Origin of the sequence: Brevundimonas vesicularis, from assembly GCF_027886425.1 — a bacterium.
GTDB lineage: Bacteria > Pseudomonadota > Alphaproteobacteria > Caulobacterales > Caulobacteraceae > Brevundimonas > Brevundimonas vesicularis_C.
Map to the genome: position 1 here is coordinate 1,395,330 of NZ_CP115671.1, position 111,448 is coordinate 1,506,777.

A 111,448-nucleotide genomic window follows, 5' to 3' on the forward strand; every position below is an offset into this window, starting at 1 on the left:
GTGCATATCGGCCGCCTGCTGGCCGTCCTCGGCGACGACGGTGCGAAAGCCGTCCCGGCGCAGGGCCGCGTCCAGGATTTCGACGCCCTCGGCGGCGTCATCGGCGATCAGGATCAGGCTGCTCATGGCGTCTCCGAAAGCCGCCATCGCGCCAGATCGTCGCGTCGTCCAGCAAAACCGGACGGCTGCGGTGAAGTTTCATATCGCCGTCGCAAAGCCTTCACGCAGACGAAGAAAAACCCCCTCCCGCCAAGGCGGAAGGGGGCCAGTCGGTCATTCAGGAGGAACGCTTAGTAGGAGGCGCGCAACTCGATGCCGAAGGTGCGCGGATTGTTGAAGTTGCCGTAGTCGCCCAGGGTGTTCCGGTTCGACGGATCGCGGCGATAGACGTAGGTCTCGTCCAGCAGGTTGCGCGACCACAGGGCCACCTCCAGCAGCGGACCGCCGTCGCGGGTCGTGATGTCGGCGATGGCGACGCGGGCGTTCACGACGAAGGACGAGTCGGCCTTGATCGCGAACTGCTCGAAGCTGTGGGCCGCATCGGCGTAGTTGGCGTCGATGTGCGCCTTCAGGGTCGCGCCCATGAAGGGCGAGTTCCAGTCGGCCGCGACGCTGCCGGCGTTCTCAGGCGTATAGGCGATGAAGACCTGCTGCACCTGGCCGTTGAATGGGTTGACCGTGTCCGGCACCTTGGCGTCCGTATAGGCGTAAGAAGCCGACAGAGTCAGGTTGTCGGTCGCCCGGAACTGACCCTCCAGCTCCACGCCGCGGATTTTGGTGGTGCCCGGGGCGTTGATCGTTTCCAGCGTGTTGCGGGTCGAGGCGCCCTGGACGGTGACCAGGCTGAAGTCGATCTGGCTGTCGGTGCGGTCCATGGCGTAGACGGCCGCGTTGAAGCGGACGCGACGGTCGAACAGGTCGCTCTTCAGGCCGATTTCGTAGGCCTTGACCTCTTCGGGATCGAACGAGCGGTAGGTCAGCGAGCGCGAGGAGGCGCCGCCGGCGCGGTAGCCGGTCGAATACTTGCCGTAGACGTTGATGTTGTTGCTGACGTCATAGGCCAGGGTGACCAGCGGGTCGAAGCGATCGACCTTGGAGCTGAAGGTCAGGTTGGTGGGGGCGTTGTTGACGACCTCCAGCTTGCCGTCCTTGTCGTCCCAGGTGTAGCGGCCGCCGACCGTCAGGTGCAGGGCGTCCATGCTAGCCGGGGTCCAGGTGGCTTGTCCGTAGATGGCCTTGGATTCCGAGTGTGCGGTGGACTTGCGGTCCAGCGAGCGGAAGCCGCGGATCGTCGGGGTGGGGTCCAGAATGGTGTAGCCCGTGCCGTCGGCGTTCCACTGGTTCGTCGAGGGCGTGGCGGCGTCGTCGGACACCGTTTCCTTGAAGTAGAAGACGCCGCCGACATAGTCGATGCTGTCGCCCAGCGAACCGACGGCCTGCAGTTCCTGGCTGAACTGATGCTGCCAGAAGCCGGCCAGCGAATAGCGGCTGAAGCGGCCGTTCGGACCGACGACCGGCGGACGGTGGGCGCCGGCGATGTTGTCGTACTGTTCGACGTCCAGATCGCGATAGGCCGTGATCGAACGGATTTCCAACGAGTCGGTAGGGCGATACGACAGGTGCAAGTCCATGCCGCGCGTATCGTCGACGCTGAACTGCTGAGGCACGCCGATGTCGGCCTGCGTCATGCGGTTGGAGCCCTCGACCTGGACCAGGGGCGACAAAGCGCGGATGCTGCCCGAGGGAACCGTAGCCGAGGTGAACGGCACGACGGTCAGGCCGTTCGGGTTGAAGTTCAGCAGCTGGCTGTAAAACGGGGTGTTCTTGTCCTTGCTGATGTCCGCCGCCAGGGTGGCGGTGAAGTTTTCGGCGGGCGTCCAGCGCGTCTGGAAGCGAAGGCCGCGACGGTCATATTCGCCAAAGCCGGTCTGGCCCGGCAGGATGTTCTCGGTCACCGGGCCCTGGACGGAAATGATGCCGTCGACCTTGAAGGCGAAGTCGCCGAGGGCGGGGAAATCGACGTGCAGTTCGGAGTTGTAGGACTCCAGATTGCCGACGCCGGCGATGGCGCGCATGCCGAACACGCCCGTGGGCTTCTTGGTCACCAGCGACAGGGCGCCGCCTTCGGTGTTGCGGCCGAACAGGGTGCCTTGCGGACCCTTCAGGACTTCGACGCGCTCGATGTCGAGCAGGGCGGCGGCGAGGCCGTGCTGGCGGGCCAGATAGACGCCGTCGACATAGACGCCGACGCCCTGCTCGCGGGCTGGCTGGTTGGCGTCGTTCGGCACGATGCCGCGGATGCCGATGGTCAGGGCGGACTGACGGGCCTCGAAGGTGGCGATGCGCAGGCTGGGGACGCTGCCGTCGGCCAGGTCCATCAAGCTCTGCACGTGGCGATCAGCCAGGGCCTCGGCGTTGACGACCGAGATCGAAATCGGCGTGTCTTGCAGGTTGGTTTCGCGCTTGGTCGCGGTCACGACGATGTCGTCGAGGCCGGCCGGCTCGGCGCTAGCGGCCGTCGGCGCGGTCTGGACCGGCGCGGTTTGGGCGAAGGCGGAAACGGGCGCGGCGAGAAGGGCGGTCCCCAGCAGCAGCTGAAGGCGCAGTTTGGTCTGACGATGCATTTTTATCCCCTGCTTAGTCGGGGCGGGGATTACGCCGTCATTGCGATGCGCAGTTTACAGCCGTGCAACAGCCCGGTGCATCTTTGATGTCCGAGGACGCGTCAAATCTCCGATGCGGGTCCACGACAATTCCACATCGTCTCCACAATCGAACAGACGGAGCACGTCGGGCAACGCGCTCCGTCCTCGTGAAAGCTATTTCCTCACGTATTTGTCGAGGAAGGTCAGATAGGCGTCTTGGGCTGTGATGCGATTGTCGCGGCGGGTGAAGCCGTGCCCTTCGTTTGGGAAGACGACATAGTCAACCGGCACGCCATTGGCGCGGACGGCGGCGACCAGTTCGTCGCTTTCGACCTTCAGCACGCGCGGGTCGTTCTCACCCTGCACGACCAAGAGGGGCTTGTTGATCCCTTCGGTGTGGAACAGGGGCGAGATGCGGCGGTGGCGCTCGGCGTCGGTGGCTGGATCACCCATCTCGTCATAAAGGGCGATGCGCTGGGCGCCCCACCATGGCGGAATGGACTCAAGCGTCCGAACCCAGTTGGTTACGCCGAAAATGTCCACCCCCGCCGCAAAGGCGTCAGGATGGAAGGCGAGGGCGGCGGCGGTGATGTATCCGCCATAGGATCCGCCCATCACTGCGACCTGATCGTCGGCGACCCAGTCCTGCTGTCTCAGCCAGTCGCCGCCGGCGACGATGTCGCGCAGATCCGCCTCGCCGTGCTTCTTGTCGTCCAGATGGAAGAAGGTCTTGCCGTAGCCGGAGGAGCCCCGGTTGTTGGCGCCCAACACAGCATAGCCATGGTTCACCAGGTGCTGGACCATGGCCGAATAGCCGCGTCGGGTCTGGCCGCCGGGACCGCCGTGGACCAGCACGATGGCCGGGGCGGGATTTGCGGCGGACGCGCCCTTGGGCTTGTAAAGCACAGCGGGGATCATGACGCCGCCCTCGCCAGGGTATCGCACGATGGTGGCCTCGACGAGCGCGTTTTCGTCGATTGCGGGGTTCAGGGTGTGGGTCAGGCGTCTGGCCTGACCCGTCGTCAGGTCGGCGACGAAGACGTCGGCCGGCGAGGTGTCGGACGAGACGGTGAAGGCGATGGTCTTCTCGTCCTCGCTGAACCGGACATTGCCGATATCGCCGTCAGGCAGGCCGGTCATGGCGACAGGCTGACTGGTCGTCGCGTCCAGCAGGGTCAGTTCGGTCTTGGCGTCGGCGTTCAGGCCGGAGACGCGGTATCGGCCGCTCGGCGAATAGAAGACGAAGCTGACATCCCAATCCGCCTGGATAAGCGGCGTGTTCGCGCCGCTCGCCAGATCGTGGCGAATGGCCTGCTGAAACTCGCCGTTCTGGTCCGTGCCGATCAGCACGGCTTTCGAGTCTGGCGTGAAGTCGAAGGCGGTATAGGCGACATTGCCTTCGTGCGGGGTCAGCAGCTTGGGCTCGCCCGGTGCAGTCAGATCGACCAGATAAAGGTCGTTGTTGGCGCTGGTCAGCGCCTTGTCCAGCACCAGCCACCGGCCATCCGGCGACAGGGCGGCAGGTGAGAAACCGCCGGTGTTCTCGAACACCGTCCGATGCGCATAGGTGGTCGCATCATAGGCGATGACATCGAAGGCCGAGGCGTCGCGTGCGTTCGAAGTGACGAAGAACGTCTTGCCGTCCTGGCTCCAGCTCAGGAAGTCGGCCTTGACCTTGTCGCCAGGCGTCAGGTCGGTGATCGCGCCGTCCGGCGTCCGCACGAACAGATGGCTCAGCTCGTCGCCGCCACCGTCCTGGGTGAAAAGGATGCGTGCGTCGGAGGGGAAATAGCTGACGGGATTGACCGCGCTCGTGGTCGAATTGGTCAGCGGGATCGGATCGCCGCCGGCGACGGGCAGGGCGTAGGCATTGAAGACCCCCGTCTTGTCCGACCGGATCAGCACGGACTTGCCGTCCGGCGAGAACGCCTTGGCCCCGCCATAGCCCAGACCATATGAGACGGTGTCGAAAAACTGGGCCGCCGTATAGGTCGGCGTCGCCGGGCTTGTCGCCGCGGGCGCGGCGGCCTGCGCCATTGCTGCGGCGGGAAGGGCGGCCATTAGGGCCAGTACGGATACCAGGCAGGCGGTGGTGCGCATCGGAGCCTCTCGTCGGTGGGATGACCGTAGGAGGCGACAGAACACCACGTCGGATGCAAACTGTCTTCGATTTAATGGATCGTCGTTAGACGACGACCGCTGTCGTGTCGCGGATGAAGCCGCCGCCCAGGACGCGTTCGGTGTCCACGGGATGATACAGGGCGCAAGCCTGGCCGGGGGCCACGCCTTCCTCGCCTTCGTCGAAGACGATGCGGATGTCGCCGTCGATCATCGCGAGGCGCGCTGGCGAGGGCTGGCGCGTCGAGCGGACGCGGGCCAGGACGGGGATGTTGGTCTCGGCCGCCTCGACGATGGTGGCCTCGTCGCCCAGCCAGTTGGTTTCTTCCAAAGTCAGAGAGGCGGTCAGCAGGGCTTCACGCGGGCCGACGATGACGCGACGGGTTTCGGGCTCCAGCCGGGTCACGAACAGCGGTTCGCCCACGGCGACGTTGAGGCCGCGGCGTTGGCCGATCGTATAGTCCGTGATGCCCGCGTGCCGGCCCAGCACCCGACCGTCCATATGCACGATCTCGCCGGCCTCACGCCCTTGCGGACGCAGGCGGTCGATCAGGGTGCGATAGTCGCCGGAAGGTACGAAACAGATATCCTGGCTGTCCGGCTTGGCGGCGATCTTCAGGCCCAGTTCGGCGGCGACGCCGCGCACCTGGGGCTTTTCCAGATCGGCCAGGGGGAAGCGCAGATAGTCCAGCTGGTCTTGGGTCGTGGCGAACAGGAAGTAAGACTGGTCTCGCGAATGGTCGATCGCCTTGCGCATCTGCGAGCGGTTTCCGGCGACGGCGCGGCGGACGTAGTGACCCGTGGCCATCGCCTCGGCGCCCAGGTCGCGCGCCACGTCCAGCAGGTCGCGGAACTTAACGGTCTGATTACAGCGGATGCAGGGGACCGGCGTCTGGCCCTTCAGATAGCTGTCGGCGAACTGGTCGATGACCGCATCCTTGAACCGGCTCTCATAGTCCAAGACGTAGTGCGGAATGCCGATCATGTCGGCGGCCAGACGGGCGTCGTGAATGTCCTGGCCCGCGCAGCAGGCGCCCTTCTTCTTTAACGCCGCGCCGTGGTCGTACAGCTGAAGCGTCACGCCGACGACGTCATAGCCGGCCTTGTGCAGCAGGGCCGCGACGACGGTGGAATCCACACCGCCGGACATGGCGGCCACCACGCGCGCGCCGACCGGCAAGCCGACCGCCGCCCGCGCGCTCTCGATCGCCGCATCCATGTCGGTGCGGGCGATGTCGGGAACGGGGCAGAAATCTTCGACCAAGGTCATCGCGGCCATTTAGTGCGGAACCGGTGCGATTTCGAGGCCCGCAAAAGAAAAGGGCCGCACCCGTCGCCGGATGCGGCCCTTAACGTCTTCGGGGAAACCCTCAGGAGCGGTAGCTCTGGATCCGCGTCGTGCGCAGACCCTGCATGCCCCATTTGTCGATGGCCTTCTGCCAGGCCAGGAACTCTTCGGCCGTCAGGCGATATTTCGCCAGGGCGTCGTCGAGGCTGAGCAGGCCGCCGCGAACGGCGGCGACGACCTCGGCCTTGCGCCGGATCACCCACCGGTCCGTGTTGGACGGCGGCAAGTCGTTGAGGGTCAGGGGCGTGCCAGTCGGTCCGACCACGTATTGTTCGCCTTTGCTATTAAGGCGTCGCTCTTGCAACATGGGCTTATGCCTCTTTCACCAACACCGTAGTGTCATGAAGGTAGGCGTCCCCGACTAAGGTCCGTTTAAGGGTCGTGGTGAAGGAACGGATAACTTCCGCCCCTCCCTGAACGACTCTGTAAACCTTGCTTGCGCGACGATTCATCGAGACTAACGCTTACTTACTCGCCGATCAGCGTTTGATGTTGATCAGCTCGGCCAGCATTTCATCGGCCGTGGTGATGATTTTGGACGAGGCGGAATAGGCGCGCTGGGTGGTGATCAGGCCGGTGAACTCGGCCGACAGATCGACGGTTGAGGACTCCAGCTGCTTGGCCGCGATCTCGCCCGCGCCGCCCGTTCCCGCCGCCTTCAGGTTAAAGGTGCCCGACTGGAGGCTGACGGCGTAGGCGTTGCCGGACACTTCACGCAGGCTGTCGGGGCTGGGGAAGGTGGCGACCGCGACCTGGGCGATGCGACGCATGACGCCATTGTCGAAGATGGCGGTGACGAAGCCGGCTTCGTCGATCTTGATCTCGCTCAGATTGCCGAACGCCGTGCCGTTGGTGACCGTGGATTGCACCACCGAGGCGGTGTTCAACTGGCTGAGGCCGCCGGCCGAGGTGTTGAGGTCCAGCGTGACGGCTTGGGCGGCGATGCCCAGACCGTCAGCCCAGGCGACCTGACCTGCCGGAATGGTCAGGTTGTTGGGATCGGACTTGCCGAAGTTCAGCGTCGCCATGGTCGGGTCGTCGAACAGGCCCGTGCCTGCGGGCCAGGCCTTCATCGTGTCGACGTCCAGGCGACCCGACGGGGTAAAGGCGATCTTGCCGGTCTTGATCTGGCCGTTGGCGTAGGGTGCGCCCGCGATCACGTCGCTAGCCGGCACGGACACGATTTCCGCATACCAGATGTTCGGTTCGTCGCTCTTCAGGAAGCGAAGTTCCAGGTTGCGCTGGCCGCCCTTGGAGTCCGAAACCGGAATGTTCATCTTGAAGTCGGGCTTCACTCCGACTGGGTTGTCGTCGTCGGCGTTGTACATCGCCATGGAGTTGACCGACGGGTCGTACTTCGTCTTGGCGACGTCTTCGTTGCCCAGGCCGACGTCCGAAAGGTTGAGCGTATAGGCGGGGCCGCTGGCCGGCGTGAACTGGATCTGGGTCGGCGGCGTGCCGATCGCGGTCGCCGAGCCGGCGTTCGCGCCGTTGATCGTCAGCCCGGTGATGGCGCCGGTGGTCGGGTCGAAAGTCGCCGAGGCGTCGACCCTCTGCGAACCGGACTTGATCACCAGATCATGGCTGTTGGCGCCGGTGCGGGTGTAGCGGACCGACACGTCGTGGGTCACGGCCGGCGTCGCCGTATCGGACACGCCCTTGTAGGACTGGGCGCTGGCCGCGGAGGACGATTCCTGGCTCGAACGCAGGTTGGCGTTGATCTGGACGCGAGTGGTCGGTTCGGCGGTGCCGCCGACCGAGCCGATGTTGATCGAGCGCAGGCGCGACAGATCGGACGGATCGGTCGAGATCTCGCCGTTGGAGTCCACTGGCCAGCCTTGAAGATACAGGCCGGCGCTGTTCTTCAGATAGCCCTGCTTGTCGACGGTGAAGGCGCCGGCGCGGGTGAACAGGCGGGTGTCGGTTGCGCCGACGTTCTCGGCCTGGGTCGTGGTGACGAAGAAGCCTTGACCGTTGACGGCGAGGTCGGTGCTGGAGGTCGTGCGCTGAAGCTGACCTTCCTGGCTGACATAGGAGCGGGTGTTGGTGGTGACGCCGCCGGCCGAGTAGCTGCCGCCCGATGCGGTCTGGCTGTTGACCAGGGTCTGGAACTCGCTGGCCGTGCGCTTGTAGCCGACGGTATTCACGTTGGCGATGTTCTGGGAGATCGCCGCCAGGGCGGCGGAGTTGGCGGCCAGGCCGGACACGCCGGCCAGCATTGCACTGTTGAGGCTCATGGAAGAACGCTCCTTAAATAGAGGTCATCGGGAAGGCGGCGGATCGCATCATGCGGCCGCCTCCTCGGTCGGGACGTTCGGATTCTCCGTATCGTCGGTATCGTTGGCCGCCTGGGCCTTGATCTCGTTCAGCGAGATCACGGTCGAAAGCGGAAGGATGGAGTCGCCAATCACGAGATACGGCGCGCCGTTGTACATCTCGACGCCAGTGACCCGGCCCTGGATCAGGGCCTGGGCGTCAACCTTGGCGCCGGCAGCGTCGGTGGCGGCGACCTTCAGCGTGTAGACGCCGCCGTCTTCAGCCGTGCCGCCTTCCTTCAGCTTGCCGTCCCAGGAGAAGGTGTGCAGGCCGGACTTCTTGTCGGGCGCGGCGCCCTCCCAGACCACGACGCCCTTGCTGTCGACGACCTGCAAGGTGGCCTTGTCCGCGTCGGCGCCCAATTCGTAGGCCCAGGTGGCCTTGCCGTCGTTGAACTCGGTGGCGGTCCAGGCGGCGGTGACGCTCTTGCCGATGTAGTTGGCGGCGTTGTCCAGACCACCGCCGGCCTGGGCGGCCAACAGGCTGGTCAGCAGGTCGTTGGTCAGCAGTTGCTGCTCCACGCCGGCCATCTGGGTCAGCTGGGCCGTGAACTGATTGGAGTCTAGCGGCGACAGCGGATCCTGGTTCTTCATCTGTGTGGTCAGCAGGGTCAGGAAGGTCTCGAAGTTCGAGGCCAAGGCCTTGGTGCCGCCGGTGATGCGGCCCGCTGCGGCGGAGGTTGTGACGGCGTCGACCATGGAGTCAGACCTTCAGATCGACGCGGTCAGGCGTCAGGGAATGGTTGATCCAGGCGCCGGGCGCCGGGACGATGGGCATGTCGGCCTGGGCCGCGAGGCGAGAGCCGCCGGCGAACAGGGCGTTGCGCTGTTGTTGGCGCTCGAAGGCGCCGCCGCCCGCAGATGGATCGCGTTGCGAGAAGTCGAGTGCGTCGCCTGCGACCTGGAAGCCGGCCTCCTGAAGCTGGCGACGCAGTTCGTCGGCGCGACCCTTCAGATCGGCGGCGGCGGCGGGATTGTCGAAGGCCAGGCGAGCGGACAGTTGTCCGTCCTTGCCGATCTCAAGGCTGACATCGACGCGGCCCAAATCTTCGGGCGTCAGCACCATGTCGAACCGGGTCGAACGGCCTTCGAGCTTGCGGGCCATCTGCGCAGCGAGTTGGGCGGTGGTCTCGACGGTGGCGCGTGACAGGGTGGACAGGCCCTGAGCATGGCTGGACACGGCGGCCTGCTGGGCAGTCTGCGCATCGACCGGCGCGGGGCTTGCGGTCGGGGCTTCGGGCGACGCTGGCTCCGGCGTAGCGACACCGCCGGTCGTGGCCTCGACTGCCTTGGCGGATGGCGACGCCGGCTTGGCGGCGACTTGCATCGCGGTGCTGGAAGGGGTGGCGTCTTCGGTCGTCGCCGTTTGAGCCGCAGGAACGGCGGTTTCTCCGGTCTGGTCCAGCGCGCCATGGAGGTTGCCGCGCAGGGGTGCAGCGGCCTGAAGCGAGGTCGGCGGCTTCGGCGTATCGGCCGGGGCAGCCTCTGCCGGCTGTTCGGACGCCGCAGCCGGTTTGGCTGCATCGAAAGACGCCGCTTCGGTGAGGGCTGCGACGACGTCGGCCGGGACGATGATCGACGGCCTGACCGTCGCTGAGGCTACGGCGATTTGGACATGAGCGACGGGGATTTGAGAGGCCGCAAGGGACTGTGCGATGGGCGAGGGTGCGGCCGGTTTGTCGGTGTTGGCGGCGGCGTTCTGGTTAGCACTGGCCGACGTGGCAGGCGCCGGTGCCGGCGCGTCGATCAAACGAGACGCAGCGTCGGACAAAGGGATAAGCGCAGGCTTCGAACTATCGCTCGCCTTCGCCGCTGTCTGAGCGGAGGCGGTTAGGGCCTTTTCAGTCCCGATTTCAGCCGCGGTCGTTGTCACGGCGGGAGAAGTGACCGGCGCCTCGGTCGTCAGGATTTCGCTGAGTTCGGAAAGAACCTTTTGGGCGGCCGCGCCAGGCGAGATGTTCCGCGCTTCGACTTCCTGTTCGCCAGGTGATGACGCAGGTTTGTCCGCCACATCCGTTCCGGAACGGGGAGTCGTAGCGACCATCGGCGTGGACGTTGCGGCCTCGGGCGCAACGACTTCGACTGACGTCACGTCTTGGCGAGCTTTCGGTTCGACAAGGACTGTCGCCGCATCCTCGGAAACGGCCGGCGAGCCCGCGACGACGAGCGACTGAGCGACCAGAACGGCCGGTGTCGGTTGCGCGGCGACAAACGACGTTGCGGCGACGATGCCAGAGCTATCGTCGTCATTCGCGGCCGTCTCTGTCGCAATCTGCTGCTCGTCGGCAAGGGAAGGCTGCGCTTTGGAGTCTGCGATCTCGCCCGAGATTGTGGGGACGATGTCTGTCGTCGGGGTCGGCATGTTGGCGTCCAGCTCGGCCGCGATGGGCTGGGCCATGATGACGCCCAGCGACCGAGCGCCCGTCAGGCGGCCGGGCGTCATCCGTTCGACAGGCGCGCCGTGGACGCCAATGTTCAGCGCGTCGGCGACCTTGCTGGAGAACAGGCCCGCATCGGCTGACTCTGCGCCCAGGGCGGCAGCCGACGTTCCGGTCGAAACCAGAGCGGCAGGCGCGAGCAGGGCGGAAGCGGTGGACATGGAAGCGCGGCGGCTTTCGTGAGGGGCGACGACGGCGCCTGCTGCGCCCAAGAGTTCGACACCCTCGACGCAAGGGCCGGGCCAAGAAAATAAGCCAGCAAAAACAATGCAAAGAACAGGGTCGGGGTCTGGAGGTCTGAGGCGCGGCGGTCGTTATTGCCGCGCTCTCGCCACTTTTTGCCCGGCTTCGCGGCGCCGACAAGTGACCCGAGCGATGCCCGCAATCCGATTGGCCCGACCTTTGCGCGTCTTTCCCATCATGACGGCCGCCCGATCAATGATCCTGTGGAAAAACAACGCTTTGTTCGAGCGGGCGCGGCGCGTGGCTGGGCAAGAACTGCGCGTCGCGATGCAGCGGTTGCCGGGTAGGGCGGGGGAGACGCGTCAATGTCGCTGAACTCGATCATGAACGTTGCGACGTCGGGGCTGAAGACCGCCCAGTCGCAGTTGCGCGTCACCGCCGACAATATCGCCAACGTCGATACGCCCGGATACATCCGCAAGGTCGCCGATCAGTCGGCCGCCGTCACCAACGGCTACGGTTCGGGTGTCGACGTCACGCGGGTGCGTCTGGCGACAGACCGTTTCCTTCAGGCCGCCAGCCTCAGCGCCGGGTCGGACGCCGCACGCCAGACCGTGCGCTATGAATTGTACGACCAGATCCAGAACCAGTTCGGCGATCCCAGCAGCGACACCAACTTCTTCGCCCAGGTCGACAAGCTGTTCGCCACCTATGCGACACTGGCCGAAAGCCCGACGTCCTCGGCCGGGCGTCAGGATACCATCTACAAGACCCAGGCGATCTTCAATCAGGCCGCCGGCATCGCGTCCCAGATCCAGTCGGCGCGTCAGGAGGCGGACGGCCGGCTGCTGAGCGCGGTCGAAACGGTCAATCCGCTGCTGGAGCAGATCGCCAAGCTGAACAAAACCATCGCCGCCGGCACGGTGACGAACGAGGATGTGACGGGCGCCCAGAACGCCCAGCTCGGCCTGATCAACGAACTGTCCAAATATATGGATGTGAAGGTCGAGGCCCGCTCCAACGGCGGCGTCACCCTGCGCACCAACACAGGCACGACCCTGGTGGGCGAGGGGGCGGCGACGCTGTCGTACCAGGCGGCCGGCACGGTGGACGCCATGACGGCCTTCTCCGACATCATGATCACCGAGCCCAGCGGCACACGCTGGCCGCTGTTGGACGGCGTGTCGTCCGGTCAGATCCGGGGTCTGGTCGAGATGCGCGATGTCGATGCGCCGGCGGCCGCCGCGCGCCTGGGTGAGTTGACGGCCAAACTCGCGGACGAACTGAACCGCGCCCACAACGCAAACAGCAGCGTTCCTGCACCGACCGCCTTGACGGGGCGCAACACCGGCCAGTCGTTGGAGAACGCCCTGACCGGCTTCACCGGCGCGACCACCATCTCGACGGTCAATGCGTCGGGCGTGGTGCAGGCCTCGGCCCGGATCGTCTTTTCCGGCGGCACGATGACGATCAACGGCGCCGCCGCGGATCCGACCACCTTCCTCAGCGTGCTGAACGCCCAACTGGGCGGCACGGCGACGGCGAGCTTCTCGGACGGCCAACTGCGCCTGGACGGGGCGGGGGGAAACGGCGTGGCCATCGCCGACGATGCGACGTCGCCCAGCGCCAAGGGCGGGCGTGGATTCTCGCACTGGTTCGGCCTGAACGACTTGGTCGCCACGACGACGCCGACCTTCTACGAGACGGGCCTGACCCTGACGTCTCAGCATGGGTTCGATCCGGGCGAAAGCCTGACCTTACGCTTTGCCGGTCCGTCCGGCGCCCGTCTTCGTGACATCACCGTGTCCGTGCCCGCCGGGACGGGAACGATGGGCGAGATGCTGGGCGCGCTGAACGATCCCATCACCGGCGTCGGCCGCTATGGCGCCTTCAGCCTGGATGCCGCGGGCAAGCTGTCATTCAAGGCTTACGACCCGTCTGCGACGTCGATGAGCGTCGTGAAGGACAATACGACCCAGGATCCGTCCGGCGTTTCAATGTCGCAACTGTTCGGGCTGGGCGCGACCGGGTCGACGCGGGCGGGCGCCTATACGGTGCGCAGCGACATCCAGCAGGATCCCGGCAAGCTGGCCTTGGCGCAACTGAACCTGTCGGCGGCGGCGGGGACGCCGGCGCTGAGCAAGAACGATGGGCGCGGCGGCCTGGCGCTCGGTGATGTGGGCAAGACGAACATCGCCTTCGCAGCAGCGGGCGGCAATGCCGGCGGAACCAAGACCCTGTCGTCCTATGCGGCGGACTTCGCCGGCGAGGTCGGCGGCAAGGCCTTGGCCGCCAAGACCCGCAGCGAAACGGCAAGCGCTCTGGCCAAGGAGGCGGACAGCCGCCGCACCTCGGCCGAAGGCGTGAACATGGACGAGGAACTGGTCAATATGACAACGTTCCAGCAAGCCTATAACGCCTCTGCGCGCCTGATCCAGGCGAGCAAGGACATGTACGACGTACTGATCGGAATCCTGCAATGACGCGCGTCGCGACCCACGGGAACTACCAGTCGGCCTTGCTCAGTTTGATGAACGCGCAAGGCCGCGCGCAGCAGGCGCAGGAGCGGATCGATAGCGAGAAGATCGCCACCGACATGTCCGGCTACGGCCGAGGCGCAGAGCAGCTGACCAGCCTGACATCGACCCAGGCGCGACTGGAGGGCTTCATCTCCACCGGCGAGGCCGTGAAGGCGCGGCTGAGCGCCCAGGATCTGGCCATGAGCCGCATTTACGAAGGTGGCAATGCGGCGCGCGAGGCCATTGCAAACAGCCTGGCCGCCGGGCGGATCGACAATCTGATGGTCGAGCTCGGTCTGAATTATCAGACGGTTCAGGGGGGATTGAACGCGGAACACCAGGGCTCGTACCTGTTTGCGGGCGGCCAAAGCGACATCGCTCCCGCCACGGCCGCGACCATGGCCGATTTGACGGCGGCGGCGTCCACCGCCGCGACCTTCGCCAACGACACCTTGAAGCAGAAGTCGCGTATCGACGAAAAGACCACGGTCGAGACCGGGTTTCTGGCCAGCGAGATCGGCGGGCCGCTGACTGAGGTGTTTCGCAACATTCAGACCTTCCAGAACGGCGCGGCGGTGACCGTCGGCGGCGTGACCTATACGCCAGCCGGCGCGGGCACGCTGACGGGACAGCCGGACGCCAACGTCACCGCGTTTTTGAAGGCGCAGATGGGCGAACTGGACAAGGCGAATGCGGGACTGACGAACCAGACGGCCAAAAACGGTCTGATCCAGAACCACGTCGAGACGGCGCTGGACGCCCAGGAAAATCAGAAGACCGCCCTGCAGAAGATGATGCAAGACAAGTCCGGATATGATCCGGCACGGGCGATCACCGACCTGCAGATGGCGCAGGTGGCGATCGAGGCTTCGGCCCAGATCATTAACTCGCTGAAGAGCACGTCGCTGCTCAATCTTCTGCGTTAAGTCGTCGTTTCAAAAAAGAAAACGGCAACGCTGGACCAAATATCGTTCTGGAACGTATCATGAACGATGGCCCGTCTCGATCTGCGTCGAAAACTCTCCGTTCTGGCTGACGCCGCCAAGTATGACGCCTCGTGTTCGTCGTCCGGAACGTCGAAACGAAACTCCGTCGGCGGCAAGGGGATCGGCTCGACCGAAGGCATGGGCATCTGTCATGCCTATACGCCGGACGGTCGATGCATCAGTCTGCTCAAGATCCTGCTGACCAACTTCTGCATCTACGACTGCGCCTATTGCATCAATCGCGTGTCATCAAATGTGGAGCGCGCGCGCTTCGATGTCGACGAGGTCGTCGACCTGACGCTCAACTTCTACAAGCGCAACTATATCGAGGGCCTCTTTCTGTCGTCGGGCATCATTCGATCCGGCGACTATACGATGGAGCAGCTGGTCCTGGTGGCCAAGACGCTGCGGGAAGTCCACGATTTCCGAGGTTATATTCATCTGAAGCTGATCCCGGAGGCGGATCCGAAGCTGGTGGAGATGGCGGGACTGTATGCCGACCGCCTGTCAGCCAATATCGAGCTTCCACGCGACGAGGCGCTGGCGCGACTTGCGCCGCAAAAGGATGTCGGGGTCATTAAAAAGGCGATGAGCCAGGTGCGCCTGGGCGTCGAGGCGGCCAAGCCGGCCAAACGTGAAAAGATCAAACCGCCGAAGTTCGCGCCGGGCGGCCAGAGCACCCAGCTGATCATCGGCGCCGACGGCGCGCCGGATACGGAAATCCTGGATCGCAGCGCTTCGCTCTACGGCGGTTACGGCCTGCGTCGCGTCTATTATTCGGCGTTCAGCCCCATCCCGGACTCCAGTTCGATCCTGCCGCTGTCTAAGCCGCCGCTGATGCGTGAGCATCGGCTGTATCAGGCCGATTGGCTGATGCGGTTCTATGGCTTCTCCGCGCCGGAGATTGGCGAGGGGGCATCGAACGGCATGCTCGATCTGGCGGTCGACCCCAAACTGGCTTGGGCTCTGAACAAGCGCGAGCAATTTCCCGTCGATGTGAACCGCGCGCCGCGCGAGATGCTGCTCCGTGTGCCGGGGCTGGGCGTGAAAGCTGTGGACCGGATCGTCGCGGTGCGCCGCTATCGGACCCTGCGGCTGGAGGACGTCGGACGACTGACGCGATCGGTTGCCAAGATTCGGCCCTTCATTACGGCGCTGGACTGGACGCCAGGCGGTCTGACGGACGCGGCGGACCTCAAGGCGCGCGTGACCAGCCGAACGCCCGAGCAGTTGAGCCTGTTCTGATGGCGGTGGCGACGCTGGACGGTGAGACCGACTTCGACGGCTGGCGGAAAGCGGCGCGCGCGTTTCGATTGGCGGGTGTGGAGCCTGCGGCGGCGCGGTTCGTCGTGGCGGGGACGATGGAACAGGGCGGGCTTTTCGATCAGCCGATTGCCGAAGAGGCGTCGCCGACGCCGGATGAGCGCAGAGCTTTCAACGTCCCGAAAGAGTTCGTGGACCTAGCCCAGAACCTGATCCTGCATCGATCCGCTGACCGTTTCGATCTGATGTATCGGCTGCTGTGGCGGCTGAAGGATGAGCCGGACCTGATCAAGGTCATTTCAGACCGGGACGTCGCCGACGCGCTGGAGCGGGTCAAGAACGTCAGCCGGGCTTCGCACAAGATGAAGGCCTTCGTTCGCTTTCGCCAGGTGCATGACGATCTGGGCGAGGCCTGGGTGGCGTGGTTCGAGCCGCCGCATCGGGTTTTGGAAAAGACCGCGCCCTTCTTCCAGCGGCGATTCACGACCATGCGCTGGTCGATCCTGACGCCGGATGGTTCGGCCTTTTGGGATGGAGAAGCCTTGCGGTTCGGCCCGCCAGCCACCCGCGACATGGCGCCGGCCGAAGACGAGATCGAGGATTTCTGGAAGGCCTACTACGCCTCGACCTTCAATCCCGCGCGGCTGAAGGTGAAGACGATGCACGGAGAGATGGCCAAGTCCTATTGGAAGAACCTGCCGGAAGCCGCCCTGATCCCGGAACTGGTCGCGGCCTCGTCGGTTCGAACCGAGACCATGGTCGCCACGCCGTCTCCTCAGCCCAATCCGCGTTTCGCGCGCGCCGTCGCACCTGACCTCCATTTGGCGCGTCCCGACGCCGAGGCCGTGCCCGAAAACCTAGACGATGTCGCAGGCGGCGTTCAGGCCTGTCGCCGTTGCCCGCTTTACCGCGACGCGACGCAGGGCGTGTGCGGGGAGGGGCCGAAGTCGGCGCGTCTGATGATCGTCGGCGAGCAGCCGGGCGATCAGGAGGATCTGGCGGGCCGCGCCTTCATCGGGCCGGCGGGACAGGTGCTGAACGCCGCCTTGGCCAAGGCCGGCATTGATCGATCCGACGTCTATGTCACCAACGCGGTCAAACACTTCAAACACGAACCGCGCGGCAAACGTCGCCTGCACAAGACGCCGAATGCGGGCGAGGTTCAGGCCTGCCGCTGGTGGCTGGATTCGGAGCGAAGGCTGATCAAGCCGCAGGTCGTGCTGGCCCTGGGGGCGACGGCGGGTTTGGCGTTGCTGGGTCGCAAGCCGGCTGTGATGCAGGAACGCGGCGCGCCGATCGACCTGAGCGACGGATCGACCGCCGCACTGACGGTCCACCCCTCCTATCTGCTGCGGCTTCCGGACGAGGCGGCGAAGTCCGAGGCGAGACGGTTGTTCATTGAGGATCTGACGGCCGTGCAGCGTCGTATGAGGTGACGCGAGAACGAATCCCGTTCGGCCGCGTTTGGCATCAGCGCCAGCGTGACCGTTGGACGTTTCATCGGGGGAGGCGATCTCGACACGGTCGATCGACAAACATCCGCGCGAATGTCATCGCGCGTTGACATCGAATGCCGGCTTGACCATTAGCGCGGCAGGGATTTCGGCTGTCTGTTCAGAGCGTCAGGGGAAAATCGCGATGTCAGATCGGTCTTCAGGGGCGCGATGAACACGGCTGCATACGAAATCGTCGATAGAGATGGCGAGGCCCGTCTGCGCCTGACCGGCGACTGGACGACCACGGCGCTGGGTCGTCTGCCGACGGAACTGAGCCGCGATCTGGAAGGCCGCGATATCGCCAGCATCGACACCTCGGATCTCGGTCGCTTCGATACCGCCGGCGCGCTAGCCTTGGTGCAGGCCTCAAGCGGCCGCCTGGCCAAGAGCCAGTGGAAGGACCGACCCGAGGCCGGTCGTATCTACCACATGATCGAACTTCTGGAGCGCCAAAGCGCCCCGGCGCCGAAACGCCCCAGCGCCTTCGTGCGCACCTTCGCCAAGATCGGCCGTGGCGTTTACGATTTCGGCGGAGAGGCCATGTTGTCGCTGGCCTTCTTGGGTCGGCTGATGGCCGCCGTGGTGGAAGCCGCCAAACACCCCGGCGGCATCCGCTGGCCGGCCTGGGTCAGTCAGGCCGAGCGCGCGGGGCTGGACGCCATTCCGATCGTCATGATCACCAACTTCTTCATCGGCGCGGTCATCGCCTTCATCGGCGTGGATTTGCTGACCGACTTCGGCGCCCAGGTGTTTGCGGTTCAGCTGATCGGCGTCGCCATGTTCCGTGAGTTCGCAGTGGTCATCGCCTCTGTCTTGTTGGCTGGACGTTCGGCTTCGGCCTTTGCGGCCGAGATCGGATCGATGCGGATGAACCAGGAGGTCGACGCCATGCAGGTCATGGGCGTCAACCCGTTCCAGGCCCTGGTGATTCCGCGCGTCGCGTCCCTGGTGCTGATGCTGCCGCTGCTGACCTTCATGGGCATGATCGGCGGCCTGGTCGGCGGTCTGGTCGTGTGCTGGAGCTCGCTGAATCTCGGTCCGTCCTTCTTCTTCCAGCGTCTGGTCGAAGATGGCACCATGGCCCAGCATCTGATGGTCGGTCTGGTGAAGGCGCCGGTCTTCGCCCTGGTGATCGCCGCCATCGGTTGCCGTCAGGGCATGTCGGTCGCCGGCGACGTCGAAAGCCTGGGCCGGCGCGTGACGGCCGCCGTGGTTCAGGCCATCTTCGCCATCATCTTCCTAGACGCCGTGTTCGCCCTGGTGTTCCTGGAGCTGAACATATGACCGAAGCACCAGAAAACCTGATTGAGGTGCGCGGCCTGTTGAGCCAGTTCGGCGAGCGCACCATCCACGAGAATCTCGACCTCGACCTGGTGCGCGGCGAAGTCATGGGCGTCGTCGGCGGATCGGGCGCGGGCAAGACCGTACTGCTGAACACAATCATCGGACTGAAAGAGCCCGAGGGCGGGTCGGTGAAGGTGCTGGGCTACGACCGTGCGACCCTGACCGACGATCAGTCGGCGGACATCGAGCGCCGCACCGGCATCCTGTTTCAGCAGGGCGCGCTGTTCTCGTCGCTGAGCGTGCTGGAGAATGTTGCCTCGCCCTTGGTCGAGCACACCAAACTGCCCAAAGCGATCATCTATGAACTGGCCGAACTCAAGATCGCCATGGTGGGCCTCAAACCCGAGCACCACCACCTGAAGCCCGCCGAGCTGTCGGGCGGCATGAAGAAGCGCGCCGGCCTGGCGCGTGCGCTGGCGCTGGACCCGGAACTGGTGTTTCTGGACGAGCCGACGGCGGGTCTGGATCCCATCGGCGCGGCTGCGTTCGACGATCTGATCCGGCAACTGGCGGACGACCTGGGTCTGTCCGTCTTCATGATCACCCATGACCTCGATACGCTCTACGCCATCTGTGACAAGGTGGCGGTGCTGGCGGACAAGCGGGTCGTGGAAAAGGCCACGGTGCAGGAGCTGGAAGGCTCCGACCATCCGTGGATCAAAGAATATTTCCTGGGGCCGCGCGGACGCGCAGCCACCAAGTCTGCCGCCTGAGGAGAGCGGATCATGGAAAGAGACGCACATTACGCCGCCGTCGGCATCGCCACCGTCGCCCTTCTGGCGGCCCTGGCGGTGTTCACCATCTGGCTGGCCCGGCTGCAGTTCAACAGCGACTACGACATGTACGACATCGTCTTCTATGGGCCCGTGAATGGACTGTCCGAAGGCGGCGAGGTGCATTTCAACGGCATCCGCGTCGGCGAGGTCACTGACCTGAACATCGACACCAAGCGCGGCGACCAAGTCATCGCCCGTGTCCGCGTTGACGGCACGACGCCGGTGCGCGTCACCTCGCGCGCGCAGCTGGAGCCGCAAGGCATCACCGGTCTGAACTACATCCAGATCACCGCGGGCTCGCCCAACAGCGCCCTGCTGAAAGAGCAGTATCCGGATAATGTCGTGCCCGTGCTGCAAAGCCAGCCGTCGCCGATCGCTGAACTGTTGAGTGGTTCGGGCACGGTTCTGGCCCAGACCGTGGATGCGCTGAACCGGATCAACCGCGTCATGTCCGACGACAATATCCGCAGCTTCTCCACCAGCGTGAAGAACGTCGAAGCGCTCACGACGGAACTGGAAGCCCGCAAGGCCATCTTCCAGCAGCTGGAAGACGCCGTGACCAACGCCAACGCCGCGGTGAAGGAATATCAGGCCCTGGCCGTCGACACGCGTCAGATCATCAATACGGACGGTCGCCAGGCCATCGCCAATATCAACTCGGCAACGGCGGAGGCCCGCACGGCGATCGCCTCGGCCAACCGTTCGATCACGGGTCTGGAGCGTCCTTTGGGTGACTTTGCGACGACCAGCCTGCCGCAACTGACCGGCACGATCGAAGAATTGCAGGACGCCACCCGGTCTCTGCAATCCCTGATCGACGACGTCCGCGCCAGCCCGCGTGACTTCATCGGTCGTCCCAAATCCAAAGAGCTGGAGGTGCAGCCGTGATCCTTCGTCCTGTCCTTCGACTGGCGGCGTCCGCCGCTGTCCTGACCGCGCTGAGCGGGTGCGCCCTGCTATCGTCGCCGGACCCGGTGCAGAACTATCGGTTCGGCCTGCCGATGGCCGCGCCGTCGGCGGTGGGCGACACACCTGCGCCCCTTACGGTTTCGATCCGCCGCATCGAGTTCCCGCAGGCGACCGGCGACGACAAGATCCTGGGCGTCACGGGTCTAGAGACGGCCTATATCGGCGGCGCACGCTGGGTGTCGCCGGCCTCGACCCTGTTCGACGACAGCCTGAAGGCGGCCTTCGCCAACCGCGCCGACCGCATTCGCGTGCTGGGTCGCCGCGAGCCGGGGACGCCGCCGCTGATCCTGCAGGTCACGGTCACGACGTTCGAGGCGCGATACGCCGCGCCGGGCGCCGTGCCGGATGTCGTCGTGACCGCGCGGGCGCAGCTGCGCTCCACCCCGGAACGGCGCGCTGGCGGCGGGACCATTCGTCCCGAGGAAGGGCGCTCGGTCGAGCGGGTGTTCACCGTGACCCAGCCTGCCGGCGACAACCGCGTGTCCGCCATCGTCGCAGCTTTCGACACGGCGACGCGCGACATCAACACCCAGATCGCCGACTGGACGATCGCCTCCGCGAACTGAGGCGATCGAACGCATGATGCCGGGACGGCGGCGGTGCGGGACGTAGGCTTGCGGATGCGGTAGGGTGCGCCGCGAATCTGCTCCCGGAGTTGTCATGAGTTTTTCCGCCACCGACGCGGCCTTCGAAGGCTTCCGGGTCGTTCGCCGGCATCCGATCGTCGCGGTCGCCTGGGGCCTGGTCTATCTGGCCGTCTATGTCGCCATGTTCGGCCTGGGCGCAGACAAGTGGGCCAGTCTGATGGCGGCGGGTGAAGCGCTGGAACAGTCGGCCAACCCGTCGATGGCGGAGTTTCAGGCCCTGGGCCAGACCTATGCCGGAGCCCTGATCTGGGCCGCGCCCATCGGCCTGCTGGTTGGCGCGGTGCTCAGCGCCGCGGTGGCGCGCTCGGTCTTGCGGCCGGACGAGTCGTCGTGGGGCTATCTGCGCCTTGGTATGGATGAGGTGCGGGTCTTGGCGGTCAGTCTGATCGTCAGCCTGGCTGTCGGTCTAACGTCGGGCGTCGGTATGATGGCGGTCGGCGCGGCCATCGGTTTCGGCGCGGCGTCGGGTCAGGCGCTGCTGATTTTGGCCGGCGTGCTGCTGATCTTCGCCGTCTTTGCGCTGATCGTCTGGCTGGCGATCAAGTTGAGTCTCGCGGTGCCGATGACGATCGATCGCCGCAAGATCACCATCGTGGAATCGTTCGCCGCCACCAAGGGGCATTTCTGGTCGCTGCTGGGCATGGCCGTGATCGCCATCATCATGTCCCTGATCGTCAGCATCCTGGGCATGATCATCGGCGCAGCCGCAGACCTCGCCACCGGCGGCATCCAGACGCTGGCGCGCTTCGACGGCGAGGGACTGGGTCAGATCCTGATGCAGGCCTGGCCGGCGATCCTGGTGTCGTCGATCGTCAACGCCTTCCTCGCCGCGCTGCAACTCGCGGTGCTGTATGCCCCGTTCGCAGCGGCCTGGAATGGGCTTCGAGGCGGTCAGTCGACCGACGTCTTTTCCTGACGATCAGGCCGACGCCTTCACCCTTTTCTTCTTGGCCGGAGGATCAACGGAGCCGCCCAGGGCCGCCACGCGCGCCTTGCGGCGGTCCTCGTGCCGATCCAGCACCTCCTTGAGGTATTTGCCGGTCCAGCTGGCCTTGTTGTCCGCGACCTGTTCGGGCGTGCCGACCGCAACGATCTCGCCGCCGCCGTCGCCGCCTTCAGGTCCGAAGTCGAGCAGATAGTCGGCGACCTTGATGACATCGAGGTTGTGTTCGATCACCACGATGGTGTTGCCGGCCTCGACCAGTTCCTGCAGCACCTCGAGCAGCTTGCGCGTATCCTCGAAGTGCAGGCCGGTCGTCGGCTCGTCGAGGATGTAGAGGGTGCGGCCGGTGGCGCGCTTGGACAGCTCCTTGGACAGTTTGACCCGCTGAGCCTCTCCGCCCGACAGGGTGGTCGCCGGCTGGCCGACCTTGACGTAGCCCAGGCCCACGCGTTCAAGCGTCAGCATCTTGTCGCGGATCGGCGGCACGGCCTTGAAGAAGGTCGCCGCCTCCTCGACCGTCATGTCCAGCACGTCTGAAATGGACTTGCCCTTGAACACGATCTCCAGCGTCTCGCGGTTGTAGCGTTTGCCCTTGCAGACGTCGCAGGTGACATAGACGTCGGGCAGGAAGTGCATCTCGATCTTGATGACGCCGTCGCCTTGGCAGGCTTCGCAACGCCCGCCCTTGACGTTGAAGCTGAATCGGCCGGGGCCGTAGCCGCGCGCCTTGGATTCCGGCAGGCCGGCGTACCAGTCGCGAATGGGCCCGAAGGCGCCCGTGTAGGTCGCGGGGTTCGAGCGCGGCGTGCGGCCGATGGGCGACTGGTCGATGTCGATGACCTTGTCGAAATGCTCCAGCCCTTCGATCCGGTCGAACGGGGCAGGGGCCTCCGATGCATTGTTCAGGCGACGCGCGGCGGCCTTGTACAGGGTCTCGATGGTGAAGGTGGACTTGCCGCCGCCCGAGACGCCGGTGATGCAGGTGAAGACGCCGACCGGAATTTCGCCAGTGACGCTCTTCAGATTGTTGCCGCTGGCGCCGCTGATCTTCAGCATCCGCTTGCGGTTGATGGGGCGGCGACCCTCGGCGGGGATTTCGATCTCGCGCTCGCCGGTCAGGTATTTGCCGGTCAGGGACTTGGGGTTGGCCATGACCTGGGCCGGCGTGCCCTCGGCGCAGACCTGGCCGCCATGAACACCGGCGGCCGGGCCCATGTCGATGACGTAGTCCGCAGTCAGGATGGCTTCTTCGTCATGCTCGACCACGAGGACCGAGTTGCCGAGATCGCGCAGCCCCTTCAGGCTTTCCAGCAGGCGGGTATTGTCGCGTTGGTGCAGGCCGATGGACGGCTCGTCCAGCACATAGAGGACGCCGGTGAGGCCCGAGCCAATCTGCGACGCCAGGCGGATGCGCTGGCTCTCGCCGCCCGAAAGGGTGCCGGAGGATCGCGACAGGTTCAGATAGTCCAGGCCGACGTTGTTTAGGAACCGAAGCCGGTCGCAGATCTCCTTCAGGATGCGCCGGGCGATCTCCATCTGCTTTTCGGTCAGGTTCTCTTCCAGCGTCGAGAACCACAGATAGGCCTTGGAGATCGACAGGGTGGAGATGTCGGCGATGTCCTCGCCACCGACCTTGACCGCCAGGGCCTCGGGCTTCAGCCGCTTGCCGTGGCAGGCGTCGCAGGGCGTCTCGGACTGATAGCGCGCCAGTTCCTCACGCACCCAGGCGCTGTCGGTCTCGCGCCAGCGGCGCTCCAGATTCGGCAGGACGCCCTCGAACGGCTTGGAGACCTCGTACTTTCGGGCGTTGTCGTCATAGACGAACTTGATCTTCTCCGACCCCGTGCCGTGCAGGATGGCCTTGTGCGCCTGGGCGGGCAGGTCGCGCCACGGCTTGTCCATCGAGAAGCCGTAGTGGAGGCTCAGCGACTGCAGCGTCTGGGTGTAGAGCGGCGACGGCCCACGCGCCCATGGCGCCACGGCGCCCTTATGCAGGGTCTTGTCGCGGTCCGGGATCACCAGATCGGCGTCGAACGCCAGCTTGACCCCCAGTCCGTCGCAGACCGGGCAGGCGCCGAAGGGGTTGTTGAATGAGAACAGGCGCGGCTCGATCTCGCTGATCGTGAAACCCGACACCGGGCAGGCGAAGCGTTCGGAAAACAGGATGGAGCGCGGCGCTGTCTCGCCTTCCGCGGTCGAGGCCCATTCGGCGTTGGCGATGCCATCGGCCAGACCCAGCGCCGTCTGCAAGCTGTCGGCGTAGCGCGCTTCCTGATCCGGTTTGGTGACGATCCGGTCCACGACGATGTCGATGTCGTGCTTGAACTTCTTGTCCAGGGCGGGCGCTTCGTCGATCGGATAGAACTGGCCGTCGATCTTCAGCCGCTGGAAGCCCTGTCGCTGCCACTCGGCGATTTCCTTCTTGTACTCGCCCTTGCGGCCGCGAACGACAGGAGCGAGCAGCAGGATGCGCTCACCATCGGGCAGGGCGACCAGCTTGTCGACCATCTGACTGACGGTCTGGCTCTCGATGGGCAGGCCGGTCGCCGGCGAATAGGGCACGCCGACCCGCGCCCACAGCAGACGCATATAGTCGTGGATTTCCGTCACCGTGCCGACGGTCGAGCGCGGGTTCTTGGACGTTGTCTTCTGTTCGATGGAAATGGCCGGGGACAGGCCCTCGATCAGATCCACGTCCGGCTTGCCCATCAGCTCCAGGAACTGGCGGGCATAGGCCGACAGGCTTTCGACATAGCGGCGCTGCCCCTCGGCATAGATGGTGTCGAACGCCAGCGAGGACTTGCCCGACCCCGACAGGCCGGTCATCACGACCAACTGCTCACGCGGAATGTCGAGATCCACGCCCTTGAGGTTATGCTCGCGGGCGCCGCGAACGCGGATAAAGTTGTGCTTTTCGGTCATGCTGTCCGGAGAACGCGGAGGAGGGCCGGCGGGTCCGGCGCGACATCGCTATATGGGGACGAATTGCGGGATTGAAGCAAGAACAATGTAGGAACATTGCGGCCGGCGCATCATTCCGGCGTCCACGCCTGTGTGGGCCGCACGAAACGCTCGCCCTTGGCCAGAAGAACGCCGCTGGCGTTGGCGACGCCTAGTTCCAGGCTTTCGGCGATGCGGCGGGCGCGTTCGACGAAGTGGTCAGCGGCGACGGATGGACACAGGGTGCGCGCGGTTTCGGCGAACAGCTCCAGCCAGCGATCGAAATGCCGCGCATCAATGGGAAGTGGCAGGTGTTTCGGCATCGGCCGACCCTGGTAGACGCCGGTGGACAGGGCGACCGACGACCAAAACAGCTTCATCTGCTTCAGATGCGGCGCCCAGTCCGTGATCCTGTCTGCGAAGATCGGGCCGATCAGGGCGTCGTTGCGGACACGGGCGTAAAAGCCTTCGACCAGGGCGTCGATCATGGCTTCGTCTATGCCCGTTTCGTCCCGCAGGCGCTGGATGGCGGCCTCGCGCCGCGCGGCGGCGCCGGCGGGGTCGTCGATGCGGAAACGGCTTTGCATGACGGCTGGTCTAGCCGCCGCCATCCTATTGGTCGAGGAAGTCGCCGGCGTTGAACGACAGGATGCAGATGGCGTCACCACCCGTCGCATCGGTCGAGCAGGAATCGACGCCGTACAGGTCGGCCTCGACCTTTGCGGTCGAGCGGAACGTGCGGCCGTCACGCTGGAATGTCGATCCGATCTTCTCGCTCCAAGGGATCAAGGCCTTGGCGAGGGCGGCGGCCGGCGCACCCGTGCACGTGAACAGAATATACTCCGCGCCGTCCCCGTTGTCCGCGCGGCGGTAGGCATCGGCCGCGGCGGCCTGCTGAAGGCAGGCGGCATAGAGCCGCGCGTTGGGCGGCGGCGCCTGGGTCGGCACAGCGCTGTAGTTCGGGGGCGTAGGCGGCGCGTTCGGCGCGGTGGCGCAGGCGGCGCAAGCGAGGGCGGAGACGAGGACGAGCGTGATGACTGGCTTCATGGGGGTCTCCTCAAGGCCAAGCTTCTCACGCGGCCGTGTTCGACGCCAGACTTGCGCATTGCGGGATTACGACCCATCCTCCCTGTTCTGACGCGTTTTGCAGAAGGTTTGACGATCATGATCATCGCATTGGCCACCGGTTCCGCCCTGTCCGCCATGCTGCTCGTGATCCTCAATGCCAATCAGCCCAAGCCGAAACGCGTCCCCGTCCGCACTCGCGACACTCGACAAGGTCGCCGCTAGGACGCCGGACGGCGCCACCCTTTTCGACAATCTGAGCCTGACATTCGGGCCTGAGCGCACCGGCGTCGTCGGTCGCAATGGCGGGGGAAAGAGTACGCTGCTTCGCCTGATCTCGGGCGAAGTCGCGCCGGCTGGAGGGGCTGTCGCGCGAGCCGGAACGATCGGCGTCCTGGCTCAGCGCTATGAGCCAATGCCTGATGAGACCGTCGCTCAAACCCTGGGCGTTGGAGCGGCTCTGGCGGTTTTGGCGCGGGTTCTGGCGGGAGAGGGAACGGCCGACGATTTGGTCGAGGCGGACTGGACGCTGGAGACGCGTCTGGACGAGGCCTTGCGCGACGTCGGGTTGGCGGATTTGGACTACGATCGCCTGACGTGCAGTCTCAGCGGGGGCGAGCAGACGCGGTTGCGGCTGGCGGGTTTGAGGCTGGCCCAGCCCGATCTGATCCTGCTGGACGAGCCGACCAATCATCTGGATGCACAGGCGCGGGCGCTGGTCGCCGATGTCATCGCGCGTTGGGACGGCGGGGTCGTGGTGGTCAGCCATGATCGCAACCTGTTGCGCCGCATGGACCGAATCCTTGAGGTGTCGAGCTTGGGCGTCGCCAGCTATGGCGGCGGCTATGACGCCTATGTCGAGCGAAAAGCGCTGGAACGCGAGGCGGCGACGCGGAATCTGGCCGAAGCCCAACGCGAACTCACGCGTGTCGGCGCCGAGGCTCAGCAGCGCGCGGAGGCTCAGTCGCGCCGCGACGCCGCCGGCCGTCGCAAGGCCGCTAAGGGCGACATGCCGAAAATCCTGCTGGGCGCTCGGGCCGAGCGCGCCGAAAACACGGGCGGGCGCGGCGGCTTGCTGGCCGAACGTCAGGCCGCGGCCGCGCAGGACGCCTTGGCCTCAGCCCAGGCGCGCGTGGAGCGAACGCGGATGCTGGCGATCCCGATGCCGACGACCGGCCTGCCGACGGGACGGGCGGTGCTGACGTTGGAACAGGCGGGCTGGGCGACAGCTGAGGGGCGGGCGATCGTCGGGCCGATTGATTTGAAGCTGGTCGGGCCGGAACGGGTCGCGATCACGGGGCCGAACGGCGCGGGCAAGACGACCCTGTTGCGGCTGATCACCGGCGATCTGCAACCGACGACAGGGCGCGTCGAGCGGCCTGTGCGGGCGGCGCTGCTGGATCAGGAGGTCAAGATCCTGAGCCCGGACGAAACGCTGGTGGAGGCGTGGCGACGGTTGAACCCGAAAGGCTCGGTCAATGACGCACAGGCGGCGCTGGCGCGGTTCCTGTTTCGCAATACGGCGTCGCAGCGCCGGGTCGACGAACTTTCGGGCGGAGAGCGGCTGAGGGCGGGCCTGGCCTGCGTCATGACAGGCGCGACGCCGCCGCAGTTGCTGGTTCTGGACGAGCCGACGAACCACCTCGACCTGGACGCCATCGCGGCGGTCGAAGAGGCGCTGAACGCCTATGACGGCGCCTTGATCGTAGTGAGCCACGACGTGGATTTCCTGGCGGCGCTGAAGATCACGCGCACGGTCCAGCTCTGAGGTCGGTCAGCCCCAGGCCTCGACGGCGCCCTTGCGACGGACCATCGACGGGCTGGACAGTTGGGTGCGCGGCTCGGCTTCGGCGCGGCCGAACAGCCAGCCTTGGCCGTATTCGACGCCCGCCGCCTTGAGTTCTGCGGCGACGCCGTCGGTTTCGATCATCTCGGCGATGGTTTCCAGCCTCATCGAACGGCACATTTCGACGATGCTGTGCAGCATAGCCTTGGAGCGTTGGTCGGTCTGGATATCGCGAACGATGGCCCCGTCGATCTTGACCGAGTCCACCGACAGTTTGCGCAGATAGTCGAAGGCGGCGGCTCCCGCGCCGAAATCGTCGATGCAGACCTTGATGCCGGCTTCGCGCAGCCCGGCCAGGCGACGGTCGGCGGCTTCGATGTCTGCGACGGCTGAGGTTTCGGTCACCTCGACCATCAGGCGACGACGTTCTTCGGGCGCGCCAGCGGTCATGCGCAGCAACTGCTCGACATAGGTGTCGTCGCCCAGCGAGGCGCCAGAGACATTGATCGCCATCTTCAGCAGGCCGGCGCCGGGCTGGCGCATCCGCTTCAGCACCTTTTCCGCCACCGCGAGATCGAATGACTCGATCATGTCCAGCTCTTCGGCCATGCGAATGGCTTCGGCGGGACCGCCGTTGCCGCTGAATCGGGTCAGGGCCTCAAAGTGATGGACGGCTCGGGAATCCAGATGGACGATGGGCTGATAGTGAACCTGGAACTCGCGTGATTTGACCAGACTGCGGAAGGTCTCGGCGTCGCGGAAGGTGCGCTTCAGGGAGTCTGCGAAGGCGATCTGCGGATTGGCGAGGCCGTCGCCCTTCAGGCAGCCTTCGATGGCGAACCGCATGGCGCGCAGCACGCACAGGGAATCCGATCCCGGCGGCACGGGCGAGCTGAACGCCTCCGCACCCAGCGACAGGCCTTCGGCGCGACCGGCTTCCACGATCTCGGCGGCGATGTCGCGACGGTCGTTGGCGGGGCGGAGAAGGGCATAGCGGACGCCGGTGACCTGTGACGCGCTCGATCCCTCGACGGCGGCGGACTGAAGCGTGGCCTCGATGCGGCGGTTCAGACGATCGGCGGCTTCGCCGGTGACATTCTCCAACCCCGTGATGTCGAGGAAGGACAGGGCCAGGTCGGGATTGGACTCCAGCACGCGCCCGGCGTCGGCCAGGAAATCCTCCGGTTCCAGAAGCGGCCGTGTGTCCAGATCCTCCAGCGCAAAGGCCGGGCCTTCGTAGGAGATGGCGCAGGAGACGGCTGGCGCCATCTGCGGCAGGACGAAGGCGCGGAACGAGGCGCGGCGCACGCGGTCAGGTCCGGCCGCCACCAGGATCGATGTCGCGGGAATACGCACGCCGGCCTTCATGCCTTGCAGGGCGGTCAGGGTAGAGGCGCCGTCGTGCAGCAGATCGAGCAGGGGACGGCCCGTCCAGGTCGCGCCTGCGTCTTCGCCGGCCACGGCGCCCGCGCCGATCGCAAAGGCGACCACGCCTTTCGGATCCACCTCCACCAGGGTGTCGGCGGAAGCGAAGGCCAGGCCTAGGAGGCGAGTGGTCAGCGTCATGAGGCCATGCTGGCACACAGTCGCTTAAAAAATAGGCAATGACCCTTAGGACGCGAACCGTGATCGGCGAACGGCGAAGGGCCGTCCCTTCAGGCCATGTGTTTCAGGCCATTCGATTCAGGGCGACAGCGCGTCCGTCGCCTAGCGAGGCGCGGCCGTCGGCGGCATAGGCGGAGGCGGGTGTGCGAGCAGCGGTGACCTCCGCCGCGATGGCGCGGACTAGGCCCTCGGAAATTTGACGCGCGGCGTCGACGGCGCGGCTGTGACGAGTCAGGACGGCGTCGAACTCACGCGTGGCGTCGACCAGTGTGCTGCGGTCTTCGAGTGGAGCGCCGCTTAGTAGCGCCGGATTGGCCTTCACATGGGCGGAATCGCGCCGGTAGAGATTGGCCATCTCCTGCGTTTCCGACAGACCGGCCGCCACATCCTGTGGACGGCCATCGGCGAAAGCGGCTGTTTCGGCCTTCAGCCGCTCGGTCAGGCGCAAGGTCAGGGTCGTCAGCTGGCGAACGCGCGCCTGGGCCAGTTCAGTGTCGCTCATTGCCGGCCCTCCTGCATCTTCAGCATTTCGGCCATGACGGTGTTGCTCAGGCCGATGCCACCGGCCTTCACCGTGCTCTTGGCCATTTCGTCCAGCATGAAGCTGCGCCATGTCGCCTCGCCCTGACCGCCGCCGAACAGGCCGTCGGTCGACAGGCCTTCGAACATCGGCTTCAGCATCTGGGAAATGAAGGTGGCCTCGAAGGCTTTGGCGGTTTCCGCGATCTTGTCACGGTTCACGGCGGTCGGCGCAGCCGCGGCGGGGCGCAGCAGATCGGCGGAGACGCTCAGGTCGGTCATGCTCACATCACTTCGATGTCGGCCTGCAGGGCGCCGGCGGCCTTGATGGCCTGCAGAATGCTGATCATGTCACGCGGGCTGACGCCGAGGGCGTTCAGGCCGTTGACCAGGGTGGACAGGTTGGCGCCGCCGCCGACCAGCCGCATCTGGGTGCCCAGATCCTCTTCGACGTTCACCTGGGTCGAGGGCACGACGGCGGTCTGGCCCCGGCTGAAGGGCGCCGGCTGACTGACCTGCGGCTGTTCGTCCACCGATATGGTCAGATTGCCCTGGGCGATGGCGACGCGAGAGATGCGCACGGCGTCGCCCATGACGATGACGCCGTTGACCTCGTCGATGATGACCTTGGCGGGGGTGTCGACGCTGACGGCCAGGTTTTCGATCCGGCTGATGAAGCCCGCCATGCCCAGTTCACCAGGCGCGCGCAGGGCGACGACCGTGCCGTTCTCGGCCAAAGCCGATCCTGGATAGGCGGCGTTGACGACGGCGGCGACGCGCTGGGCAGTGGTGAAGTCGGGGTTGCGCAGGTTCAGGCGCACCTCGTTCATATTGGCCATCTGGAAGCCGGTCTCGCGCTCGACCAAGGCGCCCGAAGCGATGCGGCCCGCAGTCGGCACGCCGCGCGTCACCGACGACCCCGAACCGCCAGACGCCGAGACGGCGCCGGTCTGGACCGAGCCTTGCGCCACCGCATAGACCTGACCGTCCGCGCCTTGCAGGCTGGTGACAACCAGCGAACCGCCCAGCAGGCTCTTGGCGTCGCACATGGAGGCGACCGACACGTCGATGCGCGAGCCGGGCGTGGCGAATGCGGGCAGGTCGGCCGTGACCATGACGGCGGCCATATTCTTGGTGTTGGCGTTGGCCCCGCGAATGTTGACGCCCAGCCGCTCGGTCATGCCTTCCAACGACTGGCGGGTGAAGGGACAGTTGCGTAAGGAATCGCCCGTGCCGTTCAGCCCCATGACCATGCCGTAGCCGACCAACTGGTTGCCGCGCACGCCCTCGACGGCGGCAATGTCCTTGATGCGCGATTGCGACTGGGCCAGCGCCGAGGTCGCGCCGCCGGCGACGACGAGCGTCGCGGCGACTGAGGCGATCAGGCGGGCAGGCAGATTTTGCATCGGTCAGGCGTCCACGCAACGTTACGCCGTCATCCGTGCGAGGATCGTGCCGGAGAATTAACGACGTGAATTCAATGCCGGTCGGCTTTTGACGGACATAGAAGCGGCAGGATTTGCCGGGGCGTTAACCAAACAGTCATCGCCGCCCGTCATCCATGATTTCATGACGCGGAGCACCTGCACATGAAGGTTGTCGGCCCCAACGGCGTCAGCACGCCTGCCAGCACACGTCCGACGCGATCCGCCAGCGGTTTCTCGCTGGGGCAGGCCGCATCTCCGTCCGCGCCCGCTGCAACGACCGCCAGCGCAGCAACCGGCGGGGTCTCTGACGTCTCGGCTTTGATGGCCCTTCAAGGTGTCGAGGGACCTCTGGAAAAGCGACGTCGCGCGATCCGGCGCGGCAGCGGTCTTCTGGATCGCCTTGACGAAATCAAGCTGGCCCTGCTGAACGGCGACGCCGACGAGGGGGCGCTGGATCGCCTGGCGCGAAGCCTGCGCGAGGAGCGCGCCGACGATGACGACAAGGACCTGGGCGCCCTGCTGGATCAGATCGACCTGCGCGCTTCAGTCGAGCTGGCGAAGGCCGAAATGCGCCGCAACCGCCCCTGATACGAAATAATCGTCTGACATCAGGCGGCTAAGCTTCGGCAGTGAGTGACTTTTGCCACTGTCAGGCGGTGAGTCGCCCTATTTCCATCACGGAATCGAGAACCGCGTTGCCGCGACTCGACGGGCTGATTATACGGCCATCTACGCCACAGGGGGGCGTGTTAGAGAGCGTGAGATCGATGAGCGCCTTGGCGTCCGTTGTGTCCGACGAAACCGGCCAGTATCGGCCGTCTGACAGCGAGCCGTTCATGAACGAACGGCAGCAAGCTTATTTCAAGAAGAAGCTGCTGGCCTGGAAGGATGAAATCCTTCGCGAGTCCAAGGGTACGGTCGTCAATCTGAAGGCCGAGACCGAAAACCACCCCGATCTGGTGGACCGGGCGTCTTCGGAATCTGATCGCGCGCTGGAGTTGCGCACCCGCGACCGCCAACGCAAGTTGATCTCCAAGATCGACGACGCGCTGCGCCGGATCGAGGACGGCTCCTACGGCTACTGCGAGGACACGGGCGAACCCATCAGCCTGGGTCGTCTGGAAGCCCGTCCGACGGCGACCCTGTCGGTCGAAGCCCAGGAACGCCACGAACGCCGCGAACGCGTTCACCGCGACGACTGAGGTTTAAGCCTTCCGCGCCTTGACTTCGCCGGGTTGCGGGGCGACCTAGCCGCCTCGCTTTCGAGGTCGTCTACCCATGTCCGTCAAGGTTCGTTTCGCCCCGTCGCCCACGGGTAAGCTGCACGTCGGCAATGTCCGCACCGCCTTGGTGAACTGGATGTTCGCCAAGGGGCGGGGCGGGTCATTTGTGCTGCGCATCGACGACACCGACCTGGCGCGCTCCACGCCCGAGTTCGAACAGGGAATCGAAGACGACCTGACTTGGCTGGGAATGCCGTGGGACGAGCGCTACAATCAGTCCAAGCGCTTCGATCGCTACGAAGAAGCGGCCGCCAGGCTGAAGGCGTCGGGGCGGCTTTATCCCGCCTATGAGACCGCTGACGAGTTGGACCGTCGGCGCAAGGTGCAACTGTCGCGCGGCCTGCCGCCGATCTATGACCGCGCGGCGCTGGAACTGACCGAAGAGCAGAAGGCCGCTTACGAAGCCGAAGGGCGCCGCCCCCATTGGCGCTTCAAACTGGACGGCAAGCGCGTCGCCTGGGAAGACCTGGCGCGCGGTCATGCGGAGGTGGACACCGCCTCGATGTCGGACCCGGTGCTGATTCGCGAGGACGGTCTGTTCCTCTATACCCTGCCGTCGGTGGTCGATGACATCGATATGGCCATCACGCACATCATCCGGGGCGAGGATCACGTCACCAACACCGGGGCGCAGATCGAAATCTTCGAAGCGCTGGGCGCGACGGTTCCGGGGTTCGCCCACATGCCGTTGCTGGTCGGCGCCGACGGCGCCGCCTTGTCCAAGCGTCTGGGATCGCTGTCGATCAGTGACATGCGCGAACAAGGCTATGAGCCGATCGCGATCACCAGCCACCTCGGCCGGATCGGGACCTCTGATCCGCTGGAAGTCGGCGCCTCGGTGGACGCTCTGGGACAGAGCTTCGCCTTTTCCAAGATGGGCCGTTCGCCGGCGCGTTACGATACGGCCGATCTGGACCGACTAAACGCCCAAGCGCTGCACGTCATGGACTATGCGACGGCGCAGCCGCGTCTTCAGGCTCTCGGCGCCGATCTGGGGGAAGCCTTCTGGAATACGGTGCGGGGCAATCTGATGAAGTTCGCCGACGTCGCGGACATGGCGCAGATCGTCCGTGGTCCGATCCAACCCGTCATCGAAGATACGACCTTCATCGAAACGGCGCTGCGTCTGCTGCCGGAAGTGATCGACGAGAACGCCTGGTCGGCGTGGACCTCGGCCGTCAAGGCCGAGACGGGCGCCAAGGGCAAGGCGCTGTTCATGCCGCTGCGTCTGGCGCTGACGGGGCAGCAGCACGGGCCGGACATGGCGGCCATGGCGCCGCTGATCGGTCGCGAAACCATCCAGCGGCGTCTGAGAGGCGAGGCGGCCTAAGCCGCCTCAATCAAATCAAGCGTTGCACACGGCCAGTTCGTCTGCGCTCAGGGCGACGCCCTTGTACGAGAAGGCGGTCACGGGACCGAACTTCTGAACCACGCGACGGCAGGCGCGCGTCGCGGGCTGTTCCGTGCCGCCTGCGGCGGTGCAGGTCGCGCCTTCGCAGGACCAACGAGCGCCGTCGATGATGGTGGCGCGTGCGGGCGCCTTGGCGGCGTCGGCCAGCGTCAGGCTGGTGGCGGCGGGGGCTTGGGCGACCGCAGGGGCGGCGGCGAACAGGGCGGCGGCGATCAGCAAAGCGCGCATCGAAAACTCTCCGAAATGAAGAACGGCGTCATGCCGCTCCGCTCCCATGTCAGTTTTCCATAAAAACTGTCAAGACGCGCGCAGCGGATTGTGAGCGATGATCACTTATCGATGATCATGTTTCAATTGCGGCGCATCGCCGCCGGCCTGAACCTGCGCCATCGCCTCTTCGACGGTTTCGGCGACGGTCCAGGCGTCCAGGAACGACGGCGGCGTCATTCCTTCTGCGACGCTATGCTTCATCAGGTCGAAGAAGCCATTCCAGAAGCCGTTCAGGTTCAGGAAGACGACCGGCTTGTGGTGCAGGTCCAGCCGCTTCCAGGACAGCAGCTCCACGACCTCTTCCAGGGTGCCGATGCCGCCGGGCGCGACCACGAAGGCGTCGGACTGGTCGTACATCAGTTGTTTGCGCTCATGCATCGAAGTGACGACGACAGTCTCGACGTCGTCGAACAGGCGTTCGCGGCTGCGCAGGAAAGCCGGCATGATGCCGACGACCCGGCCGCCCGCCTCATGCGCGCCACGCGCTGAGGCCCCCATCAGGCCCACGCCGCCGCCACCATAGACCAGCCGCCAGCCCGCCTCGGCCGCGACCTTGCCAAACGCGTAGGCCGCCTCGGTATAGGTGGGATCGGCGGTCTCGGAGGCGCCGCAGAACAGGCAGACGGAAGAGCCGTCGAACGGCAGGAACGAAACGGGGGGCAGGGACATGGAGCCTCGAAGAAAACGAATAGGCGGCCTGGCCATGGCCAAACCGACGGCGCTCAAGCTAACACAGGCTCGAGCCGCTGGGTCGCCAGTCCTATATCGTAGAGGCGCAGGATGAAACGTCGGATGATGGTCGCGTGTGTCGCGGTCCTGGCTGCCGCAGCCTGTTCCGATCAGCAGGGCGGCGTGGCGGGGCCGACGGGCGCCGACGAGGCCTCGCCCTGGGTTCGCCCGCCCCAGATTGATGGCGTGATGCGCGACGGCGGCGTTCTGGTGCTGCGCGGCGGGGCGGGGCCCAATGCGCGCGTCGTGCTGCGTGCGCCGGATACTGCGGCCGTGGCGACGACGGCGGACGGCGCGGGGCGGTTCGAACTGCGACTGCCGCCTTTGAGCGGCGATGTGCGCTTCACGCCTGAGGTGCAGGTGGGCGAGGACGCCGCCGTCTCGCCGGAGACCCTGGTGGTGATCCAGGGCGGGGCCGGTCCCGTCGCCCTGATTGCAGCAGGCCAGCCGACGGTTCGGCTCGATGGCAGCGAGGGGCTGGATGCGGTGGATTCGGACGGTGCGACTCTGATGGCTTCAGGCCGGACGAATGGGGCGGCTCCCTCGGTCAATATCAACGGCGCAGATATGGTGCCGACGGCGATCGGACGCGGCCGCTGGCGAGCCGTCATCGGACAGTCCGGTCCGGCGACGATCACGGTGAATGGAAACAGCTTCGACTATCCGGGCATGGGTGCGGCTGGCGGCTTCGTCGTCGAGCGGGCGGGGGCGGGCTGGCGGATCACATGGCCCGTCGATCCAGCGGGACGTCAGACGACATGGTTGCCGGACTGAAGGCGCTTAACGATCTGGAAACCATTTCGGTTAAGGAATGGGCCGTCCTCAGGGACACCATCACCGAACCTGCTTGCAGCCCGGCGCCCCCGCCGGGCTTCTTTTTTCGCCGGCCAATCAGCCCTTTCTCGGCGTGTCTTCGGCGCCCTCGGTGCGATCGCGGAACAGGGCGGCGCGGGCGAGCAGGATAAGGGTGACCGGCGTCGTGACCGTCAGGAACAGGCCGATCAGGATTTCGCGCGGCATGAAACGCCGCTCGACGGTCGTGAACCAGACGATCGACGCCAGCAGGACCAGGGCCATGCCCAGCGTGGCGCCAAGCGTCGGGGCATGGACGCGCTCATAGAAGGTCTTCAGCCGAACCAGCCCAACCACGCCCAGTAGCGAGAGGGCCGAGCCGATTACGGCCAGGGCCACGACAATGATAGCGGCCCATGCGGGAACGTCAGCTTGGGTCATTCAATCACCTCGCCGCGCATCAGGAACTTGGCCAGGGCCACGGTGGCGGCGAAGCCCAGCATGCCGATCACCAAGGCGGCCTCGAAATAGAGCTGGCTGTTGGTGCGGATGCCGAACACCACCACCAGCAGCATGCTGTTCAGATAAAGCGTGTCCATGCCCAGGACGCGATCCTGGGCGCGCGGACCGTGAATGATCCGCCATGCCGCCAAGCCCATGGCGCAGGTCAGCATCAGCTGGGCCAGACCCAGACCCCAGGTCAGCACCGCCGCCGTCATTCGAAAATCTCCATCAGCCGGCGCTCGTAGCGATCCTTGATCAGCCGCACCCAGGTCTCTTCATCCACGAGATCCAGCACGTGCAGCAGCAGACGGCCGGTGGCGGACTCATACTCGACCCACAAGGTGCCAGGCGTCGAGGTGATAATGATGGCCAGGACCGCCAGGCCATATCGGTCGCGCAGGTCCAACGGGATGTGGATGAAGCCGGATGTGCGCTCATGTCGTCGCCGCCCCAGAATGATGTGCGACACCGCCCAGTTGGAGCGCACGATGTCGCCGATGACGTCGATGGCGAGGCGCATTATGGCCATCGGCGCCTTCACCCGCACGCGATCCACGCCCAGCGCCAACATGATGATCGGCGCCAGCAGGGCCAGCAGCACCGCGAGCGCCAGGGAAGGCGGCGCGACCGAGGCGCTGAGCAGGATTGAGGCGACGAACAGGCCGAGTGACAGGATGGGGTAGGGGAGGACGCGTCTCATCGACCCCCCCTGCCCAAGACCGCTTGGATATAGCCTTGCGGGTCAGCCAGCCACGCCGCCGTGTGGTCGGTGTAGATCAACGCGGAGCCAGCGAAGATGGCCAGGAACACGCAGGTGCCGAGCAGGGTTGCGACCGCCGTCAGCTCGGCCGCACCCACCACGAAAGCCGGCGCATCTTCGTCGCGCGTCCAGATCGCGCCGACCCCTAGGCGGGTCAGGCCGATCAAGGCGCCGAGGCTGGACACGGAAAGCACGGCGACCAGCGTCCAGGCCGCCGCATCGCCAACGCCGACCAAGGCGCTGATCATAGAAAGTTTCCCGACGAAGCCGGCCAAAGGCGGCAGGCCGGCAACCATCAGGGTGCAGATCAGAAAGGCCCCGCCCAGGGCCGCGACGGCCGCCGGAATGACCAGGCCCGGCTCGTTGCGCTCTTCGTCGTCGAACGGATCACGATATTCGTCATCGAAAACAGCGCGCGCCTCTCCGACATCGGATTCTCGCCCTCGCTGGAGGATCTCGGCCAGCAGAAACAGGGCTGCGCAGGCCAGGGTGGAGCCGATCAGGTAAAAGAGCGCGCCGCTGAGGGTCGCCGCATCGCCGACGCCCAGGCTGGCCAGAACGGTGCCGGAGGAAATCATCACGCCGAACCCGGCGGCGCGCGACAGATCGCGAGAGGCGATCAGGCCGAACGTGCCGAACGCTATGGTCGCCAGTCCGCCGACGAACAGCCAAGTCAGGCCAAATCCGGCCGAGGCGCCCGCGTCGGCGCCGAACAGCAGCAGACTAAGGCGGATGACCACATAGACCCCGACCTTGGACAGGATGGCGAAGACCGCCGCCGCCGGCGCGCTGGCTGCCGAATAGGTCGGGGTCAGCCAGAACCCCAAGGGCCACATGGCGCACTTGATCAGAAAGGCCGTGCCCAGCACCGCCGCTCCGATATGAAACAGTCCCAGGTCATCCGCTGAGACGGTCGCAACCCGCGTCGCAACATCCGCCATGTTCAGCGTGCCGGTCACCCCGTAGATCAGGCTGACGCCGATCAGGAACAGCAAGGACGCGGTCAGATTGACGGCGATATAGATCACGCCCGCTCGCACACGCGCCTCGCCCGACCCATGCAGGGCCAGTCCGTACGAGGCGGCCAGCATGATCTCGAAAAAGACGAACAGGTTGAACAGGTCGCCGGTCAGCAGGGCGCCGTTCACCCCCATGATGAGAAGCAGGAACAGGGCGTGGAAGCGCGGCCCCGCCCGGTCCCATCGCGCCAAGGCGAAGATCAGGGCGCATCCGCCCAAAACGCTGGTCAGCGCGACCATCATCGTCGACAGCCGGTCGGCCACCAGGACGATGCCGTAGGGCGCAGCCCACGATCCCAGGCGATAGACCCGCGCAGTATCGCCGCCGCCCACGGCGCCGTTTGCGCTTTCGTGCAGCAGAACCAAGGCCATGATCAGAATGGCGGCCATAGCGCTCAAGCTGAGCGCCGCCTTCAGCGTTCGGCGACGCTCGTCCAGCAGCAGCATGGCTGAGGCGATGATCATCGGCAGGACGATGGGGCCGATGATCAGATGGGCGTTCCAGTCGATCATGCGTCCGGCTCCTTGCCATCGACATGGTCGCTGCCGGTGATGCCGCGCGCGGCCAGAATGACAACCAGGAACAGCGCGGTCAGGGCGAAGCTGATGACGATCGCGGTCAGGACCAGCGCCTGCGGCGTCGGGTCGGTGTAGCGCGCCGGGTCGGAGACCTCGCCCGCCAGCACCGGCGGCGCGCCCGACCTCAGCCGTCCCATGGCGAAGATGAAGATATTGACCGCATAGGACAGCAGCGACAGCCCCATGATCACCTGAAAGGTGCGCGGGCGCAGCAGCAGCCAGACACCGGAGGCCGACAGCACGCCGATGGCGAGGGCGAGAACCAGCTCCATCATGACGGCTCTCCTTCTTCGGCGTCTCTTTGCTTGGGCTTGCGCAGCGACTGGTGCGCCAGGGCGACGAGGGTCAGGACCGTGGCGCCCACGACCAGAACGACCACGCCCAAGTCGAACAGCACGGCGCTGGCCAAGGGCACGCGGCCCAGGATCGGCAGGTCGGCATACTGGAACCAGGAGGTCAGGAAGGGATAGCCGAACAGCCATGATCCAATCCCGCTGAGGGCGGCGATCACCAGGCCGGCGCCGATCCAGAAGATGGGCCGGATCGCCAGCCGCTCTTCGACCCAGCGGGCGCCCGAGGCCATATATTGCAGGATGAAGGCGATCGACAGGGCCACACCCGCCGCGAAACCGCCGCCCGGCAGGTCGTGCCCGCGTAGGAACAGGTGGACGGCGAGCAGGATGATGAAGGGGAAGATCCAGCGCATCACCACGCGGGGGATCAGCATGGTCTCCTTCAGCGTGTCGCCCTCCGATCGCGTCTCATGATCGCGGTCTGAGGCGTCCTGCACGCTCTGCTGGCTGGGATTGGACAGGGTGTCGTCGGCGGGACGGAAGCGGCGCAGCAGGGCGAAGATCGTCAGGCCGACAATGCCCAGAACCGCGATCTCACCGAAGGTGTCGAAGGCGCGGAAGTCGACCAGGATGACGTTGACGATGTTGCGCCCGCCCGCGTCTTTATAGGCGTGCTCGACGAAGAAGCGCGAAATCCCCTCGAGCGATGGACGCGTCATGACGGCGTAGGAAATGGCCGCCAAGGACGCGCCGACGGCGGCGGCGATGATCAGATCGATACGGCGCCGGCGGCGAGACCGCTTCTCCATGGCCTGTGGCAGGCGAATGGTCTCGAGCCGCTTCGGCAGCCAGCGCAGACCCAGCAGCAGCAGGACTGTGGTCACGACCTCGACCAGCAATTGGGTCACGGCCAGATCCGGCGCCGACAGCCAGACGAAGGACAGGCAACTGGCCAGACCCGCGCCGCCCATCAGAACCACGGCGGCCAGTCGGTGATACTTCGCCTGCCATGCCGCCGCGACTGCACAGCTGGCGCCGAGCAGCCACAGACCGGCGAAGGCCCAGTTGGACAGTGTCAATGTCGGCATGATCGGGCGGATCACCAATCCGGCGCCGATCGCCGCCAGCCCGCCTGCCAGCAGGGCGACCAAGACGATGGCCCTCAGCTGTGGCTGTTGTCGTGTTGCCCCCAACAGACGAACCATCGCCTCCGACCCCTTGAACAGGCCGGTCATAGTTCGCTCGAACAACCAGCCGCCGTTCAGACGCTTCCAGCCCCACGGTCCGCCGCGCGGGTTGGCGTTGATGCGTTTGCCGAAGACGACATAGAGAGCCACGCCGCCGGCGAGGGCGATAAGGCTCAGCACCAGCGGCAGGTTGAATCCGTGCCACAGGGCCAGGCTGTAATAGGGCAGGTCAAAGCCCAGCACCGAAACGGCGGCGCTCTTCAGGAACGGTCCCACCGTCACAGCCGGGAAGATGCCGACGACCAGACACAGCGCGACAAGCACCTCGACGGGGCGACGCATCCAGGCGGGCGGCTCGTGCGGGATGCGATCCAACTCTGTCGGAGGCGGGCCGAAGAAGGTCGCATGGATAAACCGCAGTGAATACAGAACGCTGAAGGCGCTGGCCAAGGTGGCCAGGGCGGGCAGCAGCATGTTCAGGCCGTGCGTATGGGCGCTGGCCACCGCCTCGGCCAGGAACATTTCCTTGGACAGAAAGCCGTTCAGCAGCGGCACGCCCGCCATCGCGGCTGCGGCCACCATGGCCAGGGTCGCCGTGAAGGGCATGAAGCGGAACAGACCGCTGAGCTTGCGCATATCCCGCGTGCCGGCCTCGTGATCGATGATGCCGGCGGCCATGAAGAGCGACGCCTTGAAGGTGGCGTGGTTCACCGTGTGGAAGATGGCCGCAATACAGGCCAGCGGACTGCCCAATCCCAGCAACAGCACGATCAGGCCCAGATGGCTGATCGTCGAATAGGCCAGCAGGCCTTTGAGATCATGCTGGAAGATGGCGCACCAGGCGCCGAGCAGCAGCGTCGCCAGACCCATGCCGCCGACGATCAGATACCAGCTCTCCGACCCCGCCAGGACGGGCCAGAAGCGGATCAGCAGGAAAATGCCTGCCTTCACCATGGTCGCGGAGTGCAGATAGGCGCTGACCGGCGTCGGCGCGGCCATGGCGCGGGGCAGCCAGAAGTGGAACGGAAACTGTGCGCTCTTGGTCATCGCGCCTAGCAGCAGAAGGATCAGCGCGGGCAGGTACAGGGGACTGGTCTGGATCGCCTCTCGCGACGCCAAGACGACATCGAGGTCGTAGCTGCCGACGATCCGCCCGATCAGGATCATCCCGACCAGCAGGGCGATACCGCCCATGGCCGTCACCGTCAGCGCCATGCGGGACCCTTCGCGCGCGGCGGGATTTTGGTGCCAATAGCCAATCAACAGGAAGGAGAAGAGGCTGGTCAGCTCCCAGAAGACGACCAGCTGGATCAGATTGCCCGACAGCACCACGCCTTGCATCGCGCCCATGAAGGCCAGCAGGAAGGAAAAGAACCGCGGCACCGGATCCTTCGGCGACATGTAGTAGCGGGCATACAGCACCACCAAGGCGCCGATCCCCAGGATCAGGGCGCTGAACAGCCACGACAGCCCATCCAGTCGCAGCACCAGATTGACGCCCAGCGACGGCAGCCACGGGATCTCGTAGCGCAGCGTCTCCCCGTCCTGAAACATTGGCCATAGCGCGGCCAGACACCCCAGGCTGACCAAGGCCACGACCCACGACAGGATGGCGGCGGAGGTGCGTGCGTGACGCGGCAAGCCGGACGCGACGATGGCGCCAAGGAACGGCAGGACCAGGATGACGACGAGAAGGAAGCTGATGGACATCGAGGCGGGGCGTCTCTCCTGGATCGTGAGGGATAGCTTTGCCAACGCTCAAGGTTGGCCAAGGTTCGCTTTGATCTACGGACAGGAGCGGGGTGCGTCAAAGCGACACCAGAGCGCGGACCCCGGCGCCCAACAGCGCGACTGCCGCACGAAAAAGATCAGATAGTGAGGAAAGTTTTCGACCTAACGCCTTGTCCGGCCTCAGTCTTTACCCCGAGTGGCTCCGCAGGTAGGATTCGAACCTACGACCAGCCGATTAACAGTCGGCTGCTCTACCACTGAGCTACTGCGGAACATCTGCTCGGGAGGCGGGCGTATAGCAGCGGCCGTTCCGATCTTGCAATGGGAAAACGAGCCAATCGAAACGATATTTATCGACGACCCCGACGACCCGCGTGTTGCGGCCTATCGCGATATCCGCGAGCGTGATCTGACGGGGCGTCAGGGGCTGTTCATAGCGGAAGGGGAGGTGGTGGTGCGTGGACTGGCGTCGACGGCTTCGCGCTGTCGGCCTCTGTCGCTGCTGCTGGCGGAAAAACGCGTTGCGGCCTTGGGCGACGTCATCACGTCTCTGCCGCACGCGACGCCCGTCTATGTCGCAGGCCAGGCCGTGCTGGACCGGATTGCGGGTTTCGAACTGCATCGGGGCATTCTGGCCTTGGGCCAAAAGCCCGAGCCGCGGTCGCTGGACGATGTGCTGGCGGATATCGGGCCGCAAGACGTGTTCGTCGTGGCCAGCGGCATTGGCAACCACGACAATGTCGGCGGCCTGTTCAGGAACGCCGCCGCGTTCGGCGCCAAGGCTGTGCTGCTTGATCCGACTTGCTGCGACCCCTTTTACCGCAAGGCGATTCGCGTTTCGGTCGGCGCGGTGCTGCGCACGCCGTTCGTCGTCGCCGGCGCGACAGACATTATCGAAGCCCTGCAGCAGGCCGGCGTCGAGGTCTTGGCGCTGACGCCTTCGGCGACCGAGCGGCTTTCGGACTACAGGCGCGCCGGACCAGTTGGTCTGATGCTGGGGTCGGAAGGGCCGGGGCTGCCCAAGGATTTGATCGACCGTTGCCGGCCGATCGGCATCGCTATGGCGGGCGGGTTCGATTCGCTGAATGTCGCGGCGACCAGTGCGGTTGCGCTTCATCACCTGACGACGACGCCGCTTGCTGGAAGCTGAAAACGCGAAGGCCGCCCCGAGGGGCGGCCTTCGTCCGTATCGTCGCGATGGAGGCCTGACCGGGAATCGAACCCGGGTGCAAGGATTTGCAGTCCTCTGCGTCACCACTCCGCCATCAGGCCGCTTTTTGTCCCCGATTTCTCAGGGGCGGTCATCGCGAGGGGCGTTCGCTATCAGATCGGATTGTCCGCTGCAACGCACGGACCTATAAGCGCGCGAGTTTTCCTCCCGGATTATCGTTGAAGGCTGCCTACAGATGGATTTCACCGCAGAGCGCAAGGCCATGGTCGACTCGCAGGTGCGAGTGAACGACGTGACGGATCGCGCGATTCACCTGGCCATGATGGCTGTGCCGCGTGAGAAGTTCTGCGCGCCTGATCGCGCCTTCGCCGCCTATTCCGAAGAATCGGTGGTGATCGCGGGCGAGCGCCGCCTGATGCCGGCGCGCGACGTCGCCAAGCTGCTGCAAGCCGCCGATGCACGCGAAGGCGAGAAGGCCCTGGCGATCGCCGCGCCCTATGCCGCCGCCGTGCTGGCCCGTATGGGTGTCAGTGTCACGGCTCAGGAGTCGGACGACGCCGTTTTCGTCGTGGTCGGCGAGGCCCTGTCTGAAGCGGGCGTGGCGACCGTCGTCGCGCCGTTGGCTCAGCCGGCCGGCGAAGGGTGGGACCTGATCATTTCCGAAGGCGGCGTCGAGAGCCTGCCCGAATCGTGGGGCGCGTCTCTGCGTCCCGGCGGCCGGATCGTCGTAGTCGAACGCCGCGGCGCCATCGGCAAGGCGGCCCTGTATGTTCAGACGCGCGAAGGCCTGTCGCGCCGCGAACTGTTCGATTCGTCGCCTGCGGTCCTTGCCGAGCTGAAGCCGGCCCCCACTTTCGCGCTGTAAGACCAAAGAGACGCGCGGTTGCGACGGAAATCCCGTTCGCAACCGTGAAGAAAACTTAACTGGCGTGTGGTTCGGTCAGGCCGCAGTTACGCTTGAGAAAACATTCGGGCGTTCTTCGGAGCGTCACGCAAGGACGGACAATGTTGAAACGCTCGCGTGTGCTGGCTTCGGCCGCTGTGGTCGCCGTGATGACCGGTCTGGGCGCGCCGGCCTGGGCCGAGACGCTGCAGGACGCCATCGCCCTGGCCTATCGGACCAATCCTAACCTGCTGGCCCAACGCGCCAACCAGCGTGCGCTGGACGAAACGGTGGTCCAGGCGCGGTCGGGCCTGCGTCCGACCATCGGCGCCTCGGCCGGCGTGGACTACACCCGCAGCGACTTCCCCGCCGTGACCCAGTTCGTCGATACGAACGGAGACGGCATACCCGATACCCAGGTCACGACCTCATCGTCCGAAACCGAAGGCGCCAATGTCGGCGTGAGCGTCAGTCAGAATGTCTGGACCGCCGGTCGCACCTCGCGCGCCATTGATCAGGCCCGCGCCAGCGTCCTGGCCGGCCGTGAGAACCTGCGTGAGATCGAGCAGTCGGTCATGCTGTCGGTGATCCAGGCCTATGTGAACGTCATCCGCGACATGGAAATTCTGCGTATCCGTCAGGAGAACCTGACGGTGCTGCAACGCCAGCTGGAAGAAACCAGCGCCCGTTTCGAGGTCGGTGAGATCACCCGCACCGACGTGGCTCAGGCCGAAGCTTCGCAGGCGCAGTCCGAAGCCGATCTGGCGAACGCCCAGGCCCAGCTGTCCACGTCGCGCGCCGCCTATGCCGCCGTCGTCGGCCAGTCGCCGGCCGATCTGGAAGCCGCGCCGGTCCTGCCGGAAGTGCCCAGCGACTTCGACGTCGCCATCGAGACCGCGTTGCAGCGCAATCCCGCTGTCCTGGCCGCGACCTATCAACTGCAAAGCGCCGAGGCCGCCGTTGCGGCCGCCCGTTCGGAATATCTGCCGTCGGTGCGCGCTACCGCCTCCTATGGCGGATCGACCAACGATCTGGGCGACCTCGGTGAACTGGCCGATCGCCGCAGCTTCACGGCCGGCGCCACTCTGTCCGTGCCGCTGTTCACCGGCGGCCTGAACCGCTCGCGCGTCGCCCAGGCTTTGGAGCGCGCCAACGCGGCCCAGATTGGCATCGAGGGCGAGCGCCGCACCGTGCTGCAGAACGTCAGCTCGGCCTATGCCCAGGTGCTCTCGACCCGCGCCACGGTCGCCGCCGGCACAGAAGCGGTTCGCGCCGCATCGGTCGCGGCCGAAGGCGTGCGCCAGGAAGCCCAGGTCGGCCTGCGCACCACGCTGGACGTGCTGAACCAGGAGTTGGCGCTGCGGAACGCCCAAACTTCGGTCGCCAGCGCCCGCGCCGCCGAATACGTCGCCCGCGCTTCGCTGCTGGCCGCCATGGGCCAGTTGGAAGGCCCGGCGCTCAACCCGACGATCGAGGCCTATGATCCGGCTGCGAACTACGACCAGGTCAAGGGACGCGGCGGCCTGCCGTGGGACGGCGTGATCGAGACGCTGGACCGCGTGGCCTCGCCGCCGATCGTGACCACGCCGGACACCGCCGACGCGCCGATCGACGCTCAGCTCAAGGGCGAGGTCGTGCGCACGGCGCCGCAGAACTGACCGCGTCGAATACGGACGGAAACCGCCCGTTGATTCCGACGGGCGAAGATGCGACGACAAGGCACAGGTTTCGAGCGATCCATCGTTCGGCGCCCACCCCTTCTACCCAGGCCTCGCCCAAGGTTGCGCCATGACCGATCAGTCCGCCCAGGAACCGACCATGGAAGAGATTCTGGCGTCGATTCGCCGGATCATCTCTGAAGACGAGGCCCCGGCCGAAACGCCGGCTGCCGCCATGCCGGAAGCCACGCCTGAGCCGGTTCCCGAGCCTATCGCGGCCGAAAGTGTCTTCGCCGCTCCGGTTGAGCCTGTGTCGGAGCCCGCCGCCGTCGAAGACGACGTGCTGGAACTGACCGACCGCTATGAGGCGCCGGCCGAGACCATCGGCGATCTGGACGTGGTCGAGCATTCGCCCGCGCCCTATCAGCCCGAACCGGAACCCACGCCGGCTTACGAATCGGCTCCCGAGCCGGCGCCGGCCTATGACACCCTGGTCGGCGACAGCGCCGCCGCCAGCGCGGCCTCGGCCTTTGCGGGCCTGGCCGCCAGCTTCAAGAAGCCTGAGCCGGCTCCGTCGGCCTCGGGCGACCTGCCCTTCGTCAGCGGCAACACCGTCGAGGCCATGGTCGCCGAGATGCTGCGCCCGCTGCTGAAGGACTGGCTGGACAACAACCTGCCCGGCATCGTCCAGGCGGCGGTACAAAAGGAAGTCGAACGCATCGCGCGCAGCGCCTAGCCCTTCGCTTCAGCCCAGACTAATCCGAGGGGCGGCTCCTGAAGGGGCCGCCCTTTCGCATTTTGCAAAAGACCTATTCCAATGCTTGAGAAGACTTTCGAACCCCAGGCCGCCGAGCCCCGCCTTTACGCCCAGTGGGAAGAGAGCGGCCTGTTCGCGCCCCGCACCGACGGCGCCGCCGAGGCCTATTCGATCGTCATTCCGCCGCCGAACGTGACAGGCAGCCTGCATATCGGCCATGCGCTGAACAACACCCTGCAGGACATCCTGGCCCGCTATCACCGGATGAAGGGCAAGGCGGTGCTGTGGCTGCCGGGCACGGACCACGCCGGCATCGCGACCCAGATGGTGGTCGAGCGCAAGATGGCGTCCGAGGGCAATGTCGGCCGCCGCGACATGGGCCGCGACGCCTTCATCGACAAGGTCTGGGAATGGAAGGCCGAGAGCGGCGGCACCATCGTGCGCCAGCTGCGCCGTCTGGGCGCGTCCTGCGACTGGTCGCGCGAGCGGTTCACCCTGGATGAGGGTTTGAATGCCGCCGTCCGCAAGGTCTTCGTGCAACTGCACAAGGAAGGCCTGATCTATCGCGACAAGCGTCTGGTGAACTGGGATCCGCATTTCCAGACCGCCATTTCCGATCTTGAGGTCGAGCAGCGCGAGATCGACGGCGCCTATTGGCATTTCGCCTATCCGTTGGCCGACGGCGTGACCTATGAACACCCGGTCGCCTTCGATGAGGACGGCAGGGCCACAGAATGGGAGACGCGCGACTTCATCGTCGTCGCCACGACCCGGCCCGAGACCATGCTGGGCGACACCGGCGTGGCGGTGCATCCGGATGACGGGCGGTATGCCGGCCTGGTCGGCAAGTTCGTGACCCTGCCGATCACCGGCCGTCGCATCCCCATCGTCGCCGACGATTATGCCGATCCGACCAAGGGTTCGGGCGCGGTGAAGATCACGCCGGCGCATGATTTCAACGATTTCGGCGTGGGCAAGCGAGCCGGCCTGCCGTCGCTGAATATCCTCGACGCTTTCGGGCGCATCACTGACGTCGATACGCCCGACGTGCCTGCGGATTACGTCGGGCAAGACCGTTTCGCCGCGCGCAAGGCCATTGTCGCTCGCGCTGGGGAAGAGGGCTGGCTGCGCGAGATCGAGAAAACCAAACATGTCGTCCCGCATGGCGACCGCTCCGGCGTCGTTATCGAGCCGTGGCTGACAGACCAGTGGTACGTCGATGCCAAGGTCCTGGCCCAGCCCGCGCTGAAGGCGGTGGAGCAGGGCGATACGGTGTTCGAGCCGAAATCGTACGAGAAGATCTATTTCGAATGGCTGCGCAACATCGAGCCGTGGTGCATCTCGCGCCAGCTGTGGTGGGGGCACCGCATCCCGGCCTGGTATGGTCCGAACGGCGAGATTTATGTCGCCGAGACGGAGGAGGACGCCCGCGAACAGGCGATGGCCGACTATGATTCCGAGGTCGCCCTGACCCAGGACGAGGACGTTCTCGACACCTGGTTCTCCTCGGCCCTGTGGCCGTTCTCGACCATGGGCTGGCCCGAGAAGACCGAGGACCTAGAGCGCTTCTATCCGACCAGCGACCTGGTCACGGCGGCGGACATCATCTTCTTCTGGGTCGCCCGGATGATGATGATGGGCCAGCACTTCATGGGCGAGGCGCCGTTCAAGCGCGTCATCATCAATGGCCTCGTGCGCGACGAGAAGGGCCAGAAGATGAGCAAATCGAAGGGGAACGTCATCGACCCCCTCGGCATCATCGACGAGCTGGGCGCTGATCCGCTGCGCTTCACCATGGCCATCCTGTCGGGCACGCGCGACATCAAGCTGTCGAAGCAGCGGATCGAGGGCTATCGCAACTTCGGCACCAAGCTGTGGAACGCCGCCCGCTTCAGCCAAATGAACGAGGCGCGCCGGGTGGCGGGCTTCGATCCCGCGAGCGTCGATCAAACGATCAACCGCTGGATCCGCGGCGAGCTGACCAAGGCCGAACGCGCCGTGTCCGAGGCCATCGAAGGCGGACGCTTCGACGATGCGGCGGGCGCCCTGTACCGCTTCGTCTGGAACGTCTTCTGCGACTGGTATCTGGAACTGGCCAAGCCTGTCTTCCAGGGCGCCGATGAAGCCGCAAAGACCGAGACGCGGGCGATGACCGCTTGGACGCTGGATCAGACGCTCAAGCTGCTGCATCCAGTCATGCCCTTTATCACCGAGGAACTGTGGGCCGAACTGGGCAAGGAAGGTCCGGCCCGCGACGGCTTGCTGATCGGCGCCGAGTGGCCGGTGCTGCCGGACGCCTTCATCGACGCTTCGGCCGAGGCCGAGATCGGCTGGCTGGTCGATCTGGTCGGCGAGATTCGCGGTCTGCGCGCCGAAATGAACGTGCCGCCGTCGGCCAAGCCGCCGCTGGCCTTTGTCGCGCCCGACGCCGTGACGGTTGAGCGAATCGCCCGCCATCGCGATCTGATCCTGACCCTGGGCCGGGTGTCCGAGGTCGGTTCTGCGGACGCGGCGCCGACAGGGGCCGTGACCTTCGTGTCCGGCGGTTCGACCATCGCCTTGTCCTTGGCGGGCATCATCGATCTGACCGCCGAACGGGCCCGTCTGGAGAAGGAAATCGCCGCCTTCGACAGCGACATCGGCCATGTGAACAAGAAGCTGGGCAACCCCAACTTCGTGTCCCGCGCCGCGCCGGAAGTCGTCGACGAACAGCGCGCCAAGCTGGCCGAGGCCGAGGCAGGCAAGGTCAAGCTGCAGGCGGCGCTGGCGCGTCTCAGCGAGATCGGATGACCCTCCCTCCGCTCATCCCCGCGAAAGCTGGGACCCAGCGCTTTGGCCGATCCAGCGTAGGATCGGTCTCGACATGCATGATCCAAGGCGCGTGCTTTGCGAAAGAACTGGGTCCCAGCTTTCGCGGGGACGAGCGGAAATGAGGGGGCGAGCCGACCAGATTCTCGTCGCCAGAGGTCTGTTCGACACCCGCGCCCGCGCCCGCGCCGCCATTGAGGCGGGGCGCGTCAAGGCGGACGGTCGTCTGATCGTCAAACCGTCTGAACAGATCGCCGAGGATGCCGAGATCGACGCCCAACCCGCCCACCCTTGGGTCGGGCGCGGCGCGCTGAAGCTGGACCACGCCCTGACCCTGTGGCCTGTCGTCGTCGAGGGCAGGGTGGCGCTGGATGTCGGCGCATCGACCGGCGGCTTTACCGAGGTGTTGCTGAACCGCGGCGCGGACAAGGTGTTCGCCGTCGACGTCGGCTTCGGCCAGATGCACGCACGGGTGTCGTCCGATCCACGCGTGATCAATCTGGAGCGCACCGATGCGCGCGACCTGACGCCCGATCTGATCCGGCAGCCGCCGTCGCTGGTCGTCTGCGACGCCAGTTTCATTAGCCTGATCAAAGTGCTTCCAGTCGCGCTCGATCTTGCAACCCCTGGCGCGGAGCTGGTCACCCTCGTCAAGCCGCAGTTCGAGGCGGATGGCCCGGGCGGCGGCAAGAAGGGCGTGATCAAGGATGCGGCGGCGCATGCGGCGGCCGTGGAGCGCGTGCGCGACTGGCTGGAGGCGCTGGGCTGGGCGGTGCAGGCGACAACCGAAAGCCCGATCACCGGCGGTGACGGCAATGTCGAGTTCCTGCTGTGGGCGAAGAAGCCGGGCTAGGGCCGTAACCCCAAACGGGCTCAAGTAGGCCGAAGGCCGATAGCCCCAAAACAAAGAGAAACCGCCGGAGGATTGCTCCTCCGGCGGCTCCGTCACGTCGTCGATCGACAGGGGGGCTGAAAATTAATCGACGACGCGATAGCGGCCGTACTGGTCGGGGCAGGTGCGGACGTAGCGCGTGTCCGTGCGACCATCGGGCAGACGGATCTGGCTTTCAGCCAGGCGGCATCCGTCTGAATTCTGATAGGAGTCGACCGGGCGCGAGCGGTCGTCGTAATAGCCGCCACGGCTATAGGCATAGTCGTCGCGACGGTCGTAATCGTCGTAGCGATAGCCTTGGTCGCCGGTGTAACGATCGTCGTAATAGCCGTAGCTCGGTTGGCTGTAGCCCTGGGCATAATAGCCGTTCGAGCCATAGCTGCTCTGATAGCTGCGGCAGGCGTCCGAGCTGGACCGACCGACCTGCGACCCGACGACAGCGCCGAGCACGCCGCCCAGGATGCTGCCTTCCGTGCGTCGACCGCGTGCGGCCAGTTGCGAGCCGATGACGGCGCCCGCGCCGCCGCCGATCACCGCGCCGGCGCCGGTGCGGCCTTGGCGCTCACGCGCGCAAGGATCGTAATAGCGGCCGCTGTTGTAATCGTACGAGCGGCTATAGGCGCCCGTGCCATAGTTGTGGCTATAGCCGCTGCCGTAATAGTTCTGGGCCGACGCCGTGAGCGGGGCGGCCGTGACGCCGAACGCCAGGGCGGCGACGGCGGCGATCGATGTTTTCGTGAGACGCATTTTCCAACCCTCTGAGGACCGAACGGTTTTCCGTCAAACGTTAACGGCAAAGCCTCGTGTCTCGTTGCACTAGGATTTACGACGGCGAAGCTGAACGGCAATTGATCGGTTCGTTCATCTTCGTTCATGTTCAGCAAACCTGCCGCGATGGCCCTGTGGCTTGAGCGAAGGGGGACCTGCGGCTAGAAGCCCGCCGATGGATATCCTCACCATCGACCGCGTCGGCGGCCAAGGCGACGGCGTCGCCCAGACGCCGTCTGGCCCGGTGTTCGCCGGCCTGACCTTGCCCGGCGAAACGGTGCGCGGCGTCGTCGCGGACGGACGGCTGGAAGAGGTCGAGATCATCACGCCCAGCCCCGACCGGGTCGCACCGGTCTCGCCTCAATATGGCGACTGTGGCGGCTGCTCGCTGCAGCATTGGTCGGAAAAGCCGTATCTGGATTGGAAGCGAGAGCAGGTGCGCTTGGCCTTGGCGCGCGAGCGGATCGAGACCGAGATCGAGGCGACGGTGGCGACCCCGCCGGCCAGCCGTCGCCGCCTGGCTCTTCATGCCCGTCGCACCCAGGATGGACGGGTTGTGCTGGGTTTCAAGGCGCGCCGCTCCTGGCGGCTGGTCGAAGTGAAGGCCTGTCCGGTCGCCGATCCCCGGATCGTGGCGGCCATTCCGGCGCTGACCCAGGTCGCGGCCGCCTTTTTCGAACATCCGAAGTCCGCGCCGACCCTGCACGTCACCTGGACCCTGTCGGGGCTGGACGTTGATGTGACCGGGGTCGAACGCCGCTCGGGCGGCGGCCTGTCGGCTGACGCCCAGATGCAGGCCATTCAGGCCGCGCACCGGGCCGATCTGGCGCGCCTCAGCCTGGCGGGCGACACCCTGGTGATGGCGCGCCAGCCCAAGGTGGCGTTTGGCCCAGCCACCGTGTCCCTGCCGGCGGGTGGATTTCTGCAGGCTGTCCCTCAGGCCGAGGCGGCGATGGTTGCGCGCGCGCTGGCGGCGGTGAAGGGCGCAAAGAAGATCGCCGATCTGTTCTGCGGCGCAGGGACCTTCACCTTCCCGTTGGCCACGGTAGCGCCGGTGATCGCAGCGGACGCATCCAAGCCGGGCATCGATGCGCTGAAGGCCGCCGTCGGTTCGGCCAAAGGGATGAAGGCCATCACGGCCGAGGCGCGCGATCTGTTTCGGCGGCCGATGAATCCCTATGACCTGAAGGGATGCGACGCCATTGTGTTCGACCCGCCGCGGGCCGGCGCGATAGACCAGACGGCTCAGATCGCGGACACCAAGGCCGGCGTCGTCGTGGGCGTGTCGTGCAATCCTCAGACCTTTGCGCGTGATGCGCGGGTGCTGATCGATGCCGGTTTTACTTTGGAGACGGTGACCCCGGTGGATCAATTCCTGTGGTCCTCGCACGTCGAACTGGTAGGGGTTTTCAAACGATGACCTTGGACGACACGAGCGAAGAGGACGGCGGCGGTTTCGACGCCGACGACTGGACGCGGCTGAAGCCGTTCACGGGCGCCGTGGCGACGCTGGACGACGTTCAAGCACGACGTGCGGTGTTCGCCTTGGGCGAGACCGACGATCCGCGTCCCATCGTCATGGACCTGCCCCAGCCGGTCATCTGGTGGGATGAGGACGGTGAACAGGCGGCGGTGGCCGTTCAGGCCGAAAGCCATCTCGGCGCCGATGGCGAGGAGATGGAAATCCTGGGTCTGATCCTGCCGGACGGAGAGGGCGCGGTGGCCCTGATGGAGGACGTCGATCTGGTCGATGACGCCGACCCCACCTGGCGCGATCTGGTCACGCGCGCCATCGACCCTTCCGCGGCGGACGACTAACCGAACAACTCCAGCTGCGGCCGAGCGTCTGCGGGCACTCGGAACTGGGTTTCGTCCAGCAGGCGGAGCGGGGTGTCGAGGCCGTAGCGTTTGACGGCGGCCTTGAACCGCGTTCCGATCAGTTCGGCGACAGGGCCGGTTCCCTTCATCCGCTGGGACCAGTCGGCGTCATAATCCTTGCCCCCACGCGTCTGGCGGATCAGGGACATGACGCGCGCGGCGCGATCCGGGTGGGCGTCGGCCAGCCATTCCCGAAACAGATCCTTGATCTCAAGCGGCAGACGCAGGGTGACATACATGGCCCGCGTGGCCCCGGCCTTGGCGGCGGCCTCCAGGATCGCTTCCAGTTCGTGGTCGTTCAGACCGGGAATGACGGGGGCGAACCCGACCCCGACCGGACAACCGGCGTCGGCCAGGCGGCTGATCGCCTCCAGCCGCTTGGCGGGGGTCGAGGCGCGCGGCTCCATCGCCCGCGCCAGCCCACGATCCAGGGTGGTGATGGAGACGAAGGCCGAGGCCAGCCCCGCCTTGCCCATCGGGCCCAGAATGTCGGCATCGCGCGCGATCAACACCGACTTGGTGATGATGCTGAACGGATGCCTGAATCTTTGCATGACCTCCAGAATCGAGCGCGTCGACTTCAGATCACGTTCAACCGGCTGATAGGGGTCGGTGTTGCCGCCTATGTGGATGCGCTTGCATCGGTATCGGGGTGCGAGGAACGCCTGTTCCAGCAGACTTGCGGCCTGGGGCTTGAAGAAGATCCGGCTCTCGAAATCCAAGCCCGGGGATAGGCCCATCCAGGCATGGGACGGACGGGCGTAACAGTAGATGCAGCCATGTTCGCAACCTTTGTACGGGTTGATGGAGCGGTCGAAGCCGATGTCCGGACTGTCGTTCCGGGCGATGATGGTGCGGGCGTGTTCAGGGGTGAGGGTTGTGCGCAGTGGCGCGGCCTCGGCGTCGTCTTGCGTCCAACCGTCATCGAACGACTGATGCTGCTCAGGCTCGTAGCGGCCGCTGACATTCGAACGCGCGCCTCTTCCCTTGGCGGTTTCCATGGGAAGGACGATGCGACATCATCCGGAACAAAGCAAGAACATTTGTTCTCGCCGATTTGGTCTCAGTCGGGGCCGATGACCATGCAGGTCACGCGACGCGCAGCCAGCGCCTCACAGGCGGACTTTGCGCCGGTTTCGGTCAGGCCGACGAAGCGCGAGCGATACCAGTCGCCGGCGGTCTGGACGTTGCGTTCGGCGGTGGCGAACTGATCGCGGAAGCGGCGGTTGACCTCGGTCAGCCAGTCGGTCGCCACCTTCTCTTCGCGGAAGGCGCCGACCTGCACTGCCCAGCGACCGGCTGGCGTGCGGGCAGCGGCGCGGGCGGGTTCACGCGTTGCGGACGACGCCGAGCGACGGGGCGTGGTGGATGGGGCGACCACAGCATTGGCCGGCGCGCCGTTCAGCGAAGCGGTGACATTGCGGGGCGCACGCGGAGCGGCAGAAGCGGCCGGCGCCGAACCAATGGGCGGCAGCGTCGCGGCGGCCCGCTGGCTGGCTGCGCGCTCCGACGGGGCAGGCGCGACACGCGTCGGCAGGGCGGCGGGCGCCGGTGCGGCCGTATAGGCGACAGCGGTGGATTCCGCGCCGACGCCGTCCTCGTCGTCATTGACCGAAGCATAGGCGATCGGGGCGTCGGCGATCGCCGACCCAACGCCGAAACCACGCTGCTCGAAGAACGTCTGGGCCACCTGGATCCGCTCGCCCTGGGCACGGCGGCGCTCGACCTCGAAGCCGGTGTCCATGAGTTCGGCGACGTGGGCGTTGCGGCTGGCGGTCGAACGGCCGCCTAGGACCACGGTGATCAGGCGTCGCCCGTCACGCACGGCCGAGGCGGCGAGGTTGTAGCCCGAGGCGTTAGTGTAGCCGGTCTTCATCCCGTCATAGCCGCGCCCGGTCGGCAGCAGGCCGTTGGTGTTGCGGTAGTTGCGGCCGTTGTAGGCCCAGTCGTGAAGGCCGAAATAACTGTAGTACTGAGGGAAGTCGCGCATGATCGCGCGCGCCAAAATGGCCTGGTCGCGTGCGGAGGTCACCTGACGTGCGTCCGGCAGGCCGTTTGCGGTGTAGTAGCGCGTTTGGGTCATGCCCAACTGCGCGGCCTTCTGCGTCATCATATTGGTGAAGCGGGCTTCCGATCCGCCGATGTGCTCGCCAATGGCCAGGGCCATGTCGTTGGCGGACCGCACAGCGGTGGCGCGCATGGCATTGTCCAGGGTGATGGTCTGGCCTGCAGCCAGGCCCAGTTTCGATGGCGGCTGGGACGCGGCGCGCGGCGAGATCGTCAGCACGTCGTTCACATTGGCCTTGCCCTGAGACAGCGCCTCGAACGTCAGATACAGCGTCATCATCTTGGTCAAGGACGCTGGATAGCGACGGCTGTCGGCGTTGCGCGCGAACAGGACCTCGCCCGTGGCGGCGTCGATCACGATGGCGGCGTAGCGGCTGTTCTCCTGGGCCGAGTAGGCGGTCTGGGCCTCGATCGGCCTGACGTTTGCGCCCAGAACTAGCGAAAGCGCGAGGACGGCGAATAGGCCACGGCGGAGCAAATGGATCATGGGCGGGACAACCCCTCGGTGAGCAGGGTGCGACAGGCCCCCCGGCCGTCACGAACAAACAGCTAGCATAGGAAGCGCGGGTTTCGTGGTAATTAACCGCGCGTCAACGCAAATTTGACCGGTCGATCGAGGTTATCGCCGATCATATTGTGCATTGCACAAAACGCTTGAAAAACCTTCGCACTTGCAGCATATTGTGGGTCTGCGAGATCCTCTCGCGTCATTATTTCCGCCCTCAGGTCCGTCCCCAAGGGCCTTTTATCTGAGAGACGATCATGGCCGACGCCGCTGAAACCGTGAAGAAAACCGCCGACCAAGCCACCGCCGCCGCGACTTCGGCCGCCGCCAAGGTCAAGGCGCAAGCCGAAACCATGCAGGCTGCCGGCACGCAGGCCTTCCGTGAAGGCATCGACAAGTCGACGGCCTCGATGGCCGAGCTGAATGCGCACAGCAAGAAGACCCTGGAAGCCATGGTCGAGTCGGTCACCGTCGCTCAGAAGGGCGCCGAGGCCCTGTCGCAACAGGCGCTGGGTTTCGCCAAGTCCTCGTGGGAAGACGGCGTCGCCGCCTCCAAGGAACTGTCGACCGCCCGTTCGGTACAGGAGTTCTTCGAACTCCAGACCGCCTGGGCCAAGAAGTCGATGGAGCGCTATGTCGACGAGCTGACCAAGACGAACGAGATCGTCACCGCCACGGTCAAGGACAGCATCAAGCCGATCAATGAGCGCGTCACCACCTCGGTCGAAACCTTCCAGGCCGCTCGCTAATCCCGCGAACCGCCTGAAGAATCGAGAAGGCCCCGGAGTTCGCTCCGGGGCCTTTTTGCTGTCAGGGCAGGGCGGAATGGTCGTAGCTGAAGACCCGCGCCAGCTTCCACGCGGCCCCCTCCTGTTTCCACATCTGGGTGAAGCGGGCGCGTCCGACGCGGGTTTCGGGTCCGTCGCCCTGGCGTTCGTAGAAGACGTGCTCGCCCGTTTCGACTGCGCCATAGTTGTTGATGGGATAGACCGCCAGACCGTCCCGCAGGGCCTCGCGCCGGGTCCGCCACGCGTCGCGCGCGCTGCGGTCCTGACAGCGCGCGGCGTATTGCGACACGAAGCTGTCGGCGTCGGTCGCCACACGCCCGCCTCGGTCGTCGAAGAATTCGAAATCGTCGGCGAGCATGGCCCGAAGTCCGGCCGGATCGCAGCCCTCGAAGAAGACAGCGAACAGTTTGGCGTCGGCCGCCATGACGGCGGTTTCCAGCGGCGTAGGCTGGGCGAAGGCGGCGAGCGAAAGGGCGGCGACGAGGGCGGCAGGCATGGCGATCGGGAGCTGTTCAACTTGAGGCGCTCAACCTGAGCCGTTGACCGCCTGCGATCACGTGAAATCTTTGTCAGACGCCCTTCACGAAAGCCGTGACTGGACGCCGCTTCAATTCAGGCCATCATTCCCTATCTGAGAGCCAAGACGACTCCCCGATTACGGAACACGAATGCCCATACAAAGGCCCGGTGAGACCGGCGGCGGTCAAGGAACCGCCGTCGTCACCGAAACAAAGCCGAAACTGCAAAAGCCCTCGCTCTATCGAGTGCTGATTCTGAACGACGATTATTCGCCGATGGAATTCGTCGTCTATGTGCTGGAGCGGTTCTTCCAGAAGAGCCGGGAAGAGGCCACCCGCATCATGCTGCATGTGCATCAGCATGGCGTCGGCGTCTGCGGCGTCTTCACCTACGAAGTCGCCGAGACCAAGGTCGCGCAGGTCATCGAGACGGCGCGCCGCCACCAGCACCCTTTGCAATGCACGATGGAAAAGGACTGAGAGGAGCCTCCCTATGCCTTCATTTTCCCGTCCTCTCGAAGAAACCCTGCACCGCGCGGTGGGATACGCCAATGCGCGCAGGCACGAGTATGCGACGCTCGAGCACCTGCTGCTCGCGCTGATCGACGATCCCGACGCGACCGGCGTCATGCAGGCCTGCAACGTCGATCTGTCGGCGTTGAAAGCGGCGCTGACCCTCTATGTCGACAACGACCTGGCCGCCCTGGCCACCAGCGACGGCGAGGACGCCAAGCCGACCGCCGGCTTCCAGCGCGTGATCCAGCGCGCGGTGATCCACGTCCAGTCGTCCGGCCGCGAGGAAGTGTCCGGCGCCAACGTCCTGGTCGCCATCTTCTCCGAGCGCGAGAGCCACGCCGCCTACTTCCTGCAAGAGCAGGACATGACGCGCTATGACGCGGTCAATTTCATCGCCCACGGCATCGCCAAGAAGGCGGGCGCCAACGAGGCGCGTCCGGCCAAGGGCGCTTCGCCCGAAGAGGCCGAGGATGCGTCCGCCGTCAAACAGGGCGGCGAGGCGCTGGAAGCCTATTGCGTCGACCTCAACGAGAAGTCGCGCCAGGGCAAGGTCGATCCCCTGATCGGTCGTCAGGCCGAGGTGGATCGCTCGATCCAGATCCTGTGCCGTCGGACCAAGAACAACCCGCTTCTGGTTGGCGATCCGGGCGTCGGCAAGACCGCCATCGCCGAAGGTCTGGCCCGCAAGATCGTCAACGGCGAAGTGCCCGATGTCCTGAAGGACGCCACCATCTACTCGCTCGATATGGGCGCGTTGCTGGCCGGCACCCGCTATCGCGGCGACTTCGAGGAACGCCTGAAACAGGTGGTCAAGGAACTGGAGAACCACGACAACGCCGTGCTCTTCATCGACGAGATCCACACGGTGATCGGCGCGGGCGCGACTTCGGGCGGGGCGATGGATGCCTCGAACCTGCTGAAACCGGCCCTGGCGTCCGGCACGCTGCGCTGCATGGGATCGACGACCTACAAGGAATATCGCCAGCACTTCGAGAAGGACCGCGCCTTGGTGCGTCGCTTCCAGAAGATCGACGTCAACGAGCCGACGGTCGAGGATACGGTGAAAATCCTGAAGGGCCTGAAGACCTACTACGAGCAGCACCACAAGGTCCGCTACACCGACAGCGCCGTGCGCACGGCGGTGGAGCTGTCTGCGCGCTACATGACCGACCGCAAGCTGCCGGACAAGGCGATCGACGTGATCGACGAGGCCGGGGCGTCGCAGATGCTGCTAACCGAATCCAAGAGGAAGAAGGTCATCGGTCAGAAGGAGGTCGAGGCCGTCATCGCCAAGATGGCCCGCATCCCGGCCAAGTCGGTGTCCAAGTCCGACACCGAAAGCCTGCGCGAGCTGGAAACCGATCTGAAGCGTGCGGTCTTTGGCCAGGAGCAGGCCATCGAACAGGTGTCGGCGGCCATAAAGCTGGCGCGGGCGGGTCTGCGTGATCCGAACAAGCCGATCGGCAGCTTCCTGTTCAGCGGCCCGACCGGCGTCGGCAAGACCGAAGTCGCCAAGCAACTCGCCGCCACCTTGGGCATCGAGATGCAGCGCTTCGACATGTCGGAATATATGGAGCGCCACACGGTCAGCCGTCTGATCGGCGCGCCTCCCGGCTACGTCGGCCATGACCAGGGCGGGCTGTTGACCGACGCGGTCGATCAGCATCCGCACGCGGTCGTGCTGCTGGACGAGATCGAGAAGGCCCACCCGGATGTCTACAACATCCTGCTGCAAGTGATGGACAACGGCATGCTGACCGATGCGGTCGGTAAGAAGGTCGATTTCAGGAACGTCATTCTGATCATGACCACCAACGCCGGTGCCGCCGACAACGCCCGCGCCTCCATCGGCTTCGGCCGGGGCAAGGTCGAGGGTGAGGACGACAAGGCCATCCAGCGCCTGTTCGCACCGGAGTTCCGGAACCGCCTGGACGCCATCGTGGCCTTCAAGCCCTTGCAGGCCGACACGATCCGCTCGGTGGTGACCAAGTTCATCCTTCAGCTGGAAGCCCAGCTGGCCGACCGGAACATCACCATCGAACTGACCGACGAGGCGGCCGACTGGCTGGCCAAGAACGGCTTCGACGAACTGTACGGCGCGCGTCCGCTGGCGCGGGTCATTCAGGACTCGATCAAGAAGCCGCTGGCCGACGACATCCTTTTCGGGCGTCTGACGCGCGGCGGACACGTCAAGGTCCAGCTGAAGGACGGCAAGATCGACTTCGACATCAAGAGCGCCAACGCGCCCGCGAAGGCCGAGGAAGAAGAGACGGCCTGATCCTCAAAGAGGCGAAGGCGGAAGGCCCGGCTGGAAACAGCCGGGCCTTTTTTATGACCCATATTGCTGGAGAACTAAGCGGTGGAGGGCGTCATGACATTGGGGATTCTAAGAGCGCTGGTCGTAGGTGCTGCGGCGTTGTGTGTGCTAGTCGCGGCTTATTGCATTCACTTCCAAGGTTTTCATTTCGGAAGCGTTGGCCTCTTCGTGGCGGCATTCGCGATCTGCCTACTAGGCGCTGATCGCACCTACGACTGGCTTTCGAAAAGATCGCGCAGCTGGGTCGCCGCCTATTCGTCCGCGGCGTCTGTGTTGATGATTTGCGCTTTCGTTGTCGCCGAACTGATGGTGCGTCTGAACTTCGACAACCGAGCTTCAGTCTATCCCTGTATGACCGGTTTCGGAATCGTCGCGACCGTCGCGTGGGTTGCCTTAGATCTAATGTTACGTGGAAGGCTCGATACGACCGATAAATGGATCAAGCCCACTGTGGCAGGGTTGGCGGGTGTAGCCATCCTTGGCTCGCTTTGGGCCGCTTTCGCTGTTCCGATAGTGAGAGCGCAGCATGTCACGCCCGTAGACTGCGCTTTGATGGCGCAAGCTTTGAAGGACTTTTCTCCGGAGGGCGTCGCGGGTGGAATGCGTTTGGAGGCGAGGGCGAAATGCGATTGGCGTTCTTTAGGGCTGCCTGAGCCGGGTCGTCATCAGAGCGATATGATCGGCGAATTTCACCCTTGGTTTTCCGTCGAGCCTCCGACTTATTCGCTTTTGAGAACGCGGGCTGCGCTGTCGGTCGGGCAGGAATGGGTCATGTTGGGCGGTGGTGGCCAGACTTGCTTCTATTCCCGAACGCTCAAAGGGTGGCGGCAGGATCATTGCGAAACCAGCTGGATCAGCTGACGATTTATGCCCGTTTATAGGGCGACAGGTCCTCGGTCATCGCCCGCATCTCCGCAGCGACGGCCGGGCGTTCGCCGTTCAGATACCGGGCGACGGGATCACGCAGGGCGGGGTCGGCGATGAAATGGGCGGAATAGACGGGGGAGGGCAGGTAGCCGCGCGCGATCTTGTGGTCGCCCTGAGCCCCGGCTTCGACGCGGGACAGGCCACGCGAAATGGCGAACGTGATGGCCTGATAATAGCAAAGCTCGAAATGCAGGAAGGGCACGTCTTCCAGCGTGCCCCACTGACGGCCGTAAAGCGCGTCTCGGCCGATGAAATTCAGGGCGCCGGCGATGGGCGTCTCATCCCGAAACGCCATGACCAGGGCGATCCGGTCGGCCATGGTCGCGCCCACGCGGCTGAAGAAGTCGCGCGTCAGATAGGGCCGGCCCCACTTGCGTGAGCCGGTGTCCATGTAGAAGGCGAAGAAGGCGTCCCAGTGGGCCTCAGTGATGTCGGCGCCGGTCAGGACGCGGATATCCAGATCGGCCTGGGCGTCGCGGCGCTCGCGCTTGATGGTCTTGCGGCGGTTGGCCGACAGGACGGCCAGGAAATCGTCGAAGGTCCGATAGCCGTTATTGCGCCAGATGAACTGGATGTCCTGGCGCGGCAGCAGGTCCGCCTCGGTCATGGCCGACCAGTCGGCTTCGGTCGGGAAGTTGACGTGCAGGGAGGAGACGCCCAGCCGTTCGACCAGGGTCACCGCCCCCTGGATCAGGGCCTGACGCACGGTGGCGGCGTCGGCGTCGGGATGGTTCAGGAAGCGCGGGCCGGTCGCGGGCGTAAAGGGCACGGCGCCCAGCAGCTTGGGATAGTAGCGGCCGCCGGCCCGATCATAGGCATCGGCCCAGCTGTGGTCGAAGACATATTCGCCCTGGCTGTTGCCCTTCAGATAGAGGGGCATGACGCCCAGCACCGCGTTGTCTTCACCCCTCAGGGCCAGGTGGCGCGGGGCCCAGCCCTGGCGAGGCGCGGCGCTGCCCGAGGCCTCGCACGCGTGCAGAAAATCATAGGAGACAAAGGGATCGCCGGTGGGCAGCGCGCACGCGTCCCAGGCCTCTCGGCCGATGTCGGCGATCCCTTCGTGAACCGAGATCTGAAAGATCAGCGGATATCCACGATCGCATCGATCTCGACGGCGAAGCCGAGCGGCAGCTTGTACACGCCGACGGCCGAGCGGGCGTGCTTGCCGGCGTCGCCGAAGACCTCGACCATCATGTCCGAGCAGCCGTTGATGACGGCGGGAATGGCGGTGAAGTCGGGACCGGCCTGAACGAAGCCGCCCAGCTTCACGATGCGGACCACCCGGTCCAGATCGCCATCGCAGGCCGCCTTGATTTGAGCGATAAGGTTGAGACCGCACAGGCGCGCGGCTTCCAGCGCCTGCTCCGGCGTCACGTCCACGCCAACCGTGCCCTTGATCCCGCCGTTCGCGTCGTTCGACAGCTGGCCCGAGATGGTGACCTGTTCGCCCGAACGGACATAGGAGACATAGCTGGCCACCGGCTTGGCGGGTTCCGGCAGGGTGAGGCCGAGTTCGGCGATGCGGGCTTCGATGCTCATGGGGGCTCCTGTTTATCTGGGCGCGGTTTAGCGCGGGGCAAGGCCGGCGTCACCCGTTCGGCGCGCTTTAAAGGTTCGCCAACCGCGCCGTGTCATGGTGCGATCATGGATATGCATCTGACCCCCGACGTCGCCGCCTTCCATGCCGTGCTGGCGCGGTTGTCCGCTGAAGACCGCGCGCGCGTGGACGCCGCCGCAATCCCGGCCGCGCAAAAGGCCGCTGAGGCCGCGCCGCATTGGGACTTCGAAATGCCGGCCAAGGCGGTGGATGCGCTGTTGGGCCCTGATGCATCGGACAATGTGCGTCGGGGCCTGGTCGCCGCCTGGGCGCTGCAACTGCCCGACCGTGCAGCCGCCATGAACCTGCCGGCCGAGATCATGGCCCTCTATCCATACTGGATCGAACAGTTGGCGGGTTTTCTGGACAAGGCCGAGGGCGACTACGTTTTTGACCACTGGTCCAAGGACGTGCGCTTCACCCTGGCGCTCAGCGTGCCGGGCGCGAAAAGTCAGGTGATCGACCTGTCGTCGCCGGTCGGGCCGGGCCAGATCGTCAAACACGTTCGCGACGGCTGGGGCCTCAAGCCGCTGTTCCGCTATCTGGCGGCGGGCGCCAAGCGCGAGCCTTGGCTGGAGGTTCACACCGAGAGCCGCTGGTTGCGCGGCTTCAACGAGGACGGCTGGAACGAGGCCTGGGCGACAGCGGCCGAACTGTGCCGCGCGCGGTCCGAACTGGCCGGCATGATCGGCTCCAGCTGGTTCTACGATCCGCCCCTGACCGAGATCAGCCCCCGTCTGGCGCACCTGCGGCTGAACCCGCTGAAGGGCGGGGCCTTCATGGTCCACCAAGGACCGGGCGAGATCCACACCGAACGGGCCGGCACGGCTTCGGCGTCGAGGAAGGCGCTCATCGACAGCGGGGAGTACACCGCGCGGTCTTGGCTGATGATCTGGCCGCGCAAGGAACTGATCGCCTGGGCGGATCGGCGCAAGGCCGCCTGATCCCTCAGGCTGTCGCCATCCGCCACGCCGCCGCGACCGGCTGGATGTCCAGGTCGGCCGCCTTGGCCAGCCGGATCAACCGATCAATATCTTTCGGACGGCAACCGTATGGCGTCGGCGCGTCGCTGACGTCGTGGCCATAGGCGATCAACCAGCCTTTCGAGGCTCTCGTCTCCTCCACCAGCGCCTCCAAATCGTAACCGGGCAGACGACGGCTCTCTAGGCCTATGGCCTGCAGCAGGTTGCGATCCGAACGCCCGGCGTTGATCCCGTCGCGGACGCCGCGCCCGCACAGAAAGCGTTTGTCGATCACGGCTTTCGATCCCAAGGCGCAATCGCCGAACGGATAGGCGAAGGTCTGCATTTCATATCCGTCCAGCCGCTCGGCCACCCAGGCGGCGTTGCGGGCCAGGCTGGCGTCCAGTTCGGCCGGCGACAGGCTCAGGGTCGAGACATGCTCATAGGTGTGGCAGCCGACTTCGTGCCCGGCCTCATGGAGGGCTTGCAGATGCTCCACCTCAAACTGGGGCAGGTCCAGATTGCGACCGCCCGACAGCCCTCCACAGACATAGTAGGTCGCCTTGATCCCGTGCTGAGCCAGGATCGGTCCGGCCTCGGTCCAGGCCGACGCCGGGATGTCGTCGAACGACAGGCTGAGGATGCCGCGGGCGGTCCGCACGTCGGCAGGACGGACATCGAGATAGCGGCCGGCGCGGCGACGCATCTTGTCGAGAAAGGCGCTCATGCCCGCCTTTTCGCATGACGGCCTTAAGGCCGGGTTTCAGACCGTGACGGGTTGAGCCGTCAGACCGCGCACACCGAAGACACGGCGATACCGTTCGATCTCGCCGGGATCGCCGACCGCTTTCGCCGGATTGTCCGACAGTTTGATGGCGGGGCGACCGCCGGCCTCGACCACCTTGCACACCAGGGAGATCGGCTCCAGTTCAGGCGCGAAGGCGGGCGAACAGTCGCGGAAATCATTGGTCAGATTGGTGCCCCAGCCGAAGCTGAGACGCGCGCGACTGTGGAAATGAGCGTGGGTCGCCTCGATCCCGTCGATGTCCATCCCGTCCGAGAAGATCAGTAGCTTCTCTTTCGGGTCGCGCCCATGCGCGCGCCACCAGTCGATCAGGCGCTCGCCGGCCGGGATAGGCGGGGCCGAGTCGGGACGGAAACCGGTCCAGTCCGCCACCCAATCGGGCGCCTGGTCCAGAAACGCCTCGGTGCCGAAGGCGTCGGGCAAAACGATCAGCAGATTGCCCGCATAGTGCCGACGCCATTCGTCTAGCACCGCATACGGCACCTGGGCCAACGCCGCGTCGTCGGGCGCCAGGGCCGCTAGAACCATCGGCAGTTCGTGGCCGTTGGTGCCGATGGCTTCCAGATCGTTCTCCATGGCGTGCAGGACGTTGGATGTGCCGATGAAGGATTTGCCCAGCCCCTCCTTCAACGCCTGAATGCACCAGCGTTGCCACAGGAAGCCATGCCGCCGCCGCGTGCCGAAGTCGGACAGGGCGAGGTCGGGCAAGAGCCGCAGCCGCTCGACCTTGGACCAAAGCCGCGTCTTGGCGCGCGAATACAGGATGTCCAGCTCAAACCGGCCCAGGCGCCGCATCCCGACCCGGCAGCGCAGTTCGTTCAGGATCGCCAGCGCCGGGATTTCCCACAGCGTCACCTCGGCCCAGGCGCCCGAGAAGGTCAGCACATACTGCCCGTCCTGAACCGACAGCTCGTAGTCTGGCAGGCGATAGTCGGTCAGCCAGGCGATGAAGTCGGGCGAGAAGATCTGCTTCACGCCATAGAAGCTGTTGCCCGCCAGCCAGACCAGTTCCTTGTTGGTGAACCGTAAGGTGCGAGCGTGATCCAGCTGTTCGCGCAGCGCGTCGATATCTATCTCGTCAGCCAGACGCACAGCCTTGGTGCGGTTGATGACCTGGAAGACGACCGGCACGTCGCGATGCTCGCGCCAGATCATCTGCAGCATCAGCAGCTTGTAGAAGTCCGTGTCCAGCAGACTGCGGACGATCGGGTCCAGGCGAAAGCCGTGGTCATAGGCGCGTTTAGCGAGATCCATGCCCTGTCCTACGGCTTCAGCGCACGGCCCGCCACCACTGCGTCCTTGCCGAACTTTTCGCGCAGCACGTCGATGGCGCGCTCTGTCTTCAAGGCGCGCGTCTCACTGGTCTGGAACAGGCCGGCGGGCGCGTCCTCCGCGTCCTGCACGTCCGCCATGCCGATACCGATCAGGCGATAGGGGCGGCCCAGCTCGGGCTTCAGCAGATCGCGCCCCGCAGCGAACAGGGCGCGCGCCGTCTGCACCGGATCGGGCAGGGTGACGCGTCGGGTCACGATCTTGAAGTCGGTGCGGCGCAGCTTAAGCACCAGCACCCGGCTGGCGACGCCGTCGCGCCGGGCCTTGGACGCCAGTTTCTCGCACAGGGGCCACAGCTCGGCCTCCAGCGCCTCGGCCGAGGTCAGGTCTTCGTTGAAGGTGGTTTCGGCGCTCATTCCCTTGCGGTCGCGCTCAGGGTTCACGGCGCGGGCGTCGCGGGCGTGCGCCAGATCGTGCAGGCGCAGACCGGATTCGCCGTAGCGTTTGACTAAATCGCGAACGTCGGCCCGCGCCAGATCGCCGATGGTCGAATAGCCGTCGCTGCGCAACGCCTTGCCGAACACAGGCCCGACGCCGGGCAGGGCGGTTACGGCGCGCGGCGCCAGCAGGGCCTGGGCGTTGGCGGCCCCGACGACGGAGAAACCGCGCGGCTTGTCCATCTCCGACGCCATCTTGGCCAGGAAGCGGTTGGGCGCCAGGCCGATGGAGACGGTCAGGCCGGTTTCCTCCTCGATCTGTTTCTGGAAGCGGATCAGCTGCAGCGCCGGCGGGCCGCCGTTCAGCCGCTCTGTGCCCGACAGATCGACCCAGGCCTCATCCAGCGACAGCGGCTGGATCAAGGGCGTCAGCTGTCCCAACGCCCCCAGAATGCGCTGCGATTCGAAGACGTATTTGGTGAAGTCCGGCCTGATCACAACGGCCTCGGGACAGGCCTTCAGCGCCTTGAACATGGGCATGGCGGAGCCGACGCCATACTGACGCGCGACATAGCAGGCGGTGGAGACCACGCCGCGCTTTCCGCCGCCTACGATCACCGGCTTGTCGCGCAACTCTGGCCGGTCGCGCTTCTCCACTGAGGCGTAGAAGGCGTCGCAGTCCATGTGGGCGATCGACAACTGGTCCAGTTCGGCGTCTGCTACCACGCGCCGCGATCCGCACGCCGGACAGCGGTTCTCGCGCGGCCCGGCGGGATCTTCGCCGGTCCACAGGCAGTCGCGACAGATGGCCTTGATGGCCACGCTTAAGGTCTCCGTAAGGTTGGCTTCACCCCAACTTAAGACTGGGCGCCTACGAATGCGACCAACGAGGCGTCCCGCGTTCGAGGGGCGCGCAGGTCAGGTGATGATGTCCAAGAAAGTCCTCATCGTCGAGGATAACGAGCTGAACATGAAGCTTTTTCATGATCTGCTCGATTCCCAGGGCTATGAGACCCTGCAGACCCGCGAGGGCCTGCAGGCGCTCGCCCTGGCGCGCGCCCATCATCCCGACCTGATCCTGATGGATATCCAGTTGCCCGAAATCTCAGGCCTGGAAGTCACCAAATGGCTGAAGGACGACGAGGAGCTAAACCACATCCCCGTCATCGCCGTCACCGCCTTCGCCATGAAGGGCGATGAGGAGCGGATCCGTCAGGGCGGCTGCGAGGCCTATATCTCCAAGCCGATCTCGGTCATGCATTTCCTCGAAACCATCCGGCAGCACCTCGGATGAGCGCCCGTATCCTCGTCGTCGACGATGTGGACGTGAACGTCCGCCTGCTCGAAGCCAAGCTGACCATCGAATATTACGATGTGCTGACCTGTAACGACGGCCTGTCAGCCCTGGCCATCGCCGCTGAACATCAGCCAGATCTGATCCTGCTCGACGTCATGATGCCCGGCATGGACGGGTTCGAGACGTGCCGACGGCTGAAGGCCCAGGCCGAGACGCGCCATATCCCCGTCGTGCTGGTCACGGCGCTGGACGGGCGCGAGGATCGGATCAACGGGCTTGAGGCCGGCGCCGACGACTTCCTGACCAAGCCCATCGACGACGTCATCTTGTTCGCGCGGGTCAAGTCGCTGACGCGGCTGAAGCACGTCATGGACGAACTGCGCGAGCGCGAAGAAAGCGGCCGTCGCCTGGGCGTCGATTCGGACAATGCGGCGCGGCTGCGCAGCGAGGGCGGGCGGGTTCTGATCGTCGACGACGACCAGCGTCAGGCCGAGAAGATCGCCCAAGAACTGGGGGGCGAACATCGCGTCACAATCGAAACCGATCCCGAGGCGGCGCTGGTCGCGGCAAAGGGCGCGCTGGACCTGATCATCGTCAACGTCGCCGCCGCCAGCTTCGACGGGCTTCGGATTGTCGCTCAGGCCAAGTCGGGCGATGCCCGCCGCGCGCCGATCCTGGCGATCGTGGAGCCGACCGAACGGCCGCGCATGATCAAGGCGCTGGAACTGGGCGCCGCCGACATCCTGCCGCGCCCCGTCGATACCGAAGAACTCTCGGCGCGGGTTCGCACCCAGATCCGGCGTAAACGCTACACCGACTTCCTGCGCCAGAAGCTGGACAGCAGCATGGAGATGGCCGTCACCGACGCCCTGACCGGCCTGCATAACCGGCGCTACATGACCGGCCAGTTGCAGGCGCTGGTAGGTCGTGCGGCCCAGGGCGGGGCCCAGGTGGCCGTGCTGGTTCTGGACATCGACCACTTCAAGTCGGTCAACGACAGCTTCGGCCACGACGCTGGCGATGAGGTGCTGGTGGAGTTCGCCGTTCGCCTGGCCACCAATGTCAGGGCCGTGGACCTGCCATGCCGCATGGGCGGCGAGGAGTTCGTGGTGGTCATGCCAGGCGCCAGTCTGGAAGACGCCGGCCGCGTCGCCGAACGGATTCGCCGCGACGTCGCCTCCGCGCCGTTCCGCGTCATGGGCGGCAAGGAGCAGATCACCATCACCATCTCGATCGGCGTGGCCGCCACGACCGGCGACGGCGATACGCCCGAAGGCCTGCTGAAGCGCGCCGACGAGGGGGTCTATGAGGCCAAGGCCGCCGGCCGCAACCGGGTCATCGCCAAGGCGGCTTAAGTTCAGGAGCCGTCATCCTCGGGCTTGACCCGAGGACCGGGCGCTGATCGGGCTGTGCGTCGCCTCATGCGCAATGCGGCTGAGCCTCCGGTCCTCGGGTCAAGCCCGAGGATGACGGACACGATGAATAGAACGAAAAACGCCCGGCTGGAGACCAGCCGGGCGTTTTCAATTCTCAGCGGATCAAGGACTTACTTGATCTTGCCTTCCTTGAACTCGACGTGCTTGCGCACGACGGGGTCGTACTTCTTGACGACCATTTTCTCGGTCATGGTGCGGGCGTTCTTCTTGGTGACATAGAAGAAGCCGGTGTCGGCCGTGGAGTTCAGGCGGATCTTGATGGAAGCCGGTTTGGCCATCGGAATTACCTCTGCGACGGCGAAAGCCGCTTAAAATAAGAGGCGCGGAACATACTCAGGATCGCCCCAAAGTCAACGGGCGCGATGCCACGTTGATGAGGCGGAACGCACATATAGTCTGACTGCATGAAAATCGCATCCCTGCTGGCCGCTACGGCCCTGATGTCCTTGTCGTCCCTCGGCGTCGCAACGGCCGATCCGGCTCAGTCCCAGGACGATTTCATGGCGCGGTTGAACGCCCTGTGCGGCCAACGATTCGAAGGCCATGTCGTCACCACCGACGCCGCCGACGCCAGGTTCGCCAGCGAGCGGCTGGTCATGCATGTTCGCGACTGTTCGCCGGACGAGGTGCGTATTCCCTTCGCCGTGGGGGCGGATCGTTCGCGCACCTGGGTGTTGACCAAGACCGACACCGGCCTTCGGCTGAAGCACGATCACCGAAATGCGGATGGGACGACCGACGTGCTGCACTGGTACGGCGGCGATACGGTCAACGCCGGCACTGCCGAGCGTCAGGAATTCCCGGTCGACGCCGAATCGATCGCCTTATTCAAAGCCAATGACGCGGCGGTCTCGACCACCAATGTCTGGGCGATGGAGGTTCATCCCGAACGGGTGTTGGCCTACGAGCTGCGTCGTTCCAACCGGCATTTCCGCGTCGAGTTCGACCTGACCAGGCCGATCGCCGACTAGGGTCAGATTGCGCGCCAGGCCTGGATCGGCCGCACGGTCGCGCAGGCGGGGCCGCCGTCCTTGGCGCGGCCGGGCAGGACGACTTCCAGCACCTCGCCTTGGCGCGCCTGGGCCAGCAGATCGGCGGGAATGTCGTGGACGTCGATCTTGGCGCGTCGGCTCCATTCGCTGGCGTGCTGGCCGGCCGACGTGCCGATCGCGATATAGACGAACCGCCGCGTCGCGCCCTCGCGCCGCACGAAGGGGCCGGTCAGGCGGCCATCCTCGGACAGGGTGACGGGCGCGTCGAAGCCGATCGGGCCTTTGGCGGCGATGCGCGGCTCGACCGGCATGTTCGTCTTGTCCTGCAGGCTGTAGGCGACGCCCGCGACCGGATCGGCGATCGTCAGGCGCAGGGTGATCGTCGTTCCGGCCATGTCAGTCCCTGTGTTCCACCGTATGCCGACCCCGCACCATCCGCACGAAGGGCAGGGGGCGGTTCGGGTGTTCCAACCGCTCGGCCAACTCCCCCAGCACGAACCGGGTGATGGCCGGCAGGTCCAATGCGCGCGCCTCGTCCAACGGCAGCCAGGCGATCTCGTCCAGTTCGCCCGACCCTGCGGTCGGCTCCGGGCTCAGCAGGGCCTCGGCCGGGGCCATGAAGAAGCGGGCGTCGAACCGCCGGGTCCGGCCGGGCGGCGTAACAGCGCGCGCGATATAGGACAGGACCGACAGATCGGGCAGGGCGCCCGCCTGGCGATACTCACGCCAAGGGCCGGCGACGGAGGCGCGGGGCGCCGGCCGCCCCAGAATCAGCCCTGTCTCCTCGAACGTCTCGCGCACCGCCGTCAGGGCCAGGGCGCGCGCACGGCGAGCGGGCAATTCGCCTTCCAGTCGCCGCGCAACCTCGCCCGACAACTCACCCGTCGCGGCGGCGTTGAAGTCGCTGCGATCGATCCGCCCGCCCGGAAACACCCACTTCGACGCCATGAACACATGGCCCGGCGCGCGCCGCCCCATCAGCACCTCGGGCCGATCGCCGCCACGCGTCAGGATCAGCGTCGCCGCATCCTTCGGCCGCTGAGCCCCGCAGACACGGGGGGCGTCGGCCAGATCCTGAGCGGCGTCGAAAGGGGTCACTTGCGCTTGCCCTTCCTCACGCCCTTCAGGCCGCCGGAGGGTTTGGAGCCGTTGCGGGGCTTGGGGCCGCCAGGGCGGTTCTTGCCGCGCATCGGCGGGCCGTCACCGCCGCGTCCGCGAATGCCGTAGCGTGGGGCCGGGGCGTTGGGATCGCGGGGTTCGGGCTCGCTGAGCATTTCGAACACCAAGCCACCCGTGACGGGGGTCGCCTCGCGCAGCTTGACCTCCACCATGCGGCCCAGGGTGAAGCGTTTACCCGTGCGTTCGCCGACAAGGGCGTGGGCGCGGTCGTCGTGGGTGAAGTATTCGCTGCCGAGCGTGGAGACGGGCACCAGGCCGTCCGCGCCCGTGTCCTCCAGACGAATGAACAGGCCGAACCGCGTCACGCCGGTGATCCGCCCGGCGAAGGTCGCGCCGACGTGCTCTTCCAGATAGGCGGCGATATAGCGATCCATTGCGTCGCGCTCGGCGGCCATCGACCTGCGCTCGGTCATGGTCACGCCCTCGGCGATGGCCGGCAGTTCGGCGATCTCGCGGTCGGTCAGTCCGTCCTTGCCCAGATTCAGCGCCCGGATCAGGCCGCGGTGGACGATCAGGTCGGAATAACGCCGGATCGGCGAGGTGAAGTGGGCGTAGCGATCCAGGTTCAGGCCGAAGTGGCCGATATTCTCGGGGCTGTAGATCGCCTGCATCTGGCTGCGCAGGACCACCTCGTTGACGACATCGGCGTGTTCGGTGTTGCGGGTCTCGTCCAGCAGTTTGTTGAACCGCTTGGTCGTGCCGGGCTCGCCCTTGTTCCAGGGCTTGCCGATAGTCGACAGGAAGTCGGCCAGGTTGAAGATCTTCTCCTGGCTGGGTGTGTCGTGCACGCGGTAGATCAGCGGCGTCTTCTTCTGCTCCAGCGTTTCGGCGGCGCAGACGTTGGCCTGGATCATCATCTCTTCGATCAGCCGGTGCGCCTCCAGCGAAGCGCGCTTTTCGATGGAGGCGATGCCGCCATCGGGCGCCATGCGGATGCGGCGTTCGGCCGACTCGATCTGCAGCGGGCTGCGCTTCAGCCGGCCCTTCAGCATGGCGTGATAAGCGTTCCACAGCGGATAGAGGATCGCCTCCATGATCGGGCCGGTCGTGTCGTCCGGTTGTCCATCGATGGCGGCCTGCGCCTGCTCGTAGCTGAGCTTGGCGTGCGACCGCATCAAACCGCGCACGAACCTATGTTCGGTCTTTCGGCCGTCCTTGTCGAAGACCATCCGCACGGCAAGACAGGCGCGGTTCTCGCCCTCCTTCAGGCTACACAGACCGTTCGACAACACCTCCGGCAGCATCGGCTCGACCCGATCGGGGAAATAGGTCGAGTTGCCCTTGTCGCGCGCCTCGCGGTCCAGCTGGCTGCCGGGGCGGACGTAGGCGGCGACGTCGGCGATGGCGACCCAGACGATCCACCCGCCTTCATTTTTCGGATCCTCGTCGCGCGCCGCATAGACGGCGTCGTCGTGGTCGCGCGCATCGGCGGGGTCGATGGTGATGAAGGGGACCTCGCGCAGGTCCTCGCGCCCCTTCAGAGTCGGCAGGGCCTGATCCTCGGCCTCGCGTTCGACCGCTTCGGAGAAGCCCGTCGGGACGCCGTGGGCGTGGATGGCGATCAGGGAGGCGGCGCGGGGATCATCCTCCTTGCCGATGTGCTCAAGGATCTTGCCGCGCTTGGGACCATAGCGTTGGTCGCCTTTTTCAATGGCGGCCAGAACCAGGTCGCCGTCGCGCAGGTCGCCGGATTGGGCCTGGGGCACCACCAGCACGTCCTTGGAGCGACGATCGACCGGCTCGACACGGGTTTCGCGCGCTGACTTGCGGATCACGCCCAGGACGCGGTTGGTCCCCACGTCCAGCTTCTTGATCAGCCGGGCTTCCCAACCCTCCGCGCCGCGCTGGAACTTCACCAGCACGCGGTCGCCTAGGCCAGGGGCGGCCTTTGACTTGTCGGGCATCAGAATGGCGCGCGGGGCGTCGGGACTGGCCTCGACCAGGCGAACATACAGTTCGCCGTCGCCGTCGCGCTCGATCACATCGGCGACGCCGACGGGGGGCAGGGCGCCGGCTTCGGAAAAGCCTTTGCGACCGCGTTTGCCCAGTCGCCCTTCGGCTTCCAGTTCGCGGATCATTTCCCGCAAGGCCCTGCGGTCACCGCCTTTCAGCCCGAAATGGCGCGCGATGTCGGTCTTCTCGGCCGATCCGGCCTCGCGCAGAAAGGCGACGAGGGTGTCTTTGTCGGGGAGACCGGCGGGCGGCCTCTTGGATGATTTGGTCATTATGTCTTTCGTAGCGCGGAACCGCGCCCTTGAGTAAATCTTGAGGGGTCAAATCTTGCGTGAGTTGACCATGTGAAGGCGGGGCTTCAGCTTCCGCCCGCCCCGAATGGAGTTTTCGATGTCCCTGACCGCCCCCGCCCTGAGCGCGACCGTCTCGTCGCCGCTGGATCTGATCGGCAAGACGCCGATGGTGGAGGTGACGAAGATCGACACCGGCCCGTGCCGCCTGCTGCTGAAGCTGGAGTCCCAGAACCCCGGCGGTTCGATCAAGGACCGGATCGCCATCTCCATGCTGGACGCCGCCGAGCGCGAAGGCTTCCTGAAGGAAGGCGGCACCATCGTGGAGGCGACGGCGGGCAACACCGGCCTGGCGTTGACGCTGGTCGGTCGGGCCCGGGGGTATAAGGTGCTTCTGGTCATTCCGGACAAGATGTCCAAGGAAAAGATTCAGCATCTCAGGGCGATGGGCGCCGATGTTCGTCTGACGCGTTCGGACGTCCCGCATGGCCATCCGGAATATTACACAGACATGGCCGAGCGTCTGGCCCAGGGCATTCCCGGCGGCTTCTATGTCAACCAGTTCGCCAACGCCGCTAACGCCGAGGCCCATGTGAAGACGACGGGCCCCGAAATCTGGGAGCAGACGGGCGGCGACATCGACGCCTTCGTCGCCGGCATCGGCTCGGGCGGCACGATCACCGGCACGGCGCAGTTTCTGAAGAGCGTTGGCTCGAAGGCCCAGATCATCCTGGCGGATCCCGTCGGCTCGACCCTCGCCGGCATCGTCAACGACGGCGTGCCGGGGCCGGAAGGCAGCTACACCGTCGAGGGAATCGGCCAGAACTTCGTGCCCGACACGGCGGACATGAGCCTGATCGACAAGGCCTATTCGATCCCCGACGCCGAGGCGATCGCCACAGCGCGCGAGCTGCTGCTGAAGGAAGGCATCCTGGCTGGCTCGTCGTCCGGCACCCTGATCGCCTCAGCCCTGCGCTGGTGCCGCGAGCAGACCGAGCCGAAGACCTGCGTCACCTTCGTCTGCGACACCGGGGCCAAGTACCTGTCCAAGGTCTACAACGACGCCTGGCTGGCGGATCAGGGCCTGGGCGAGCGCGAGCTGCATGGCGACCTGTCGGACCTGATCAACCGCAAATACGAGAAGGGCGATGTCGTCGTCGCCGGGCCGGGCGACACCCTGGACACTGCCTTCAAGCGCATGAAGGGCGCCGACGTATCGCAACTGCCGATCATCGAAGACGGCCGGCTGGTCGGGATCCTGGACGAAAGCGACCTGATCCGCATCATGAACACCGACGAGATCACGCGAAAGGAGCGGTTCGCCAAGCCGGTGGCTTCGGCCATGACCCGCGATCTGGACACGCTTCAGGTTAATGAGCCTCTGGACGCTCTGATCCCTGTCTTCGACCGCGACCGCGTGGCCATCGTGCTGGACGGCGAGCGGTTCGTCGGCCTGATCACCCGCACCGACCTGATCAACCACCTCAGCCTGAACCGGTAAGTCCATGAGCGACAAGAAGAATAGCCAGGGCTTTTCGACCCGCGCCATCCATGCGGGCCAACATCCTGACCCGACGACGGGCGCGGTGATGACGCCGATCTACGCCACCTCGACCTACGCCCAGGAAAGCCCGGGCGTGAACAAGGGTTATGAGTATGCGCGGGGCAAGAACCCGACGCGCGAGGCGTTCGAGGCCTGTATCGCGGACCTGGAGGGCGGCACGCACGGGTTCGGCTTCGGCTCGGGCATGGCGGCGACCTCGACGGCGCTGGAGTTGCTGGATGCGGGCGATCACATCGTCACCGGCGACGACCTGTACGGCGGCTCATGGCGACTGTTCGAGAGGGTGCGCAGGCGAACCATGGGACTGGACTTCGCCTATGTGGACCTGAGCGACATCTCGGCGGTCGAGGCGGCGATCACCCCGAAGACCAAGATGCTGTGGGTCGAGACCCCGACCAATCCCCTGATGAAGCTGGCCGACATCGCCGCCCTGTCGAAGGTGGCCAAGGCGCATGGGCTGCTTCTGATCGTGGACAACACCTTCGCCACGCCGTTCTGCCAGCAGCCGCTGAGCCTAGGGGCGGACGTGGTGATGCACTCAGCGACCAAATACCTGAACGGCCATTCGGACATTATCGGCGGAGTGCTGGTGACGGCCGACGCCGAGCTGGCGACGCGGATCAAGTTTCTGCAGAACTCGGTCGGCGGCATCATGGGGCCGTTCGACGCCTTCCTTGCCAACCGGGGCTTGAAGACCCTGGCGCTGCGGATGAAGGCGCACTGTGAGAACGCGCTGACCATCGCACGCTGGCTGGAGACGCGCGCGGGGATCGCCAAGGTGATCTATCCCGGCCTGATCGCCCACCCGCAACATGAGCTGGCCGCACGCCAGATGCACGGCGGGTTCGGCGGGATGGTGACGGTGATCCTGGAAGGCGATCTGGAGCGCACCAAGCGGGTGCTGGAACGGGTTCAGGTCTTCACCCTGGCGGAATCGTTAGGCGGGGTTGAAAGCCTGGTGAACCACCCGGCCATCATGACCCACGCCAGCGTGCCCAAAGAGGTTCGCGAGGCGGGCGGCGTGACCGACAACCTGATCCGGCTGTCGGTCGGGGTCGAGAATGTCGAGGACCTGATCGCAGATCTGGATCAGGCCTTGGGCTGATCTCAGCTTGAGGGAAGGGCTGTCTGGTGGCCGGTGACCGGCGGCAGCTTCTTCTTGGGGGCGGCGCGCTTGATCGGGGCCTTTGCGAGCTTGGGCAGGGCCGCGCGGCGGGCCATTTCGGTGTCGATGACCGGGATGATGTCGCTGGCGGCCATGACCTGGGTCGAGGCGCCGTGTTCGACCAGGCGGGCGGCGTTGGCGCGCAGCGTCGTCAGGTCGGCGTCGGTCATCGCGGGGATCATGTCGGCGAGCGGGGTCATGTCGGCATCCGTGTGCAGAAGCCTCAGGGCTGGCGCGACAGGCGCCAGCCCTTCAGCTGATTGAAGGCGATTTCCACCGTCACGCGGTCGCCCAGCAGCGAGACGCCCGTCTGGGCGCCCAGCGAGGGCAGGACCGTGATCAGGTGGCCGTTGTCCAGGCGAACGCGACGGCCGCCGAGCGGCATCAGTTTGATGACCTCGCCGTCGAAGGCGATCACGCCGGCCCTGGTCGGGGCCGGCTCGTTCGTGTTGGACGCTTGGAGCGTGTCCTACTCCGCCGCCGTAAGGCGACCGGCGGACTCTTTGCCGGAGCGCGAATCGCGCTCGATTTCGTAGGAAATCTTCTGGCCTTCGTTCAGCGAGCCGACGCTCGAAGTTTCGACGGCCGAGGCGTGGACGAAGACGTCCTTGCCGCCGTCATCGGGCGCGATGAAGCCATAGCCTTTGGTGGGGTTGTACCATTTTACAGTGCCGGTAGCCATTTGGAGACCTCCGTCTGGCGTTGACCGCAGGGAGGGATCCCTGGTCGGCCTGTCGGGTCTGAATGGGATCGGCTTTTGGACCTCGGTGCGTGATGCAAAGGGAGCAGCGGCGTTACGCAGAGAGATCGACCAGCTCTAGATGGGCGCCCGACAACCTTTACGCAAGGGGCTGGCGATCAGAAGGCGTAGGCGACCTTGGCGACCAGGGCGTCCTCATACTGTTCGCCGAAGGTGTGGGCGTCGGTGTCGTAGTAGCGCAGGTCCAGTTCCAAGGCGTCGGTGAGGGCGTAGGTCACGCCGGCGTTCCAGCCGGTGTAATCGGGCGCGCCGTTCTGCTCGCGACGACCGACGGCGACTGTGCCGTTCAGCTGGGGCGTGAAGTCCCAGCCCAGGCGGCCCTCGACCCAGGTGAAGCTGTCGGTCGAGCCGGCGGCGTCGGGCGAATACTGGACCTGCAGTCGTGCGCTGGCCGGGCCGATCGAGCGGCTGGCGTTGCCGGTGATCTCCCAGGCGTCCTGATCATAGCCGGCTTCGGCGTCGAGGCGGTTCTTGTAGGCGACGTTGAAGTCGAACCGATAGCCGAAGGCCTCGGGCTGATAGCCGACCACGAACTCGGCCTCGACGTTGGAGCCGCCGGCCTGGATCGTCTGGAAGCCGGGGCCGACGTAGAACAGGCCGTCCGCACTTTCCCAGGTCGCCAAGCCGAAGGCGTAGCCGTCGTTGCCGGACTTGGACGCATCCTTGGAGCGGTTATCCGTGCCCGCGCCCAGTTCGAAGGACCAGGCGTCGCGCGCGGACGTCGGGGCGGATCCAGGCGCCGACTGGGCGGCGGCCGGCAGCGCAACGGCGAGCGCGGAGACGGAGAGGGCGGCGAGGATGGTCGTGCGGATCATGGGGGCTCCAGCGCGAGAGAAGCGGATTGGCGCCGCCTTTAGCGTGCTCCGGCCTTGATGGCGAATTCCTCCGTGGCCTGAGCGAACTCTTGTCGCAGGCGCGCGACCAGTTCGGCGGTCGGCAGGACGTCGTGGATGGCGCCCGCGCCTTGGCCGGCGGACCAGACGGTCTTCCAGGCCTTGGCCTCGTCGCCCATGTCCAGCTTGTGCTCTGGCAAGGTCTTCGGATCGATGCCATTTTCGATTAGCGACTTGCTCATGAAGTTGGCGGGGATGCCGGACACGGCGGGCGTGTGGACGATGTCGGTCGCGCCGCTGTCGATGACCATCTGCTTGTACGCGTCGGCGGCCATGGCTTCGGTCGTGTTGATGAAGCGCGTGCCCATATAGGCGAAGTCCGCGCCCAGCATCAGGGCGGCCGCCACGTCCTGACCCGTCGAGAGCGCGCCCGACAGGATGATGGTCCCCTTGAAGAAGCTGCGAACCTCATTGACCAGGGCGAAGGGGTTGATGATGCCCGCATGGCCGCCCGCGCCGTTGGCGACCAGGATCAGACCATCAACGCCCGCCTCGGCCGCCTTTCGCGCATGGCGAATGTTGGCGATGTCGTGGAAGACCTGACCGCCATAGCCATGGACCGCGTCGACCACGTCGCGCACGGCGCCCAGGGAGGTGATGATCAGCGGCACCTTCTCCTCGACCGACACCATCATGTCGGCCATCAGCCGGGGGTTGGTCGAGTGGACGATGTGGTTGACGCCGAAAGCCGCGGCCTCGGGCTTCAGCCGGCCCTTGATCTCATGAATCCAGTCCCGATAGCCCTCGGTCGTGCGCTGGTTCAGCGACGGGAAAGTGCCGATCACGCCCGCATTGCAGGCCTCGACCACCAGATCCGGTCCGGACACCAGGAACATCGGCGCCGAAATGATCGGCAGGATCAGACCTTTTTGCAGCGAAGCGGGGATGGCCACGGACGTCTCCTTTGGTTTTCTTTCGCTACGCTTAGCGGGCTGTCGCCGGGGAAGGCAATCGCGGGGATTTCAGACGGTGGCGCGAAAAAATGAGTCTAATTCGTCTAATCTCGGGTCGTAAGCGGGGTGACAGCGGGCAGGGGCTGGCGGCGGGTGAAAACCGGCCATCATACGACGGTCCGGATGGATGATCAGTCGATTGACGCTGGTCGCCGCGAAGGCGTTGAAAGGGCGAGGGAAGCTGTTCGGGATTACGATGGCTGGCTGGTCGTTTCTTTCTCCCGTTCGGAGAAGCCGGCCCGGAGGGCCGGACGAGGGTCGGTCGGTTGGCCAGATCGCGCCATCCGACCCTCACCCTTTCGCGCAAGGACGCCGGCTGACGCCGCCGTGCGCTCAAGCCCTCTCCCAATGGGAGAGGGAAGTGGAGCGGGGGAGGATTTTCATCTGAGCGGCAAGCGCCTAAATGCCCGGCATGACCCACTATACCGACAACCTCAGCCAGCTCGGCGCCCAGACCGCCGTTCCGGCCAGTCCCGAGACGGCGGTGCTGGAGCGGGTGCCCAACCCGCATGCGGATACTCTGTATCTGGCCCGGTTCACGGCGCCGGAGTTCACCAGCCTATGCCCGGTGACGGGCCAGCCGGACTTCGCGCACATCGTCATCGACTATGCGCCGGGCGACTGGTTGGTCGAGTCCAAGAGTCTGAAGCTGTATCTGACCAGTTTCCGCAATCACGGCGCCTTCCACGAGGACTGCACCGTCGCCATCGGCCGTAAGCTGGCGGACCTGCTTGAGCCCAAATGGCTGAGGATCGGGGGATACTGGTATCCGCGCGGCGGCATCCCGATCGACGTCTTCTGGCAGACCGGAGCGCCGCCCGAGGGCCTGTGGCTGCCGGACCAGGGCGTGCCGACCTATCGCGGGCGGGGATAGTCAGAGTGGGCGCGTCCGCCGTTCAGCGGCGCGCGCGCGGCGATCAGGCGCTCAGGGCCGCAGGCGCAGCCTGGTCAGGCCAGGCGACAGGCGAGAGGGCTTCCAGGGCCGGCTTCGCCAGCAGATAGCCCTGCATCAAGTCGACGCCGAGATCGCGCAGGACATCATGTTCGGCCAAGGTTTCGATGCCTTCGCAGACGGGCTGGATGCCCAGGTCCCGCAGCATGTTCAGCGTGTTGCGCACGATGGTGCGCTTGACCGTGTTGGTGTCGATGTCGCGAACCAGGGCCATGTCCAGTTTGACGATGTCGGGCTGGAACAGGGTGAGCAGGCCCAGACCCGCATAGCCGGCGCCAAAGTCGTCGATGGCGGTCTTGAAGCCCATGGCGCGATAGGATCGCAGGATGTTGAGGATGTGGTCGGTGTCCATCACCTCGCTCTCGGTGAACTCGAAGATGATCCGATCCACCGGGAAGTTGGTGCGCATCGCCGCCGCCAGGGTGGCGCGGATGCAAGCGCGCGGCTCATAGACGGCGTTGGGCAGGAAGTTGATCGACAGGCTGGCGCCGCCCGCCGTCATATCCAGACCGGCGGCGAGATCGATGGCGGTCGTGCGGCACAGCTGATCGAAAGCATAGCGGTTGTCGTGGGAGATATGCGACAGAACCTGGCCTGCGCCCCGGCCGTCCTTGCCCCGCACCAAGGCCTCGTAGGCGAAGACCGTCTGGTTCGTCACATCGACGATCGGCTGGAACGCCATGGTGATCGGCAGGTCAAACCCCGCCCCATCCTTACAGCCTGCGCAAGACATAAGCTTCTCCTACTGGCCGGCAAGTCTAAGGTGGCAGGCGTTAAAGACTGATGTCGAACAGGAAATTCGCTGTCGGGTTCCCTTGTGCGGTTGATGCGCCTTAGCGGTATAGCGGTCCGCTCTTGAAGTTTTTCGCTGCGCCGTCACGGATAATGCGATGAACCACGCACTTCCGCTCGAAGCCTGGGGCCGTCGTCTGATGACGCGGGCGGAGGCGTGGGCGGATGGGTCGCGGGCGCGGCGCCAGGCCTATGAGTTCCTGTGGTTCGGACTGAAGCAGGGGTGGGCGTGTCTGTTCGGGGGGCTGATGCTGGCCCTGATCCTGGGGACGTTTCTGCTTTGGCCGGAGGGGGCGCCGGTGTCGCGCTACGACTTTCTGGCGGTCGGGGCGGTGGCGATCCAGGCGGCGATGCTGATCTTCCGGCTGGAGAGCTGGGAAGAGGCGCGGGTGATCTTCCTGTTCCATGTGGCGGGGACGATCATGGAGCTGTTCAAGACCGCGCACGGGTCGTGGGTCTATCCCGAGGACAGTCTGCTGCGGATCGGGGCGGTGCCGCTGTTCTCGGGCTTCATGTATGCGGCGGTCGGCAGCTATATCGCGCGGGTGCAGCGCATCTTTCATATCCGGGTGCGGGGGTATCCGCCGCTGTGGACGACCTGGGTGCTGGCGGCGGCGATCTACGTCAACTTCTTCGCTCATCACTGGCTGTCGGATTTTCGAAAAGTCCTATTTGTGGCGACGATCCTTTTGTTCTGCCGAGGCTGGTTCTTCTTCACCGTCGATCGGATGCGATTGAAGATGCCGCTGCTGCTGGGGTATTTCCTGGTGGCCCTGTTCATCTGGTTCGCCGAGAACCTGGGCACGCTGGGGCGGGCCTGGGTCTATCCGGGGCAGGCCGACGGGTGGGAGATGGTGTCCCTGGCCAAGCTGGGCAGCTGGTTCCTGCTGATGATCATCTCAGTCGTGCTGGTCTCGTTGGTGCACCGGCCCGAGCCGGAGATCAGCGGCCCTGTAGCGCCCCGCGCATGACGGCGGATTTGCGGCTCATGCGAGCCTTCACCAGGCGATAGACCACGGCGACGATCAGGATGGTGACGGCGAGGCCGCCGATCAGCAGGGTGGGGCCATGGGCCTCGCTGAGCACTTCCATCTTCGCCAGACCTTGGGCGGCGAGATAGCCCGGCGCCAGCATGGCCAGCACCCAGACGATCCCGGATGTGACATTGCCGAACTGGAAGGCGCGCTGACGCATCCTGAGCATGCCCAGGGTCAGCGGCACGAAGGCGCGCAAGGGCCCGAAGAAGCGGCCGACGAAGATCGACATGACGCCGTAGCGACGGCAGTACAGGCGCGTCCAGGCGATGCGACGGCGGTGCGCCTTGAACATCGGGCGCTGGAGGAAGCGCACGCCCAGCCGACGTCCGGCCCAGTAGGAGATGGCGTCGCCGATCACCGCGCCGATAACGCAACCGAAGATGACGTTGACGGGGTCCAGCACGCCGGCCGCGATCAGGCCGCCCGCCGCAACCAGCAGACCGGTGGCGGGCACGAAGGCGCCGACGACCGCCAGCGACTCGACGAACACGACCAGGCCCAACATGACGCCGGCCCACATATGGTTGCGGGCGATGAAGTCGCCCACGGCTTGCAACAGGGAATCCATACGAAGGCCTTGGGGGAGGAAGGCGGGGTCGGTCGAGGTCAAACCGACGTAGGGCGACCTTATATCACCCGCTTACGGCAGGCGTGTGACCTTGGCGGCCAGGTCGGGACGCGGGCGTTCCAGCGCGGGTTCCTTCAGCGTGCCGATGTGGATGAAGCCGGCGACGCTCTCGCCCTCGGTCAGGCCGAACAGGGCGACGCCTTGCGGGTCGTAGCTGTACCAGTCGGTGATCCAGCTGGACGAATAGCCGAAGCCGGAAGCGGCGTGTTCCAGGTTCATGCAGACGGCGCCCGCTGACAGGTGTTGCTCCCAGATCGGCTTGGATCCTTCGACCGGCGTCGAGACGACCAGGATGGTGACGGGCGCGGCGGTCAGCTTGGCCAGCACGGCCTGATCCTTGGCCGGGCCGTTGCGCAATTCGACCAGCACGGCGAGACGGGCGGCGATGTCAGCGCGCGATTGGGGACCCAGGACGACGAAGCGCCACGGGAACAGCTTGCCGTGGTCGGGCGTACGGGCGCCCAGGGTCAGAATCTCGTCCAGTTCCGCCTCGGACGGGCCGGGCGCGACCAGGGCCTGGGCCGGGGCGGAGCGCCGCTGGGCCAGGCGGTCCCGAAAATCTTTCGAGGGAACGGGCGGGGGCAGGGGTTCGTTGAGCGCGACCATGCCGTCTAGCTAGGCTTTCATCCCCGTCTTCGCCATAGGTGTCCTGTGCGCAAATCCGACGAACCGAAATGGGCCGAGGGGCTGGCGAAACCGCCGGCGTGGCGCAGCGACGGGACCGAGACCGTGTTCGATAGCCCTTGGATGGCGCTGACCCGGCATCCGGCGACGGCGCCGACCGGGATTAAGGCCGACTATGCCGTCGTGCGGTTCAAGAACGTCGGGACCGGCGTCCTGCCCGTCCACGACGACGGGACGGTCACCCTGGTGGGACAGCAGCGGTTCGCCCACGCCAACTACAGCTGGGAAATGCCCGAAGGCGGCGCGCCGCTGGACGAGGATCCGTTCGACGGCATCCGGCGCGAACTGGCCGAGGAGGCCGGATTGCAGGCCAAACACTGGCTGCCGGCGCTGAAGGTCGAGATGTCGAACTCCATCACCGACGAGATCGGCATGACCTGGATCGCCTGGGGCCTGTCGCCCGCGGCGACCGATCCCGATCCCACCGAGATCATCGCCGTGGTGCGCGTGTCGTTCCTGGATCTGCTGGACGAGATCGGGCGGGGAACGGTGCGCGACAGCCTGACGGTGGCGACGGCCTACAAGGCCTATCATATGGCGATGAACGGCGAACTGCCCGAGGCGCTGGCGCGCGCCTTGCTGGGGCGCGTATGATGTCGCCGAAGGAGCCGGTCATGGCCAAGCTGGAAGTCGTCGCAGAACTCGAAATGAACACCGTGTGGCGTCAGCTGCGCGCCTCCGCCGAGGCGGCGTCGCGCGAGGAGCCGCAACTGGGCTCGCAGATGAATGCGGTGATCCTGTCGCACGACGACCTGGCGGGCGCGCTGAGCTTCCAGATCGCGCGCAAGCTGGCGGACGGCGAGATGAGCGCCATGTCGGTGCGCGAAGTCTGTCTGTCGGCGTTCAAGGCCGACCCGTCGATGGTCGAGGCGGCGGAGGCCGATCTGCAGGCTGTGGCCGAACGCGACCCGGCGATCCGCAACCTGTTGCAGCCCTTCCTGTATTTCAAAGGCTTCCAGGCCCTACAGGGCTGGCGCGTGGCGCACTGGCTGTGGGGACAGGGGCGCGAGACGCTGGCCTTCCACTTCCAGAGCCGGATCTCAGAACTGTTCCAGCTGGACATCCATCCGGCCGCGCAGATGGGCAAGGGGCTGTTTCTGGATCACGGCACGGGCATCGTGATCGGCGAGACGGCGGTGGTCGGCGACGACGTGTCGATGCTGCACGGCGTGACCCTGGGTGGGACGGGCGCCGAACGTGGCGACCGCCACCCCAAGATCGGCAAGGGCGTTCTGCTGGGCGCCGGGGCCAAGGTGCTGGGCAATATCCACGTCGGCGACTACGCCAAGGTGGCGTCCGGCTCGGTGGTGCTGAAGGCCGTGCCGTCCGGCTGCACCGTGGCGGGAGTGCCGGCCCGGCTGGTCAACTGCCCGACCAACGCCGAACCGGCCCGCACCATGGATCACACCCTGGCCGATGTGGTGTACGACTTCGTCATTTGAGCGGACGCTTCACAGGGCGATCCTGAGCGAGGCGCGGACGCTGCGCGGGGCGCCGGGGTAGATCCACAAGGCGCTGTAGGAGCTGGCGGCGTAACGCTCGTCAAACAGATTATCGAGCTCGACGCGGGCGGTGATCTGGGGCGTCAGGCCGTAGTCCAGCGCCGCCTTGGCCTTCCAATAGGCGGGCAATTCGGGCGCGCCGAGCGCCAGGCCGCCAGCCCGGTCGCCGACGTAGGCCGCGCCGGTCATGAAAGACCAGGTCGTGCCGTGGGTGGTGGGGAAGCGACCGATCACGAACAGTGAGCTGGAATGTTCGGGCACGTTCAGCACGGCGTCGGTGGCGAAGGCGCTGTCGTCGGCCTGGGCGTCGGTCCAGCCGTAGTTGGCGACCACCTGCCAGGCGTCGTCGATCTTCAAGGCGCCGTCGAGCTCGATCCCGCGCGTCGTCAGCCTGCCCACCGGAGCCAGGAAGTTGGGATCGACGGGATCGGTCGTCAGAATGTTCGACTTCTCGATGTCGAAGACGGTGGCGGCGAGATCCAGTCCGTCCCAGGCCCCGGCCAGGCCGATCTCATAGCCCTTGCCATCCTCGGGCGCGAAGCCGGAGCCGTCGCGACCCGTGCCGGAGTTCAGCACGAACGACTGACCATAGCTGGCGTGGGCGGTCAGGTTGTCGGTCAGGCGATAGCGTGCGGCGAAGCGGTATTTCAGGGGCGTATCGCGGGCCTCGCCGACGGCGCCGGTGCGGTTGTTTCGGATGGTCTGGTCGTAGTCGTCGAACCGCAGCCCGGCCAGCAGGCTGAGGCGGTCGTTCACCTCCCACAAATCCTGGGCGTACAAGGTGACGACGTCGCGCGTTTCCAGATTGTCGGTGAAGGGTAGGGGCGTCGGCGGTGTGACCGCGCCATAGACGGGATTGAGGACATTGATCGGATAGGGGTTGGCCGCAGTCGGATTGATGCGCAGCCACTTCTCGCCATAGGTCAGCTGATAGGCCTTCACCCCGAAACCGAGGTTGTGAACGCCCAGCCCCGTCTCGACCACGCCGTTCAGCTCGAGCCGGGCCGACAGGTCCTCGACCGAGAAGTCGCGTCCGCGACGCTGACGCCACAGCTGGTCGCCGACCAGGCGCGACTGATCGCTGGACAGGCCCTTCAGCGAGCCGCCGCGCCAGGCGACGCCGCCGTTCAGGCTCCAGTCGTCATTGATCCGGTATTCGCCGGTGATCTGATGCCGTTCGTTGCGGAAGCGGGTCACGCCGTCGCCGGGCTCGCCGTAGTAGTTCGAGGGCGGCAGGAACAGGGCGTCGCCGTTGATCGCCGGCATCCCCCGATCGAACAGGGTCGTGAAGGTGGTGAACTCGCCCACATAGGTCAGGCGCAGATCATCGGTGGGACGCCAGGTCAGGGACGGCGCCACCACGGTGCGGTCCAGGCCGACATAGTCGCGCCAGCCGTTAGAGGTCTCGCCCGCCACCACAAGCCGTCCGGCCAGGGTGTTGTTGATCGGGCCGGTCAGGTCCAGTTCGCCGCGACGCAGACCAAACGATCCCACCGTGGCGGTAAAGGCGGCGGCGGGCGCAAAGCGCGGGGTCTTGGAGACGATATTGATGCGTCCGGCCGGGTCGATGTCGCCGAACAGCGCGCCGGACGGCCCCTTCAGCACCTCGATCCGCTCGGACGTCGCCGGATCGCGGGGCGGGGCCATGCCGCGATTGGCCAGGAAGCCGTCGACATAATATTCCGCGCCGCCGTCGGGCGTGCCCAGGAAGCCGCGGATGGCGAAGTTGTCCATGACGCCGCCGCGATTGTTCTGCTGGCTGACGCCGCTGACCAGTTCCAGCGCATCGGCAAGGCGCGTCGCGCCCACGGCCTTGATCAGATCGTTCTCGATGGAGCGGCTGGACGGAGACATGGCCTCGATGATCGATCCTGCGCCCAGGATCAGATCACGCGGCGCCGACCGGCGGCCCAGAACGACGATCTCCCCCACCGTTTCAGGCTCGACCGCCTCGATAGCGACGGGGGCGGGGGCGTTGGCGGCGACCAGCAGGCACGCGCTGGCGCAGCTCAGAAGGAGGGACAAGGCAGGCTCCGTTTGAAATGTTATACTGTATCGGCTATCCGCTTCCGCCTGATGATGTCAACCGCTGCAACGCTTGTTCCCGCCTCCGCTTCTTCGACTGCCGCGCCAAGCCGTGCGGTCGGTCGGATCCTATCCATCGACGCCCTGCGCGGGCTGGTCATCCTGCTGATGCTGGTCGATCACGCGCGGGAGTTCTTCTTCATCCACGCCCAGGTCTCGGACCCGATGAATGTGGAGACGACCTCGCCGGCGTTGTTCTTCACCCGGCTGTCGGCCCATCTGTGCGCGCCGGTGTTCGTGGCCCTGACAGGATTGGGGGCCTGGCTGTACGGAAACAAGCAGGCGGGCGGCGGCAACGGAGCCGGCGCGGCATCGGCCTTCCTGCTGAAACGCGGTCTGTTTCTGGTCGTCCTGGAGCTGACGGTGGTCAACTTCGCCTGGACGTTCTCGATCACGCCCGAGCTGATCTATCTGCAGGTGATCTGGGCCATCGGCCTGTCGATGATCGCGCTGGCGGCTCTGGTGCATCTGCCGCGCCCGGTGCTGATCGCCGTGGGGCTGGTCATCGTGCTGGGGCACAATCTGCTGGACCCGATCACCATCGCGGCGGGACAGCCGGGCCATGCCATCTGGGCGGTGCTGCATGATCGCGGATTTATAGACTTACCTTGGGGCGGTCAGGCGAGGACGTCCTATCCGCTGCTGCCGTGGATCGGGGTGGCGGCCTTGGGTTACGGCATCGGGCCGTGGTTTGTAGGCGAGCAGCGGGCGCGGCTGAGACGGTTGGTGCTGACCGGAGTGGCCGCGCTCGCTCTGTTCGTCGTGCTGCGGGCGATCAATGTCTATGGGGATGCGCCGTGGGCCGTGCAGGCGACGCCGATCCAGACGGTGATGAGCGTGCTGAACCTGACCAAATATCCGCCGTCAGCCGACTTTTTGCTGCTGACGCTGGGGATAGGCGCGCTGATTTTGGCGGGGCTGGAAAAGGCGCCGGATCGGTTGGTCGGCGTGCTGGCGGTCTTTGGCGGGGCGCCGCTGTTCTTCTATCTGATCCATCTCTACGGGCTGCATCTGCTGAACCTGGCGGCCCTGATGCTGTTCGGCGTCAATCAGGGCGAGGGCTTCGGCGTGCCCAGCGTCGGCTGGGTATGGTTGCTGGCGGCCATGATCGCCGTGCCTTGCTGGTTCGCCTGCCGGTGGTTCGGCGGGGTCAAGCGGCGCAGTTCGCAATGGTGGATGAAGTATCTCTGAAGCGGGAAAATGCGCGGCGCCGGTTTCCCTGAACCGCTGATGTCTCTAGGGTCCGCCGCCAACGTCCAGACCATGAGGCCCCCCGTGAAAGACACCGACCTGAAGCGCATCGAGGCGCACCTCAAGCGCACCTTCAACACCGGCGGCATCATCGTGAAGGCCCGCCCCAAGCAGAATGACTCGGCCGAGGTCTATGTCGGCGACGAGTTCATCGGCATCGTCTTCGAGGATGAGGACGAGGAAGGTTCATTCATGTTCGAAATGGCGATCCTGGCCGAAGACCTTCCGGCCTAAAACGCCGACCGATCCAACCGCCCGGCGTGAATGCGCCGGGCGGTTTTCGTTTGCGCCGACCCGTTCAGCGATACGGGTCGGTCAGCGCGTGGGGGCGGCGCGTTCGAGGCCGTACAGCGCCTCGACGATGTCCTCGGCCTTCTGCTGGACCAGTTGCTGGGCGTCGTGGACGCCGCGATTGTAGAAGGCGCCGCCGATGTCCTTGCCGATGAAGTCCAGCAGCATCTCGGCCGGAAGCTGGCCCAATTCCTGGTCCAGTTCTCGGGCGAAGTAGTCGCGCAGTTTGGCGGTGATCGCCGCGCGGTCTTCCTTGGAGAATTCGATCGGTTTCATGCGACCTCGGCGAGAGCCTCTTCGGCCGCCACCCAGGCGGCTTCGGCGGCGGCCAGATCGGCCTCGGTCTTGGCGCGGGCGCGGGTCAGGCCTTCGAGGGCCTTGGGATTGCTGACCGAGGCGGTGGCCATGTCGTCGTCGATGCGGGCGATCTCGGCCGTCAGGCGGGTCATGGTCTCCTCCGCCTTCTTGACCGCGTGGCGCAGGGTCGAGGGCGAGGGGCCGGATCGCTTCTTGTTGCCCCTATCGTTCGCGCCGCGGGCGCTCTCTGCTTGAGGGGCGCCTGAGTTCGCCTTGGCCTCTTCCTTCTTGATCTGGCTGGGCTTGGCGATGGCCTGTTTCGCGCGGTCCAGGACGAATTTGGCGTAGTCGTCCATGTCGCCGTCAAAGGGTTTCACCGTGCCGTCGGCGGCCAGCCACAGGCGATCCGCCACCATCTCCATCAGCGAGCGGTCGTGGGTGATCAGGATGACGGCGCCGTTGTAGTCGTTCAGCGCGTCCAGCAGCGCGCGACGGCTGTCGATATCCAGGTGGTTGGTCGGTTCGTCCAGGATCAGGACGTGGGGCGCGTCCATCGCCACCATGTTCAGCAGCAGCCGCGCGCGCTCGCCGCCCGACAGGCTGTCGACCGTGGTTTCCTGCTTCTCATAACCCAGGCCGAACTGGGCCAGTTTGGAGCGGCGGGCGCTTTCGGGCGCGTCCGGCATGGCGCGGCGGATGATTTCCAGCGGCGTGTCGGTCGGGTCCATCGCCTCGATCTGGTGCTGGTGGAACCAGCCGACGCGCATCTTCCTGTCGCGGTGAAGCTCGCCCTCGGACACGTCCAGAGCGCCGGCGATCATCTTGGCGAAGGTCGACTTGCCCGCGCCGTTGACGCCCAGCAGGCCGATGCGGTCGTCCAGGTCCATGCGCAGGTTCAGATTGCGCAGGATCGGCTTGCCCGGCTCATAGCCGACATTGGCCCGCTCCAGCCGGATCAACGGCGGCGCCAGCGGACGCGGCGGCGAGGGCAGGGTGAAGGGGGCGACGCGCTCCTCGATCGTGGTGGCGACGGGCTGCATCTTCTCCAGCCGCTTCATGCGCGACTGGGCCTGGGCGGCCTTGGAGGCCTTGGCCTTGAAGCGATCGACGAAGGCCTGAAGGTGGGCACGCTCGGCGTCCTGCTTGGCCTTGGCCGACAGCTGCAGCCGCGCCTTTTCGGCGCGCGCCTTTTCGAAGGCGTCGTAGTTGCCGGTGTAGAGGGTCAGGGTGTGGTTCGCGAGGTGCAGGATATGGGTGCAGACCTCGTTCAACATCTCGCGGTCGTGGGAGATGATCAGGGCGGTGTGCGGGTATTTCTTCAGCCGCGCCTCCAGCCACAGGGCGCCTTCCAGGTCGAGGTAGTTGGTCGGTTCGTCCAGCAGCAGCATGTCCGGCTCGGCGAACAGGGCGGCGGCCAGGGCGACGCGCATCCGCCAGCCGCCCGAGAACTCCGACATCGGCCGGGCCTGGTTTTCCTGATCGAAGCCCAGACCGACCAGGATTTCGGCGGCGCGCGCGGGCGCGGCGTCGGCGTCGATCTCGATCAGGCGCGACCAGATCTCGCCCATCTCTTCCGGTTCGGCGGTCTCGAGCCGGCCCAGCAGGGTGTGGCGTTCGACGTCGGCCTCAAGGATGGTGTCGATGACGCTGACGGGGGTCGCCGGATGCTCCTGATCGACCGAGCCGATACGGGCGGTCTTGGGCAGGCTGATCTCGTCGCCGGCGGCGTGAAGCTCGCCCAGGATCAGCTTGAACAGGGTCGATTTGCCGATGCCGTTGCGGCCGACCAGACCGACCTTTGAGCCGGGCGGCAGGCTGACGGAGGCGTCCACGAGAAACTTGCGGCCCCAGGCGTTGAAGGTCAGGTCGGTGATCTGGAGCATTGCGGCGAAGGTTCTTCGGTTGGTCGGCGTCCCTCAATCGGCAGGTCGCCATGCGGCGTGCGTCAGGGATGCAAAAAGGGACGGTTGGAAACGCGGGAGGTGGTCGCTATAAGCCCGCGACACTCAATCTCCCAACAAGAAGTCAATTCCCATGACCGAACGTACCTTCTCGATCATCAAGCCCGACGCCACGCGCCGCAACCTGACCGGTGCGATCAACGCCGTGATCGAAGGCGCCGGCCTGCGCATCGTGGCCCAGCGCCGCGTCAAGCTGACGACCGAACAAGCCAAGAAATTCTACGAAGTGCACGCCGAACGCCCGTTCTACGGCGAGCTGGTCGAGCAGATGACGGCCGAGCCGGTCGTCGTTCAGGTGCTGGAAGGCGACAACGCCGTCGCCGCTTATCGCGAAGTCATGGGCGCCACCAACCCGGAACAGGCCGCCGAAGGCACCATCCGCAAGCAGTTCGCCCTGTCGATCGGTGAAAACTCGGTCCACGGTTCGGACAGCCAGGACAACGCCAAGATCGAGATCGCCCAGTTCTTCACCGACGACCAGATCGTCGGCTAAGCGCTCAAGTCGCGAGGAACCGCGTTCCGAGCGTAGCGCGAGAAGAAGGCGCTCAAGCCGCGAGGGACCGCGTCCCAAGCGTAGCGCCGAAACAAAACGATGCGAGAGCGAAGCCTCTCGCATAGCGTGACTATATAGGCCCGCGCCCGGAACCGGACGCGGGCCTTGTCGTTTGGTGGTCATTATCTCGCTCGTCTCCCGGAGAAGACCCATGAAGACCATGATCAAACTGGCCCCCGTCATCGGCGTCGTGGCCCTGCTAGCCGCCTGCGGCCAGACGATGGAACAACGCGCCGCCACCGGCGCCCTGGGCGGCGCCGTCGCCGGTCAGGTCATCGGCGGCAACACGGGTTCGACCGTGGCCGGTGCCGCCATCGGCGCCGTCGCCGGCGCGGCGACCAAGCCCCGCTAAATCCGTCTAGGTCTTTCGGGCGAAAGCCCGGATGGCAAAAAGGCCCGGAGCGTTCGCTCCGGGCCTTTTCTACGTCTGACGTCCGGCGCCCTTACCAGATGCGGGCGCGGGCCTCGGGCGCGATATACTCCTTCTGGTCCGGCGAGACGCCGAAGGCCGCATACCAGGCGTCGATGTTGCGCGGCGAGGTCGCAGCGCGCACCGGGCCGGGCGAGTGCGGGTCGGTGGTCAGCTGTTCCTTCAGCGCCGCCTCGCGCGACTTCTCGCGCCAGACCTGCGCCCAGCCCAGGAAGACGCGCTGATCGCCCGTCAGGCCGTCGATGACCGGCGCCGGCTGGCCGTTCAGAGACTTGTGATAGGCGTCCAGGGCCAGCAGCAGGCCGCCCAGGTCGGCGATGTTCTCGCCCATCGTCAGGTCGCCGTTGACGTGCACGCCGGGGATCGGCTCCAGCTTGTCATAGATGTCGCCCAGCACCTTGGCGCGCGCCTCGAAGCGGGCGGCGTCTTCCGGCGTCCACCAGTCGCGCAGCACGCCGTCGCCGTCCGACTTGCGGCCCTGATCGTCGAAGCCGTGGGTGATCTCGTGGCCGATGACCGCGCCGATGCCGCCGTAGTTTACGGCCGGGTCCGCGTTCGGATCGAAGAAGGGCGCCTGAAGGATGGCGGCCGGGAAGACGATCTCGTTGCGCGGCGGGTTATAGTAGGCGTTTACCGTCTGGGGCGTCATGCCCCATTCCAGCGGATCGACCGGCTTGCCGATCTTGCCGCGCTTGTAGGCCCATTCGAAGGCCGATGAGCGTTCGACGTTGCCGTACAGGTCGTCGGCCTTCAGCTCCAGGCCGTCATACGAGCGCCACTTGTCGGGATAGCCGATCTTCACCCCGAACTTGGACATCTTGTACAGGGCCTGCTCGCGCGTGGGCTCGCTCATCCAGTCCAGGGTCTTCAGCCGCTCGGTCATGGCGTCGCGGATGTTGCCGACCAGGGCTTCCATCTGGGCCTTTGACGAGGCGGGGAAGTGCAGACGAACGTATTCCTGGGCCAGAACCTCGCCCAGCTGGCCGTCGACCAGGGCCACGCCCCGGTTCCAGCGGGGACGGTTCTCGGGCTGACCGCGCAGCGTCTTGCCTCGGAAGTCGAAGCGGGCGTCGACGAAGGCCTTGGACAGATAGGGGCTGGCCTGATCGACGACGTTGAACGCCTGCCAGGCCTTCAGGGTCTCGATTGGGGTGTCGGCGAACACCTGGGCGATGGCGGGGATGGCGGTGTTTTCCATCAGCACCAAGGTGTCGACATCCGACACCTGGGCGCCGGCCAGGAAGCCGGCCCAGTCGAAGCCGGGAGCCAGCGTCGCCAGGTCCGAGGCCTTGGCCGGGTTGTACAGCTTGTCGATCTGGCGACGCTCGACCGTCGTCCACTGCTTGTCGGCGACCTTGGTTTCGAAGGCCAGGATGTCGGCGGCGGTTTTGGCCGGGTCGGCCCAGCCGATGGCGGTCAGGGTGGTCGTCAGATAGGCCAGATAGGCCTCGCGCTGGGCGGCGAAGTCGGCCTTCAGATAGTAGTCGCGGTCCGGCAGGCCCAACGATCCCTGACCCAGATAGGCCGAGTTCAGATTGGGGTTCTTCAGGTCCTCGAACACATCGATGCCGAACAGTGAGCCGCCGAAGCCCGAATGGCTCTCGCCCATCAGGCGCGCCATGCCGGCGTGGTCGGTGACCGCCTTGACGGCGGCGAGGTCGGCGGCCAGCGGCGTTGCGCCCAGCTGCTCGATCTTCGCCTCGTCCATGAAGCTGGCGTACAGGGCGCCGACCTTGCGGGCGTTCTCGTTGGCGGGATTGGCGGCGCTGGTTTCGATGATCGACTTCAGCTGGGACTGGGCGTTCTCATACAGGACGTCGAACGGGCCAAAGCGCGACTTGTCGGCCGGAATCTCGGTCGTGCGCAGATAGGTTCCGTTGGCGTATTCGTTGAAGTCGTCGCCGGGCTTCACCGAGGTGTCGCGACCGGCCAGATCAAAGCCCCAGGCGCCGAAGGGGCTGTGGGCCGCGCCGGCCGTGCCGTGCGAATGCTGGGCCGAAGCGTCCTGGGCCGAGGCCGCGCCGCCGGTGAGAGCAACGACGATACAGGCCGAGCAGGCGGCCATCAGACGAATGCGAGTCATGGATAGAGAGGGTCCCGATTGAGGTCGGGCGCACCATTGCGCCGGTGCGGCGGTCTGTCGCATGACGTTTTTGTAATCTTCGCGCTGCTAAGGGCGGAGAAGGTCTCGGCAGAAATCGGACAGCACATGCGGGTAAAGCTGATGCTCCGCCGTCTTGACCCGTTCGGCCAGGGCCTCAGCCGTGTCGCCCTCTACGATCGGCACGCGCGCTTGGCCCAGGATCGGGCCCTCGTCCACGCCCTCGGTCACCAGATGGACCGTGCAGCCGGCCTCGGCGTCGCCGGCGGTGATGGCGCGGGCGTGGGTGTCCAGACCCGGATAGAGGGGCAGCAGGCTGGGGTGGATGTTCAGCATCCGCTCGCGCCAGCCGCCGACCAGCCAGGGCGTCAGAACGCGCATATAGCCGGCCAGAGCCACAACCTCGGCGCCAGCGTCGCGCAGGACGGTGTCCACCGCCCGCTCATGCGCCTCACGGTCTTTGCCGAACGGTTTGTGCGCCACGGTCGCCGTCGCCACGCCCTTGGCCGCCGCGATCGCCAGGCCGCCCGCGCCTTCGACGTTCGACAGCACCAGCACGACCTCATAGCCGCTGTCCGGCGCCTGACCGGCGTCGATCAGAGCCGCCATGTTGGAGCCCGCCCCCGAGATCAGGACGGCGACGCGGACGGGCGGGGCGGCTTGGGGTGACATGGCGCCTCGCATGACGGGGCGGGCGACCATTGGCAAGTTTCAAACGCGATCCGCCCTTGTTGTCGGCAGGATTCGGGCGTTAGCGTGTAACGCCGACCGCATGGCGAGGGGTCGTGGGTCGGCGCGTACAGGGGACTATCGCATGAAAAGACTGATCAGCCTCGCGGCCATCGCCGCGATGCTGGGCGCGCCCGTGGCGGCGCTGGCCCAGGAAAGCGGGACCAACAGCAGCAGCAACAATGGCGGGGGCGCCGCGATGCGATCCGCAACCGACCGGTTCCGCAACGCCAACGCCGAGGCGATCGAAAAGGACTGGGCGCGCGCACCGGTCGAGGAGACCGAAGTCACGACGGCCCATTCGGTCAACGCCCACGGCAAGACTCTGCGCTACAAGGCGACGGCGGGCACGCTGACGATCCGCGATGACGCGGGGATGCCGACCGCCAGCCTGTTCTACACCGCCTATACGCTGGACGGTCAGCCGGTCGGGACGCGGCCGGTGACCTATCTCTACAACGGCGGACCAGGCTCGCCGACCGTGTGGCTGCATATGGGCTCGTTTGGGCCAATGCGGGTCCAGACCGATGAGCCGACCGTTGTGCGGCCTGCGCCCTTCGCCTTCGGCCCGAACGACCAGACCCTGCTGGATCAGACGGACCTGGTCTTCATCGACATGGTAGGCGCGGGCTTCTCGCGTCCGTTGGGCGAGACGCCGGGTTCGACCTTCTGGGGCGTGGACGGAGACGCTGACGCCTTCGCCCGCGCCATCATGCGCTACACGACCAAGTTCAGCCGTTGGTCCAGCCCGAAATACATCATCGGCGAATCCTACGGCACGCTGCGCACCGGTGCGGTGGCGTTCCAGCTTGAAGATCGCGGGATGTCGCTGAACGGCGTGGTGCTGCTGTCGTCGATCATGAACTATGGCGTGCGTCAGCCAGGCTATCCGCAGAACTTCGTCACCCTGTTGCCGACCTATGCGGCGACGGCCTGGTATCATCGCAAGCTGGCGAATCCGTCCGCGACGGTCGAAGAACAGGTTCAGCGCGCGCGCGACTTCGCATTGGGGCCGTATGCGTCTGCTCTAGCCAAGGGGCACATGATCTCTGACGCCGAGCGCGCCCAGATCGTACGCCAGATGAGCGACCTGACCGGCCTGTCGACCACCTTCATCGACAACGCCAATATGCGCGTCGACCTCGGCGCCTTCCGCAAGGAGTTGCTGCGCGACCGGCGCCAGACGATCGGGCGGCTGGACACCCGCTACATGGGTCTGGATGAAGACGCGGCGGGCGGCGAGCCGGAGGATGATCCGTCCAGCTCGGCCGTGACGGGGGCCTATTTCGGCATCTTTCGGGACTATGTCGCCAATCAACTGAACTACAAGACCGACGTCGAATACCGAATGTCGGCGCGGGGCCTGCCAGGCTTCAACTGGAACTGGAGCCACCGTCCGCCGGTCGGAGGGCCGCAAACCACGCCGAACACGGCCATCGATCTGGCCACGGCGATGCGACGAAATCCGTATCTGAAGGTGATGTCGCTGAACGGCTATTACGACGCCGCCACTCCCTTCTTCTCGGCCGAGTTCGACCTGGCGCAGATGATGCTGGAGCCCAGCCTGCGGCCGAACCTGGAGTTCACCTACTATGAGGGCGGGCACATGATGTACCTCAGCCACGACGCCTTGGTGAAGCTGCACGCCGACCTGTCGCGCTTCTACACCGAGACGGCGAACGGCGGGGTGCGGTAAGCCCCGCGGGACCTGGGAGCGGCTTAGGCCGCTTCCAGTTGTCCGCAGACGAAGGCGACTTCGCCGGCGTTGAGAAGGGCCGCCAGCACCGGCTCAGCGTTCTCGGGCGAGACGATCAGGATGAAGCCGACGCCGCAGTTGAAGGTGCGGCGCATCTCGTGGTCGCTGATGCCGCCGGTTTCGGCCAGCCACTGGAAGACGGCGGGCATGGGCCAGGCGTCCCAGTCGAAGCGGGCCTGCAGACCCTCGGCGATGCAGCGGGGCGGGTTTTCGATCAGGCCGCCGCCGGTGATGTGGGCCGCGCCCTTGACCAGGCCCGCCTTCATGATCGGCAGCACCGGCTTCACATAGATGCGGGTGGACTCCATCAGGGCCTGGGCCAGCGAACGGTCCTTGGCGAAGGGGGCGTCGTCGCCCCAGGCCAAGCCGGACTTCTCGACCACCTTGCGCACCAGCGAATAGCCGTTCGAATGCGGGCCGGTGGAGGCCAGGCCGATGATGACATCGCCGGCCGCCTGGCGATCCAGATAGGGCAGGGCGTGGCCGCGCTCGACGGCGCCCAGGCTGAAGCCGGCCAGATCGTAGTCGCCCTCGGTGTACATGCCCGGCATTTCGGCCGTCTCGCCCCCGACCAGGGCGCAGCCGGCCTGGCGACAACCCTCGGCGATGCCGGCGACGACGCGGCGGGCGGCGTCGATCTCAAGCCGGCCGGTGGCGTAATAGTCGAGGAACAGCAGGGGTTCGGCCCCTTGAGCCAACAGGTCGTTGACGCACATGGCGACCAGGTCGACGCCCACGCCGTCATGACGGCCGGTCTCGATCGCGATCTTCAGCTTGGTGCCGACGCCGTCGGTCGTGGTGACGATCAGCGGGTCTTGGAAGCCGGCGGCCTTGAGGTCGAACAGGGCGCCAAATCCGCCCAGCGAGGGCTCCGATCCGGGGCGCGCCGTCGATTTGGCCAGCGGCTTGATATGTTCGACCAGCATTTCGCCCGCGTCGATGTCCACGCCCGCATCGGCGTAGGTCAGACCGTTTTCGAGAGGCTTTTGGGTGTCGCTCATGGGATCTCGGGCCTGAATCGGGGCGGAAATGCAGCGCGGCTCTTGCCACAGGTAGGATGCGCGGGGCTATAGCATCGGAATGACGCCGATCACCACCACCGAGGCGCTGGCCGATTTCTGCGCCCGCGTAGCCAACGCTCCCTTCATCACGGTCGACACCGAGTTCATGCGGGAAACGACCTATTGGCCGAAGCTCTGCCTGATTCAGGCGGCCTCTGCCGATCACGCCGCCATCATCGACCCGATGGCGGAGGGGCTGGATCTGGAGCCGTTCCTGGACCTGCTGCGCGACGAGAAGATCGTGAAGGTCTTCCACGCCTGCCGACAGGACGTGGAAATCTTCGTGCGCCTGGGAGCCATGCCCAAGCCGATGTTCGACACCCAAGTCGCCGCCATGGCCGCCGGGTTCGGCGAACAGGTCGCCTATGATTCGCTGGTGCGGCAGATGCTGCGCATCGAGGTGGACAAGGGCAGCCGCTTCACCGACTGGGCGCGTCGGCCGTTGTCGGACAACCAGCTGGTCTATGCGCTGGGCGACGTGACCCACCTTGCGGCGCTGTATCCCAAGCTGCGCGACCGGCTGCAGAAGGAAGGCCGGCTCGAGTGGGTCATGTCGGAGATGGAGAGCCTGACTGATCCGGCCCTCTACGACACCAATCCGGAAAACGCCTGGAAGCGGCTGAAGCCCAAGAAGTTCTCGGCCAAATATCTGGCGGCGTTCAAAGCCGTCGCCGTCTGGCGCGAGCGGGCGGCGCAGGAGCGCGACCAGCCGCGGGGCCGCATCCTGAAGGACGAGGGCATCGACGAGATCGCGCAACAGACCCCGACGGATGTCGAGGCCTTCAATCGCCTGCGCTCGGTGCCCAAGGGTTTCGGCGGTTCACGGCTGGGTCTGGAACTGGCCGAGGAGCTGAAACGGGTTCTGGCCGATCCTGAAGCCTTTGCGCCCGAGATGGAGCGCCCCGCCCACCGCCAGCCGGCACCGCCGTCGGTGGTCGAGCTGTTGAAGGTGCTGCTGAAGGCCAAGAGCGACAACGCCGGCGTGGCCTCCAAGCTGATCGCCACCGTGTCGGACCTGGAAAAGATCGCCATCAGCGACGACGCCGACATCGACGCCATGAAGGGCTGGCGCCGCCAGATCTTCGGCGAGGATGCGCTGAAGTTGAAGCGCGGCGAGATCGCCCTGGTGCTGAACGGCGCGCGGGTGGAAGTCGTCGAGATCGAATAGGGTTCACAGGTCCCCCTCCCCGCTTTGCGGGGAGGGGGACCGCGAAGCGGTGGAGGGGCTTTTGAAGTCCCACAGGCATCTTTGAGGCGGTGAAGAGCCCCTCCTTCACGGCGCTGAAGAAGCGCCGCGCCACCTTCCCACCAAGTGGGGAGGAGACTTCGAAATCAAATCTTCAGCCCCAGGTCCATCGCCTCGGCGAGGGCCTTGGCGCGCTTTTTGGTCTGTTCGCCCAAGAGGACGTCGGCGTAGCCTTCGGTCGCGGTCAGGCGCAGGTCGCCGCCTTTGACCTTGGCGGTGGCGTTGGCCATTAGCTGGGGCGAGCGCCCGGACAGGTCGCAGGCCAGACGGATCGCCAGGCCGAGGGCGCGGGCGCGCTTGGCGGCGGCGGCGTCGAGCAGGCGGTCGATGACCTCGGGCTGCGGCGTGGCGGGCGCGCCGCCATAGCGAGCGTTCATCGCGCTGGCCAAAAAGGCGCGTTCGGTATGGCTGATCCCAGCGACCGGCGCGCGGAGCACCTGGTCAAAGACAAGCTCCAGCCTGTGATCCGGGTGCAGCCGTGCGCCCAGGTCCGCCAGACGGCAGGCGGCGCTGACCAGCACAGCGTCGCGTTTCTCGCCGAACACCTCGGGCAGGGCCGCGACGATTTCGGAAATCCAGCCGTTGAGCGCGCCGGGCAGGGCGGGAGCCACGCCCTGGCGACCGCCCAGGGCGGTGCAGCCGGCAAGCAGCGGATCGGCCGTGCGCGTCGCCTCGTCCAGCGTCTCGAAAAGCAGGCCCTCTCGCACGCCCCAGGCCGACATCTCGATCTGTTTGAGACCGAGATGTTTGATCAACGCCTCGAGCACCAGGCCGGCGTAGGGCAGGGTCTCGGCGCGTTTCTTCGACACGCCGGGCAGTTTGGCCAGGCTGGTCGCCGACTGTTGCGCCACCAGACGCGCGGTCTCCAACGCCTCCTCGGCCGACATCTGATACTGATGGACGACCTTCAGCGGATAGGATTTCAAGCCCATCTGCACCTGGGCCAGGGTCCGCCAGGCGCCGCCGACGGCGTACAGGCGCTCGCCCTTGAACTGGCCTGCGACCGGTTTCAGGGCCTGATCGATACGGGCCTTGATGCGGTCGGCGTCGAAGGCCTTGCCGTCAGCCAGAGCAAACGGACCCAGCGGCAGGGTCAGGCCGTTCTCGACGCCGTCTCCGTTCAGCCGGGTCAGCTCAAGACTGGCACCGCCCATGTCGGCCGAGACGCCGTGGGCCAGGGGGGCGCCGGCCAATACGCCCATGGCCGCATATTTGGCCTCTTCCTCACCCGACAGGACGCGGATCTGGAGGCCGGTCTCGGCGGCGACCCGCTCACAGAACTCCGGCCCGTCCAAGGCTTCGCGCACGGCGGCGGTGGCGGCGATCAGGGTCGCGTCCGGCCGCACGCCTTCCAGCACGGCGGCGAAGCGGCGCAGCGCCGTCATCGCCATGACCACACCCTCGGGCGACAGTTTGCGCGTCGTCGGCAGGTCGCGGCCCAGGCCGGCCAGAACCTTCTCATTATACACGGTCCAGATCGCGCGGCCTTCCAGCCGGTACAGGACCAGACGAACCGAGTTTGAACCGATGTCGATCGCGGCGATGTCGCGGTCGGTAAGCGTGATGTCGGGCATCAGCGGCCTGGACGCTCGTAGCGCAGGACGGCGGGCAGGCTCTTGGCCTTACGGCCGCGCCCGGACAGGCTGGGATTTGTCATGAAGTATTTGTGGGCCGAGAAGGGCCGCTCAGGATCGGCGGGGGTGACGCGTGTATAGCGCCCTTCGGCGTCCAGCACCCAGCTTTGTGCATCGTCCTTCAGATTGGCGACCATGATCTGGTCCAGCACCTGATCGTGGACGGTGGCGTTGCGGATCGGCGTCATCAGCTCGACCCGGCGATCCAGGTTGCGCGTCATCCAGTCGGCCGAAGAGATGAAGACCTTGGCCTTGTCATGCGGCAGGTCCTTGCCATTGGCGAAACAGACGATGCGGCTGTGTTCCAGGAAGCGGCCGACGATCGACTTGACCCGGATATTCTCCGACAGGCCCGGGACGCCGGGACGCAGGCAGCAGATGCCGCGCACCACCAGATCGATCCGCACGCCCCACTGGCTGGCCCGGTAAAGGGCATCGATGATCTCGACATCGACCAGGGCGTTCAGCTTGACCCAGATGGCGGCGGGCTTGCCCATGGCGGCGGCCGACATCTCCTTGCCGATCAGTTCGATCAGCGTGGCCTTCATGTTCAGCGGCGAGACGACCAGGGCCTCGAGGTGGTCCGGCGTCGCATAGCCCGTGATGTAGTTGAACACCCGCGTCGCATCGCGCCCCAGGACGGGGTCGCAGGAGAACAGCGACAGATCGGTGTAAACCTTGGCCGTCACGGGGTGATAGTTGCCGGTGCCGAAGTGACAGTAGGTGCGCAGGCCCTCGCCCTCGCGCCGGACGACGACACTGACCTTGGCGTGGGTCTTGTATTCGACGAAGCCGAAGACGACGTGGACGCCGGCCCGCTCCATCGCCCGCGCCCAGCGCAGATTGGCCTCTTCGTCGAAGCGGGCCTTCAGTTCGACCAGGGCGGTGACGTTCTTGCCGTTCTCGGCCGCCTCGATCAGGGCGGCGACGATCGGGCTGTCCTTGGAGGTGCGGTACAGCGTCTGTTTGATGGCGATGACGTTGGGATCACGCGCGGCCTGACGCAGGAACTGAACCACCACGTCGAAGCTCTCGAACGGGTGGTGGATCAGCAGATCCTTTTCGCGAATGGCCGCGAAGACGTCGCCGCCATTGTCGCGGACGCGTTCGGGATAGCGCGGCTCATAGCCCTTGAACTTCAGGTCCGGATGGCCGCCGGGGATCAGGTCCGACAGTTGGGCCAGGCCCAGCATGCCGTCGACCAGAACGACGTCCTGGGGCGCGGCCTCCAGCTCGCCGACGATGAAATCGCGCAGATCGACAGGCATGGACGCCTCGATCTTGACGCGCACGACCGAGCCCAGACGACGCTGCTTCAGCGCCTCCTCGAACTCCAGGACCAGGTCCTCGGCCTCTTCCTCGATCTCGATGTCCGAGTCACGGATCAGGCGCAGCACGCCCTTTTCCTGAACCTCGCAGCCTGGGAACAGGTGGTCGATGAACAGCAGCAGCACGTTTTCCAGCGTGATGAACCGCTTGTGCCCCGGCGTGGAGCGGCCGTCGGTCGGCAACTCCCAGAACCGGCGAACCTGGGTCGGCACCGGCACCAGGGCGTAGAAGGTCTTGGTCTCGCCCTTGCGCTTTAGTTTCAGCGCCAGGGAGAAGCCGAGGTTGGGTAGGAAGGGGAAGGGGTGCGCCGGGTCGATGGCGAGCGGCGTCAGGACGGCGAAGAGCTGGTTCAGGAACTCGGGTTCCAGACGCTCCTTCTCGGTCTTGGTGATCTTCTGGCGATCGACGATTTCGATACCGGCGACGGTCAGTTCCTTCTTGAGCTGACGCCAGCGCAGCTGCTGTTCGGCCATGAGCTCGCCGGCGGCGATGTTGATCTGCTCCAGCTGTTCAGCGGGGGTCAGGCCGTCGGCGGACAGGACGCGCAGCCGTTCGCGCAACTGACCCTTCAGGCCGGCGACGCGGGTCATGAAGAACTCGTCCAGGTTATTGGCCGAGATGGACAGGAACCGCAGCCGCTCCAGCAGCGGATGGTTGGGGTTGGCCGCTTCTTCCAGAACCCGTTCGTTGAACGCCAGCCACGAGGTTTCCCGATTGAAGAACCGGCGGGGCGAGGCCATCAGCTCTTCGCTCAGCGCCAGTTGAGGGGCGCGAGAGGCGGGAACCTCTTCGCCTCGGGTGTCGTCATGGATCGCGGCGTCGGTCATGAACCGGTTCTCGCGCGCGTGTGTGACGGCCGCAAGCGGGCGCCGAGAAAATGTCGCCGGTCAGTCGGCGGCGGCGTCCATGGCGTCCAGCACCTGACGCGCCAGAACGCGCGTGACCGGGCGGTGGAGGGCGTCCAGACGTTCGACCACCGAAGCGGCGGTCTCGGCCGAGCGGTCCAGGCGTCGAACCAGATAGTCGATCACATCGTCGGACGGGGTGATGCTGCGTTCGGCGAAGCGGGCGCGCAGGATGGCCGACAGGACAGCGTCGTCGGGCGCGGCTATGGCGACGGCGCGCACGGCGTCCAGCCGCGAACGCAGATCGGGCAGATCGACCGACCACTGGCGCGGGGCCGAACGCGACACCAGCAGCAGAGCGCCGCCGCCGGAGTTGGCCAGGTTGATCAGATGAAACAGGCTTTCGTCGTCGGCGTCCGCCGCACGGTCCAGCAGGACCGTGCGGCCTTCCAGCTCCAGGGGATCGATCAGCGCGGCCTCGGCGCCGTTCAGCGGCACGGCGCCGACCCGCTCGGCCCAGTCGGCGGCGAGGCGGCTCTTGCCCGACCCTGGCGGGCCGTGAAGCGCCAGCACCGCGCCCACGCCGTCGGGCCAGCGGGCCAGAACGCGCACGGCCTCGGCATTGCTGTCGGACGTCACGAAGGCCTCGCCCGCAACGGGCCGCTCCAGCGGCAGACGCAGCTGTTCGGTCGTCGTTTGGGGCAGGGCGCTCAGCGCGGACATGCGCCTGTCATAGCAGAGGCCGGCGTTAACCGCGTCAGGTCCGCGCTGTTGGTTGCGGGGAGCGAACCGCGCCCCTGTGGATGAAATCAGGCGAATTCGGCAAGGGCGGGGTTCAGCTTGCCGGCCTTGAACTCGGTCACCGTGTAATCGGCCAGGCCGTGAACCTGGAACGGATCGGCCTTCAGCAGGGCCTCCAGCTCCTCCTTTGTGCTCCCGCTGCGCACCACCAGAATGCCGCCGGTGCGTGGGACCATCGGCCCGGCGGCGATGATCAGGCCGCTGGCGACATGCTGATCCAGCCACGCGCGATGCTCGACCGTCCGCGCCTCGATGGCTTCTATGGGCTGAGTGTAGGTGATGGTGACGATGAACATGGCGGCCTCGGGCGGGATGGAAGCCTCAGATATCATGCGCGGCGGCAGGCTTTGCAACGGCTGAAACCTTGACTTTCCGGGGCGATGATGCGCCCTACGCCGCTTCGATTTCGGGCGCCGACGGCGTCGGATTCCACCGCCCAGAGACTCCAGACGGTTCGTTTCATGCACGCCTATCGCTCTCACACCTGCGGCGCCCTGCGCGCCTCCGACGCCGGTTCCGCCGTTCGCCTGTCCGGCTGGGTTCACCGCAAGCGCGATCACGGCGGGCTGCTGTTCATCGACCTGCGCGACCACTACGGCCTGACGCAGCTGGTGCTGCACCCTGAGACGCCAGGCTTCGCCGCCGTCGAACGCCTACGCGCCGAGAGCGTGATCAAGGTCGATGGCGAGGTGGTCGCCCGCGACGCCTCGGTGGTGAACGCCAATCTGCCCACGGGCGAAGTCGAGGTGCGCGTCCAAGGCGTCGAGGTGCTGTCCGAAGCCGCCGAACTGCCGATGCCGGTCTTTGGCGATCAGGAATATCCTGAGGATATCCGTCTGGCCAACCGCTTCCTGGATCTGCGCCGCGAGCGACTGCACAAGAACATCGTGCTGCGCTCCAAGGTGATCTCCTCGATCCGCCGTCGCATGGTCGATCAGGGCTTCCTGGAGTATCAGACGCCGATCCTGACGGCCTCGTCGCCGGAAGGCGCGCGCGACTTCCTGGTGCCGTCGCGACTGCATCCGGGCAAGTTCTATGCGCTGCCCCAGGCGCCGCAGCAGTTCAAACAGCTGCTCATGGTCTCGGGCTTTGATCGCTATTTCCAGATCGCGCCGTGCTTCCGTGACGAAGACCTGCGCGCCGATCGTTCGCTGGAGTTCTATCAGCTCGACGTCGAGATGAGCTTCGTGACGCAGGAAGACGTCTTCGCCGCCATCGAGCCGCTGATGCACGGCGTGTTCGAGGAGTTCGGCGAGGGCAAGCCGGTCTCGGCCATCGACGGCGTCCATACCTTCACCAACGACTTCGGCGAGACGTTCGAACACAAGGGTTTCGAGCGCCTGACCTACGCCCAGTCGATGGCCTGGTACGGTTCGGACAAGCCGGACCTGCGCAACCCGATCAAGATGCAGGTGGTGTCTGATCACTTCCGCGACGGCGGCTTCGGCCTCTTCGCCAAAATCCTGGGCGCGGACGACAAGAACGCCGTCTGGGCCATTCCGGCCCCCATGGGCGGTTCGCGCGCCTTCTGCGACCGCATGAACAGCTGGGCGCAGGGCGAGGGCCAACCGGGCCTGGGCTATATCTTCTGGTCCGAAGACCAGGGCGCTTGGGGCGGCCCGATCGCCAAGAACCTGGGTCAGGAACCGACCGAGGTCCTGATGTCGTCGCTGGGTCTGGGGCAGGGCGACGCCGCCTTCTTCGTCGCCGGCCTGCCTGCGACCTTCGCCAAGTTCGCCGGCCTGGCCCGCACCCGCGTGGGCGCCGAGCTGAAGCTGGTGGACGAAGACCAGTTCAAATTCTGCTGGATCGTCGACTTCCCCATGTTCGAATGGTCGGAAGAAGAGAAGAAGGTCGACTTCAGCCACAACCCCTTTTCCATGCCGCAGGGCGGGCTGGAGGCTCTGGAGACCCAGGACCCGCTGACCATCCGCGCCTACCAGTACGACATCGTCTGCAACGGCTATGAGCTGTGCTCGGGCGCGATCCGGAACCACAAGGCCGAGATCATGCTGAAGGCCTTCGAGATCGCCGGCTATGACGCCTCGGTGGTCGAGGAGCAGTTCGGCGGCATGCTGAACGCCTTCCGCTTTGGCGCGCCGCCGCACGGCGGTCTGGCCCCCGGCATCGACCGCATCGTCATGCTGCTGGCCGGCGAGACGGCCATCCGCGAGGTCATCGCCTTCCCGCTGAACCAGCAGGGCGAGGATCTGTTGATGAACGCCCCGACCGAGGCCGAGGAGCGCCAACTGAAGGACGTCCACATCCGCACGGCCCTTCCGATCAAGGTGTGATCGGCGAGATCTGATCCAGGACGAAAAAAGGGGGGATGCTTAGCGGCGTCCCCCTTTTTTGTGCTCGCGCCCAAGGCGAGCACGATTGCCTGCAACCGCAAACCGGGATTTACGTTCGCATCGGACGTTAATCTTTTGGTAACCAAATGCGACGCGCCATTCGACTGGGTATCTTCATCGGCACCGTGCTGGGCATGAGCGCCTGTGCGACCCAGTACGACGCCAATGGTCGGCCGGTTTCGGGCGCTTACGGCTCGGTCGAAGCCGGGCGGACGGGCTGAGCGCAAAGGAAAACGTGGCGCTGGTCGCGATCCTGCCCTAATGTAGCGCTGCGGACGCCGTCTGTCGCGCCGCGTCGGTCCCCAAAACCCCCTAGATGTTACTCATCGCTATTGCTGTCGTTCTGCTCCTGGTGGTGCTCAACGGCTTGTTCGCCATGACTGAATTGGCGGTCGTCTCCTCGCGGAAATCCAAGCTGCAGGCGAGGGCGGAACGGGGCGACCGGGGGGCCAGGGCGGCGCTGAAGCTGTCGGAAGAACCGACTCAGTTCCTGTCCGCGGTTCAGGTGGGCATCACCCTGATCGGCATTCTGGCGGGCGCCTATGGTCAGGCGACCATCGCGGGCGAACTGGATCGCATTCTGGAAGTCGCCTTCCCGGCGCTGGCTCAATATACCGAATTCTTCGCCACGGCCCTAGTGGTCGTGTGCATCACCTATGTCTCGCTGATCATTGGCGAACTGGTGCCCAAGCGCCTTGCGCTGATCTTCCCCGAGACGGTGGCGTCGAAGATGGCCGGGCCGATCTCCAAGCTGGCGATCGTGTTGAAGCCGTTCGTCCTGCTGCTGACCGCCTCCACCTCGGGCATCCTCAAGCTGTTGGGCGTCAAGGATCGCGATGGCTCGGACGTGACCCAGGAAGAGGTGGCGACCATCCTGGCCGAAGGCACCTCGGCTGGCCTGATCGAGCCCGAAGAGCAGGTGATGATCGAGGAAATCCTGCGCCTGGGCGACCGTCCGGTGCGGGTGGCCATGACGCCGCGCCACGACGTGTTCTGGATCGCCCTGGACGACCCCGAAGAGATGCTGCGCGAAGAGATTCGCACCTGCCCCTATTCGCGGATCGTGGTGGCGCGCGAGAGCGACGTCGATAATCCGCTGGGCGTGGTTCACAAGAAGGATCTGCTGGACAGTCTGCTGACCAACGGCAAGTTCGACATCGAACCGCTGGTCGCCGAACCGGCTTTCATTCCCCAATCGACCTCGGTGTTGAAGGCGCTGGAGATCCTGAAGGGCTCGCGAGTCCACATGGCCTTCATCGTCGATGAGTACGGCGCCTTCGAAGGCGTGGTGACGGCGACCGACATTCTGGAAATGATCGCCGGCGACTTCAATGAAGGCCATGACGAAGAGCAGGCCTGGATCCATCAGCGCGCCGACGGCAGCTGGCTTGTCGATGGTCAGACGGACCTGGACGAACTGGCTGACAAGCTGGGCGAGGACTTTGGCGAGCATGAAGGCTTCCACACCGTCGCCGGCCTGATTCTGCACCAGATCTCGCGCGTCCCGGACGAGGGCGAAGTGCTGCAGGTCGGCCGATTCGAGGTCGAGGTCGTGGATATGGACGACCGCCGCATCGACAAGCTGATCTTCAAGGAACTGGTGAAGGCCGAGGACGAGCGCGACGCCATCGCCGCGCATCTGGAAGACTGATCGCAAGTGTCACATCGCCCTTGAAATGGCGGGCGGTGTCGGGCATACGCCCCCCTCTGGCGAACGCACGGACCTTTCGGGTTTGCGCGGTTGTCTAGGAGTTTAGCTCAGCTGGTAGAGCACCGGTCTCCAAAACCGGGGGTCGTGGGTTCGAGTCCCCCAACTCCTGCCAATCCCCCCTGTCGCTTCCGGATGGGACTTCCCATCTGGGGCGACAGGAACAATTGTGTGAAGAGCAACTGATGGCCAAGGCCAAAACTCCCGGCAAGCGGCCTCAAGGCAGCGCGAAGCCCCAGATGGGCGCCAAGCCTCAGGCGGCCGGCGCCGCCGCCATCACGGTCGATTCGCCCGAGCCCAAGAAGCCCCGCACCAGCCCCGGCCAGTTTCTGAGCCAGGTGCGCGCCGAAGGCCGCAAGATCGTCTGGCCCAGCCGCAAGGAGACCTGGATCACCTCGGTGATGGTCTTCATCATGGTCATCATCGCCTCGATCTTCTTCTGGATCGTGGACACTGGCCTGGGCTACGCCTTCCGCTACATCATCGCTCTCGGATCCTGAGAAAGACGCGCCCATGACCGATGCAGCGCCCGCAAAGCCCGCCAATCCGCGCCACAAGTGGTACATCGTCAACGCCTACTCGAACTTCGAGAAGAAGGTCGCCGAGCAGCTGCGTGATCAGGCCAAGCAACAGGGCCTGGAAGACGCCTTCTCCGAAATCCTGGTTCCGACCGAGGACGTCGTCGAGATCCGTCGCGGCCGCAAGGTGAACTCGGAACGCAAGTTCTTCCCCGGCTATGTGCTGGTGAAGATGGAAATGACCGACCAGGCCTATCACCTGGTCAAGAACACGCCGAAGGTCACGGGCTTCCTGGGCGCCGCGGGCGGCACCAAGCCCCTGCCGGTTTCCGAGCGTGAAGTTCAGAACATCATCGGCGCCGTGGAAGAGGGCGTCGAACGTCCCAAGCCCACCATCCGCTTCGACATCGGCGAGAAGGTCAAGGTCATCGACGGCCCGTTCGCCAGCTTCGACGGTTCGGTCGAGAGCGTGGACGAAGAACACGCCCGCCTGCGCGTCGCCGTGTCCATCTTCGGCCGCGCCACGCCGGTCGAACTGGAATATGCCCAGGTGGAGAAGGTCGCGGGCTGAGGCTCACGCCCCGGTCGAGATTTCAAGCCGCGTCCGAAAGGGCGCGGCTTTTTCGTTTCTGCGGCGAGGGCGGGGCGGTGCGTTGCCTTTCCATCCCCCCTCTGTTACACGCGCGCCTTCGCTCGGCGGGCCTTCGGTTCGTGGAGCGTCAAATCCGTGGGAGGCAGCCATGCCGCACCACGGCTCACCGGTCCCGGATCACGTCCGGGATCATTCATAGGAGAGACCAATGGCCAAGAAGATTCTCGGCTATATCAAGCTGCAAGTGCCGGCCGGTTCGGCTACGCCTTCGCCCCCGATCGGCCCGGCTCTGGGTCAGCGCGGCGTGAACATCATGGGCTTCTGCAAGGAGTTCAACGCACGCACCGAGAAGGAAGCCAAGGGCACCCCGCTTCCGACTGTGATCACCGTCTATCAGGACAAGTCGTTCACCTTCATCACCAAGACGCCGCCGGCGACCTGGTACCTGAAGCAGGCCACGGGCCTGAAGTCGGGTTCGAAGCTGGTCGGCCGTGAAGTCGCCGGCAAGATCACGCAGGCGCAACTGCGCGAGATCGCCGAAAAGAAGATGAAGGATCTGAACGCCAACGACCTCGACGCGGCGGCCAAGATCATCGAAGGCTCCGCCCGCGCGATGGGCCTCGAAGTGGTGGAGGGCTAAACCATGGCCAAGCAAACCAAGGCCTTCAAGGCCCGCACCGGCGTGACCCAGGACCTGCTGCCGTTCTCCGACGCCATCAAGCTGGCCAAGGAAAACGCCAAGGCCAAGTTCGACGAGTCGCTGGAAATCTCGGTCAACCTGGGCGTCGACCCGCGTCACGCCGACCAACAGGTCCGTGGCGTCGTCAACCTGCCGTCGGGCACCGGCCGTGACGTTCGCGTCGCCGTCTTCGCCAAGGACGCCAAGGCCGCCGAAGCCACCGCAGCCGGCGCCGAACACGTCGGCGCCGAAGATCTGTACGAAAAGATCGCCGGCGGCTTCATGGAGTTCGACCGCGTGATCGCGTCGCCGGACATGATGGCCCTGGTCGGCCGTCTGGGTAAGGTGCTGGGCCCGCGCGGCCTGATGCCGAACCCCAAGGTCGGCACCGTGACCCCGAACGTGGCCCAGGCCGTCAAGGACGCCAAGGGCGGCGCCGTGGAGTTCCGCGTCGAGAAGGCGGGCATCGTCCACGCCGGCATCGGCAAGGTCTCGTTCACCCAGGACGCCCTGGAAGCCAACGTGAAGGCCATCGTGGACGCCCTGGTGCGTTCCAAGCCGTCGGGCGCCAAGGGCACCTATGTGAAGCGCATCAGCCTGTCCTCGACGATGGGCCCGGGCTTCAAGGTCGACCCGGCCTCGCTGGGCGCCTAAGTCGAAAGACAAGCCACACCGAAGAACGGCGGGGAGCGATCCCCGCCGTTTTTTCTTGCCCGGATCAGTAGGCGGCGGTGAAGCGGGCGCGGCTGTGCTTGGGGTTCTCCAGTTCATCGACCATGGCGATGGCGTAGTCGGAGAAGCCGATCTTGCTGTCGCCGTTGGCGTCCACGACCAGTTGGTCGGTCCCGGTGCGATAGCGGCCCAGGCGCGGCGTTTCCTCGATCAGGGCGGCGGGGGAGAAGAAGGTCCAGTCGATGTCCGTTTCCTGACGCAGGTCGTCTAGGAAGGTCAGCCCGCCCTTGGCGATGGGCTTCCATTCCGCCGGGAACTGCGGCGTGTCGAACAGCAGGACGCCGGGCGCGACCTCCAGGCTGGCGGCGCCGCCGGTGACGAGCAGGCGCGGGACGCCGGCGGTCTTCAGCGCGCCAAGGATCGTCGCGGCGGGAATATCGAAATGCAGGGCGCTGATGACCGCGTCCGAACCCTGGATCAGGTCGGCGAGGGCGGCGGCGTCCGAGGCGTCGCCGGCGACAGGCGTGACGCCGGTGGCGCTCGGGATCGCTTCCGGCTTGCGGGCGATGGCGGTGACCGTGTGACCGCGCGCGGCCAGTTCCTTGGTGATTTCCGAGCCGGCGCGACCGCTGGCGCCGAGAACTGCGACTTTCATGGAAGGCTCCTTCGGGTATCCAATGGATACCAGGTGCGATATGGGATGCGCCCATGCAAGACGGCACCTCTCAGACACCTGGTCACCTTCACGAAACCTGGCTGCGCGGCGATGTGTTCGCGGCGAACTGTCCGACGCGGCAACTGCTGGACCGCATCGCCGACAAGTGGAGCACTCTGATCCTGATCGTGCTTGGAGAGGGGCCGATCCGGTTCAATGCCCTGAAGCAGCGGGTTGATGGGGTATCGCAGAAGATGCTGAGCCAGACGCTGAAATCGCTGGAGCGCGACGGGCTGGTGTCACGCTCCGTCGTAGCCACCGTGCCGGTATCGGTGACCTATGCGGTCACGCCGCTGGGCCGAACACTGATAGCGGCGATGCAATCGATCATCGACTGGGCCGAGACCCGGATGCCGGAAGTCGCGGCCGCGCAAATGGCCTATGACCAGCGATCCCCCGACGCCCACTGACTTTTTTATCGCGTGCGGCGAACGGCCACGCTCGGCCCGCGTTCCTGTCGCGACCTTGAAGGGGGCGATATGTTCGGACTGGGAAAACTGATGGGCGACAAGCCTGGTTTGGGCGGCCACGACCCGTGGAAGGGGCGCCTCGCGTTCGGCGCCATCGTGCTGGTGGCGGCCTATTTCGCGGTTCAGTTGATCGTGACCTTGCAGACGCTGTGGCTGCTGATCTTCGGGGCCATCGTGGTGTCGGTGATCCTGCGCGCCCTGGCCGATCCCATCGTGCGCTGGCTGAAGGCGCCGGATCCGCTGGCCGTCTTCCTGTCGCTGCTGATCGTGATCGCGGTGCTGGCAGGCGTGCTGACCCTGTTCGGAACCCAGATCGCCGAACAGGTCGTGGCCCTGTCGGCCGTGGTGCCGCAAGGGTGGGAGCAGGTCCAGTCGTGGATCCAAGCCCAACCCTATGCCGCGCAGCTGTTGGAACAGCTGCAGGGGCTAGGCGGCCGCGCCGGTCAGGCGTTGCAGGTCGCGCAGAAGTTCGCCCTGGGTCTCGCATCGGGCGTCACCACCCTGGTTCTGGTTGTGGTCGCGGGGGTCTTTCTGGCGATCGAACCTGCCAAGTCGCGCGAGGGGCTTCTGTCCATGCTGCCCATGGATCGCCGCCCGCGAATGCGCGAAGTGCTAAACAGCTGCGGCAAGGCGCTGAAGGGCTGGCTGAAGGCTCAGCTGTTCTCGATGGTTCTGGTCGGGACGCTGACAGGGGTCGGTTTGGCCATCATCGGCGTGCCGTCGGCGCTGGGGCTGGGTCTGTTGACGGGATTGGCGCAGTTCGTGCCGATCGTGGGGCCCATCGTCTCGACCGTGCCGGCTGTGCTGGTCGGCGCCACGCAAGGATGGCAGACGGCCCTGATGACGCTGGCGCTGTATGTCGTTGTGTCCCAGCTGGAGAGCAACTTCATCACGCCGATGGTGCAGAAGAACGTGGCCAATCTGCCCGTCGTTCTGGGCATCTTCGCCGTGGTGGGCATCGGCACCCTGTTCGGGCCGCTGGGCGTGCTGTTCGCCACGCCGCTGGCGCTGGTGCTGCACACCCTGATCACCATGCTGTATCGTCAGGACGCGCTGGGCGATCCCAAGGCCAAGGCGCCCGGCGAGAAATAAATGGGACCGTCCGTGGTCTGACAACTTGACGCAGGCGTCGCGATCCCGTTTCGAGGGCGGCCGCGACCGGCAGACCTGGAACCAGACGTGAAGATTGGGCGAGCGCCAGCACGAATCGTCAGGACCGCCCACGCGATGGGCGAGGGCTGAGGCGTGGCCCAGGCCCGGTCCAAACGCACCACCCGTTCCGAGACCCGGCAGGTTGCGGCCCTGCCGTGGCGGCTGGAGGACGGCGAACGTCGCATCCTGATGATCACCTCGCGCGAAACGCGGCGCTGGGTGATCCCCAAGGGCGGGCGGATGGTCGGCAAGAGCGATCCCGAGGCCGCCGCCCAAGAGGCGATGGAGGAGGCGGGGGTGAAGGGCGACATCGACACCCAGTCCATCGGCGTCTTCCGATACGTCAAGGGTCTGAAAGACGGCGGCGTGCGCCAGTGCGTGGTGTCGGTCTATCCGCTCGAAGTGCTGATCCAGATGGGCGCCTGGCCCGAAGCGCATCAGCGCGAGCGCCGCTGGATGAGCCTGAGCGAGGCGGCGGATCTGGTTCATGAGCCCGACCTGGCCGCGCTGATCCGCGACTTCGACGCCACGCCGCTGGAAGATTAAGCAACCGTCGGTCGAATTCGACTGGCCTGCGGGCCTGAGCGTTCCGATAAGAGAGCGGGGGAGGCCATCATGATCATCACACACAAATTGGCGCTGGCCGCGTCGTTGGGTCTGGCGCTGGGTCTGACGACGACAGGCGCGTATGCGCAGACGGCGGCTCGATCCGAAACTGTCGTTGT

108 protein-coding genes and 3 tRNA genes (2 of these 111 only partly in view) are annotated in these 111,448 nt (G+C 65.7%); 54 read left to right on the forward strand and 57 right to left on the reverse strand.

Annotated elements, in window-relative coordinates:
• From PFY01_RS07000 to PFY01_RS07035, 8 genes are all read right to left on the reverse strand, one after another.
• Positions 1–126: the start of a response regulator gene (locus PFY01_RS07000; RefSeq protein WP_271042922.1), read on the reverse strand. 567 nt of this gene lie to the left of the window's left edge; the window shows 126 of its 693 coding nt (coding positions 1–126); the start codon lies at positions 124–126; its stop codon lies off the left edge, out of view.
• A gap of 164 nt (positions 127–290) precedes the next feature.
• Positions 291–2,624 (reverse strand): TonB-dependent receptor, encoded by a 2,334-nt coding sequence (locus PFY01_RS07005; protein WP_271042923.1) that lies wholly within the window; start codon positions 2,622–2,624, stop codon positions 291–293.
• 195 nt (positions 2,625–2,819) lie between these two features.
• The gene (locus PFY01_RS07010) at positions 2,820–4,745 is read right to left on the reverse strand and encodes an alpha/beta hydrolase family protein (protein WP_271042924.1); all 1,926 of its coding nucleotides are present in this window, start codon (positions 4,743–4,745) and stop codon (positions 2,820–2,822) included.
• A gap of 85 nt (positions 4,746–4,830) precedes the next feature.
• On the reverse strand, positions 4,831–6,042 hold the full coding sequence (gene mnmA / locus PFY01_RS07015; protein WP_271042925.1) for a tRNA 2-thiouridine(34) synthase MnmA: 1,212 nt from the start codon (positions 6,040–6,042) through the stop codon (positions 4,831–4,833).
• Between the two features lie 91 nt (positions 6,043–6,133).
• On the reverse strand, positions 6,134–6,418 hold the full coding sequence (locus PFY01_RS07020; protein ID WP_026108337.1) for a DUF1153 domain-containing protein: 285 nt from the start codon (positions 6,416–6,418) through the stop codon (positions 6,134–6,136).
• A gap of 172 nt (positions 6,419–6,590) precedes the next feature.
• On the reverse strand, positions 6,591–8,348 hold the full coding sequence (gene flgE / locus PFY01_RS07025; protein ID WP_271042926.1) for a flagellar hook protein FlgE: 1,758 nt from the start codon (positions 8,346–8,348) through the stop codon (positions 6,591–6,593).
• Between the two features lie 48 nt (positions 8,349–8,396).
• Entirely contained in the window at positions 8,397–9,125 is a 729-nt protein-coding gene (locus tag PFY01_RS07030; protein WP_271042927.1) for a flagellar hook assembly protein FlgD, read from the reverse strand.
• A 4-nt stretch (positions 9,126–9,129) separates the two neighbouring features.
• Positions 9,130–11,025 (reverse strand): flagellar hook-length control protein FliK, encoded by a 1,896-nt coding sequence (locus PFY01_RS07035; RefSeq protein WP_271042928.1) that lies wholly within the window; start codon positions 11,023–11,025, stop codon positions 9,130–9,132.
• 387 nt (positions 11,026–11,412) lie between these two features.
• Between PFY01_RS07035 and flgK the strand changes: the two genes are divergently transcribed.
• The 9 genes from flgK (at position 11,413) to PFY01_RS07080 (ending at position 21,963) form a co-directional block, all read left to right on the forward strand.
• Positions 11,413–13,530 carry a flagellar hook-associated protein FlgK gene (gene flgK / locus PFY01_RS07040; protein WP_271042929.1) on the forward strand — a complete coding sequence of 706 codons (2,118 nt, stop codon included), beginning with the start codon at positions 11,413–11,415 and terminating at the stop codon, positions 13,528–13,530.
• Positions 13,527–14,492 carry a flagellin gene (locus tag PFY01_RS07045; RefSeq protein WP_271042930.1) on the forward strand — a complete coding sequence of 322 codons (966 nt, stop codon included), beginning with the start codon at positions 13,527–13,529 and terminating at the stop codon, positions 14,490–14,492. Before flgK ends, PFY01_RS07045 begins: the two co-directional genes overlap by 4 nt.
• A 66-nt stretch (positions 14,493–14,558) precedes the next feature.
• The gene (locus PFY01_RS07050; RefSeq protein WP_271042931.1) at positions 14,559–15,797 is read left to right on the forward strand and encodes a putative DNA modification/repair radical SAM protein; all 1,239 of its coding nucleotides are present in this window, start codon (positions 14,559–14,561) and stop codon (positions 15,795–15,797) included.
• On the forward strand, positions 15,797–17,251 hold the full coding sequence (locus PFY01_RS07055) for a UdgX family uracil-DNA binding protein (protein ID WP_271042932.1): 1,455 nt from the start codon (positions 15,797–15,799) through the stop codon (positions 17,249–17,251). The genes PFY01_RS07050 and PFY01_RS07055 overlap by 1 nt, the downstream gene beginning before the upstream one ends.
• Positions 17,252–17,479: 228 nt before the next feature.
• The gene (locus PFY01_RS07060; RefSeq protein ID WP_153923553.1) at positions 17,480–18,595 is read left to right on the forward strand and encodes an MlaE family ABC transporter permease; all 1,116 of its coding nucleotides are present in this window, start codon (positions 17,480–17,482) and stop codon (positions 18,593–18,595) included.
• Entirely contained in the window at positions 18,592–19,368 is a 777-nt protein-coding gene (locus PFY01_RS07065; RefSeq protein ID WP_153923552.1) for an ABC transporter ATP-binding protein, read from the forward strand. The genes PFY01_RS07060 and PFY01_RS07065 overlap by 4 nt, the downstream gene beginning before the upstream one ends.
• 12 nt (positions 19,369–19,380) lie before the next feature.
• Positions 19,381–20,319 carry an MlaD family protein gene (locus PFY01_RS07070; protein WP_066623098.1) on the forward strand — a complete coding sequence of 313 codons (939 nt, stop codon included), beginning with the start codon at positions 19,381–19,383 and terminating at the stop codon, positions 20,317–20,319.
• Complete coding sequence (locus tag PFY01_RS07075; RefSeq protein ID WP_066551978.1) at positions 20,316–20,966, forward strand: ABC-type transport auxiliary lipoprotein family protein; 651 nt, start codon at positions 20,316–20,318, stop codon at positions 20,964–20,966. Before PFY01_RS07070 ends, PFY01_RS07075 begins: the two co-directional genes overlap by 4 nt.
• A 94-nt stretch (positions 20,967–21,060) precedes the next feature.
• Positions 21,061–21,963 carry a hypothetical protein gene (locus PFY01_RS07080; protein WP_271042933.1) on the forward strand — a complete coding sequence of 301 codons (903 nt, stop codon included), beginning with the start codon at positions 21,061–21,063 and terminating at the stop codon, positions 21,961–21,963.
• A 3-nt stretch (positions 21,964–21,966) separates the two neighbouring features.
• On the opposite strand, the gene uvrA is transcribed toward PFY01_RS07080, so the two are convergent.
• The 3 genes from uvrA to PFY01_RS07095 form a co-directional block, all read right to left on the reverse strand.
• Positions 21,967–24,912 (reverse strand): excinuclease ABC subunit UvrA, encoded by a 2,946-nt coding sequence (gene uvrA, locus PFY01_RS07085; protein ID WP_271042934.1) that lies wholly within the window; start codon positions 24,910–24,912, stop codon positions 21,967–21,969.
• A 110-nt stretch (positions 24,913–25,022) separates the two neighbouring features.
• Entirely contained in the window at positions 25,023–25,517 is a 495-nt protein-coding gene (locus tag PFY01_RS07090; RefSeq protein ID WP_271042935.1) for a group III truncated hemoglobin, read from the reverse strand.
• Positions 25,518–25,542: 25 nt separating this feature from the next.
• The gene (locus PFY01_RS07095; RefSeq protein ID WP_271042936.1) at positions 25,543–25,977 is read right to left on the reverse strand and encodes a hypothetical protein; all 435 of its coding nucleotides are present in this window, start codon (positions 25,975–25,977) and stop codon (positions 25,543–25,545) included.
• A 175-nt stretch (positions 25,978–26,152) separates the two neighbouring features.
• On the opposite strand from PFY01_RS07095, the gene PFY01_RS07100 reads away from it, so the two are divergent.
• Entirely contained in the window at positions 26,153–27,763 is a 1,611-nt protein-coding gene (locus tag PFY01_RS07100) for an ABC-F family ATP-binding cassette domain-containing protein (RefSeq protein ID WP_271042937.1), read from the forward strand.
• Between the two features lie 6 nt (positions 27,764–27,769).
• Here the strand turns inward: PFY01_RS07100 and PFY01_RS07105 are convergent, their stop codons facing one another.
• The 4 genes from PFY01_RS07105 to PFY01_RS07120 form a co-directional block, all read right to left on the reverse strand.
• Positions 27,770–29,347: an EAL domain-containing protein gene (locus PFY01_RS07105; protein WP_271042938.1), complete on the reverse strand. Its 1,578-nt coding sequence runs from the start codon at positions 29,345–29,347 to the stop codon at positions 27,770–27,772.
• Positions 29,348–29,450: 103 nt separating this feature from the next.
• Positions 29,451–29,888, reverse strand: coding sequence for a flagellar basal-body protein FlbY (locus tag PFY01_RS07110; protein ID WP_271042939.1), 438 nt, complete (start codon positions 29,886–29,888; stop codon positions 29,451–29,453).
• Positions 29,885–30,187 carry a rod-binding protein gene (locus PFY01_RS07115; RefSeq protein WP_271042940.1) on the reverse strand — a complete coding sequence of 101 codons (303 nt, stop codon included), beginning with the start codon at positions 30,185–30,187 and terminating at the stop codon, positions 29,885–29,887. The genes PFY01_RS07110 and PFY01_RS07115 overlap by 4 nt, the downstream gene beginning before the upstream one ends.
• A gap of 2 nt (positions 30,188–30,189) precedes the next feature.
• Complete coding sequence (locus PFY01_RS07120) at positions 30,190–31,302, reverse strand: flagellar basal body P-ring protein FlgI (protein WP_420197065.1); 1,113 nt, start codon at positions 31,300–31,302, stop codon at positions 30,190–30,192.
• 192 nt (positions 31,303–31,494) lie between these two features.
• Here PFY01_RS07120 and PFY01_RS07125 point away from each other — a divergent pair, with 192 nt between their 5' ends.
• The 3 genes from PFY01_RS07125 (at position 31,495) to gltX (ending at position 33,945) form a co-directional block, all read left to right on the forward strand.
• Positions 31,495–31,920 (forward strand): flagellar assembly protein FliX, encoded by a 426-nt coding sequence (locus tag PFY01_RS07125; RefSeq protein WP_271042942.1) that lies wholly within the window; start codon positions 31,495–31,497, stop codon positions 31,918–31,920.
• Between the two features lie 179 nt (positions 31,921–32,099).
• Positions 32,100–32,534 (forward strand): RNA polymerase-binding protein DksA, encoded by a 435-nt coding sequence (dksA, locus tag PFY01_RS07130; RefSeq protein ID WP_271042943.1) that lies wholly within the window; start codon positions 32,100–32,102, stop codon positions 32,532–32,534.
• A 76-nt stretch (positions 32,535–32,610) separates the two neighbouring features.
• Positions 32,611–33,945: a glutamate--tRNA ligase gene (gltX, locus tag PFY01_RS07135; RefSeq protein WP_271042944.1), complete on the forward strand. Its 1,335-nt coding sequence runs from the start codon at positions 32,611–32,613 to the stop codon at positions 33,943–33,945.
• 15 nt (positions 33,946–33,960) lie between these two features.
• Here gltX and PFY01_RS07140 read toward each other — a convergent pair whose 3' ends face one another.
• Together PFY01_RS07140 and PFY01_RS07145 are read right to left on the reverse strand one after the other, a co-directional pair.
• Positions 33,961–34,254: a CC_3452 family protein gene (locus PFY01_RS07140; protein ID WP_017504618.1), complete on the reverse strand. Its 294-nt coding sequence runs from the start codon at positions 34,252–34,254 to the stop codon at positions 33,961–33,963.
• A gap of 105 nt (positions 34,255–34,359) precedes the next feature.
• Complete coding sequence (locus PFY01_RS07145) at positions 34,360–34,965, reverse strand: TIGR00730 family Rossman fold protein (protein ID WP_066623070.1); 606 nt, start codon at positions 34,963–34,965, stop codon at positions 34,360–34,362.
• A gap of 111 nt (positions 34,966–35,076) precedes the next feature.
• On the opposite strand from PFY01_RS07145, the gene PFY01_RS07150 reads away from it, so the two are divergent.
• Positions 35,077–35,799, forward strand: a complete 723-nt coding sequence (locus tag PFY01_RS07150; protein ID WP_271042945.1) for a hypothetical protein — start codon at positions 35,077–35,079, stop codon at positions 35,797–35,799.
• Positions 35,800–35,916: 117 nt separating this feature from the next.
• Here PFY01_RS07150 and mnhG read toward each other — a convergent pair whose 3' ends face one another.
• The 7 genes from mnhG to PFY01_RS07185 form a co-directional block, all read right to left on the reverse strand.
• A complete protein-coding gene (gene mnhG, locus PFY01_RS07155) occupies positions 35,917–36,258 on the reverse strand; it encodes a monovalent cation/H(+) antiporter subunit G (protein WP_271042946.1) in 342 nt (113 codons plus the stop codon).
• Complete coding sequence (locus PFY01_RS07160; RefSeq protein ID WP_271042947.1) at positions 36,255–36,536, reverse strand: K+/H+ antiporter subunit F; 282 nt, start codon at positions 36,534–36,536, stop codon at positions 36,255–36,257. The genes mnhG and PFY01_RS07160 overlap by 4 nt, the downstream gene beginning before the upstream one ends.
• Positions 36,533–37,021, reverse strand: coding sequence for a Na+/H+ antiporter subunit E (locus tag PFY01_RS07165; protein WP_271042948.1), 489 nt, complete (start codon positions 37,019–37,021; stop codon positions 36,533–36,535). Before PFY01_RS07165 ends, PFY01_RS07160 begins: the two co-directional genes overlap by 4 nt.
• Positions 37,018–38,613 carry a monovalent cation/H+ antiporter subunit D gene (locus PFY01_RS07170; protein ID WP_271042949.1) on the reverse strand — a complete coding sequence of 532 codons (1,596 nt, stop codon included), beginning with the start codon at positions 38,611–38,613 and terminating at the stop codon, positions 37,018–37,020. Before PFY01_RS07170 ends, PFY01_RS07165 begins: the two co-directional genes overlap by 4 nt.
• Positions 38,610–38,951, reverse strand: a complete 342-nt coding sequence (locus PFY01_RS07175; RefSeq protein WP_055804418.1) for a Na+/H+ antiporter subunit C — start codon at positions 38,949–38,951, stop codon at positions 38,610–38,612. Before PFY01_RS07175 ends, PFY01_RS07170 begins: the two co-directional genes overlap by 4 nt.
• Positions 38,951–41,869 carry a monovalent cation/H+ antiporter subunit A gene (locus PFY01_RS07180; protein ID WP_271042950.1) on the reverse strand — a complete coding sequence of 973 codons (2,919 nt, stop codon included), beginning with the start codon at positions 41,867–41,869 and terminating at the stop codon, positions 38,951–38,953. Before PFY01_RS07180 ends, PFY01_RS07175 begins: the two co-directional genes overlap by 1 nt.
• A gap of 218 nt (positions 41,870–42,087) precedes the next feature.
• Positions 42,088–42,162, reverse strand: a tRNA-Asn gene (locus PFY01_RS07185).
• A gap of 44 nt (positions 42,163–42,206) precedes the next feature.
• Here PFY01_RS07185 and PFY01_RS07190 point away from each other — a divergent pair.
• A complete protein-coding gene (locus PFY01_RS07190) occupies positions 42,207–43,040 on the forward strand; it encodes a TrmH family RNA methyltransferase (protein ID WP_271042951.1) in 834 nt (277 codons plus the stop codon).
• 48 nt (positions 43,041–43,088) lie between these two features.
• On the opposite strand, the gene PFY01_RS07195 is transcribed toward PFY01_RS07190, so the two are convergent.
• Positions 43,089–43,162, reverse strand: a tRNA-Cys gene (locus PFY01_RS07195).
• Positions 43,163–43,296: 134 nt separating this feature from the next.
• On the opposite strand from PFY01_RS07195, the gene PFY01_RS07200 reads away from it, so the two are divergent.
• From PFY01_RS07200 to PFY01_RS07220, 5 genes are all read left to right on the forward strand, one after another.
• Positions 43,297–43,926 carry a protein-L-isoaspartate O-methyltransferase family protein gene (locus PFY01_RS07200; protein ID WP_271042952.1) on the forward strand — a complete coding sequence of 210 codons (630 nt, stop codon included), beginning with the start codon at positions 43,297–43,299 and terminating at the stop codon, positions 43,924–43,926.
• 140 nt (positions 43,927–44,066) lie between these two features.
• Positions 44,067–45,602: a TolC family outer membrane protein gene (locus PFY01_RS07205; RefSeq protein ID WP_271042953.1), complete on the forward strand. Its 1,536-nt coding sequence runs from the start codon at positions 44,067–44,069 to the stop codon at positions 45,600–45,602.
• A 130-nt stretch (positions 45,603–45,732) separates the two neighbouring features.
• Entirely contained in the window at positions 45,733–46,338 is a 606-nt protein-coding gene (locus PFY01_RS07210) for a DUF2497 domain-containing protein (protein WP_271042954.1), read from the forward strand.
• A gap of 81 nt (positions 46,339–46,419) precedes the next feature.
• The gene (locus PFY01_RS07215; RefSeq protein WP_271042955.1) at positions 46,420–49,149 is read left to right on the forward strand and encodes a valine--tRNA ligase; all 2,730 of its coding nucleotides are present in this window, start codon (positions 46,420–46,422) and stop codon (positions 49,147–49,149) included.
• A 139-nt stretch (positions 49,150–49,288) separates the two neighbouring features.
• Positions 49,289–50,020: a TlyA family RNA methyltransferase gene (locus PFY01_RS07220; protein WP_271042956.1), complete on the forward strand. Its 732-nt coding sequence runs from the start codon at positions 49,289–49,291 to the stop codon at positions 50,018–50,020.
• 123 nt (positions 50,021–50,143) lie between these two features.
• Here PFY01_RS07220 and PFY01_RS07225 read toward each other — a convergent pair whose 3' ends face one another.
• Complete coding sequence (locus tag PFY01_RS07225; protein WP_271042957.1) at positions 50,144–50,806, reverse strand: glycine zipper 2TM domain-containing protein; 663 nt, start codon at positions 50,804–50,806, stop codon at positions 50,144–50,146.
• A gap of 196 nt (positions 50,807–51,002) precedes the next feature.
• Between PFY01_RS07225 and PFY01_RS07230 the strand changes: the two genes are divergently transcribed.
• A complete protein-coding gene (locus tag PFY01_RS07230) occupies positions 51,003–52,247 on the forward strand; it encodes a class I SAM-dependent RNA methyltransferase (RefSeq protein WP_271042958.1) in 1,245 nt (414 codons plus the stop codon).
• Positions 52,244–52,645: a hypothetical protein gene (locus PFY01_RS07235; RefSeq protein WP_271042959.1), complete on the forward strand. Its 402-nt coding sequence runs from the start codon at positions 52,244–52,246 to the stop codon at positions 52,643–52,645. The genes PFY01_RS07230 and PFY01_RS07235 overlap by 4 nt, the downstream gene beginning before the upstream one ends.
• On the opposite strand, the gene PFY01_RS07240 is transcribed toward PFY01_RS07235, so the two are convergent.
• Complete coding sequence (locus tag PFY01_RS07240) at positions 52,642–53,706, reverse strand: PA0069 family radical SAM protein (protein ID WP_271042960.1); 1,065 nt, start codon at positions 53,704–53,706, stop codon at positions 52,642–52,644. The genes PFY01_RS07235 and PFY01_RS07240 overlap by 4 nt on opposite strands.
• Positions 53,707–53,768: 62 nt before the next feature.
• A complete protein-coding gene (locus PFY01_RS07245; RefSeq protein WP_271042961.1) occupies positions 53,769–55,259 on the reverse strand; it encodes a D-alanyl-D-alanine carboxypeptidase family protein in 1,491 nt (496 codons plus the stop codon).
• A 275-nt stretch (positions 55,260–55,534) separates the two neighbouring features.
• Here PFY01_RS07245 and PFY01_RS07250 point away from each other — a divergent pair, with 275 nt between their 5' ends.
• Positions 55,535–56,026, forward strand: coding sequence for a phasin family protein (locus PFY01_RS07250; RefSeq protein WP_271042962.1), 492 nt, complete (start codon positions 55,535–55,537; stop codon positions 56,024–56,026).
• Positions 56,027–56,087: 61 nt separating this feature from the next.
• Here PFY01_RS07250 and PFY01_RS07255 read toward each other — a convergent pair whose 3' ends face one another.
• Positions 56,088–56,561: a nuclear transport factor 2 family protein gene (locus PFY01_RS07255; RefSeq protein ID WP_271042963.1), complete on the reverse strand. Its 474-nt coding sequence runs from the start codon at positions 56,559–56,561 to the stop codon at positions 56,088–56,090.
• A gap of 172 nt (positions 56,562–56,733) precedes the next feature.
• Here PFY01_RS07255 and clpS point away from each other — a divergent pair, with 172 nt between their 5' ends.
• From clpS to PFY01_RS07270, 3 genes are all read left to right on the forward strand, one after another.
• Positions 56,734–57,063: an ATP-dependent Clp protease adapter ClpS gene (clpS, locus tag PFY01_RS07260; RefSeq protein ID WP_017504641.1), complete on the forward strand. Its 330-nt coding sequence runs from the start codon at positions 56,734–56,736 to the stop codon at positions 57,061–57,063.
• 13 nt (positions 57,064–57,076) lie between these two features.
• Positions 57,077–59,377 carry an ATP-dependent Clp protease ATP-binding subunit ClpA gene (gene clpA, locus PFY01_RS07265; RefSeq protein WP_271042964.1) on the forward strand — a complete coding sequence of 767 codons (2,301 nt, stop codon included), beginning with the start codon at positions 57,077–57,079 and terminating at the stop codon, positions 59,375–59,377.
• 93 nt (positions 59,378–59,470) lie between these two features.
• Complete coding sequence (locus PFY01_RS07270; RefSeq protein WP_271042965.1) at positions 59,471–60,277, forward strand: hypothetical protein; 807 nt, start codon at positions 59,471–59,473, stop codon at positions 60,275–60,277.
• Between the two features lie 4 nt (positions 60,278–60,281).
• On the opposite strand, the gene PFY01_RS07275 is transcribed toward PFY01_RS07270, so the two are convergent.
• Together PFY01_RS07275 and PFY01_RS07280 are read right to left on the reverse strand one after the other, a co-directional pair.
• Entirely contained in the window at positions 60,282–61,427 is a 1,146-nt protein-coding gene (locus PFY01_RS07275; protein ID WP_271043038.1) for a GNAT family N-acetyltransferase, read from the reverse strand.
• Positions 61,424–61,882, reverse strand: a complete 459-nt coding sequence (locus PFY01_RS07280; protein ID WP_271042966.1) for a RidA family protein — start codon at positions 61,880–61,882, stop codon at positions 61,424–61,426. The genes PFY01_RS07275 and PFY01_RS07280 overlap by 4 nt, the downstream gene beginning before the upstream one ends.
• 105 nt (positions 61,883–61,987) lie before the next feature.
• On the opposite strand from PFY01_RS07280, the gene PFY01_RS07285 reads away from it, so the two are divergent.
• The gene (locus tag PFY01_RS07285) at positions 61,988–62,884 is read left to right on the forward strand and encodes a hypothetical protein (protein WP_271042967.1); all 897 of its coding nucleotides are present in this window, start codon (positions 61,988–61,990) and stop codon (positions 62,882–62,884) included.
• Between the two features lie 4 nt (positions 62,885–62,888).
• Here the strand turns inward: PFY01_RS07285 and PFY01_RS07290 are convergent, their stop codons facing one another.
• Genes PFY01_RS07290 through PFY01_RS07300 form a run of 3 tightly spaced genes read right to left on the reverse strand, consistent with a single transcriptional unit; the run spans position 62,889 to position 66,238 of the window.
• On the reverse strand, positions 62,889–63,629 hold the full coding sequence (locus PFY01_RS07290) for a polysaccharide deacetylase family protein (protein WP_271042968.1): 741 nt from the start codon (positions 63,627–63,629) through the stop codon (positions 62,889–62,891).
• A 36-nt stretch (positions 63,630–63,665) separates the two neighbouring features.
• Positions 63,666–64,961: a nicotinate phosphoribosyltransferase gene (gene pncB / locus PFY01_RS07295; RefSeq protein ID WP_271042969.1), complete on the reverse strand. Its 1,296-nt coding sequence runs from the start codon at positions 64,959–64,961 to the stop codon at positions 63,666–63,668.
• 8 nt (positions 64,962–64,969) lie between these two features.
• Positions 64,970–66,238 carry a DNA polymerase IV gene (locus PFY01_RS07300; RefSeq protein ID WP_271042970.1) on the reverse strand — a complete coding sequence of 423 codons (1,269 nt, stop codon included), beginning with the start codon at positions 66,236–66,238 and terminating at the stop codon, positions 64,970–64,972.
• A gap of 106 nt (positions 66,239–66,344) precedes the next feature.
• Here PFY01_RS07300 and PFY01_RS07305 point away from each other — a divergent pair, with 106 nt between their 5' ends.
• Both PFY01_RS07305 and PFY01_RS07310 read left to right on the forward strand, forming a co-directional pair.
• Positions 66,345–66,710: a response regulator gene (locus PFY01_RS07305; RefSeq protein ID WP_164952723.1), complete on the forward strand. Its 366-nt coding sequence runs from the start codon at positions 66,345–66,347 to the stop codon at positions 66,708–66,710.
• A complete protein-coding gene (locus PFY01_RS07310) occupies positions 66,707–68,068 on the forward strand; it encodes a PleD family two-component system response regulator (RefSeq protein ID WP_271042971.1) in 1,362 nt (453 codons plus the stop codon). Before PFY01_RS07305 ends, PFY01_RS07310 begins: the two co-directional genes overlap by 4 nt.
• 191 nt (positions 68,069–68,259) lie before the next feature.
• Here PFY01_RS07310 and rpmG read toward each other — a convergent pair whose 3' ends face one another.
• Positions 68,260–68,427 carry a 50S ribosomal protein L33 gene (gene rpmG, locus PFY01_RS07315; RefSeq protein ID WP_003164451.1) on the reverse strand — a complete coding sequence of 56 codons (168 nt, stop codon included), beginning with the start codon at positions 68,425–68,427 and terminating at the stop codon, positions 68,260–68,262.
• A 126-nt stretch (positions 68,428–68,553) separates the two neighbouring features.
• On the opposite strand from rpmG, the gene PFY01_RS07320 reads away from it, so the two are divergent.
• Positions 68,554–69,120: a hypothetical protein gene (locus tag PFY01_RS07320; RefSeq protein WP_271042972.1), complete on the forward strand. Its 567-nt coding sequence runs from the start codon at positions 68,554–68,556 to the stop codon at positions 69,118–69,120.
• Positions 69,121–69,122: 2 nt separating this feature from the next.
• On the opposite strand, the gene PFY01_RS07325 is transcribed toward PFY01_RS07320, so the two are convergent.
• Genes PFY01_RS07325 through rnr form a run of 3 tightly spaced genes read right to left on the reverse strand, consistent with a single transcriptional unit; the run spans position 69,123 to position 72,545 of the window.
• On the reverse strand, positions 69,123–69,536 hold the full coding sequence (locus PFY01_RS07325; RefSeq protein WP_271042973.1) for a DUF5990 family protein: 414 nt from the start codon (positions 69,534–69,536) through the stop codon (positions 69,123–69,125).
• A 1-nt stretch (position 69,537) separates the two neighbouring features.
• Positions 69,538–70,239, reverse strand: coding sequence for an NUDIX hydrolase (locus PFY01_RS07330; RefSeq protein WP_271042974.1), 702 nt, complete (start codon positions 70,237–70,239; stop codon positions 69,538–69,540).
• Positions 70,236–72,545, reverse strand: coding sequence for a ribonuclease R (gene rnr, locus PFY01_RS07335; RefSeq protein ID WP_066551915.1), 2,310 nt, complete (start codon positions 72,543–72,545; stop codon positions 70,236–70,238). The genes PFY01_RS07330 and rnr overlap by 4 nt, the downstream gene beginning before the upstream one ends.
• A 118-nt stretch (positions 72,546–72,663) precedes the next feature.
• Here rnr and PFY01_RS07340 point away from each other — a divergent pair, with 118 nt between their 5' ends.
• Both PFY01_RS07340 and PFY01_RS07345 read left to right on the forward strand, forming a co-directional pair.
• Positions 72,664–74,064, forward strand: a complete 1,401-nt coding sequence (locus PFY01_RS07340) for a pyridoxal-phosphate dependent enzyme (RefSeq protein ID WP_205681290.1) — start codon at positions 72,664–72,666, stop codon at positions 74,062–74,064.
• Positions 74,065–74,068: 4 nt separating this feature from the next.
• The gene (locus PFY01_RS07345; RefSeq protein ID WP_271042975.1) at positions 74,069–75,232 is read left to right on the forward strand and encodes a cystathionine gamma-synthase; all 1,164 of its coding nucleotides are present in this window, start codon (positions 74,069–74,071) and stop codon (positions 75,230–75,232) included.
• 2 nt (positions 75,233–75,234) lie between these two features.
• Here the strand turns inward: PFY01_RS07345 and PFY01_RS07350 are convergent, their stop codons facing one another.
• The 5 genes from PFY01_RS07350 to PFY01_RS07370 form a co-directional block, all read right to left on the reverse strand.
• Positions 75,235–75,492 carry a hypothetical protein gene (locus PFY01_RS07350; RefSeq protein WP_271042976.1) on the reverse strand — a complete coding sequence of 86 codons (258 nt, stop codon included), beginning with the start codon at positions 75,490–75,492 and terminating at the stop codon, positions 75,235–75,237.
• Between the two features lie 23 nt (positions 75,493–75,515).
• Positions 75,516–75,710, reverse strand: coding sequence for a hypothetical protein (locus PFY01_RS07355; protein ID WP_055754798.1), 195 nt, complete (start codon positions 75,708–75,710; stop codon positions 75,516–75,518).
• Positions 75,711–75,761: 51 nt separating this feature from the next.
• The gene (locus PFY01_RS07360; RefSeq protein WP_008260450.1) at positions 75,762–75,974 is read right to left on the reverse strand and encodes a cold-shock protein; all 213 of its coding nucleotides are present in this window, start codon (positions 75,972–75,974) and stop codon (positions 75,762–75,764) included.
• 176 nt (positions 75,975–76,150) lie between these two features.
• The gene (locus PFY01_RS07365; protein WP_271042977.1) at positions 76,151–76,867 is read right to left on the reverse strand and encodes a TorF family putative porin; all 717 of its coding nucleotides are present in this window, start codon (positions 76,865–76,867) and stop codon (positions 76,151–76,153) included.
• A gap of 38 nt (positions 76,868–76,905) precedes the next feature.
• On the reverse strand, positions 76,906–77,838 hold the full coding sequence (locus PFY01_RS07370) for an NAD(P)H-dependent flavin oxidoreductase (RefSeq protein WP_271042978.1): 933 nt from the start codon (positions 77,836–77,838) through the stop codon (positions 76,906–76,908).
• Between the two features lie 472 nt (positions 77,839–78,310).
• Here PFY01_RS07370 and queF point away from each other — a divergent pair, with 472 nt between their 5' ends.
• On the forward strand, positions 78,311–78,772 hold the full coding sequence (gene queF / locus PFY01_RS07375) for a preQ(1) synthase (RefSeq protein WP_271042979.1): 462 nt from the start codon (positions 78,311–78,313) through the stop codon (positions 78,770–78,772).
• A gap of 43 nt (positions 78,773–78,815) precedes the next feature.
• On the opposite strand, the gene PFY01_RS07380 is transcribed toward queF, so the two are convergent.
• Complete coding sequence (locus tag PFY01_RS07380; protein WP_271042980.1) at positions 78,816–79,583, reverse strand: EAL domain-containing protein; 768 nt, start codon at positions 79,581–79,583, stop codon at positions 78,816–78,818.
• A 157-nt stretch (positions 79,584–79,740) separates the two neighbouring features.
• On the opposite strand from PFY01_RS07380, the gene PFY01_RS07385 reads away from it, so the two are divergent.
• Positions 79,741–80,613, forward strand: a complete 873-nt coding sequence (locus PFY01_RS07385) for a DUF817 domain-containing protein (protein WP_420197056.1) — start codon at positions 79,741–79,743, stop codon at positions 80,611–80,613.
• On the opposite strand, the gene PFY01_RS07390 is transcribed toward PFY01_RS07385, so the two are convergent.
• Both PFY01_RS07390 and PFY01_RS07395 read right to left on the reverse strand, forming a co-directional pair.
• Positions 80,585–81,247: a DedA family protein gene (locus tag PFY01_RS07390; RefSeq protein WP_271042981.1), complete on the reverse strand. Its 663-nt coding sequence runs from the start codon at positions 81,245–81,247 to the stop codon at positions 80,585–80,587. The two genes, PFY01_RS07385 and PFY01_RS07390, sit on opposite strands and share 29 nt — an antisense overlap.
• A 72-nt stretch (positions 81,248–81,319) precedes the next feature.
• The gene (locus PFY01_RS07395; protein WP_066551909.1) at positions 81,320–81,913 is read right to left on the reverse strand and encodes a nitroreductase family protein; all 594 of its coding nucleotides are present in this window, start codon (positions 81,911–81,913) and stop codon (positions 81,320–81,322) included.
• 45 nt (positions 81,914–81,958) lie between these two features.
• On the opposite strand from PFY01_RS07395, the gene PFY01_RS07400 reads away from it, so the two are divergent.
• Positions 81,959–82,585, forward strand: a complete 627-nt coding sequence (locus tag PFY01_RS07400; protein ID WP_271042982.1) for an NUDIX domain-containing protein — start codon at positions 81,959–81,961, stop codon at positions 82,583–82,585.
• A gap of 20 nt (positions 82,586–82,605) precedes the next feature.
• The gene (gene cysE / locus PFY01_RS07405; protein WP_055805382.1) at positions 82,606–83,433 is read left to right on the forward strand and encodes a serine O-acetyltransferase; all 828 of its coding nucleotides are present in this window, start codon (positions 82,606–82,608) and stop codon (positions 83,431–83,433) included.
• Positions 83,434–83,442: 9 nt separating this feature from the next.
• Here cysE and PFY01_RS07410 read toward each other — a convergent pair whose 3' ends face one another.
• Positions 83,443–85,518, reverse strand: a complete 2,076-nt coding sequence (locus tag PFY01_RS07410; RefSeq protein ID WP_271042983.1) for a TonB-dependent receptor — start codon at positions 85,516–85,518, stop codon at positions 83,443–83,445.
• Between the two features lie 51 nt (positions 85,519–85,569).
• Between PFY01_RS07410 and PFY01_RS07415 the strand changes: the two genes are divergently transcribed.
• Both PFY01_RS07415 and PFY01_RS07420 read left to right on the forward strand, forming a co-directional pair.
• A complete protein-coding gene (locus PFY01_RS07415; RefSeq protein WP_271042984.1) occupies positions 85,570–86,769 on the forward strand; it encodes a DUF1624 domain-containing protein in 1,200 nt (399 codons plus the stop codon).
• A gap of 72 nt (positions 86,770–86,841) precedes the next feature.
• A complete protein-coding gene (locus PFY01_RS07420; RefSeq protein ID WP_039243756.1) occupies positions 86,842–87,063 on the forward strand; it encodes a DUF3126 family protein in 222 nt (73 codons plus the stop codon).
• A gap of 81 nt (positions 87,064–87,144) precedes the next feature.
• Here PFY01_RS07420 and PFY01_RS07425 read toward each other — a convergent pair whose 3' ends face one another.
• Both PFY01_RS07425 and PFY01_RS07430 read right to left on the reverse strand, forming a co-directional pair.
• Positions 87,145–87,396 (reverse strand): DUF2164 domain-containing protein, encoded by a 252-nt coding sequence (locus tag PFY01_RS07425; RefSeq protein ID WP_112861703.1) that lies wholly within the window; start codon positions 87,394–87,396, stop codon positions 87,145–87,147.
• Complete coding sequence (locus PFY01_RS07430; protein WP_055754807.1) at positions 87,393–89,300, reverse strand: ABC-F family ATP-binding cassette domain-containing protein; 1,908 nt, start codon at positions 89,298–89,300, stop codon at positions 87,393–87,395. The genes PFY01_RS07425 and PFY01_RS07430 overlap by 4 nt, the downstream gene beginning before the upstream one ends.
• Before the next feature lie 151 nt (positions 89,301–89,451).
• Between PFY01_RS07430 and ndk the strand changes: the two genes are divergently transcribed.
• Entirely contained in the window at positions 89,452–89,871 is a 420-nt protein-coding gene (gene ndk, locus PFY01_RS07435) for a nucleoside-diphosphate kinase (RefSeq protein ID WP_017504672.1), read from the forward strand.
• 211 nt (positions 89,872–90,082) lie between these two features.
• Positions 90,083–90,283: a YMGG-like glycine zipper-containing protein gene (locus PFY01_RS07440; protein WP_017504673.1), complete on the forward strand. Its 201-nt coding sequence runs from the start codon at positions 90,083–90,085 to the stop codon at positions 90,281–90,283.
• 91 nt (positions 90,284–90,374) lie between these two features.
• Here PFY01_RS07440 and PFY01_RS07445 read toward each other — a convergent pair whose 3' ends face one another.
• Together PFY01_RS07445 and purN are read right to left on the reverse strand one after the other, a co-directional pair.
• Positions 90,375–92,444, reverse strand: a complete 2,070-nt coding sequence (locus PFY01_RS07445; RefSeq protein ID WP_271042985.1) for a M13 family metallopeptidase — start codon at positions 92,442–92,444, stop codon at positions 90,375–90,377.
• 87 nt (positions 92,445–92,531) lie between these two features.
• Positions 92,532–93,134, reverse strand: coding sequence for a phosphoribosylglycinamide formyltransferase (purN, locus tag PFY01_RS07450; RefSeq protein ID WP_271042986.1), 603 nt, complete (start codon positions 93,132–93,134; stop codon positions 92,532–92,534).
• 142 nt (positions 93,135–93,276) lie between these two features.
• Between purN and PFY01_RS07455 the strand changes: the two genes are divergently transcribed.
• A complete protein-coding gene (locus tag PFY01_RS07455; protein WP_271042987.1) occupies positions 93,277–94,887 on the forward strand; it encodes a S10 family peptidase in 1,611 nt (536 codons plus the stop codon).
• Positions 94,888–94,910: 23 nt separating this feature from the next.
• Here PFY01_RS07455 and purM read toward each other — a convergent pair whose 3' ends face one another.
• Complete coding sequence (purM, locus tag PFY01_RS07460; RefSeq protein WP_271042988.1) at positions 94,911–95,948, reverse strand: phosphoribosylformylglycinamidine cyclo-ligase; 1,038 nt, start codon at positions 95,946–95,948, stop codon at positions 94,911–94,913.
• 79 nt (positions 95,949–96,027) lie between these two features.
• On the opposite strand from purM, the gene rnd reads away from it, so the two are divergent.
• On the forward strand, positions 96,028–97,176 hold the full coding sequence (gene rnd / locus PFY01_RS07465; RefSeq protein ID WP_242078429.1) for a ribonuclease D: 1,149 nt from the start codon (positions 96,028–96,030) through the stop codon (positions 97,174–97,176).
• A gap of 164 nt (positions 97,177–97,340) precedes the next feature.
• On the opposite strand, the gene PFY01_RS07470 is transcribed toward rnd, so the two are convergent.
• From PFY01_RS07470 to PFY01_RS07485, 4 genes are all read right to left on the reverse strand, one after another.
• A complete protein-coding gene (locus PFY01_RS07470; RefSeq protein ID WP_271042989.1) occupies positions 97,341–98,828 on the reverse strand; it encodes a Ppx/GppA phosphatase family protein in 1,488 nt (495 codons plus the stop codon).
• Positions 98,828–101,044, reverse strand: coding sequence for an RNA degradosome polyphosphate kinase (locus PFY01_RS07475; RefSeq protein ID WP_174086179.1), 2,217 nt, complete (start codon positions 101,042–101,044; stop codon positions 98,828–98,830). Before PFY01_RS07475 ends, PFY01_RS07470 begins: the two co-directional genes overlap by 1 nt.
• A 60-nt stretch (positions 101,045–101,104) precedes the next feature.
• On the reverse strand, positions 101,105–101,785 hold the full coding sequence (locus PFY01_RS07480; RefSeq protein WP_271042990.1) for a DnaA/Hda family protein: 681 nt from the start codon (positions 101,783–101,785) through the stop codon (positions 101,105–101,107).
• An 86-nt stretch (positions 101,786–101,871) separates the two neighbouring features.
• A complete protein-coding gene (locus PFY01_RS07485; RefSeq protein ID WP_055754814.1) occupies positions 101,872–102,159 on the reverse strand; it encodes a YciI family protein in 288 nt (95 codons plus the stop codon).
• Positions 102,160–102,324: 165 nt separating this feature from the next.
• On the opposite strand from PFY01_RS07485, the gene aspS reads away from it, so the two are divergent.
• The 8 genes from aspS (at position 102,325) to rplA (ending at position 108,368) form a co-directional block, all read left to right on the forward strand.
• A complete protein-coding gene (gene aspS, locus PFY01_RS07490; protein WP_271042991.1) occupies positions 102,325–104,157 on the forward strand; it encodes an aspartate--tRNA ligase in 1,833 nt (610 codons plus the stop codon).
• A 146-nt stretch (positions 104,158–104,303) separates the two neighbouring features.
• On the forward strand, positions 104,304–104,438 hold the full coding sequence (locus PFY01_RS07495) for a hypothetical protein (RefSeq protein ID WP_255360388.1): 135 nt from the start codon (positions 104,304–104,306) through the stop codon (positions 104,436–104,438).
• A 95-nt stretch (positions 104,439–104,533) separates the two neighbouring features.
• Positions 104,534–105,868 (forward strand): hemolysin family protein, encoded by a 1,335-nt coding sequence (locus tag PFY01_RS07500; RefSeq protein WP_271042992.1) that lies wholly within the window; start codon positions 104,534–104,536, stop codon positions 105,866–105,868.
• A gap of 96 nt (positions 105,869–105,964) precedes the next feature.
• Positions 105,965–106,040: transfer RNA gene (locus PFY01_RS07505), tRNA-Trp, on the forward strand.
• 70 nt (positions 106,041–106,110) lie between these two features.
• Positions 106,111–106,425 carry a preprotein translocase subunit SecE gene (gene secE / locus PFY01_RS07510; protein WP_017506693.1) on the forward strand — a complete coding sequence of 105 codons (315 nt, stop codon included), beginning with the start codon at positions 106,111–106,113 and terminating at the stop codon, positions 106,423–106,425.
• A 13-nt stretch (positions 106,426–106,438) separates the two neighbouring features.
• Positions 106,439–107,014, forward strand: a complete 576-nt coding sequence (nusG, locus tag PFY01_RS07515; protein WP_017506694.1) for a transcription termination/antitermination protein NusG — start codon at positions 106,439–106,441, stop codon at positions 107,012–107,014.
• 229 nt (positions 107,015–107,243) lie between these two features.
• Positions 107,244–107,675 carry a 50S ribosomal protein L11 gene (gene rplK / locus PFY01_RS07520; RefSeq protein ID WP_008259841.1) on the forward strand — a complete coding sequence of 144 codons (432 nt, stop codon included), beginning with the start codon at positions 107,244–107,246 and terminating at the stop codon, positions 107,673–107,675.
• Between the two features lie 3 nt (positions 107,676–107,678).
• Positions 107,679–108,368: a 50S ribosomal protein L1 gene (gene rplA / locus PFY01_RS07525; RefSeq protein WP_017506695.1), complete on the forward strand. Its 690-nt coding sequence runs from the start codon at positions 107,679–107,681 to the stop codon at positions 108,366–108,368.
• A 64-nt stretch (positions 108,369–108,432) separates the two neighbouring features.
• On the opposite strand, the gene PFY01_RS07530 is transcribed toward rplA, so the two are convergent.
• Complete coding sequence (locus PFY01_RS07530; protein WP_271042993.1) at positions 108,433–109,041, reverse strand: NAD(P)-dependent oxidoreductase; 609 nt, start codon at positions 109,039–109,041, stop codon at positions 108,433–108,435.
• A 53-nt stretch (positions 109,042–109,094) separates the two neighbouring features.
• On the opposite strand from PFY01_RS07530, the gene PFY01_RS07535 reads away from it, so the two are divergent.
• The 4 genes from PFY01_RS07535 to PFY01_RS07550 form a co-directional block, all read left to right on the forward strand.
• Positions 109,095–109,511 carry a winged helix-turn-helix transcriptional regulator gene (locus PFY01_RS07535; RefSeq protein WP_271042994.1) on the forward strand — a complete coding sequence of 139 codons (417 nt, stop codon included), beginning with the start codon at positions 109,095–109,097 and terminating at the stop codon, positions 109,509–109,511.
• Positions 109,512–109,601: 90 nt separating this feature from the next.
• Positions 109,602–110,663, forward strand: a complete 1,062-nt coding sequence (locus PFY01_RS07540) for an AI-2E family transporter (RefSeq protein WP_271042995.1) — start codon at positions 109,602–109,604, stop codon at positions 110,661–110,663.
• Positions 110,664–110,816: 153 nt separating this feature from the next.
• On the forward strand, positions 110,817–111,269 hold the full coding sequence (locus tag PFY01_RS07545; RefSeq protein ID WP_271042996.1) for an NUDIX hydrolase: 453 nt from the start codon (positions 110,817–110,819) through the stop codon (positions 111,267–111,269).
• 87 nt (positions 111,270–111,356) lie between these two features.
• Positions 111,357–111,448: the start of a DUF2059 domain-containing protein gene (locus PFY01_RS07550; RefSeq protein WP_271042997.1), read on the forward strand. Its footprint extends 463 nt past the window's final position; 92 of the gene's 555 nt are visible here — the first part of the coding sequence; it begins with the start codon at positions 111,357–111,359; its stop codon lies beyond the right edge, outside the window.

Excerpts from the sequence above, each read along its gene's own strand:
- PFY01_RS07250 (WP_271042962.1), top strand. The coding sequence starts at position 55,535 with ATGGCCGACGCCGCTGAAACCGTGAAGAAAACCGCCGACCAAGCCACC.
- rplK (WP_008259841.1), top strand. The coding sequence starts at position 107,244 with ATGGCCAAGAAGATTCTCGGCTATATCAAGCTGCAAGTGCCGGCCGGT.
- PFY01_RS07060 (WP_153923553.1), top strand. The coding sequence starts at position 17,480 with ATGAACACGGCTGCATACGAAATCGTCGATAGAGATGGCGAGGCCCGT.
- mnmA (WP_271042925.1), bottom strand. The coding sequence starts at position 6,042 with ATGGCCGCGATGACCTTGGTCGAAGATTTCTGCCCCGTTCCCGACATC.
- gltX (WP_271042944.1), top strand. The coding sequence starts at position 32,611 with ATGTCCGTCAAGGTTCGTTTCGCCCCGTCGCCCACGGGTAAGCTGCAC.
- PFY01_RS07475 (WP_174086179.1), bottom strand. The coding sequence starts at position 101,044 with ATGACCGACGCCGCGATCCATGACGACACCCGAGGCGAAGAGGTTCCC.
- PFY01_RS07325 (WP_271042973.1), bottom strand. The coding sequence starts at position 69,536 with ATGGCCGGAACGACGATCACCCTGCGCCTGACGATCGCCGATCCGGTC.
- PFY01_RS07495 (WP_255360388.1), top strand. The coding sequence starts at position 104,304 with ATGCGACGCGCCATTCGACTGGGTATCTTCATCGGCACCGTGCTGGGC.
- PFY01_RS07530 (WP_271042993.1), bottom strand. The coding sequence starts at position 109,041 with ATGAAAGTCGCAGTTCTCGGCGCCAGCGGTCGCGCCGGCTCGGAAATC.
- PFY01_RS07080 (WP_271042933.1), top strand. The coding sequence starts at position 21,061 with ATGAGTTTTTCCGCCACCGACGCGGCCTTCGAAGGCTTCCGGGTCGTT.
- PFY01_RS07125 (WP_271042942.1), top strand. The coding sequence starts at position 31,495 with ATGAAGGTTGTCGGCCCCAACGGCGTCAGCACGCCTGCCAGCACACGT.
- PFY01_RS07235 (WP_271042959.1), top strand. The coding sequence starts at position 52,244 with ATGACCTTGGACGACACGAGCGAAGAGGACGGCGGCGGTTTCGACGCC.
- rplA (WP_017506695.1), top strand. The coding sequence starts at position 107,679 with ATGGCCAAGCAAACCAAGGCCTTCAAGGCCCGCACCGGCGTGACCCAG.
- clpA (WP_271042964.1), top strand. The coding sequence starts at position 57,077 with ATGCCTTCATTTTCCCGTCCTCTCGAAGAAACCCTGCACCGCGCGGTG.
- nusG (WP_017506694.1), top strand. The coding sequence starts at position 106,439 with ATGACCGATGCAGCGCCCGCAAAGCCCGCCAATCCGCGCCACAAGTGG.
- rpmG (WP_003164451.1), bottom strand. The coding sequence starts at position 68,427 with ATGGCCAAACCGGCTTCCATCAAGATCCGCCTGAACTCCACGGCCGAC.
- flgK (WP_271042929.1), top strand. The coding sequence starts at position 11,413 with ATGTCGCTGAACTCGATCATGAACGTTGCGACGTCGGGGCTGAAGACC.
- PFY01_RS07445 (WP_271042985.1), bottom strand. The coding sequence starts at position 92,444 with ATGACTCGCATTCGTCTGATGGCCGCCTGCTCGGCCTGTATCGTCGTT.
- PFY01_RS07210 (WP_271042954.1), top strand. The coding sequence starts at position 45,733 with ATGACCGATCAGTCCGCCCAGGAACCGACCATGGAAGAGATTCTGGCG.
- PFY01_RS07305 (WP_164952723.1), top strand. The coding sequence starts at position 66,345 with ATGTCCAAGAAAGTCCTCATCGTCGAGGATAACGAGCTGAACATGAAG.
- PFY01_RS07245 (WP_271042961.1), bottom strand. The coding sequence starts at position 55,259 with ATGATCCATTTGCTCCGCCGTGGCCTATTCGCCGTCCTCGCGCTTTCG.
- PFY01_RS07175 (WP_055804418.1), bottom strand. The coding sequence starts at position 38,951 with ATGGAGCTGGTTCTCGCCCTCGCCATCGGCGTGCTGTCGGCCTCCGGT.
- PFY01_RS07310 (WP_271042971.1), top strand. The coding sequence starts at position 66,707 with ATGAGCGCCCGTATCCTCGTCGTCGACGATGTGGACGTGAACGTCCGC.
- PFY01_RS07100 (WP_271042937.1), top strand. The coding sequence starts at position 26,153 with ATGCCAATCAGCCCAAGCCGAAACGCGTCCCCGTCCGCACTCGCGACA.
- cysE (WP_055805382.1), top strand. The coding sequence starts at position 82,606 with ATGGCCAAGCTGGAAGTCGTCGCAGAACTCGAAATGAACACCGTGTGG.
- PFY01_RS07140 (WP_017504618.1), bottom strand. The coding sequence starts at position 34,254 with ATGCGCGCTTTGCTGATCGCCGCCGCCCTGTTCGCCGCCGCCCCTGCG.
- flgE (WP_271042926.1), bottom strand. The coding sequence starts at position 8,348 with ATGAGCCTCAACAGTGCAATGCTGGCCGGCGTGTCCGGCCTGGCCGCC.
- rnr (WP_066551915.1), bottom strand. The coding sequence starts at position 72,545 with ATGACCAAATCATCCAAGAGGCCGCCCGCCGGTCTCCCCGACAAAGAC.
- PFY01_RS07200 (WP_271042952.1), top strand. The coding sequence starts at position 43,297 with ATGGATTTCACCGCAGAGCGCAAGGCCATGGTCGACTCGCAGGTGCGA.
- ndk (WP_017504672.1), top strand. The coding sequence starts at position 89,452 with ATGACCGAACGTACCTTCTCGATCATCAAGCCCGACGCCACGCGCCGC.
- PFY01_RS07020 (WP_026108337.1), bottom strand. The coding sequence starts at position 6,418 with ATGTTGCAAGAGCGACGCCTTAATAGCAAAGGCGAACAATACGTGGTC.
- PFY01_RS07385 (WP_420197056.1), top strand. The coding sequence starts at position 79,741 with ATGAACCACGCACTTCCGCTCGAAGCCTGGGGCCGTCGTCTGATGACG.
- PFY01_RS07280 (WP_271042966.1), bottom strand. The coding sequence starts at position 61,882 with ATGAGCATCGAAGCCCGCATCGCCGAACTCGGCCTCACCCTGCCGGAA.
- PFY01_RS07150 (WP_271042945.1), top strand. The coding sequence starts at position 35,077 with ATGAAACGTCGGATGATGGTCGCGTGTGTCGCGGTCCTGGCTGCCGCA.
- PFY01_RS07180 (WP_271042950.1), bottom strand. The coding sequence starts at position 41,869 with ATGTCCATCAGCTTCCTTCTCGTCGTCATCCTGGTCCTGCCGTTCCTT.
- PFY01_RS07065 (WP_153923552.1), top strand. The coding sequence starts at position 18,592 with ATGACCGAAGCACCAGAAAACCTGATTGAGGTGCGCGGCCTGTTGAGC.
- PFY01_RS07165 (WP_271042948.1), bottom strand. The coding sequence starts at position 37,021 with ATGAGACGCGTCCTCCCCTACCCCATCCTGTCACTCGGCCTGTTCGTC.
- PFY01_RS07010 (WP_271042924.1), bottom strand. The coding sequence starts at position 4,745 with ATGCGCACCACCGCCTGCCTGGTATCCGTACTGGCCCTAATGGCCGCC.
- PFY01_RS07225 (WP_271042957.1), bottom strand. The coding sequence starts at position 50,806 with ATGCGTCTCACGAAAACATCGATCGCCGCCGTCGCCGCCCTGGCGTTC.
- queF (WP_271042979.1), top strand. The coding sequence starts at position 78,311 with ATGACCCACTATACCGACAACCTCAGCCAGCTCGGCGCCCAGACCGCC.
- PFY01_RS07205 (WP_271042953.1), top strand. The coding sequence starts at position 44,067 with ATGTTGAAACGCTCGCGTGTGCTGGCTTCGGCCGCTGTGGTCGCCGTG.
- purN (WP_271042986.1), bottom strand. The coding sequence starts at position 93,134 with ATGTCACCCCAAGCCGCCCCGCCCGTCCGCGTCGCCGTCCTGATCTCG.
- PFY01_RS07365 (WP_271042977.1), bottom strand. The coding sequence starts at position 76,867 with ATGATCCGCACGACCATCCTCGCCGCCCTCTCCGTCTCCGCGCTCGCC.
- PFY01_RS07005 (WP_271042923.1), bottom strand. The coding sequence starts at position 2,624 with ATGCATCGTCAGACCAAACTGCGCCTTCAGCTGCTGCTGGGGACCGCC.
- PFY01_RS07320 (WP_271042972.1), top strand. The coding sequence starts at position 68,554 with ATGAAAATCGCATCCCTGCTGGCCGCTACGGCCCTGATGTCCTTGTCG.
- PFY01_RS07535 (WP_271042994.1), top strand. The coding sequence starts at position 109,095 with ATGCAAGACGGCACCTCTCAGACACCTGGTCACCTTCACGAAACCTGG.
- PFY01_RS07500 (WP_271042992.1), top strand. The coding sequence starts at position 104,534 with ATGTTACTCATCGCTATTGCTGTCGTTCTGCTCCTGGTGGTGCTCAAC.
- secE (WP_017506693.1), top strand. The coding sequence starts at position 106,111 with ATGGCCAAGGCCAAAACTCCCGGCAAGCGGCCTCAAGGCAGCGCGAAG.
- PFY01_RS07485 (WP_055754814.1), bottom strand. The coding sequence starts at position 102,159 with ATGTTCATCGTCACCATCACCTACACTCAGCCCATAGAAGCCATCGAG.
- PFY01_RS07115 (WP_271042940.1), bottom strand. The coding sequence starts at position 30,187 with ATGACCGACCTGAGCGTCTCCGCCGATCTGCTGCGCCCCGCCGCGGCT.
- PFY01_RS07105 (WP_271042938.1), bottom strand. The coding sequence starts at position 29,347 with ATGACGCTGACCACTCGCCTCCTAGGCCTGGCCTTCGCTTCCGCCGAC.
- PFY01_RS07170 (WP_271042949.1), bottom strand. The coding sequence starts at position 38,613 with ATGATCGACTGGAACGCCCATCTGATCATCGGCCCCATCGTCCTGCCG.
- PFY01_RS07540 (WP_271042995.1), top strand. The coding sequence starts at position 109,602 with ATGGGCGACAAGCCTGGTTTGGGCGGCCACGACCCGTGGAAGGGGCGC.
- PFY01_RS07415 (WP_271042984.1), top strand. The coding sequence starts at position 85,570 with ATGATGTCAACCGCTGCAACGCTTGTTCCCGCCTCCGCTTCTTCGACT.
- clpS (WP_017504641.1), top strand. The coding sequence starts at position 56,734 with ATGCCCATACAAAGGCCCGGTGAGACCGGCGGCGGTCAAGGAACCGCC.
- PFY01_RS07480 (WP_271042990.1), bottom strand. The coding sequence starts at position 101,785 with ATGTCCGCGCTGAGCGCCCTGCCCCAAACGACGACCGAACAGCTGCGT.
- PFY01_RS07045 (WP_271042930.1), top strand. The coding sequence starts at position 13,527 with ATGACGCGCGTCGCGACCCACGGGAACTACCAGTCGGCCTTGCTCAGT.
- PFY01_RS07425 (WP_112861703.1), bottom strand. The coding sequence starts at position 87,396 with ATGAAACCGATCGAATTCTCCAAGGAAGACCGCGCGGCGATCACCGCC.
- PFY01_RS07290 (WP_271042968.1), bottom strand. The coding sequence starts at position 63,629 with ATGAGCGCCTTTCTCGACAAGATGCGTCGCCGCGCCGGCCGCTATCTC.
- purM (WP_271042988.1), bottom strand. The coding sequence starts at position 95,948 with ATGAGCGACACCCAAAAGCCTCTCGAAAACGGTCTGACCTACGCCGAT.
- PFY01_RS07345 (WP_271042975.1), top strand. The coding sequence starts at position 74,069 with ATGAGCGACAAGAAGAATAGCCAGGGCTTTTCGACCCGCGCCATCCAT.
- PFY01_RS07420 (WP_039243756.1), top strand. The coding sequence starts at position 86,842 with ATGAGGCCCCCCGTGAAAGACACCGACCTGAAGCGCATCGAGGCGCAC.
- PFY01_RS07145 (WP_066623070.1), bottom strand. The coding sequence starts at position 34,965 with ATGTCCCTGCCCCCCGTTTCGTTCCTGCCGTTCGACGGCTCTTCCGTC.
- mnhG (WP_271042946.1), bottom strand. The coding sequence starts at position 36,258 with ATGACCCAAGCTGACGTTCCCGCATGGGCCGCTATCATTGTCGTGGCC.
- PFY01_RS07350 (WP_271042976.1), bottom strand. The coding sequence starts at position 75,492 with ATGACCCCGCTCGCCGACATGATCCCCGCGATGACCGACGCCGACCTG.
- PFY01_RS07255 (WP_271042963.1), bottom strand. The coding sequence starts at position 56,561 with ATGCCTGCCGCCCTCGTCGCCGCCCTTTCGCTCGCCGCCTTCGCCCAG.
- PFY01_RS07360 (WP_008260450.1), bottom strand. The coding sequence starts at position 75,974 with ATGGCTACCGGCACTGTAAAATGGTACAACCCCACCAAAGGCTATGGC.
- uvrA (WP_271042934.1), bottom strand. The coding sequence starts at position 24,912 with ATGACCGAAAAGCACAACTTTATCCGCGTTCGCGGCGCCCGCGAGCAT.
- PFY01_RS07090 (WP_271042935.1), bottom strand. The coding sequence starts at position 25,517 with ATGCAAAGCCGTTTCCGCATCGACGACCCCGCCGGCGCCGCCGCGCGG.
- aspS (WP_271042991.1), top strand. The coding sequence starts at position 102,325 with ATGCACGCCTATCGCTCTCACACCTGCGGCGCCCTGCGCGCCTCCGAC.
- PFY01_RS07395 (WP_066551909.1), bottom strand. The coding sequence starts at position 81,913 with ATGGTCGCGCTCAACGAACCCCTGCCCCCGCCCGTTCCCTCGAAAGAT.
- PFY01_RS07240 (WP_271042960.1), bottom strand. The coding sequence starts at position 53,706 with ATGGAAACCGCCAAGGGAAGAGGCGCGCGTTCGAATGTCAGCGGCCGC.
- PFY01_RS07455 (WP_271042987.1), top strand. The coding sequence starts at position 93,277 with ATGAAAAGACTGATCAGCCTCGCGGCCATCGCCGCGATGCTGGGCGCG.
- PFY01_RS07035 (WP_271042928.1), bottom strand. The coding sequence starts at position 11,025 with ATGTCCACCGCTTCCGCCCTGCTCGCGCCTGCCGCTCTGGTTTCGACC.
- PFY01_RS07230 (WP_271042958.1), top strand. The coding sequence starts at position 51,003 with ATGGATATCCTCACCATCGACCGCGTCGGCGGCCAAGGCGACGGCGTC.
- PFY01_RS07470 (WP_271042989.1), bottom strand. The coding sequence starts at position 98,828 with ATGCCCGACATCACGCTTACCGACCGCGACATCGCCGCGATCGACATC.
- pncB (WP_271042969.1), bottom strand. The coding sequence starts at position 64,961 with ATGGATCTCGCTAAACGCGCCTATGACCACGGCTTTCGCCTGGACCCG.
- PFY01_RS07220 (WP_271042956.1), top strand. The coding sequence starts at position 49,289 with ATGAGGGGGCGAGCCGACCAGATTCTCGTCGCCAGAGGTCTGTTCGAC.
- PFY01_RS07440 (WP_017504673.1), top strand. The coding sequence starts at position 90,083 with ATGAAGACCATGATCAAACTGGCCCCCGTCATCGGCGTCGTGGCCCTG.
- PFY01_RS07380 (WP_271042980.1), bottom strand. The coding sequence starts at position 79,583 with ATGTCTTGCGCAGGCTGTAAGGATGGGGCGGGGTTTGACCTGCCGATC.
- PFY01_RS07070 (WP_066623098.1), top strand. The coding sequence starts at position 19,381 with ATGGAAAGAGACGCACATTACGCCGCCGTCGGCATCGCCACCGTCGCC.
- PFY01_RS07050 (WP_271042931.1), top strand. The coding sequence starts at position 14,559 with ATGGCCCGTCTCGATCTGCGTCGAAAACTCTCCGTTCTGGCTGACGCC.
- PFY01_RS07270 (WP_271042965.1), top strand. The coding sequence starts at position 59,471 with ATGACATTGGGGATTCTAAGAGCGCTGGTCGTAGGTGCTGCGGCGTTG.
- PFY01_RS07390 (WP_271042981.1), bottom strand. The coding sequence starts at position 81,247 with ATGGATTCCCTGTTGCAAGCCGTGGGCGACTTCATCGCCCGCAACCAT.
- PFY01_RS07215 (WP_271042955.1), top strand. The coding sequence starts at position 46,420 with ATGCTTGAGAAGACTTTCGAACCCCAGGCCGCCGAGCCCCGCCTTTAC.
- PFY01_RS07430 (WP_055754807.1), bottom strand. The coding sequence starts at position 89,300 with ATGCTCCAGATCACCGACCTGACCTTCAACGCCTGGGGCCGCAAGTTT.
- rnd (WP_242078429.1), top strand. The coding sequence starts at position 96,028 with ATGACGCCGATCACCACCACCGAGGCGCTGGCCGATTTCTGCGCCCGC.
- PFY01_RS07095 (WP_271042936.1), bottom strand. The coding sequence starts at position 25,977 with ATGAAGCCAGTCATCACGCTCGTCCTCGTCTCCGCCCTCGCTTGCGCC.
- PFY01_RS07055 (WP_271042932.1), top strand. The coding sequence starts at position 15,797 with ATGGCGGTGGCGACGCTGGACGGTGAGACCGACTTCGACGGCTGGCGG.
- PFY01_RS07110 (WP_271042939.1), bottom strand. The coding sequence starts at position 29,888 with ATGAGCGACACTGAACTGGCCCAGGCGCGCGTTCGCCAGCTGACGACC.
- PFY01_RS07030 (WP_271042927.1), bottom strand. The coding sequence starts at position 9,125 with ATGGTCGACGCCGTCACAACCTCCGCCGCAGCGGGCCGCATCACCGGC.
- PFY01_RS07340 (WP_205681290.1), top strand. The coding sequence starts at position 72,664 with ATGTCCCTGACCGCCCCCGCCCTGAGCGCGACCGTCTCGTCGCCGCTG.
- PFY01_RS07285 (WP_271042967.1), top strand. The coding sequence starts at position 61,988 with ATGGATATGCATCTGACCCCCGACGTCGCCGCCTTCCATGCCGTGCTG.
- PFY01_RS07160 (WP_271042947.1), bottom strand. The coding sequence starts at position 36,536 with ATGACGGCGGCGGTGCTGACCTGGGGTCTGGGTCTGGCCCAGCTGATG.
- dksA (WP_271042943.1), top strand. The coding sequence starts at position 32,100 with ATGAGCGCCTTGGCGTCCGTTGTGTCCGACGAAACCGGCCAGTATCGG.